Raw genomic sequence first — 112,003 nt, 5'->3', positions numbered from 1 at the left:
CGCGCTTACCATGCCGAAGCCGAACTTGGCGTGCTCCACGCGCTGGCCGGTTTGCAGCTTAGAAGTGTCGGAGGGCGCGAAGTCGGCCGGAGCTACGTATTTGGTGGCCTGCACCTTGCGCGGTGGCGTAGGAATCAGGTTTGAGCGCCGCTCGAATACGTGCTGGAACGGCGAGCCCTCGGCCGGTCCTGGCCCGGAGGAAAATTTGAAATCGATAAAGCGCGGGTCAATTTCATCCAGAAAGCGGCTTTTCTCGCAGCTACGCAGGTTGCCCCACTGGTAGCGCGAGGTGGCGTAGCTGAGCGTCAGCTTTTTCTCGGCCCGCGTGATGGCCACGTAGAATAAGCGGCGCTCTTCCTCCAAATCGGCCCGCGAGGTAATCATCATCTGGCTCGGAAAGAGGTTTTCCTCCATGCCCACGATGTACACGTTGCGGAATTCCAGGCCCTTGGCCGAGTGAATGGTCATCAGCGTCACGGCTTCGCCTTCCTGCGCGGCATCTTTCAGGTCCGAATCCGTCACCAGCGCAATATCCTGCAGGAAAGCGCCGAGGCTTTTGTCTTCGCGCTCGGGGTCGTCTACGTACTCTTTGATGCCGTTCAGCAGCTCTTGAATGTTCTCGTAACGCGAGAGGCCTTCGATGCTTTTGTCGGCGTAAAGCTCCTCCAGCATGCCGGAGTTTTTGGCGATGAATTTGGCCGCTTCAAAAGCATCCTCTTTCTCGGCAACCACGATGTAGCTCTTGATTTTTTCGGCGAAGCCTACTACGGGGTTGCTCACCCGCGCCGCCATAAACTGGTCGGCGTGGGCCACTACTTCCCATAGCGTATGGTTGGCTTCGTCGGCCGTCGTAATCAGTTTGCTGATGGTGGTATCACCAATTCCGCGCTTTGGGTAATTAATTACCCGGCGAATAGCCTGCTCATCGTTCTGGTTAACGGTAAGCCGTAAATAGGCCACCAAATCCTTGATTTCCTTGCGCTGATAAAACGACAGGCCCCCAACAATTTTGTATTTGATATTTAACTTCCGCAACGATTCTTCCATCGCGCGGCTTTGCGCATTGGTGCGGTAAAGAATAGCAAAATTGTCGTACGACAAATGCCCGTTCATCTTATCCTCGAAGATAGAATTGGCCACTAATTTGCCCTCCTCGTTGTCCGAAGCAGCTTTTAGTACCTCAATCAGCGTGCCTTCCTCATTTTCCGAAAATACATCTTTGCGTAATTGCGCCTGGTTGTTTTTAATGACGGAATTGGCGGCCCACACAATGTTTTTTGTGGAGCGGTAATTCTGCTCCAGCTTAAATACCTGCAATTCGGGATAGTCTTTCTCAAAATTGAGAATGTTGGTGATATCCGCCCCCCGGAAAGCGTAAATGCTCTGCGCATCGTCGCCCACCACGCAGATATTCCGTTCTTTTGCCGCGAGCTTGCGGGTAATTAAATACTGCGAATAGTTGGTGTCCTGATACTCGTCCACCATCACGAACTTGAACATATTCTGGTATTTATTCAGAATGTCGGCGTGGTCGCGAAACAGCACGTTGGTATTAAACAGCAGGTCATCAAAATCCATGGCGCCGGCCTTGAAACAGCGCTGCTGGTACTGCTGGTACAGAATCCCGATTTTGGGCCGCATCGTCGCCTCGTCGTCGGCCTTGATGGCGGCATCGTTCAGGTACTGGTTGTGCGAAATCAGCTTGTTTTTGGCGGCCGAAATGCGGCCCAGCACCAGGCTGGATTTATAGAGCTTGTCGTCGAGCTCCAACTCCTTCACAATCTGGCCAATCAGGGTTTTCGAATCCTGCGAGTCGTAGATGGTGAAGCTGCGCGGATAACCGATTTTATCGGCCTCAGAGCGCAGGATTTTGGCAAAAACCGAGTGAAATGTGCCCATCCATAGGCTACGGGCCGCCGGGCCCACTACCTTTTCTACGCGGGCGCGCATTTCCTTGGCGGCCTTGTTGGTAAAAGTGAGGGCGAGGATGTTGAACGGGTCGACGCCTTTTTCGAGCAGATTGGCGATGCGATAGGTGAGCACCCGGGTTTTGCCCGAGCCAGCCCCGGCGATAATCATGCAAGGGCCTTCGGTTTGCATCACCGCAGCGGCTTGCGACGGATTGAGGAGGGAAAGATAATCTAGTGCCATGTGCGAATAAGCCACTTTTTGAGTGGGTCTACAAAGGTACGGAGGTCCGGGCAGGGGATGGGCATCATTTCGGGCGCGCGCCGCCGGGGTTATCTTTGTGAATGATTATTATCCAGGAAACGGTCATTTCCGATGACATCGCCGACAACTTTTTCGTCTGCAACCTCGACGCCTGCAAAGGAGCCTGCTGCGTGGAGGGCGACCTCGGCGCGCCGCTCGAAGAGCCCGAGCTACGGATTCTGGAGCAGGAATACGCCAACATCAAGCCCTTCCTCACCGAGGCCGGGCAGGCTGCTATCGAAGCCCAGGGCCTGTATATCAAGGACTGGGAGGGCGATTTCAGCACCACTACCATTGAGGACAAGGAGTGCGCCTACGCCCTCTGGGACGAGCGCGGCATCCTGAAATGTGGCATCGAGCAGGCCTATCTGGCCGGCGCAACCACTTTCAAAAAGCCCATCAGCTGCCACCTGTACCCCATTCGCATCACGAAGTACGAAGGCTTCGACGCGCTGAACTACGACCGGTGGAATATCTGCAATCCGGCCTGTGACTTCGGCGGCAAGCTGGGCGTGAAAGTGTACCAGTTTCTCAAGGAGCCGCTCATTCGCAAGTACGGCGAGGGCTGGTACGGGCAGCTGGTGCAGGAAATTGAGAACCCGACGCCGGAGGGGAAGAAATAGGGCTGGGCGGAGCATCCGAAAAAAAGAACGTCAGGCTGAGCGTAGTCGAAGCATCTCTGCCGCGCAACTATTCCTCTTGATTGGATTAGTGTTGCAGTAGAGATGCTTCGGCTACGCTCAGCCTGACGTTCTTTCTTGTTCAGGAGGCTGTTTACGCCTCCGTCACCACGATTTTCTCAATCTCATCATTGGGCGAAATCTGGTCGATAACGTCCAGGCCCTCTACCACTTTGCCGAACACGGTGTGCACGCGGTCGAGGTGGGCGGTGTTGTCGCGCGAGTGCACGATGAAGAATTGCGAGCCGCCCGTGTTTTTGCCGGCGTGGGCCATGCTCAGCGCGCCGCGCTCGTGGTATTGGTGGCCACCGCTGGTTTCGCAGTCGATTTTGTAGCCGGGGCCGCCGGTGCCGGGCTGGCCCTTAGCACCTTCGCGGGTGTTGGGGCAACCGCCCTGAATAACGAAATTCGGGAGGACGCGGTGAAATTTTAGGCCGTCGTAGTAGCCTTTCTCGGCGAGGTCGGTGAAGTTTTTAACGGTGTTCGGAGCATCTTGCTCGTAGAACTCAACTTTCATTACACCCTTTTTGGTGTGGATTGCGGCAGTTTTCATGAATCGCGTTTTTTTAGCGGATTAAACAATTTTGCCGAAAGCAGACACTGCTTTCGGCCGGCGAAGGTAATAATTTGATGGGCTTACGAAACATCCGGGGTAGGCTATTGCTTCGTAAGCTAACAGTCGTAGATTCGTTTACGGCAAGAATTATTTTTTGCCTACCTGTTTTTCTTCTTTCACACCAACCTGTTTCATGAAAAAATCTTTTGCTCCCCTGCTGGTTGCCCTGGCTACCTCCCTCATGCTGGCTAGCTGCGGCAATGACAAGTCCGCCACCACCGAAACCAAAACTGTTAGCACCGTGAATCCAGCTGATTCTATCGCATCGATGGCCGGCGATTCGGCCCGCATGGCCAAGCCCGAGGGCGTGATGGTAGACGGCGTGGCCATGACGGCTGATAAAAACATCGTGGAGAATGCTGCCGGTGCCAAGAGCGTAAGCACGCTGGTTGCCGCTGTGAAGCAGGCTGGCCTGGCTGAAACCCTGAGCGGTACGGGTCCCTTCACCGTGTTTGCCCCCACCAACGCTGCCTTCGACAAACTGCCCAAAGGTGCCGTAGCCGGCCTGATGGACCCCGCCAGCAAAGCCAAGCTGGCTGCTGTGCTCACCTACCACGTCATCCCCGGCCGCCTCGTGGCTGCCGACCTGAAAGACGGTCAGGAGCTGACCACCGTGAACGGCGAAAAGCTGTACGTTACGGTGAAAAACGGACAGGTTATGGTTGGCAATGGCAAAGATGCCCCCGCTACCGTACAAATCGCCGACGTAATTTCGAGCAACGGCGTGACCCACGTAATTGACACTGTCGTGCTGCCTGTTGCCAAGTAATACGACGACGCTTGCGCCTCAATAAAAAGGAGGAGTGATGAACGAGGAATTACCAGCTGGTAATTCCTCGTTCATCACTCCTCCTTTTTATTGAGGCGCAAGCGCTAGTGCCGGTTATCCTCGCCGGCCAGCATGCTCAGGTAGCTGTCATAGCGGGGCAGGGCAATGCGGCCCTGGTCCACGGCTTCGCGCACGGCGCAGCCGGGCTCGTGGGTGTGCTGGCAGTTGTGGTAGCGGCACTGGCCCAGCAGGGCGCGGAACTCGGGGAAGTAGCCGGCCAGCTCGGCGGGCGGCAAATCCACGAGGCCCAGCTCCTTTATGCCGGGCGTGTCGATGATAAAGGTGCCGGGGCGCACTTCCAGCATTTCGGCGAAAGTAGTAGTGTGCACGCCTTTATCGGAGAATTCGCTGATTTCGGCGGTTTTCAGGTCGAGGTCGGGCACCAGGGCATTGATGAGCGTGCTTTTGCCCACGCCGGAGTGGCCGGCCAGCAAGCTCACTTTGCCATCGAGCAGGTGGTCGATTTCGGGCACGCCCTCGCCCGTAGTGGCGGCGCAGGTGCGGCTGGGATAGCCCAGGCTGGCATACATGCCCGCAATCTGGGCCTGGTACTCGAAGCCGTCCTCGTCGTACAAATCGGTTTTGTTGAAGAGCAGCGTGACGGGAATGTGGTAGGCCTCGGCCGTCACCAGAAACCGGTCGATAAATCCGAACGAAGTAGCTGGCGACACCAGCGTAACTACCAGTAGCGCCTGGTCGAGGTTGGCCGCTACGATGTGAACGTGGCCGGTTTTGTGCACCGAGCGGCGCACGATATAGTTGCGGCGCGGGGCGATGTGCGAGATAACGCCCGCGCCCTCGGTCTGGGCCTCAATGCTGAAATCGACCAGGTCGCCCACGGCCAGCGGGTTGCTGGCTTTCAGGCCCTTAATCTTGAACTTGCCGCGTAGGCGGCAGCGGTAGAGCTGCCCGGTGCCAAGGCCGCGCACAATGTACCACGAGCCCGTGGACTTCACCACGATGCCGTGCAGCAGGCCGGTGGGGCCATCGGGGAGGTAGGTATCGGTGGTGGTTGTCGTTGTCATGCGGGGGTGAGAGTGCGCAGGGCCGCCATGATGGTGCGCGTGGCCCCGGCCTGGTCGTGCACGTAATCGAGAATGGTATCCTGGAGGCGCAGGCGGGCCTCGTCGGTGTTCCAGAGGTAAGTGAAGGCGGCTTCCAGCTCGGCGCCACTTTGCACGGGGAACGCGCCTTTCATGGCCACCAGCTCCACGGCCTCCTGAAACTTGCCGTATGTAGGCCCAAAAAACAGCGGTAGGCCGAACGCGGCCGCCTCCAGCGTGTTGTGCAGGCCCTTACCGAACGCGCCGCCCACGTAGGCATATTCGCCAAACCGATAGAGCTGGCTGAGCAAGCCCACGTTATCAAACAGCAGCACCCGGGCCTGGGCTACGGTAGCCGCATCGGCCAGCGAGTAGCGCTGCACCGGCCCCGGTAGCGTGGTTTCAACTAGGCGCAGGTTGGTTTCCGTCACTTCGTGCGGGGCGATGAGCACGCGCAGCTCCGGACCGTAGCGTGCCAGCAGCGGGCGCAGTACGGGCAGGTCTTCGGCCCAGCTGCTGCCCACTACCAGCACGGGTGCACCGTCGGCCACAAAGGCATCAACCAGCGGCAGCGAGCGGGCCGGGGCCAGCGCAGTGGCCACTACGGTATCGAAACGGGTATCGCCGGCCACGCTCACCTGTTTAATCCCTGCGCCACGCAGCAGCTGGGCCGATGCTTCGTTCTGCGTGAAAATATGCGTGAAGCGTCCGAGAATTTTTCGAAAAAAGCCGCCCCAGGGCTTGAAAAACACCTGCTCGGACCGGAAAATAGCCGACACCACGATGGCCGGAATGTGGCGCTGAAACGCCTCATCCAGGAAATGATACCAGAACTCGTACTTCACAAACACCACTAGGCGGGGCTGCACCGCATCCAGAAAAGCCCGGGCATTGGCGCGGGTATCCAGGGGGAGGTAGAAAATGTAGTCGGCGCCCGGCCAGCTTTTGCGGATTTCGTAGCCCGAGGGCGAGAAAAACGTGAGCACCACCTTGGTGCCGGGGTGCGCCTGCCGGTAGGCTTCTATCAGCGGGCGGCCCTGCTCAAACTCGCCCAGCGAGGCGCAGTGAAACCACACGCGGGGCGCGGCATCGGCCCCAATGGTTTGGCGAATGTGGGCCAGCAGCCCGCGCCGGCCCGCCACCCAGGCGGCGGCCTTGGGCACAAACGGCGCTAACAGCCGGAGCAACAGGCCATACAGGCCAAGGGCGGTATCGTAGAGGAAAAGCAAGGCCCAAAATTACGCACTACGCGCCCAGTCGATGTTTCGGGCCACGGTTAAATATCCTTATTGGCTTCCCAATCCACGGGGCAGGCCTCGCCGTTGTTCTCGTAGAATTGCAGGGCATCAATCATGCGCAGGGCTTCGCCAAGGCTACGGCCCAGCGGCCGGTCGTTCACCAGCTGGTGTCGCACAATGCCGTCGCGGTCAATCAAAAACAGGCCCCGATAGGCCATTGGCGAGCCCACGAAGGTCATTTCGCCCTGCTCGGTGTAGTCGTAGTGGCCGCCCAGCACGTCGTAGTTGGCCGAAATGGTTTTGGTGGCATCGGCCACCAGCGGGTAGGCCACGCCGGCAATGCCGCCCTGGTCGCGGGGCGTTTCCTGCCAGGCCAGGTGGACGTAGTGCGAGTCGGTAGAGCAGCCCACCACGGCCACGCCCCGGCGCTCAAACTCTGCCAGCCGGTCCTGAAATGCCAGGATTTCGGTGGGGCATACCCGGCTGAAATCGGCCGGGTAGAAGTAGAATAATACGTGCTTCTTGCCCAGGTAGCGGTCGAGCGAAAATTCTTCTTCGGTCTTGCCGCCAATCACGGCTGTGGCCTTGAAGGAAGGGGCGCGCTTGCCCACGAGAACTGCCATGTCAGGATGTGTAAGTAGGAGCGAAGCGGCGCTTCGCTCCCATATTGATGGAAAATTCGCTCAGCCACCGCCATCAGCCGGGCCTGCGCTTTACTGCATCTGCGGTGCGGAGGTTGTGCTCTCAGCCCTGGCACACAAACTGAAACGTATGGCGCGTGCGCTGCTCCAGCAGCAGCCGCTTGCCGGCCGTGAGGCGCGCAATGCTAGCCGTATCGTAGTTCTTTATGGTGAACAGCGTGAGCCCGGTATTGTAGTGCAGTGTAAATTGCTCGCGCAGCAAATCGAGCAGCTGATGCACCCGCCGCTCCGAAAAATCGACGCACACCGAGAAGCTGATGGCCGAGTTCTGCATCACGTTAATCTTGAGCTTGGCCTGCGCCAGCGCCCCGAAAATCACCGCCATATTCTCCTCCGAGATAAACGAAAAATCCTTGCTCGCAAAGGACAGCAGGGCCTGGTCCGTCTTCCGGATAAAGGCCGGGGCCAGCGCAGCATGCTGGCAGTCGTGAATGAGCGTGCCTGCCGCCTCGGGGTCCAGAAACGACTTCACGCGCAGCGGAATGTTGCGGTCGGCCAGCGGTTTCAGCGTTTTGGGGTGGATGACGGACGCGCCGTAATACGCCATCTCAATGGTTTCGCGGTAGCTGATTTCGGGGTAGCGCACCGTGTCGGGGAATATTTTGGGGTCCGCGTTCAGCAGGCCCGCCACGTCTTTCCAGATGGTCACCGACTCGGCCCGCAGACAGTAGGCCAGGATGGCGGCCGTATAGTCGGAGCCCTCGCGGCCGAGGGTGGTGGTGCGGCCATCGGCGGTGCCGCCCAGGAAGCCTTGGGTCACTACTAAGCCCCTTGCCAGGAGTGGGGGCAGAGCCGCGCCGATGTTGCGCTCGGTGGCGGCCCAGTCCACACGGGCCTCGCGCCAGTTGTCGTCTGTGCAGATGAGGGACCGGCAGTCGAGCCACTGCGCCCCTAAGGCTTTTGCCATGATGAGCGACGACAGCAACTCGCCGTAGCCTACAATCTGGTCGTACTGCTGGTCATAGTCACCGGGCATCACGCCGCCCAGCCGCTCCAGCAATTCTTCCAGCAGGGTGCCCAGAGTGACCGCACCGTAGCCCAGGCCCGGCATCCCAAACTTGTCGTCGGGCTCGGAAGCCACGGCATCGGCTACCCCGCAGTGAAACTGGTCCAAGGTCCGTAGCTTCTCAGTGTAAGCCTGTCCAGCAAACGCCAAATCATAAATCTCCTCTAGCGCATTGGTCGTCTTGCCCATCGCCGACACCACAATCACCAGCGGCCCTTTTGGCCCAAAATCCTGCACAATGCGGCAGAGGTTGAGAATAGCCGCCGCGTCCTTCACCGACGCCCCGCCAAATTTGTACACCTGAAGTCCCTGTGCTGTATCCATAGGCCCCAAAAGTAGCGCCGCCGGCCGCAAATGCGGTTTTCCAGGCGCTTCAATACGGTTTTATCGGGTGCTGCCATCCTTGCAGAATACTGTGCCGTCAGCAATTTTTACCGCTCCTCCAGAGGCCGCCGCAAACGCAACCGATTGCACTTCGCCCCCGCTAGAGTAGCTTTGTTGAGCATTCCCGCTACCTCATTTCGACTCCCAACTCGCTTATGGACCACAATAAACTGGCCCTACCCGTCGGCACTACCCTCGACCGTTTCATCATGCGCAAGCAGGAAGATTTCCCCTACGCCACGGGTGAGCTCTCCCAGCTACTGCGCGATATCGCCCTGGCTGCCAAGATTGTAAACCGCGAAATTAACCGCTCCGGCCTCATCGATATTGCCGGCGCCTACGGCAGCCAGAACATCCAGGGCGAAGACCAGCAGAAGCTCGACGTTATTGCCAACATCCGCTTCATCCGCGCCCTGCGCAACGGGGGCGAAGTCTGCACCATCATCTCCGAGGAGGACGATGAGATGATTCAGACCGGCAACAACCAGGGTAAGTACGTGGTGGCCATCGACCCGCTCGACGGGTCGAGCAACATCGATGTAAACGTGAGCATCGGCACCATTTTCAGCATCTACCGCCGCGTATCGCCCACCGGCCGCGAGGGCACCGTGGCCGACTGCCAGCAGCCCGGCACCCACCAGGTGGCCGCTGGCTACGTCATCTACGGCTCCAGCACCATGATGGTCTACACGACCGGCAACGGCGTGAATGGCTTCACCTACGAGCATTCGTTGGGCGAGTTCTTCCTCTCGCACCCCGATATTCAGACGCCCAAAACCGGCACCGTCTACTCCATCAACGAGGGCAGCTCCGAATCGTTCGCCCCCGGCGTAGCGGCCTTCGTGAAGCAGTGCAAAGACCAGCACTTTTCAGCCCGCTACATCGGCTCGCTCGTGGCCGATTTTCACCGCAACCTGCTCAAGGGCGGCATCTACATTTACCCCGCCACCGCCAAAAGCCCCAACGGCAAGCTGCGCCTCATGTATGAGTGCAACCCACTGGCGTTCATCGTGGAGCAGGCCGGCGGCAAGAGTAGCAACGGCCAACGCCGCACCATGGAAATCGAGCCCCAGACGCCGCACGAGCGTTGCCCCGTTTTCATCGGCAGCAAAGACCTCGTGGAGCAGGCCGAAGCCCTGATTGCTCAGTATCAGCAGGCCAAAGAGCAGCCCGCCAAAGAGTCCAAAATCAAAGCCGATGCTAAATAAGCACCTCGTCATGCCCATCTGGCGTCCGCGTAGCCGAAGTATCTCGCATGCTTTAGTAATCAATGCTGAATCAACGAAGCGGTAGAGATGCTTTGGCTACGCGGACGCCAGATGGGCATGACCGTTCCTGTTCGACAACAAAAAAGCCGTTCCTGATATCAGGAACGGCTTTTTGTTGTAAAAAGGTCGAACTACTCGGCCTTCTTGCGGCTTTTCTTGGCCGGGGCGGTAGCCTCCGGGTTGCCTTCGGCGGTCGGCGCTTCGTCGGCTGCGCCAATTACGCCGCCGGTGCTCAGGGGCTCATCGGCGCTGGGCTCGGTGTCGGCTTTGGTGGCTTTGGCCGATTTGGCTTTGGGCTTCGGTGCTTCTTCTGTCGTTGCTGGTGCTTCTTCGATGGCTTCGGCAGCGGCTGCCTCCTGGTAGGGGCGGTGCTTGCTCACGATGCCGTACCAGCTGGCCAGCTTCTTGATATCGGACAGATACACCCGGTCGCGGTCGTAGTCGGGAATCACGCCGGCCAGGAAACTGGTTAGCTCATCCTCGCTCGACTTGGCCGTCACGGGCGATGCCGCGCCATGCTTTTGGTAGATACGCTCGAATACTTCCGTCAGCGGCACCGTCTCTTCGGGGTCCTGGGTATAGATGGAAATCTCCGACAGCAGCGACACTTTGTTGCGGGCCGGGGCCAACGTGCGGGTTGCTTTTTCGTCGAGGCTTTCGACCAATACGCCGTGGCGGGCGGCGCGCACCAGGCGGTACAGGCCGGGCATGCCGCTGATAGCGGCCAATTCTTGCAATTCGTAGGGCATTTTTGGGAATATTGAGAATGAAGAACGAGGAAGAAAGAATGAGGAATGAAGCAAGAAACGCCGTGGGGCCATTTCACCAACTTCATTCCTCATTCCTCCTTCTTCAGCGCAAAACTACGGATTATTGTCCTTCCGTCGCGTTCGAGCCCGTCACGCCGAGCTTGAACACGATGGGCAGGCTGGTCAGAATCGGATATTCCGGGGCCTTGAACTTCAGCAGGCGCACCACGCGCAGGGCTTCCTCGCCCGTGCCGCCGCCCACCTGCTTCACCAGCTTCACCCCCGACATGGTGCCGTCAGGATTCAGGATAAAGCTCACAATGCACTGGCCCTGAATGCGGTTGCGCTTAGCCATTAGTGGGTACTTGAGTTCCTTGCCAATGAAGTCGTACATGGCCGCCTGGCCACCTTCGTAGTATTCAGCCACCGGAATCACCTTGCCGGCCGACCCAATGCCTGTGCCCTTCTCGGCCTGCGACTTGGGCGGCGCAATATTGGGAGTGGTTTGGGCGGCGGCTGGCGCTGCGGCCAGCAGCAGCAGGCTCAGGGCCAGCTGCGGTATAGAAATATTTTTGGTCATGATGTTCATAAAGGGCGGAGGAAAACAGGGGGAAAATGCAGCCCATGCGGGCCAGTGGGTGGTTGGCAATTTCGGGGCCAATCTACGCATTGGCGGCGGCCTCGGCCACCCATTGTTCGTTCACGTCAGTAATAAAATCCAGGACTTCGTCGCGGCCCAGGCCGGTTTCGGCCGAGGTCAGGAAGTAGCGCGGCAGCTCGTCCCAGATTTCGCTCATCTTGCGCAGGTACTCGGTCAGCAGGGCCTTGGTCTGGGCCGTCGACTGCTTGTCGGCCTTTGTGAAAATCATCACGAAGGGAATGCCCTCTTCGCCCAGCTTTTCCATGAATTCCAAATCGGCGGTCTGCGGCGCGTGGCGCGAGTCAATCAGCACGCACACGCACATCAGGTTGGCCCGGTTGCGCAGGTAGTAGTTAATCATCTTGGCCCATTCGGCGCGCGAGGTTTTGCTCACTTTGGCGTAGCCGTAGCCCGGCAAATCGACCAGAAACCAAGTGTCATTAATAACGAAATGATTAATTAATTGCGTCTTGCCCGGCGAAGATGACGTTTTGGCCAGCCCCTTGCGCTCCGTCAGCATATTGATAAGCGACGACTTTCCCACGTTGGAGCGGCCGATGAAAGCGTATTCGGGCAGCGTAGGAGCGGGGCATAAGTCGGCCCGTGAATTACTCATCAGAAAGCGCGCGTCGTGAATAACCATAGATAAGGCGGAGAATAAACGGGGAATTAACAAGCCGTAAAATTACGCCGGAATGCCACCTAACGCCGAATAAATAAAAATGCGTCAGGGGATGGCTATTTAATTAGTGCTTCTATATTTGCGCGGCATGCCAGTCAAGCCAGCCAGCCACTGCCGCCGAACTCGACCACACCTGAATGGCCGAAATTTTGCCGAAAACCGCTTTTCGCATCCAAACAGCCTATCTTTGCCCGTCATTGGCTTTGCCATGGCGTGGTTTCGTGTGGGCTTTTTGGCCCGATAGTCGGTTACCTTCTGCGCAAATGCGCATTAAAGCCTAACCCTATCGCGTTTTTTCAGTATAAGCCCAAAATATAGTTTTCTGCCGCTGCTCCGGCGGCGCACTCTTTCCTTACAATCCCTTCAGAAATTTCTTTTTTTCAAATCTCTCCTCAAATGGACAACTTATCCAGAAGGTTACTGCAAGCGTCGTGCGCCGTTGCCCTCACCGCCGCAATTGCCTCCCCGGCACAGGCGCAAAGCACGCGTAAGGACCTTAAAACCGGCAACAAGTTCTTCGAGCAGGAAAACTACCGCGCTGCCCTTCCTTACTACGAAAAGGTATTGGCCAAAGACCCGAACAACGCCAAAGCGCTGTTTAATGCCGGCATTTCCTACATGTCTTTCGACAAGGAGAAGGCCAGCGACTACATCTACAAAGCGCAGAAGCTGAAGCCGAAAGTTTCGAAGGACGTGGAATACTGGCTCGGCCGGGTTGACCACCTCAACTACAACTTCGACGAGGCCGTGGCCCACTTTCAGGCCTACAACGCTACCCTGAAGAAGAACGACCAGCGCAAAGAGGAGCTGGCACAGCTCATTCAGCACAGCAAGAATGCTAAGGTGCAGTTCAACTCGCCCAAGGACATCTTCGTGAAGAACCTGGGCCCCACCATCAACACGCAGTTCTCGGAGCACAGCCCCGTAATTTCGTCGGATAACAAAATGCTCATTTTTACCTCGCGGGGTGAGAACGTGACCGGTGCCACTGGCAAGGTTTCGGACAAAAAGAACAAGAGCGTAGCTGCCGATGGCGAATACTACGAAGACATCTTTGAGTCTAAGCGCATTGACGATGAGAATTGGGAAAAGCCCCGTTCGTTGAGCGGTGTGCTGAACGGCAAAGGCCACGATGCCTCGACGCAGCTGTTCGATAACGACAGTAAGCTGCTGATGTACCGCAACGACAACAACGGTGACATCTTCGTATCGGACAAAAGCGGTGGCGACTGGGGCGTGCCCAAGCCTTTGGATGGCAATATCAACTCCAAAGCTTACGAAGGCGATGCCTTCATTACGCCGGACGGCCTGACCCTGTACTTCGCTACCGGTAAGTATTCGGAAGACGGTACTCTCGACCTGTACGTATCAACCCGCGTGGCGGGAGGTGATTTTGGCCCGGCTAAGTCGCTCGGTGGCAATATCAATACCAAGTACGACGATGATAGCCCGTACCTGAGCAAAGACGGTAAAACGCTGTATTTCTCGTCGCGCGGCCACAATACCATGGGCGGCTACGACATCTTCAAGTCGGAATACGACGAAGCTGGCCGCAAATGGGGCCCGGCCCAGAACATGGGCTACCCCGTGAACACGCCGGACGATGACTCCTACTACCGCCTGAGCCCCGATGGGTCCTACGCTTACCTGAGCTCGTACCGCATTGGCGGCTACGGTGAGAAGGACATCTACACCATCAACTACATCAAGAACGCCAACATCGTTGGTAAGGTATTCTCGTCGAAAGACAGCACCACGGTAATTCCGGGTGTGGAGCTGGTGTTCAGCGGTTCGCAGGCTGATAAAACGGCACTGAGCTTCCGCGACGTAACCAAGCCCGATGGCGCTTATCAGGTAGCTGTGCTTTCGGGCCGTACCTACCAGGTGGCCGTGAGCAAGGACGGTAAGCCGATTGAGACGCAGGAATTTGCCGTGCCGGTTTCGACGAATGATTCGACGACCATCACGAAGAATTTCTACATCAACTATGTAGATACGACGCAAACGAACATGTTTGCTACCAAGAATATCTACTTCGATACCGACAAGTATAAGCTGCGTCCGGAGTCGATTACGACCCTGAAGGAAATCAGCCAGGTGCTGATGGCTAACCCCGGCATTAACATCTCGGTAGAAGGCCATTGCGACTCGCGTAACACCGACGAGTACAACATGGTACTCGGCCAGAACCGCGCCAACGCCGCCTTCAACTACCTGAAGAAGCAGGGTATTGCTGAGGCTCGCATGACGACCGTGAGCTACGGCGAGCGTCGTCCGGCCGCGCCGAACGATTCGCCCGAGAACATGCAGCTCAACCGCCGCGATGAGTTTAAAGTGGTGCTGAAGGAAGGCGAAGCCATGCCGACCATGACGGCTCCGACCAGCGCTACCGACACTGGCATGAGCGGTTCGACGACCACCACGACCACAACAGCTGCTCCGCTGAGCCCCGGCAAGAGCAAGGTGAAACTGGCCGATGGCACCAAGGTGAAAACCAAGGTGGACGAGGATTCGGATAAAGTGAAGGTTAAAACCAAAGGCAGCGCTGGTGAGAAGTCGAAAACCGTGACTAAAAACGGTGAGCTCGATGCCAAAGCCAAAGACGCCAACGGCAAAAAAACCAAAGTGAAAGCCAAGAACTAATTATCGTTCAGGCAGTTAAATTGGGAAGCGGGCCGGGCAGTTTGTCCGGCCCGCTTTTTATTATCATGCGTTCGGGAGCGCTGCTGTTCTTTTATGGTAGTGCCCGCTAACAAACCAGCCCGATTGGGCGTTGGGGGAGAACAATTTTCCCGCTTCATTAACGTTCTTTGCGCCCGCACATGGCCGTCGTACCCTACAAAGACAATTCCGCCGATAAGAAATCGCAGGTTGCCCAGATGTTTAACTCCATCGCGGGCAAGTACGATTTTCTCAATCATTTTCTCAGCGCAGGCACCGACATTTACTGGCGGCGCAAAGCGGTAGATGAGTTGAAAGCGTTGCGCCCGGCCCGCATTCTGGATATTGCGACCGGCACCGCCGATTTCGCCATTGAAACCCTGCGGGCCGCCGCTCCCGATGCCCGGATAACGGGCGTCGACATCTCGGAAGGAATGCTGGAAGTTGGGCGGCGCAAGCTGGCCGCCAAAGGCCTGGGCCATCGCATTCAGCTGGAACTCGGTGACTCGGAGAACCTGCCGTTTGAGGACGGTGAGTTTGACGCGGTGACGGCCTCTTTTGGGGTGCGCAACTTTGCGCATCTCGAAGCCGGCCTTTCCGAAATGCGGCGGGTGCTGCGGCCGGGGGGTAAGCTTGTTATCCTGGAATTCAGTAAGCCCAGTGCATTTCCCCTTAAGCAAGCGTATAATTTTTATTTTAGTCGGGTACTGCCGGTCTTTGGTAAGATGATTTCCAAAGACCAGTCGGCGTATACTTATCTGCCGGCCTCGGTGCAGGCCTTCCCCGACGGTCCCGATTTCCTAGCTATTCTCGCTAAGGTCGGCTTCAAAGAACCTGCATGGCAACCACTCACCTTCGGAATAAGCTCCATCTACACCGCGCAGAAATAAAGCGCCTGCTGCTGCTTGGTTTGCTGGCGCTGCTGCTGCCCACGGCCGCAATGGCACAGCGCAAAGCTCAGTCGCGGGCCAACCGGGGCAAAAATGGCACTATCAAATCCATCACGGTGCAGAACCTTCCTGGCTACGATGACCGGTGGTTTCACCCGGGCATGTACATCAGCGGCTCGGCTTCGCGGTTTGTGATTGAGCAATCGAGCGCCTACATCTCCAGCCAGTACGTGACGGCCAATTCCATCTACAGCCCGAGTCTGGGGGTAGGTTTTATTGGCGATGCGCGGCTTGGCGGGCCCCGCTCACCGTTTATCTTTCGCTTTGCGCCCGGGATAAATTTCCTGACGCGGAAAGTGGAATTCACGCCGCGCAACTACCCGGTGCCAGACTCGATTGTGACGCAGGAAGTGACCTCGACAGTGGTGCAGTTTCCGCTGCTGATTAAATACCAGTCGGACCGGCGGCGCAATGCGCGGATGTATATGATTGCCGGTATCAGCCCGAGCATCACGGCCAGCAACCGTCGTAGCGACCCGTTGCGCAACCAGCTGCAGGCGCTCAACAGCGACCTGACGCTGGAGTATGGCGTGGGCCTGGACCTGTTTTACCCGCTGTTTAAGCTGGCACCAGAGCTGCGGTTTTCGCACGGCCTGAAAAACCTGCTGGTGGGGCACAACGACGTGTTCAGCAACAGCTTGCAGTACATGAGCACCAATTCAGTGACGCTGTACATCAATATTCAAAACTAATTTTTCAGTAGTCGGTATTGGGAAGCCGGTAGTTGGAATGATATGTCTGACTGCTGGTTTCCTAATACCGATTTCTTATTTCAACAAAATGAAAACTGCTTTCGTAACCGGCGCATCGTCGGGCATTGGCCGGGCTACGGCCGTGGCACTGGCTAAGGCCGGCTACCAGCTGGTGGTGACCGGGCGGCGCCGTGAGCGGCTCGATGAGCTGGTAGCAGAGCTGGCTCCGGTGCCGGTACACGTGCTCACGTTCGACGTGCGCGACCGCGCGGCGGTGGATGCGGCCGTGGCGAGCTTGCCCGAGGCCCTGCGTGCTCCCGATGTGCTGGTGAACAACGCCGGCGGCGCACACGGCCTGAGCCCCATTCATGCCGGCGACCCCGCCGACTGGGACCAGATGCTGGATGCCAACGTGCGCGGCCTGCTGAACGTGACCCACGCCCTGCTGCCGGGCATGACGGCCCGCCAAACGGGCTTCATCCTGAACATTGGCTCCATTGCCGGGCAGGAGGCGTATGCCAACGGCAACGTGTATTGCGCCACCAAGGCCGCCGTGCAGATGCTCACCAAAACCATGCGCCTCGACCTGCTGCCTACTGGCGTGCGGGTAGCCGAGGTGAATCCCGGAGCCGTGGAGACCGAGTTTTCGCAGGTACGCTTCAAGGGCGATGAGGCGCGGGCCGCTAAGGTGTACGAAGGATTTGAGCCGCTGAAGCCGGAGGATATTGCCGAGGTAATTGTGTTTATGGTGACGCGCCCGCCGCACGTAACCATTGCCGAAGTGTTGGTGCTGGCCGGCGCGCAGGGCGCGGCCACTACGATTAATCGGAAGTAGTTGTTTTGAACAAACGAGCCCCGCTGGCTGCGTTAAAGCGTAGCTTGCGGGGCTTTTTTATTGCTCTGAAACAGCCAGCTTTTTCAGGATGGCTCGGTTCAATTCGTGTTTGCCGGGGAATGTGACGAGGTGCGTTAAAGCGGCGAATTGTTCAAGATATTGGAACTGCTGTTCTGCCTGGGTGAGGGTGATGTATTCGTCATCAGAACCGATAACAATAGTTAGCTTAAGGGCGTGCAGGAGGCTTTGTGCCACGGTGGCATCTATATCATCGGGAAAGCTGCCGGCCCATAGGACAAGGTGAGCGGGTCTGAAACGCGCTTGCGTCAGCCAGCGGCTGACCGTGGCGGTGCCTTGGGAAAAGCCCAGCACGGTAACTTGCACATAGGGTGGGCACTCAGCGAGTACCCTTTCGGCCAGCTGGTTGAGGAAGCCGATGTGGTCGTTGATTTCGTGTAGGCGGTCGTCGCGGGTCATCCAGCTGGCGCCCATGCGGCCGCCGTTGCCGCTGAGGTAGAAGCGGGACAGACCCTCGGGCGCGATGATGACGGTGCTGGGGTCGGCTTCGACTAAAAAAGCAAAGTGCCGGATAAAGTACGCGGCCAGCTGCCCGTAGCCGTGGCAGACAAACCACACATGGCGCGTTTGGGTCGATAATTTGCCCAGCTGCTGGTAGCGGGCCGTGCGGGCAACGGTGAGGTGGTGTTCCATAAAGACCGAGGGGGCCGGCTACCCGGCGGGCGGCAGGTCATCGGCCGAGAAGCAGAAGGGCATGAGGGCGCTGAGGGCGCTGAAGCGCAGAATAGTGCCATCGCGACTGGGGAGCAGCAGCGGAATGGGCTGGCCCTGGCGCGTTTCGTATTCCAGCATCACTTGGCGGCAAGCCCCGCAGGGCATGGCGGGGCCAAAATCGCCGTGATTGGGGCGGGCAGCCACGGCCATGCCCACAATGGGCGCGTGGCCGGGCTGCGCGGCGGCGAGGCCAAACAAAGCCGTGCGCTCGGCGCACAGGCCGGAGGGGTAGGCGGCGTTTTCCTGGTTGGTGCCCGTGAAAATGGTGCCATCGGCGAGGAGCAGCGCGGCCCCAACGTGGAAGCCGGAATAAGGCGCGTAGGCGTGCGTGGTGGCATCGCGGGCGGCCTGCCAGGTGGTTTGCTCGGCGGGCGTGAGGTCGGTAGCGGCGTCCAGCTCTTCGAAGGTAATAAGCTGCTGGCGGGAATTGCGGGCCATGTGGATGGGATTAGGGGGCGGCGAAGGTAATACGTTGGGCTTAATGAAGAATTAATAATTGAGAAATGGGAATGAATTTTTTGCAGATTCTGATTTGGCGTGGTTCCGGGCCGCACTTGCCGTTGGCTGCAGTTTAGCGCGCAGCGCGTAACTGCTGGCTGATTGGTGATGCTAGTTTGCGACTCGCCTACCGGGATTGCCGCTTTGAGGCAGCGAGTTGCAAACTCGCGTTACGGGTTAGCCAGCAGTTACGCGCTGCGCGCTAAACTGCGGCCAGCGGCAATGCCTCATCCCTCATTAAGCGCAGCGTTCTACTTTTGCCGCATGACTTCCCGCCTTTTGCTCCTTGGGGCCGGCCGCTCGGCCTCGTCCCTTATCCAGTACTTATTGCGCCACGCGCCTACCGAAAACTGGTATCTGACCGTGGCCGACGTGAACCCGGCGCATCTGGTGCCGGTGCTGGCGGCCCACACCGAGTACGCCCGCGCCGTACCCTTCGACCTGGCCAATGAGGCCCAGCTAGAGGAGCTGGTGAGCCAGGCCGATGCCGTGATTTCGATGCTGCCGGCCGCCCTGCACCCAGTGGTGGCACGGGCCTGCGTGCGCCAGGGCCGCCACTTGGCCACGGCCAGCTACGTGAGCCCTGAGATTCGAGCGCTGCACGACGAGGCTGAGGCCGCCGGCGTGACGCTGCTCATGGAGTGCGGCCTGGACCCCGGCCTCGACCACATGTCGGCGATGCGGGCCATTGCGCACATCCGGGGGCGGGGCGGGGTCATTACCAGCTTCAAAAGCTATTGCGGGGGCCTGCTGGCTCCGGCGGCGGAGGGCGATAATCCCTGGAAATACAAGTTCACCTGGAACCCGCGCAACGTGGTGCTGGCGGGCCAGAGTACGGCTAAATTTCTAGAGAACGGGTTGCCGCGCTTCATCCCGTACCAGCAGCTTTTTAGTCGGATTGAGACGTTGACATTGCCCGAATACGGCGAGTTTGAAGGCTACGCCAACCGGGATTCGCTGAGCTACCGCGCGCCGTATGGGCTGGAGGATATTCCGACCATCCTGCGCGGTACGCTGCGGCGGCCGGGCTACTGCGCCGCCTGGCAAGCCCTCGTGCGCCTCGGCCTGACCGATGACTCGGTGAACCTCGACAACCCCGCCACCATGACCTGGGCCGAGCTGGTGGTGGCCTATCTACCCGCATCACTCATTTTGCACCTCGACCTGGCGGCGCGGGTGGCGGCCTACCTTGGCCTGAACCCCACCGGCGAAGAAATGGGCCGCCTGCACTGGCTGGGCTTGTTTTCGGACCGGCCCGTGGGCCATGCTCACGCCACGCCGGCCCAATTGCTGGAGCGCCTGCTGGCCGAAAAGTGGCAGCTGCAACCTCACGACCAGGACCTGATTGTGATGCAGCACCTCTTCGAGTTTGAGCTGAACGGCACCACGCACCGCCTCACGTCGTCGCTGGCCGTGGAGGGCGACGACGCCACCCATACCGGCATGGCCAAAACCGTGGGCCTGCCCCTGGGCATGGCCGTGCGCCGCCTGCTGCGCGGCGAAGTGCCCCAGCGCGGCGTGCTGATTCCGGTGGGAGCCGACTTACACGAGCCCATTCTGGACGAGCTGGCCGCCGATTACGGCATCCGCTTCCACGAAGAAGAAGCATAGTGGGAGCGGCCGGACAATACGCGGCCGTAATAGGGCGTTGGGGCGCGGCATGAAGGCACTCCGGGCTTATTTGAAAATGCGCCTCACGCTGCTGCTCCGGCTGCTGCGCGAAGTTAGCGGGCTGCGGCTGGCGCTGCTGGCCCCGGTGCTGCTGGCGGCCGTGGGCCGTGGGCTGGTGCTGGCCGGCACGCACCCGGCGGGCCAGTGGGCGGTGCCTTTTTTGACTTTTTAAGCACGCTAGTTAAAGCTATGCCCTTTAGGGCAAGACTTTAGTTGCTACTCACTTCCAGGCGTCGGGTACCTTTGTGAGATGAAGCAGCGAACAGGCAGCCATTCGGTTCACAAGCTGGAAGTGCATCTGGTGTGGAGCACAAAATATCGCTACCAGGTGCTGACGGGGGATGTGCAACTGCGCTGCCGGGACTTGCTGCGTCATACGTGTAACACGCTGGATGTGGGCATCTTGAAAGGGGTAGTGAGCAAAGACCATATCCATTTGCACGTCTCGTATCCGCCCGCCTTGGCTGTGATCGAATTAATGCGTCGCTTGAAGGGACGCAGCGCCAAGTTGCTCTTGCAAGAGTTTCCCGAGTTGAAGCGGCGGTATTGGGGCGGTCATTTCTGGGGCATTGGCTACGGGGCCTGGAGTGTCGGTAACATCACAGACGAGCTACTCGAAGCGTATTTGAATCATCACAAGGACCAGCCCAATGGGGACGAGAATTTCATTCTGGAATAGCCCACTTACAGTGGTTGTCTTTCAGTCGGCTTGAGCCGAAACCCGCGAATTTCATTCGCAATCCAAACCTATGGACTTACAGTCCATAGTCGTTTAGTTTCCTGCTGCTGGCATCGGCCCACCGGCAGCGGGCCGATTGGCGTTTTCTGGCCACCAGCGCGCCGCGCTTCCGGCGCTGGCTGGCCGTGGAATACCTGCTGCTGGTACTGCCCGTAGCAGGGGCCCTGGCCAGCTTTCACGACTGGGGCGCGGCCATGCTCACGCTGGCCCTGTCCTGCCTGGCGGCGTGGCTGCCCGCGCGCCGCGAAAGCCAGCGCGTGCGGCACCGCGCCCGCAGCCTGTTTCGGAGCGAAGCGTTTGAATGGGTGAGCGGGCTGCGGGCCGGGGGGGCGGGCGGGCGTGGCCCTGGTGGGGTGGCTATTTATTTTGCTGGCCTGTCCGGCACTCCCGAGCCGGTGACGATGCTGGTGCTGGCAACGCGCACGCCAAAGCAGTTTCTGCGGCGGCGGCTGGGGCTGGGCGTGGGCTACGCGGCCGCTCTCGGCCGCCCCGTTTTTCTGGTTGCTGGCAGCGGGGCCGGCCGGTAGGGGCGGGGCCGTGGCCGTGGCCGCGTTCTGGCTGGCGCTGGTAGCGCTGCTCATTCTTACCAAGTATGCGTTCTACCCCAATGCCGTGCACATCCGCACCACGCAGGCGCTGGTGGTGGGCGTAGCGCTCACCCTGATGGCGCATCCGGTGTACCCGGTGCTGCTGCTGGTAGCGGTGGGCGGCTTAATCTGGCAGAGCCAGCGGCGGCTGCGGGCAGTGTTGGGGGAGTTGAGAGTTAGGAGATAAAGTTGGAATGAGTCTTTCCCTTTCCCCTCTCAACTCTTAAATCCGGACTCTTAATTGACTCACAGTATGCTTGAAATTCTTAATCTGCGCAAGGCTTACGGCCCGCACGTTGTGCTGCACGATGTGAGCCTGAACCTGCTTCCCGGCACTATTCACGGGCTGGTAGGAGCCAATGGTGCGGGAAAGACTACGCTTATCAATTGCCTTTATGGGCTGGAAAACGACTTTGCCGGTACCATCCGCGATACAGCCGGGGCGGCTGTGCGCGAGCATTGCGGGCTGCTGCCTTACGAGCCGTATTTCTGCCCGTGCCTCACCGGGCGCGAGTATCTGGAATTCTGCCTGCAGGCTCGGGGCCGCGCCATCATGGATTTTGCGGGTTGGAACCAAATCCTGGAGCTGCCCCTCGACCAGTATGCCGACGAACATTCGGCCGGCATGCGCAAGAAGCTGGCCCTGCTGGTGCAGCAGTTCAGCTACCTCATTCTCGATGAGCCCTTCAACGGCCTCGACTTGGAAGCCAACCTGCTGCTGAAGGAAATCCTGAAGCGGCTGCGCGACCGGGGTACGGGCATGCTGCTCACCTCGCACATCCTGGGTGCGCTCACCGAAACCTGCAATGAAATCTCGGTGCTGGTGGATGGGCGTGTACAGCGCCATTATCTGGCGGCGTAATTCGGTATGCTGGAGGCCGACCTGCTCGATAGCCTGCACCGTGAGAAGCTGGGCCTGCTGGCGGGGCTGGTGTAGCCCGTTGTAGCACAGGGGGCTACAGCGCCAGGTAAAACCCGGCCAGCAATGCCTCGAACGCGGCCGAGTATTCTGTCTCATTCTCCGCTGTCCGAATCGTTAGCTCGGTTTCGTGTGTTGCTGATGCCCCTGGCCGGAAACCTGTGATGTGCCGCAGTGGCCGGCTGCCGGGCCGATGCCGTACCACCAGCCGCGTAGCCGGATATAGTCCGACTTGCGCCGCAACGGCCTCAAATGCCCGCATTTCGGGTGGTGGCAGAAGCACCGTGAGTAAACCAGCCACGGCCAGAAAATTCGCCGCGAAAGCCGCTAGTGCTGCAAAGGAAAGCGAACCGGCATCTTCGTGGCGCGCGGTGGTGCGCGCCGCATTGGGCGAGCGCAGCGACTGCCGAAAAAACGGCGGGTTGCAGATAATGTGACTGAACTGAAAGTCGGCGTCAGCCAACGGGGTAGGGGCCGTCGCCGTGTACTCAGCCAGGCTTAGCGCCCGCACCCGAATGCGCCCGGCCCACGGGCAGGCTGCCGCATTGGCCGCTGCCTGAGCGGCGGCGGCGGCATCAATCTCTACCGCTTCGATTGCGACGGTAGCGTGGCGCTGGGCGGCCATGAGGGCCAGTAGACCGGTGCCCGTGCCGATATCGAGCAGGCGCGTGGCCCCGGTGAGGTCGGCGGCCGCGCCGAGCAGGCAGGCATCGGTGCTCACCTTCATGGCGCAGGCGCTTTGCTCGATGCGGAACTGCTGGAACTGGAAGTAGTCGTTGGGCAACTTGGAAGTGTTGATTTTTAAATGTTGAGGGTTGATTGATACTTTTTAACTCAACATTCAACCCCCAGCATTCAAAACTCCTTTCTCATACCCTTCATCCACCAGCAGGCCTTTGCCCAGGGCGCTTTGCACGGCCAGCACGTCGCAGCGCTCATTTTCGGCGTGGCCGGCGTGGCCTTTTATCCAGTGGAAGGTGACTTTGCGCTGCTTGTAGATGCGCAGGAAGCGACGCCACAGGTCCTCGTTGGCTTTTTTACCGAAATCGGCTTTTTTCTCCCAGCCGAAAACCCACTTTTTTTCCACGGAATCGACCACGTATTTGGAGTCGGAGACGACGCGGATGGGCAGGTCGGGGCGGGTCACGGCTTCGAGGCCGACTATCACGGCCAGCAGCTCCATGCGGTTGTTGGTGGTGTGGCGGAAGCCCTGGGTGAGCTCTTTTTCGTGCGGGCCGTAGCGCAAAATGGCGCCGTAGCCGCCCGGGCCGGGGTTGCCGCGTGCCGAGCCGTCGGTGAACAGGTGAATCAAGGGGATGATGTGAGAAATGTGACGAATATGCGAAATGTGAAAATGCAGCGACTACGGAAGGTTTCCATTGGAGTTGTTTAGAAAGTCCCCGAACGGTCATGCAGCGCGCAGCGAAGCATGACCGTTTGAGTACCTTTTGTGACTTTCTAAACAACTTCATTATCACATCTACCACATTTCCATATTTTTTACATCTAATTTAAAAATTAGCTTTAAACAGCTTGATGGCAATGGCCAGCAGAATCACGCCGAACACGCGGCGCAGCACGTCCTCGCCGGCTTTGCCGAGCTTGCGCTCAATCCAGGGGCTGGTTTTGAGCACGGCGTACACGAACACGAGGTTGAGCATAATGCCGACCAGGATGTTGGGCAGCGTGTATGCGGCGCGGAGCGAGAGTAGCGTGGTCATGGTGCCGGCCCCGGTGATGAGCGGAAACGCCAGCGGCACAATGGAGCCGGTGCTGGCCGTGAGGTCGGACTTGAAAAGCTCGACGCCGAGAATCATCTCGAGCCCGATGAGGAAGATGATGACCGCGCCGGCCAGCGCAAAGCTTTCGTTATCGACCCCAAAAAGATGCAGAATGCTCTGGCCCAGAAAGAGAAACGCCACCATCAGACAGCCGGCTACAATGGTAGCCAGCTCGGCTTTAATCTGTCCCTCGCGCTGCCGAATCTGAATAATAATGGGAATGGAGCCGATAATGTCAATCACGGCGAAGAGTGTGAGCGTGACGGAGAATATTTGCTGGAGATTGAGCATACGGAGAAGGACTTAAGGGTAGGGTGCGGGGCTTGCCCCCGCCCGCCGTTGAACCAAATCGTTGGCGCGGCGCGGGCGGCGGGCGGGGGCAAGCCCCGCACCCTACGGCGCATTATCCCGGAAACTCTTTGGCGAAGAACTGCACCAGCGCCTCCATGGCGGCATCGGGCACAGCGGGGAAGTTGGCGATGCGGATGGTGGTGTTTTTGAGCGGGCCGTAGCCGCTGCCCAGCTGCAGGCCGGCTTCCCGGGCTTTGGCTTTGATTGCATCAATTAATCCGGCATCGCCGCGCAGGCCGATGACGGTGGTGGAGCGGGTTTCGTAGTTGTTGATGAGGGGCGTGAGCGGGGTGGCCTGCTCGAAGAAAGCGTAGAGCTTTTCGGCGCGGTCGGCGAGGTGCTGGTGCACGGTTTTGATGGGCTCGCGGTCGGCCAGCACGCGGCTCAGGAGGTAGATGCCCAGCACGTTGGGCGTGTAGTTGGTTTGGTGGTTGAGCATCTGGCTCAGCATGGCGGGTAGGCCGTTGTAGTGGCTGCGGTCGTTCACCAGCTTGGCCTGGGCCACGGCGCGGGGCGACAAAATCATCACGCCCAGCCCGGCGGGCAGTCCGAAGCACTTCTGCACCGAGCCGTACCAGATGTCGGCTTTGATGTACTTCAGGTTCAGGCCGGCCAGCGAGCTGGTGGCATCCACGGCCAGCAGGGCCCCGCCGAGGCGGTTGTACAGGTTCAGGATGAAGCCTTCGCGGAGCTGGGTGGCGGTGCTGGTTTCGTTCTGGGTGATGCACACCAGGTCGGTATCGTCGGGGGCGAAGGGTAGGCTGGCAATGTCGGGCAGCTCATCGAGCCCGAAGCTCAGGCCCGTACTGGCCGGCCGAATGGCCTTGGCGTACTTATACCACTTCTCGCCGAAGTCGCCGTTGTAGATGTGTAACGAGCGGCGCGGGGTGAGGCTCTGGGCCAGAATTTCCCAGCACTCGGTAGCCGAGCCGGTGAACAGGACGGTATAGTCCTGCGGCACGTTGAGCTTGGTTTTGAGGTCGGTCACGGTCTGGCGCACCAGGGCGGTCACCTTTTCGGAGCGGTGCGGGGCCGAGAGCCAGCCCTCGTCAAATGCATCGGTGAGGTACTGCCGAACGGCGGGATATACGGCCGAAGGCCCGGGATTGAAAGTATACATTTATCTGAACCGCGGATTTATCGGATTTATCGGATTTTGGGGACGGCTCCTGGGGGAACGGTCGCGGCAAAGGTCGTATTGCACGGCCGTTTATTCATCGCTGCCGTCATCCTTTCGCCCCATCAATAAATGGCCGGAAGTACTCCACCAGGCAGCGTCACCCACCGAATCCGACTAATCGGCTGAATCCGCTGCATCAGTGGCTCGGCCTACACTCGAAATCCGACCCGTTTGGGCGTCTGGTTTACGAACCACTGCACGGCCAGCCGGTAGCTTTCCAGCCCGAAGCCGCTAATGCTGCCCGCGCAGTGCCGCCCAAATAGGCTTTTCTGGCGGAAGTCTTCGCGGGCGTGCAGGTTGCTCAGGTGCACTTCTACCACGGGCGTGTTGATGGCGGCCACGGCATCGGCCAGGGCTATGCTGGTGTGCGTGTAGCCGCCGGCGTTGAGCACGATGCCGTGGTGCGTGAAGCCGATTTCGTGCAGCTTATCCAGAATTGCGCCTTCGTGGTTCGATTGGAACTGCGTGAGCTTCAGCTGCGGGAAGGCTTCTTCGAGCTCGGGGAAAAAGTCTTCGAATGAGCGGTTGCCGTAGATGCCGGGCTCGCGGCGGCCGAGCAGGTTGAGGTTGGGGCCGTTGAGAATGAGAATGTCCATGTTGGAGAGGCGGTGAGGGAATGAGGTGGGGTACAAAAGAACGTCATGCAGAGCGCAGCGAAGCATCTTGCCCGTAATAACTAACTCATCCGATTGGATTGCTGGTGGCGGGCAAGATGCTTCGCTGCGCTCTGCATGACGTTCTTTGAACTCCGAAATTCTTCCCCCAACCCATGACCTGGCCCCAAGCCCTCAAACAGTTCGACGGCTACCTGCGCCTCGAAAAGTCGCTCTCGCCGAACTCGGTGGAGGCCTACGTGCGCGACATCAGCAAGCTCCAGCAGTTTCTAATCATCCAAAAGCTGCATCTTGGCCCCACCCAGGTGAGCACCGAGGTACTGCGCGAATTCCTCAGCACCCTGCAAGGCCTGGGCCTGAGCGCCACCTCCCAGGCCCGCACGCTCTCGGGCCTGAAGGCGTTTTTCAGCTTCCTCATCATGGAAGACTTGCTGAAAGTTGACCCCACTGACACCCTCGAAGCCCCCAAAACCGGCCGCCACCTGCCCGACACCCTCAGCTACCCCGAGGTGGAGCAGCTCCTCGCCGCCATCGACCTGAGCACCGATGAAGGTCTGCGCACCCGCGCCCTACTCGAAGTGCTGTACTCGTCCGGCCTGCGCGTGAGCGAGCTCTGCGACCTGCGCCTGAGCAACATCTACGCCGACGAGGGATTTATGAAAGTGGTGGGCAAGGGCAATAAGGAGCGGTTGGTGCCCGTGGGGGGCGAGGCCCTCAAGCAGCTCAATTTCTATCTCAGTGGCGTGCGCGGGCATCTCGACATCAAACCCGGTAGTGAGGACTTTGCCTTTCTGAGCCAGCGTGGCCGGCCGCTCTCGCGCATCACCGTGTTCACCACGCTCAAAAAGCTGGCCGAGCAGGCGGGCCTGCGCAAAACTATCAGCCCGCACACCCTGCGCCATTCCTTCGCCACGCACCTGATTGAGGGCGGGGCCGACCTGCGCGCCGTGCAGGAGATGCTGGGCCACGCCAGCATTACTACCACCGAGATTTATACCCACCTGGACCGGGACTTCCTGCGGCAGGTGATTACCGAGTTTCATCCGCGTAGTTGATGGGGTGGGGGAGGCGAGGAATAGGGAATAAGGGAATGGAAGTGTCATCCTGAGCGCAGCGAAGGATGACAGCTGCCCCCAATTCGTCTATTCCCGTTCTCTCACATCCCGCCCGCATTGTGTAAATTTGACCTTTCTGCACCCGTCGAATGGCCGATAATCGTTATAAAACCCCTCCCGCCGGCCCCTCGGCTAACCGCCCGAACGAGCCCAAAGCCAATCGGCGCAACGAGCCGCGCCCCAACGCGCCGGCTCCCGAGGCCGCCCCCGCTGTTCGCCCGCAGCCCCGCCCCGCTGCTGCCAACGTGCCCAAAGCCGCCCGCGCCGCCCAGGCCCCGGCGGCGAAACCCGCCAAGCCACCCCGCGCCCCGCGCGGCCCCCTGCCCGGGGTGGGCAACCTGCTGCCCCTGCTGCGCGACCGCCGCTTTCACCTCTTCGTGGGCTTCGGGCTGTTGCTGGGCAGCCTCTACCTCACCATTGCCTTCACGTCCTTCCTATTCACTGGCCACGCCGACCAGAGCGTGGTGGGCGCCATGAGCACCCTGACGGTGAAGGAAGCCGGAGCCGAGTCGCACAACTGGCTGGGTCTGCTCGGGGCCTGGGCCGCCGAGCTGCTGATTTACAAGCTGTTTGGCGTGGCGGCATTTGCCCTCATTCCCATCGTTTTTTTTCTGGGATATAAGATTGTGTTCCGCACCGCGCCGGTTTCGGTGAGCTACGTGCTGGCGTTGGGCCTGTTCAGCATGGCCTGGCTGAGCATTTTGCTGGGCTACGTGGTGGTGTCGCTGGCTGCGCCAGGGGCCGACCCCGTGCTGGCCCACCGACTCGATTTCCTGTGTGGCGGCGTGGGTTTTGAAGCTGCTTCCTGGCTCGATAGCCTCATTGGCTGGGGCACGGTGCTGCTGCTGGCCTTCGCCCTGATTTCGTTCGTGGTGTTCTTCTTCAACGTTACCAGCCTCAACCTGGGCCGTTTCCGCAGCCTCAGCACCGAGGACGATGCCGACGAAGACGCCGAGCTGGAAGCTGAAATTGCCGCCGAGCAGGCGGCTGCCGTCCAGCCGGTAGCCCCGGTAGCGCCCGCCGCCCCCGCCATGACCCTGAAAACCCGCCCGGCCGCGCCAGAGGCTACGGTTACATCCTCCGCCATGGTTGCCGCTGGCGGGGCCCAGGCCACCGGTCTGGCGCTGGAGTTCGATGCTGATGATGAGATAGAGGAGGCTCCGGCACCCGTAAAAGAATACGAGCCGGCCCCCCGGCCCGGCGCGGGCCTGCCGCTGGCCGTAGCCGGTGCGATGGTTGCCCCGGCCGTTGTGGCCGCTACTAGCGCGGCTACTTCGGCTGCCTCAACAGCTGCCGCCGCACTGCCATTGGTTGTTTCCGGCCCGTCGTTTTCTATCGAAATGCCCACGGCGGAGGAGGAATTGTCTGTGGTGCCGAGCTTACCCGCGTCCACCATTCCCACGCCGCTTTCGCTGGCCGACTTGGCCGATGGCGACGTCCCGCTGCCCGCATCCAAGTCCCCCGGTCCCCAGGTCCCGAAGTCCCTTGAAATTACCGTGCCCGGCCGCGACGACCTCGACCCCAACGCCGGGGCCGACATTGCGGCCGTGGCCGATGAGGACGAGGACCCCGACGCCATGCCCGCCGGCAACTACGACCCCACGCTGGAGCTCTCGCGCTTCCAGTTCCCCACGCTGGAGCTGCTCAACGACTACGGCATCGCCAAAGCGCAGGTAACCAAGGAGGAGCTCGAAGCCAATAAGGACCGCATCGTGGAGACGCTGGGCCACTACGGCATCAGCATCGCCAGCATCAAGGCCACCATTGGGCCCACGGTCACGCTCTATGAGATTGTGCCCGAGGCCGGCGTTCGTATCTCCAAAATCAAGGCCCTGGAAGACGATATTGCGCTGAGCCTGGCTGCGTTGGGTATTCGTATCATCGCGCCAATTCCCGGCAAGGGTACCATTGGCATCGAGGTGCCAAACACCAAGAAGGAGATGGTGAGCATTCGCTCGGTGCTGGGTTCGGAGAAGTTCGCCAAGACCGAAATGGACCTGCCCATTGCCTTCGGCCGCACCATTACCAACGAGGTTTTTGTGGCTGATTTGGCCAAGATGCCCCACTTGCTGATGGCCGGCGCCACGGGCCAGGGCAAGTCGGTGGGGTTGAACGTGATTCTGGCCTCGCTGCTCTACAAGCGCCACCCCGCCACGCTGAAGTTTGTGCTCGTTGACCCCAAAAAGGTGGAACTGAGCATCTTCAACAAGATTGAGCGCCACTACCTGGCCAAGCTGCCCGATACCGACGAGGCCATTATCACCGACACCAAAAAGGTGGTGAACACGCTGAATTCGCTGTGCATGGAGATGGACCGGCGCTACGACCTGCTTAAGGAAGCCGGCTGCCGCAACCTGAAGGAATACAACGCCAAGTTCATCGAGCGCCGCCTCAACCCCAAGAAAGGCCACCGCTTCCTGCCCTTCATCGTGCTGGTAATTGACGAGCTGGCCGACCTGATGATGACGGCCGGCAAGGAGGTGGAAACCCCCATTGCCCGCCTCGCCCAGCTGGCCCGCGCCATCGGTATTCACCTCATCGTGGCCACGCAGCGCCCCTCGGTGAACGTGATTACCGGCATCATTAAGGCCAACTTCCCCTGCCGGATTTCCTTTAAGGTGACCAGCAAAATTGACTCGCGCACCATTCTCGACACCGGCGGGGCCGACCAGCTCATCGGCCAGGGCGACATGCTCTTCTCAGCCGGCTCGGACCTGATTCGCGTGCAGTGCGCCTTCATCGACACGCCCGAGGTGGACCGCGTCTGCGACTTTATCGGCGAGCAGCAGGGCTATTCCGATGCCTACCTGCTGCCCGAAGTGGCCGGGGCCGACGGCGACGCCGGCAGCGGCAACGAAGAAATGGACCCCTCCGAGCGCGACTCCATGTTTGAGGATGCCGCCCGCTGCATCGTGTTGCACCAGCAGGGCAGCACCAGCCTGCTCCAGCGCAAGCTGAAGCTCGGCTATAACCGGGCCGGCCGCCTGATTGACCAGCTCCAGCACGCCGGCATCGTGGGCCCGTTCGAGGGCAGCAAGGCCCGCGATGTGCTCATTCCCGATGAGTACCAGCTGGAGCAATTGCTGAACAGCATGAAGTAGCATACGCTTTAGCTTGTGCACGAGCAGAGCGAGTATCGGTGGCCGCGCCGTTCAACGATTTTACTCGCTCTGCTCGTGCACAAGCTGAAGCTTATGCTACTTTTTTCTCTTCATCGGCACTTCATTGGGATTTTGGCCGGACGTTTGTTAAACGAAACACGTATCAGGCTTTCCAAGCCCCGCACAAGCGCTTCTTGACCTCCCTATTTATAATGAAAAAATCAATCCCCTTCCTGCTCCTCGCGGTTTCGCTGGCCCTGCCCGCCGCTGCCCAGCAGGACCCCAAAGCCGGTAAAATTCTCGACCAGATGAGTGCCAAATATCAGGCGCTTAAAGCCTTCCAGGCTACCTTTACCCAGACGCTGGAAAACCCCAGCGCCAAAGTGAAGCAGAACATCAACGGCGACATCGTGGTGAGCGGTCAGAAATTCCGCCTCAAAATCAGCGGCCAGGAAGTCATCAACGATGGCAAAACTACCTGGACCTATCTGAAGAACGAAAACGAGGTGAACATCTCCGATTCGGACCCGGATTCGCAGGATATGTCGCCCTCGCAGATTTATACGATGTATAAAAAGGGCTACAAGTACACCTACGTGCAGCAGGTGACCGAAGGCGGTGAGCCGCTCGATGTGATTGAGCTGGCCCCCGAAAACCGCCAGAATGACGTGTTTAAAGTGCGTTTAAAGGTGCGCAAGAAGGATGCTTCGGTGAAAAGCTGGCAGATGTTTAAGAAAAACGGCAACCAGTACACGTTCCTCATCAGAAACTTCAAGCCCAATCCGCCCACTGATGCCGGTACGTTTGCCTTCGACAAGGCCAAGTACAAAGGCGTGAAGGTGGTAGACCTGCGCTAGTTTTTAGGAATAGCATAATTTATGAAACGGCCCGCTTCGAAAGAGGCGGGCCGTTTATCGTGTGTTAGAAAGTTTCGCCTGTTAATGACGCTAGTTTGAGCAATGCTCCCTCATGGCCTAGTTCAGCAGCCTTCCGGTACCAGAAAACAGCATCAGGCAATAACTGTGGTTGGCCATGCCCATTTTCAGCCATTATGCCGAGGTTGTAAATAGCGTTTGGGTGGCCTAGCTCGCTGGCCTGCTCAAAGTAAGCGCGTGCAAGAACAAAATTGGGTGGTGAAACAAGTTTGAAATAGCAATAGCCAAGCCCGGTTAAAGCCTTGGTTTCACCCTGTTCAACAGCCCTTTCAAACCACTGCACGGCCAACCGGGTATTTTGTTTGGTCCCTTTTCCTTGTTGGTAACAGGATGCGATGTCATACATCGCGGTAGCGAACCCGCGTTTCGCAGACTTTAAATACCAATATTTCGCTTTGCACAGGTTGCGCTCAATGCCTTCCCCGGTGCTCAGCATGTCCCCAACCGAGTGCATGGCCTCTGCCTCACCAAGCTTCGCAGCTGCCATGAAGTAGGAAAATGCTTTCATTCGGTTAGCTGCAACCGAAAATCCGTTGTCGTAGGCAACGCCCAAGTTGAATAAGGCTTTGCGATTGCTTGCTTCCGCCGCAACATGGAGCAACTGGAGCGCCCGTTCGCGGTTCTGAGGAGTGCCCCAACCATCCCAGTTGAGCATTCCCAGCCAATACATTGCGGTGCTATCACCTTCCCTTGCGGGTATTTCAAGCAGCGCTGCTACTTCGTTGATAAACCGAGCGGATGCATAACGCCCAAAATTCGCCCGATTGATAAGCTGTATCAGGCGTTTGGTGAGAGGATGGTTCTGGGTTGTGGGCAATAGTGTGCTGGCTGTTGAGTCTGACAGGTAAACAGAGTAAGTTTACAGGCCCAAGCGCAAGTTATGAAAGAAGATTTCCTCCATTACGTCTGGCAGAACCAGTATTTTGATAAGGCCGACCTGCGCACGGCCGAAGGCGAAGAAATTCAGGTGCTGAAACCCGGCCACCGCAATGCCGACGCCGGCCCTGATTTCCTGAACGCCCGCCTGCGCCTCGGCGAAGTGGAGTGGAACGGGGCCGTGGAAATTCACCTCCGCGCCTCCGACTGGGCCCGCCACCAGCACCAGACCGACCCCAAATACGACCAGGTGATTCTGCACGTAGTGGGCCAGCACGATGCCGACGTGGCCCGTACCAACGGCAGCCTGATTCCCGCGCTGGCCCTGCAAAGCCGCCTCGCCCCCGAGCTGCTGGCCCGCTACCAGGCCCTGGTGGATGCGCCCGCCGCCGCGCCCTTGCCCTGCGCCCCGTTGCTGAATCTGGTGCCCGAAATAACCCGCACGATGATGGCCGAGCGCGCCCTGCTTGAACGCGTGGAGCGCAAGGCCGACGACGTGATGGCGCTGCACCAGCACCTCGGGCAGGACTGGGAAGCCACCGCCTACCACGCGCTGATGGCCGCCTTCGGCTTTCAAAAAAACAGCGAGCCGCTGGCCCGCCTCGCCAAAGCCCTGCCGCTAAGCGTGCTGCGCCGCCACCGCCACGACCAGCGCCAGCTCGAAGCCCTGTTATTCGGACAGGCTGGATTTCTGGTTGAAAATGAGGAGACTACTACCGATGAATACATCCGGGACCTGAGGCAGGAATACGAGTTTCTGCGGCATAAATACAGCCTGGCCGACGCCGCGCTGGCCGTGCACGAATGGAACTACTTGCGCCTGCGACCGGCCAACTTTCCGCCCGTGCGGCTGGGCCAGCTGGCGGGCTTGCTCCACGCCCGCCCGGCCTTGTTCGATGCCTTGCTCACGGCCCATAGCGTGGCCGCGCTGGCGGAGTTTTTTCAGGCTCCCGCGCCGGCATACTGGCGAGCGCACTTCCGGCCCGGCCGGCCGGGCAAGGTGCCGGGCCTGGGCAAAAGTAGCATCGACTTGCTCATTACCAATGTAGTAGTTCCGCTGCGCGTGGCCTATGCCCGGTATGTAGGCCAGCCCGCGCTGGTCGAAAGCAGCGTGGCCCTGCTGTCGGAGCTGCCGGCCGAGCACAACCAGTACACCGATGTGTACGAGGCCCTGGGCTTCGCGCACCGCACGGCCGCCGACTCGCAGGGACTGCTGGCGCTGCACAAGAATTATTGCGCGCCGCGCCGCTGCCTGCACTGCTCCATTGGTAGCCGGCTGGTGCAACAACCCCGCGTAGCACGGTGAAAGTAGCGCTGGCCATTTTGCTTAATGCGGCCCTGCTGGCCGGGCTATTGCCGTGGCTGCTGCGGCAGTGGCGCGAGGCCCCGGCGGGCTGGTGGCGGGCCGCCCTGGTGGTGGGTCTGGGCGTGCGCGTGGCCGTGGGCCTGGCGCGGAACTGGCATTTGCAGCTCGATGCTGAGTTCATGAGCGACCTGAGCAAGCCCATCACGGCGCAGCTATGGGAGCATCCGGGCCAGGCGTGGCAAACGCTCACGCAGGCCGTTACGCTCATTCATATTGCGACTCCTATTCGTATTAATGATTACACAGCCGTCTATCAAGGGCTTTCCAATACCTGGTTTTTTATTAAAATACTGGCGTTTTTGAACCTGGCGTCGGGCGGAATTGGCTGGCTGAATGGCTTGTATCTGAGCTTGTTTGCCTTCGTAAGCAGCTGGCAGCTGGTGCGGGTGCTGGCCCGGGTATTCCCGAATACTCCGGCCGGGGCGGGTGCGGTGGCCTTTTTGTTGTGGCCGTCGGTGTGGTTCTGGGCTACGGGCCTGAGCAAGGAATCCTTGCTGGTAGGCAGCGGGGCGTGGCTAACGGCCCTTGTGCTGGAGCGGTTGTACGGAAATCCCGAAGCCCGAACGTCCTCCACCTGGTGGGGCCGGGCCGGCTGGTGGCTGGCAGTTGGAGTACTGGCATTTGTCCACTTCAAAATGCGCTACTTTTTTGCCGCGCCGCTGCTGGCCGTGCTGGTGGGCATTGCGCTGGTGCGAGGGCTGCAGCTGCACGGGCTGGCGCGGCCCCGCTGGGCACAGGCTGTGGCGCTGCTGGCGGTGCTGAGCTCCGGCCTGTGGCTGGCTCAGCAGATGAGCGTGGCCTTTAGCGTGAATAAATTCACCAACCAAGTGGTGCGCGTGTACACCTCCTTCCTGCCCAACCTGGTGGGACGGCCCCATTTCGAGTACTCAGACTTGCGCCCCACGCTGGAAAGCGTGCTGAGCTATGCCCCGCAGGCGGTAGCCAATACCCTGACGCGCCCTTACCTGGGTGAAACCCGCGAACCACGGCTGGCCGCCGCTGGCGCCGAAAACCTACTCCTGCTGGTTCTGTTGGTAGCTGCGGCCGTGAGCGCGGTGCGGGGTCGGGCGGGCCGTTTGCCGTTTGTATTGGGGCTGGGGCTGGTGATTTTCTGCCTGGTGCTGGCCGCTCTGATGGGGCTGACTACGCCCAACCTGGGCTCGCTGCATCGCTACCGCAGCGACCTGATGCCGTATCTGGTGCTGCTGCTGCTGCAAAACGACTACGCGGCAGCGGCCCTGCGCCGGCTGGGTTTTCGGGATATATAACCGTTGGTTCAGCCTTGGCATCCTGCCGGAATTACCCCTGCGGCGCGTGCCGTACCTTTGCACGGCCGGGCCTGGCAGCGGCGCAATTTGCGGCCGGCGGGCCGGGCCACTTTCATCCGAATTCCCTCCATGGAAAATCCCGTTATCATTCTTGGTGCCCAAACCGTGGGCACCGCCGCCCTCGACGCCTTTCTCTCCAACGACGTGGTCGTGTATTGCATGCTCGACGACGATAAGAAGCTGCAAGGCACAGAGCTGCTCGACGTGCCCGTAATGGGCAACACCGACGACGGCGAGCTGCTGAAGCTGCTGGGTAAAAAGTGCGAAGTTTTTGTGGCCACCGAAGACACCGCAAGCCGCCGCAGCCTCACCCAAATGCTGCGCACCGAGTACGAAGCCGTGCCCGTAAATGCCATTCACGAGCGGGCCAGTGTTTCGAACCACGCCACGCTGGGCCACGGCAACTACATTGGCCCCAACGCCGTGGTAGCCGCCACTGCCACCCTCGGCGATGGCTGCCTGGTGGGGGCCAACGCCGTAGTAGAGGCCCGCGCCACCGTGGGCGACTACGCCCAGCTGGGCAGCGGTGCCCTGCTCGGGGCCGATGTGAAAGTGGGCGAACAAGCCTTCATCGGGGCCGGTGCGGTAGTGGTAGCTGGCGTAAAAATCGGCGACAAGGCCCGTGTTGGCGCTGGCTCCGTTGTAGTGGCCGACGTGGCCAACGGCCAAACGGTATTCGGCAACCCGGCGGTGAAAGTCTAAAGGAGTTATGAGTTCAGAGTTAGGATTTTTCGCTCGTTCCCTGGCGTTTCTCCTGGCCACAACTCTGAACTCATAACTTTTAACTCATAACTCAAAATGTATCAGGCTCTTCTTTATTACTGCTACACCCCGCTCGACAACCCCGAGCAGTTCCGCGACGAGCACCACCGCTTGTGCTTGGCGCTGGATTTGCGCGGGCGCATCATCGTGGCAGCCGAGGGGCTGAACGGCACGGTATCGGGCACGTACGAAAGCTGCGCGGCCTACATGACGGCCGTGAAAGCCGACCCGCGCTTTACCGCGCTGGAGTTTAAGATTGACGAGGTGGAAGCCCACACCTTCCAGAAGCTGCACGTGCGGGTGAAGTCCGAAATCGTGCACAGCAGCCTGCACCACGTGCGGCCCCACGAGAAAACCGGCCAGCACCTTTCGCCCGCAGAATTCAAGGCCCTCAAGGACCGCGACGACGTGGTAGTGGTCGACGTACGCTCAGACTACGAGTACAACCTCGGCCGCTTCAAAAATGCCGTGACGCTGGATATTGAGAATTTCCGCGATTTCCCCGACCGCGTCGAGCGCCTCAAGGAATTCAAGGACAAGAAAATTCTGACGTATTGCACCGGCGGCGTGAAGTGCGAAAAAGCCAGCGCCTACCTCTTGGAGCAGGGTTTTGAGAACGTGTACCAGCTGCATGGCGGCATCATCAAATACGGCATCGAGGCCGGGGGCGAGGATTTCGACGGCCAGTGCTACGTGTTCGACAACCGCGTGGCCGTGGATGTGAACCGCGTGAACCCTACCGTGATTTCGCGCTGCCACCACTGCCAGCAGCCCAGCGCCCGCCTCATCAACTGCGCCAATCCGCACTGCAACGCCCACCTGCCGCTCTGCGAAGCCTGCGGCAATAACCTGCAAGGGGCCTGCTCCGAAGCCTGCGCCCAGCACCCCGACAAGCGCGTATACGATGGTACCGGTACCTACCCCAAGCTCAGTAACCACTATAACCCCGCCCAGGGCCTGGCCTCCTACGCTAAGTGAGGAATTAAAAATTAAGAATTAAAAATGCCCGGCCACAGCCTTGTGCCCCGACAGCTTTGATTGAAGCTGTTTAGAAAGTCCCCGAACGGTCATGCAGCGCGCAGCGAAGCATCTTGCTTGCATCGTCAGGTCCGTTCAACGATGCGAGCAAGATGCTTCGCTGCGCGCTGCATGACCGTTTGAGTACCTTTTGTGACTTTCTTAACAACTCCATTGTTAATTTTTAATTCTTCATTTTTAATTCCTTCCTATGATTCCCTCCTCCGAACTCATCCTCAACCCCGACGGGAGCATTTACCACCTCAACCTGCTGCCCGACCACATTTCCGATACCATCCTCACCGTGGGCGACCCGGCGCGGGTGGCCCAGGTGAGCCGGCATTTCGATTCGATAGAGTTTGAAACCACGCACCGCGAGTTCGTGACCCACGTAGGCTACTACCGCGGCAAGCGCCTCACGGTACTCAGCACCGGCATGGGCACCGATAACATCGACATCGTGATGAACGAGCTTGATGCGTTGGTTAACATCGACTTCATGGCCCGCGAGGTGCGCCCCGTGGAGGAGCGGCTGAGCCTGCGCATCATCCGGCTGGGTACCAGCGGCAGCTTGCAGGCCGATGTGCCCATCGGCACGATGCTGGCCACCGAGCACGCCGTGGGCCTCGACAGCCTCATGCAGTTTTACCCGCTGATGGAAACCGGCCTTGAAACCGAAATAGCCACCGAGCTGCAGCGCTCACTGGGCCTGCCGTTTGCGCCCTATGTAGTGCGCGGCTCCGACTTGCTCCGCGAGCAGCTGGGGGCCGGCATGACGATGGGCAACACGCTCACCTGCCCCGGCTTCTACGGTCCGCAGGGCCGCAGCCTGCGCCTGCCCCTGCGCCAGCCCGACTACATCTCCCGCCTGCAGAACTTCCGCCACCAGAGCAGCGAAGGCGAATTCCGCCTCAGCAACTTCGAGATGGAAACGGCCGGCTATTATTCCCTGGGCCGCCTGCTGGGCCACGAAGTATTGTCGTTGAACGCCATTGTGGCCAACCGCGCCACCGGCGAATTCGCCGAAAACGCCGGTGCCGTGGTTGATGCCATGATTGAGCGCACGCTCCAGCACTTGGTAGCACAGTAAGCGCGAAACCAGCCAGAATAAACAAGCACGGTCATGCTTCGGCTACGCTCAGCATGACCGTTTTTCTAGCTCTCTTATAGGCTAATAAAAATCAAACCCAAGTACGGCGCGCAACGGCAGCGAAGCGCCCGATTTCAGCGTGAGATGCTCCGCATCGGCGGCCTAGATGGTGGTGCCCACGCGCTTGGTAGCCCCGTCAGTGGTCTGGAAATAGATGTCGAGCTTGCCGTGGTAGGTATTGCCCAGTGTCACGGGGCGGTCGGCATCGGCGCGGCGGCGCTGACGGTCGGCTTCGGTGGGCAGTACGTCGGCCGGGCCGAAGTTCATATCGGCTATTTCTTCCTTCTCAACAATTTCAACAGTATCAGCGGAATAGGTGAAAGACATGACGGTAAATGAAAAGCGAATGGGTTGAGGAGAGGTACGCAAAATGCCGCCCTTGCTCTATGCAAATGATAAACTACCCGCCGGTGTCTGATGGTTAGATGAAATCTCTAAGTTAGCTGCGCCAGAAATTCCATGGTGTCCACGCGGTCGGCATACTCCTCTACGCCCGGAGCCTGGGCCTTGCCAAACGGCACGCTGCCTGCAAACCGCCCGCTGGCCGATACCACGCACTGCGTCTGGGTTGCCACGTCGGTGAGCTGGTCCACCAGGTCGATTTCGCTGGCATACTCGGTGTAATGCACCACCGAAATGGGCGATACCAGCGCCGCGCTGCGCGTGAGCAGCAGGAAACCCGTGTCGTAGTGCGGCACGGCATTCACCAGCAGAATGCTCTTGTTGTAGTCGTAGTTGTTGTTGTATTTATGATGATGCAGAATGGTCTCAAAGCCATGCAGCGCATCGAGCAGGGGCACAAAGTCGTAGCTTTCGGGCACGAACAGCTTGCTCACATTGCGGCAGCCCAGGCCGTAGTACTGGAAAATATCGGGTCCCAGCAGGGCCAGCTCCGCGCTGGTTTCCTGGCCCGTGAGCACGGCCACGCTAGTCCGGTTGCGGCGAATGAGGTGCGGCCGCTGGCCAAAATAAAATTCAAAGTAGCGGGCCGTATTATCCGAGCCGGTGGCGATGAAGGCATCGGCTGCGTTCAGGCGCGGCAGCACTTTCATAAAGTCCGCAAAGCGGGGCTCGATGTTCACCAGCTCTTCCATCAGCCAGGTCATCAGAGTCGTGTCGTCGGCGCTGAGCTTGGCCAGCAGCACATGGCCGCTGAGCAGCACGCACAGCAGGTCGTGGAAGCCCACCATGGGAATATTACCGGCCATCACCACGCCCACCTGGCGCACGGTGGTGGGCTCGGTGGGGTAGCGGGCGGCCCAGTGGCGCAGCGGCGCTTCGGCCAGCAGGTGCGCAATGCCGGCTACGGCAGCCGTCACGTTGGACCGGTCGAACCAGGCGTTCTGGTTGCGGGCGCGGGCCGCCAGTGCGGTCAGTTCGTCAGAATTGAGGGAGGTGAGGCGCTGGCCGAGGGCCACAAAAGCCGCTAAGCGTTCGGAATGATTCATAAGAAAAGAGGAGGGCGCAGGCCACAAATGGACGCGCGCGGAAGATTACCCGGCAAAATTGGCTGAAACTGTGCAAACCCCGTCGTTGTTGGTTAATTTTGCAGGCTCAAAGAACGGCGCGGGGCGGGCGTTTTACGTAAAGCCCCCTCGTTCTGCTTTGGTTTCCTCACTTCACCTCCCGAACCCCGACGCCCCATGGCCATCATGATAACCGACGAGTGCATCAATTGTGGTGCCTGCGAGCCGGAATGCCCCAACAACGCTATTTACGAAGGCGGCGCGCAGTGGCGCTGGGCCGATGGCACCTCGCTGAAGGAAGTGGCCGCCCCCGATGGCACCGTAGTAGGGGGCACCGCCCCGCAAATCCCGGTTTCAGACGAGTACTACTATATCGTATCGGATAAATGCACCGAGTGCGTGGGCTTCCACGAGGAGCCGCAGTGCGCCGCCGTGTGCCCCGTCGATTGCTGCGTGGACGACCCCGACTACCGCGAAACCCGCGAGCGCCTGCTCGAAAAGAAAGAGTGGCTGCACATCGCTGCCTAGCCAAAAGGCGGGTAGCTATTGCTCAAAAAGGAAGGCCGGCTCCTACTCATGAACCGGCCTTCCTTTTTGAGCTCCTGGCTCAGGTGCCGCAGTTAAAGTATTTATCGTAAGCCGATTCGGGAATCAGGTTCAACCGGCTCATGAGCTTAATGGGGCCGCGCAGCAGCTTCAGCAACGCGTAATTATTGGGGTAGTCGTGAAAGGTTTTCACCGGAGCGGCCACAATGGCCTCGAACTCGGCCCGCGTTAGGCCCAAGCGCTTGATGCAGAGCGAAATAATCGATTCGTCTTCGATGGAATTGACGCTGGAAATGCGGTGTAGTGCCACCTCGCGGCTCATCTGACCCGAACGCACCAGTGCCGAATAATTGAACAGCCGCCGGTCGATATTGAACTTGATGCGGTTGAGGTAGTAAATCAGGCTTTGGTAAAGGTCGTCGGAATAATGCGCGCCGGGGCTTTTCCAGGCCAGCTCGCGCACCAGTATTTCGTCAACTTCAGTGCGCACATAGTCAAGGTGATACAATAGCGTTATGGTCTTGATGCGCCGCACGAAGGCATAGTAAAACATCTCTTTGACGCCCAGATTAAAGCCCGGGTCGGCGGGCTGCCAGCGCCGCAGCGGCACCGTGCCAAACTGCTTGTGCACGGCCCGCAGGTAGCGGCCATCCAGAAAATTCCAGCTGAGCGGGGCAATGCCCTCGGTCCGGAATGACTGACCGATAATCAGGTGCTGAATGCCTTCTTTGGCCGCCACCCCATACAGGGCCGTGGCAATACCCAGGTCGGTACCTTCCTCCATATCGGGCACCGAAGCCTTCAAAAAGGCGATTTTCAGGTCTTTCGACTCGCGCCAGTCCGATGTGATGGTGCGCAGCTCCACGCCCAGGCGCTGGCAGGTGCGTGCCATATTTTCGCCGGCCACGGGGTTGCCAAAGCCGTCGTTGAAATGCACTGCCAGCGGGCGCAGCTTGAGTTGGGTGACGCAGTACCAGAGGGTATAGGTGCTGTCGCGGCCGCCGCTCAGGCCCACCACGCAGTCGTAGCGGCGGTTACGGCCGGCCCGGCGCATTTCATTGGCCTGCTGCCGCACCGTTTCGCGGCCGATTTTGCCGAGCGGAAAGGCCGTTTCCATCCGGTCGTGGACGTCACAGAAGGAGCAGGTGCCCTCCGAGTCAAACGTGATTCCCGGCGCGGTAGTGTCCATTACGCACCGGATACACTGCTGATAATCAGCCGGTGAATTTGTTGCAGTCTGGGAAGTTGGAGAGCGTAATTGAGTTAGCAATGGCGGTGGAGATAAAGGGGCTGCATAAAGAAATTGGGGTGGGCAGCAAGGGCAGATTGTGGGGCACTAGAGGTGGTTGGTAGTTAAATGGAAGGGAAGGATTACGAAAGGAAATAATACGTTTACGGCAGCTGGTCGAAGCGGTAGCCTTTGCGCTGAAGCATCAGGCCGATATCGGTGCCGCGCTCCGGGCGATGCGGCCGGGCGAGGTCGGCCACAACCAGCTGGCCGGCAAACTCATTGAAGGCCCCCTGCGCCCGCACGCCGTGGGCATCAACGGCCAGCGAGCAGCCCACACTTTTCTTGCCCTCATAGGGCCCGCCCACGATGTAGCCGACGGAGGTAACGCTCACTACCACTACGTTGTAGAGCTGAGCAAGGATTGAAAAAGGCTTTACCCATTTTTCCTGGTAGGGGTCGTTCTCCTCGGTGATGGAGTAGTCCACCGTCCACGATGCCGGTGCAATAATGAATTCGGCTCCCATGCGCGCCAGGGTGTGGCCAATGGGCAACCCGTCGAGGTAGTTATCGGCGCAGATATTTACCCCGATTTTACCCAGTGGTGTATCCACTACATTCAGCGTCTGGCCCACGGCGTAGTAGGGCTGCTCGATGTCCAAGAGGTTTATCTTGTGGTATTTGACGATGATATTGCCCTGCGGGTCGATGAGGATTGCCGCGTTGAAGTTGCGGCCATCGGCCGCGCGCTCGGTGAGGCCGGCGCACACGTAAATCTGGTGGCGGGCCGCCGCCTCGCACAGCATGTCGCTGTACAGGCCGGGAATGGGCTGGGCCTCGTAGAGGGCGCTGGGGTGCGTCCAGGCAAAATCCAGGGTTTCCGGCAACAACACCAGCTCGCACTGCTGGGCGGCTGCCTGGGCAATCTGCTCCACGGCCCGGGCGAGGTTGCGTGCAGGCTCGCCGCCTTCTACCAGCAATTGCCCCAGGCCAATGCGCAGCGTGCCAATCGGGGCCTGCACTTCGGGCAATACAGGAGCCGGAGGTGCAGGTTTGCGAAAAGAAAAGAGCGAAGCCATGAATTATTACGGAGAAGCAGACCGAATCATTCGGAAGGTACAAACAGCGGATTAAACTTTAAGCCCCGAATACTGTCTACGGCGTTCCAAAAAGCAGATATTCAATAGGTTTGAATACTGGTATTTTTTAACAATAATAATATTATAAATAATGTATATTATTGAAATACAGAATGAATAAGATAACGCGTAATAGCCTTTGGCAAGGCTTCATGGAGGATAGCAGTAGCGATATCAGTCGGTTGCCAGCCCTGAAATTTATGTAGATTAGGTGAAGTCGTTCGGACCTCCGACCACATCGTGCGGTGATTGGGGCCGAACGACCTGTTTTGCCGCAGTTCTAATGCCTATTTTTGTTGCTTCTGCTACTCGCACAAATCCCCATGTCGCTCGCCACCACCTACTCGCCCACCGACGTTGAAGCCAAATGGTACCAACGCTGGCAGGAGCAGGGCTTTTTCAAAGCCAAACCCAACCCTAAAAAGCAGCCCTACACCGTTGTTATCCCGCCGCCAAACGTGACGGGCGTGCTCCACATGGGTCACATGCTCAACAATACGATTCAGGACGTGCTGGTGCGCCGCGCCCGCATGCAGGGCAAGGAAGCTTGCTGGGTGCCCGGCACCGACCACGCCAGCATCGCTACCGAGGCTAAGGTAGTGGCCTTGCTCAAGGAGCAGGGCATCAGCAAAACCGACCTTACCCGCGAGGAATTCCTGGCCCACGCATTCCAATGGAAGGACAAGTACGGCGGCATTATTCTGGAGCAGCTCAAGCAGCTTGGCGCCTCCTGCGACTGGGACCGTACGCGCTTCACCATGGAGCCGGATTTGACGGACGCCGTGCTCCGTGTATTCGTCGACCTTTATAATAAAGGCCTGATTTACCGCGGCGTGCGCATGGTGAACTGGGACCCCGAAGGACGCACCGCCATCTCCGACGAAGAGGTGATTGCCAAGGACGTGCAGGCCAAAATGTATTACCTGAAATATTATTTAGCTGATAGCTTTCAGCCGTTAGCTGTTAGCTCCTCTTCGGACGAAGCTAACAGCCAACAGCTAGCAGCTAACAGCTATATTCTGGTGGCCACCTCGCGCCCCGAAACGATTATGGCCGACGTGGCCGTGGCCGTGAATCCGAACGACCCGCGCTTCAGCCACCTGGCCGGTGCTAAGCTGCGCATTCCGCTGCTGGGCCGCGAAATCCCGGTAATTTTCGATGAGTACGTTTCCATCGACTTCGGTACCGGTGCGCTAAAAGTGACGCCTGCTCACGACCTGAACGACTACGAGCTGGGCGTGAAGCATAACCTGCCGGTCATCGATATTCTGGCCGATAACGGCACGCTGAACGAGAAGGCCATTCTCTACGTGGGGCAGGACCGGTTCGCCGTGCGTAGGCAGATTGCCAAGGATTTGCAGGAAGCTGGCCTGCTCGAGAAAATCGAAGAATACGCCAGCATCGTGCAAACCTCGGAGCGCACCAAGGCTGTGATTGAGCCCAAGCTCAGCCTGCAGTGGTTCATGAAAATGGAGCACATGGCCAAGCCCGCGCTCGACGCCGTGGAAAACGATACCGTGCGCCTGCATCCGCCCAAGTTCAAGAACATGTACCGGGCCTGGATGGAGAACGTGCGCGACTGGTGCATCTCGCGCCAGCTCTGGTGGGGCCAGCAGATTCCGGCCTACTACCTACCCGATGGCACCTTCGTAGTCGCCCTCACCGCCGAGGATGCCTTGCAGCAGGCCATTGCCCAGACCGGCAGGGCCGACCTGCAGCTGAGCGACCTGCGCCAGGACGAGGACGTGCTCGATACCTGGTTCTCGTCGTGGCTATGGCCCATTTCAGTGTTTGACGGCTTCAAAGACCCCGACAACGCCGATATCAACTATTTCTACCCGACCAATGACCTGGTTACGGGGCCGGACATCCTGTTTTTCTGGGTGGCCCGCATGATTATGGCCGGCATCGAATACCGCCAGGAAGTGCCGTTTAAAAACGTGTACCTCACCGGCATCGTGCGCGACGCGCAGGGCCGCAAGATGAGCAAGCAGCTCGGCAACTCGCCCGACCCGCTCGACCTCATCGCCCAGTACGGGGCCGACGGCGTACGCACCGGCATGCTGTTCTCGGCCCCGGCCGGCAACGACCTGCTCTACGACGTGAAGCTGGTGGAACAGGGCCGTAACTTCAGCAACAAGCTCTGGAACGCCTTCCGCCTCGTGAAAGGATGGGAAGCCGATGCCTCGCTGCCCTTCGTGAATGAGAAGGCCGTGACCTGGTTCAACGCCCGGCTGCAGGCCGCCATTGTCGAGATGGACGACCATTTCGAGAAGTTCCGGATGTCGGATGCGCTCATGACCATTTATAAGCTGGTGTGGGACGATTTCTGCGCCCTGTACCTGGAAATGGTGAAGCCCGCCTACCAGCATCCCATCGACGCCGAAAGCCTGCGCCACACCACGGCCTACCTCGAAACGCTGCTCAAACTGCTGCACCCCTTCATGCCCTTCATCACCGAAGAGCTGTGGCACGAGTTGGCCGAGCGCGGCCCCCGCGACTACGTAACCGTGGCCCCCTGGCCCCGCGCCACTGCCCCCGCTAACGGCGCCGAAACCCTGACCAGCATGGATAAGGCCCTGGCCATCGTGGCCGGCATCCGGGCCGTGCGCAACCAGAAGAATCTCGGCCCCAACAAGCCCCTCACGCTGGTCGCCAAAACCGACGACCCGCAACTGGTGACCGATTACGACGGCATCATTCGCAAGCTGGGCAGCATCATGGAAGTGAGCTTCGCCGATGCCGGCCCCGCCGCCTCGGTGAGCTTTGTGCTCGGTACCGGCGAGTTCTTCATCCCGCTCGAAGGCCATATTGACCTAGCCGCCGAGCGCACCCGCCTCGAAAAAGAGCTGGAATACGCCCAGGGCTTCCGCGACTCGGTGCAGAAAAAGCTCGGCAACGAGAAGTTCGCCCAGAATGCCAAGCCCGAAGTGCTGGAAAAGGAGCGCCAGAAACTGGCCGATGCCGAAGCCAAAATCGCCGCGCTGGAGCAGGCATTGAAAGGACTATAATGTCAAATTCGATTTGATGCAAAAAAGCCCGCTTTCTGATTTAGGAGGCGGGCTTTTTTTACTTAGCTAAGGGCACCTTACTGCGGGATGCCGCCCGTCTGCTTTTTCTGCAGCGGAGCGAGTTGGTTCTGGAGCTGAAACGTGACTTTTTCGCAGTCGGCAAAGCGCTTTTCAGCTAGTTGCAGGGCTTTTTCGCTGGCTGAAAGCTGCTGGTATAAATAACCGATGAGGCCCAGCGCCAGTACCAGCGCCCCGAGGAAAACAAGGTTTTTCATCAAAATAAAGGGGTAAAACAGAACGTCATGCTGAGCGCAGCCGAAGCATCTCGCATGTAGTAGTAAATCCTGTCGATTGAATTACTATTGCACGCGAGATGCTTCGGCTGCGCTCAGCATGACGTTCTATATAATTCAGAAATGCGCTAAATCGCCGTGTTCGGGTCGAACTGCTCCAGGTAATCGGCCACCTTGCGCACAAACATGCCGCCGAGTGAACCGTCCACCACGCGGTGGTCGTAGCTGTGGCTCAGGAACATGAAGTGGCGGATACCGATGAGGTCGCCCTGCGGCGTCTCAATCACGGCCGGCTTCTTCTTGATGGCGCCCACTGCCATAATGGCCACCTGCGGCTGCATGATGATGGGCGTGCCCATCACGTTGCCAAACGAGCCCACGTTGCTGAGCGTGTAAGTGCCGCCTTCGAGGTCGGCGGGCGTCAGCTTGTTGATGCGGGCACGAGCGGCCAGGTCGTTCAGCTTTTTGCTCAGGCCATTAAGGTTGAGCTGGTCGGCGTTGTGAATAACCGGTACAATCAGGTTGCCACTGGGCAGGGCCACGGCTACGCCAATGTTGATGTCGCGCTTCTTGATGATGTAGTCGCCATCAATCGACACGTTAATCAGCGGGAAATCCTGGATGGCGCGGGCCACAGCTTGGATAAAGATAGGCGTGAACGTCAGGTTTTCGCCCTCGCGCTTCTTGTAGGCGTCCTTGTGCTTGTTGCGCCAGTTCACAACATTGGTCACGTCGGCCTCCACGAAGCTGGTGACGTGGGGCGAAATGCGCACCGAATCCACCATGCGCTGCGCAATCATCTTGCGCATACGGTCCATTTCAATCAGCTCCTGGCCACCGCTCACGCTGGGCACCGGCTTAACGCTGGCCGAGGGTGCCGAAGCAACCGGGGCCGGCGCTGGGGTTGCCGGGGCTACTTGCGGCTGCGGAGCTACGGCCGGAGCCTGCACCGAAGTATTAGCAGCGGCCGTTCCGGTCAGCGAAGGCTTGCCGGCGGCCACGTAATCGAGAATATCCTTCTTAGTCACGCGGTTCTCTTTGCCGGTGCCGGGCAGATACTCCAGGTCCGTCATGCTCACGCCTTCTTCGCGGGCAATGCTCAGGACCAACGGCGAAAGGAAGCGGCCGGGCTGGTGTTCGGCGCTGGCGGCAGTCTGGGCAGCCTGCGGGTCGTGCGGCTCGGGCAGATATGGCACGGCGCTGCCGTTGCTTGAAGGAGCAGGAGCAGCCTGCGGAGCGGCCGGGGCACTGACTGGGGCAGCGGCACCAGCAGCGGCGGCATCGGTTTCCATCACGGCGATGGGCGCGCCTACGGCCACAACCTGGCCTTCCTGCACCAGAATCTCCGTCAGCACACCGGCGTAGATGGCGGGTACTTCGGTATCAACCTTGTCGGTGGCTACTTCCAGCACTGATTCGTCCTGCTCAATGGAGTCGCCAACTTGTTTGAGCCACTTCAGGACGGTGCCTTCCATGATGCTTTCGCCCATCTTGGGCATCGTCATTTCCACTCGTGCCATAGGTAAGGAGGGATATTTTGGGGTAAGTGAGGGTGGGGTGGGATTTTCGTGCCGCAAAGGTAGCCAGAAAGCCGAACGCCCCCGCTGCACGGGCGCGTTAAGGGTGTCGGATAATGGCTTTTAACGCTGCTAACACCTTCGGAACAAACCCGAAACGACCATCAACTGTATCACCTGACCATGAATTTAAAGGTGTAATACCCAACTGCCCCGCCCGGTTTTGTCCCAATATGCTCGAACCGGCACCGCAGCAACACCTGCCGGCAAAGCGCTTCCTGCCTGGCCGAAACCGTGCTGCTGACCGGGAGCACCGATTCAATTACGCCCTCGCTATCAATCACAATCTTAAAGCGCACCTCCCCCGAATTATCATCCACTGCGTCCGCAACCGGCCGGGTTATAAACCGCCAGCCCGTCGTGTCGAGCGCTATACCAGTCCTTGCCGGCCTTAGATGAAACGATTGTGCCGAGCCAAGTTCCGGCTTCGGGGATGCTTGCGCGAGTGCGCTTCCGAAAGGAAAAACGGCCAGAAAGTTTAATAGAAAAATGACACGCATTAAAGTGGCGCAAGTGAGAGGGAAGTCTTCTGGACTGTTCCGAACCAAAGCAGGGTAAGTAGCAGCAGCCAGCAGCCCGCCGGTAAAACGCATCAGGGTAGAAAGCAAAAGTGGCCACAATTCTCATTCAGGACTCGTGGCCACCGTAGCGGGTTGCATGGGCGGGGCTTATTCCACCGTGATTTCCGGCAGCCCTTCTTCCGTCAAATCCCCGCCCGTTTCCGCCGCGTTTTTCTCAAACTTCGAGAAGCAGATGCTGCGGTTCGACGCAAAGCGGCTGGTAGGGTCGTTGATGATGACAACGTGTTCGAACGTGCCGAATTCCTTGCCCTCGTACATCAGGGTTTTTTTGATGCCCAAACCCGGTTTGTTCACCACATCCACGTAGATATTGCGGCCCATGCCTTTCGGCCCCGGCTTGGCAAAAAGCACCGTGGTTTCGATGCTGCCGTTGCAGGAATCGGCACAGGAGGTGAGGGCGAGAGAAAGTGCCAGACAGGCTAGTATTTGCCGATAGGAATAAACCATGCGTTAAATCAGGATTGAAAAGGGTCGTAAACGGTCAGCTTTGAAATTGAAATAAAATCGGACACGTTGCGCGTGGCCAGTGTCAAATCAAATTCTATAGCTGTTGCCGCAATCAACGAATCACCCAGCGATATGCGCCGTTGCTGTCGCAAGAGAATCGCCGTTTCGATGATATTGGGTGTGACGGGCAAAAGAGTAACAAGCGCAAACAGCGAATTGAAATAGACTTCATCAGCCGCTTCCAGCTTGTGAAAGCCCAGTGTTTCAACTTTGGAAATAGCCGAAACAAAATTCTGCGTATTCAGCGCCAGCGGGCGTAGAAACTTGTGGGCTTCCATCGCCGAATAAACCAGCAGGTTGCTGTCGAGCAAGTAGGCCATTAGTCGCGGCCCGGCAGTGGGCGGTCGGCCCTGACTTCGCGCTGCCACGTTACCGGGTCGGTGATGCTGACGCCGCTGCCCCCTTTCGCGACGATGCGCAAGTGGTGTTGCCGCTCCTCATCCGACATCGGAGTAACCGGTATTGTCGCACCCATGCCCAGCGCCTGGGCCAGTTGCAGCAAGCGCAGGTATTGCTGCTCATCGTCAAGCTGAATGGTGTATTTCATAGTGGTAAGATAACATACCAGGTCAGGTTGCCGTTCGGGCGGGGCGCAAAAAAAGGCCAGTGAAGAAGCTGGCCCTTTTTTGTTAGTTAAACTGAAAGCTTAAATCGTCGAGAAATCGAACGAATCCAGGAAGGCCGTCGTGAAATTACCGGCTTTAAAGTTCTCGTTATCCATCAGCGCCAGGTGAAAGGGGATGGTCGTTTTCACGCCTTCCACCACAAACTCGCTCAGGGCGCGCTTCATTTTTACGATGCACTCCTCCCGGGTCTGCGCTACGGTAATGAGCTTGGCAATCATCGAATCGTAGTTGGGCGGGATGGTGTAGCCCGCATACACGTGCGTATCGACGCGCACGCCGTGGCCGCCGGGAATGTGCAGGGTCGTGATTTTGCCGGGAGCCGGGCGGAAATTGTTGCGCGGGTCCTCGGCGTTGATGCGGCACTCCATGGCGTGCATCTTGGGATAGTAGTTCTTACCCGAAATCGGGATGCCCGCCGCTACTTTGATTTGCTCCTTGATGAGGTCGTAGTTGATGATTTCCTCCGTCACCGGGTGTTCCACCTGAATGCGGGTGTTCATCTCCATGAAGTAGAAATCCCGGTTGGCATCCACCAGAAACTCAATCGTGCCCACGCCCTCGTAGCCAATGGCCGCCGCGCCGGTAATGGCTGCCTTGCCCATTTTCTCACGCAGCGCATCCGTCATAAACGGCGAAGGAGCTTCCTCCACCAGTTTCTGGTGGCGGCGCTGGATGCTGCAGTCTCGCTCCGAAAGGTGCGCTACGTGCCCGAACTGGTCGCCCACAATCTGCACCTCAATGTGGCGGGGCTGTACCACGTACTTCTCGAGATACATGCCATCGTTGCCGAATGCCGCCTTCGATTCCGTACGCGCATCGTCCCAGGCTTTCTGGAATTCGTCGTCGCCATGAATGATGCGCATGCCGCGCCCACCGCCGCCGGCCGTGGCCTTGATGATAACGGGGTACTTGATTTTGTTCGCCAGCTTCTTGCCCTGCTCCACCGATTCGAGCAGGCCCACCGAGCCCGGTACCACCGGCACGCCGGCCTTAATCATGGTCGCTTTGGCCGTGGCCTTGTCGCCCATCTGGTTAATCATCTCGGGCGAGGCCCCGATGAACTTGATGCCATTCTCGGCGCAGATGCGCGAGAATTCCGCATTCTCCGACAGAAAGCCATAGCCGGGGTGAATGGCGTCGGCGTTGGTGATTTCGGCTGCCGCAATCAGGTTGGGCATGCTCAGGTAGGAGAGGGCCGAGGCGGGCGGGCCGATACACACGGCTTCATCGGCAAACTTTACGTGCAGGCTTTCCTTATCGGCAGTCGAGTACACGGCCACCGTTTTGATGCCCATTTCCTTGCAGGTACGGATAATGCGCAGGGCAATTTCGCCCCGGTTAGCGATGAGTATTTTCTTGAACATGGGGGTGGGATGAGGTAAAAGTTCAGTAGGGGCGGGGCCTGTCCCCGCCCGCCGTTTGCGCCGCCACAACGGCATGGTGCAACAGCGGGCGGGGGCAAGCCCCGCCCCTACGAAAGTGCCAGTTAACTACTCAATCAGGAACAGCGGCTGGTCGTATTCTACGGGCGTGGCATTGTCCACCAGCGCCTTCACGATGCGGCCGCTTTCCTCGGCTTCAATCTCATTAAACAGCTTCATCGCCTCAATGATGCAGATAACCTGGCCCTTCTCCACCATATCGCCCACTTGCACGAATGCCGGCGAATCGGGGCCGTTGCTGCGGTAGAACGTGCCAATCATGGGAGCCTTCAACGGCTTGTAGTTGCCGGCGGGCGCTTCGGTAGCAGCTGCCGAGGCGGGAGCGGCGGCCGGAGCGGCTGCCGGGGCCGGGGCATGGGCCATCGGGGCGGCAATGGTCGTCATGTGCTTGGTATTGGGGTCGCGCTGCACCGAGATTTTAAATTCTTCGGTTTCGATGTTGACCTTGTTCAAACCCGATTTAGCGATAAAATCGAGCAGTTCCTGTAGTTCTTTGGCTTTCATGGCAGCGTCCTTTTCCTTTTTGGGCGAATTTGACATATGGATAGCTATTGGCCGTGCGTTGCTGGCCAACAGCCAGCAACGCACGGCTTGAGGTTACTTCACGCGCTCAACGTAGCTGTAGTCGCTGGTCTTGATGCGGATTTTGGTGTCCACATCAACAAACAGCGGCACCTGGATGCGGGCACCGGTTTCTACCGTGGCGGGCTTCAGGGTGTTGGTGGCGGTGTCGCCACGCAGGCCGGGCTCGGTGTACGTCACCACCAGGTCAACGGTAGTGGGCAGCTCGGCCGTGAGGGGCTGCTCGGTTTCGGCGTGCATGAGGATGGTTACCTCCTGGCCTTCCTTCATGATGTCGGCGAAAGGCACCAGCGCCTCTTGCAATACTATCTGCTCGAAGGTGCTGTTATCCATGAAGTTGTAACCGTAGTCGTCCTTGTACAGAAACTGGTGCGGGCGCTGCTCCACGCGGGCGGTTTCCACTTTCACCCCAGCGTTGAAGGTGTTGTCGATGGTGCGACCGGTTTTGATGTTGCGCATCTTGGTGCGCACAAAGGCGGGGCCTTTGCCGGGCTTCACGTGCTGAAACTCGGTGATGACGTGCAGCTCGTTGTTGTAATTGAGCACGAGCCCGTTGCGGAAGTCGGCGGTTGATGCCATGGTTTTTAAGCTTTTAGCTGATAGTCGTTAGCTATTAGCCTTTTTGTGGGTGTTTTTGAGAGCGGTTGGGTAAAAGCCATTGGCTATTGAACAACCGGAAATCCAAATGAGGGACAAAGCTAACAGCTAATATCCATTAGCTAACAGCTATACACTGGCTACCTTATCGCCATCATACGCCCATTTAATGTAAATGGAGCCCCAGGTGAAGCCGCCGCCGAAGGCTGCAAGAATCAGGTTGTCGCCGCGGCGCAGTTGGCTTTCGTAGTCTGACAGGCACAGCGGAATGGTGGCGTTGGTGGTGTTGCCGTAGCGGTCAATGTTGAGCATTACCTTCTCCGGCCCCACGCCCATGCGGTTGGCCGTGGCGTCGATGATGCGCTTATTGGCCTGGTGGGGTACCAGAAAAGCCACGTCGTCCTTGCTGAGGTGGTTGCGCTCCATTACCTGGGCGGCCACATCGGCCATGCTCTTCACGGCAAATTTGAATACCGTGGCACCCTCCTGGTAGATGTAGTGCTCCTTGGCATCTATCGTAGCGTGCGTTGGGGGGCGGCGGCTGCCGCCGGATTTCTGGTGCAGGTAGGCTTCGCCTGAGCCATCGGTGCGCAGCACCTGGTCGAGAATGCCGAAGCCGTCGGTGCTGGGTTCGAGCAGTACCGCAGCGGCCGCATCGCCAAACAGGATGCAGTTGGCGCGGTCGGTGTAGTCCACGATGGCCGACATCTTATCGGCTCCCACCACAATCACCTTCTTGTGCGTGCCCGCCTGAATGTATTGCGCGCCCGTGGCCAGCGCAAACAGAAAGGTCGAGCAGGCCGCATTCATATCGAAGCTGAAGGCCTTGGTGATACCCACACCGTTGGAGATAATGTTGGCAGTGGCCGGAAACAGCAGGTCGGGCGTGGTGGTAGCGCAAATCAGCAGCTCCACATCGTCGGGGTTGGTGCCGGTTTTCTCCAACAATCGCTGTACTGCCTTGACGCCCATCACGGAAGTACCCTGGTTTTCTCCCTTCAGAATGCGACGCTCGCGGATGCCGGTGCGCGACATAATCCACTCGTCGTTGGTATCCACCAGCTTTTCAAGCTCGGCATTGGTTAGCACATAGTCGGGCACATAAGAACCCACACCAGTGATGGCGGCAGTAATCTTCATACGGGCAAAAGTAGGCGGGGCAAGCGTAAAATAGGAATGCGGGCGGCGGCGCGGCCGGGTACGGCCACCCAACGCTCCGGCAATGAGCGCCCAAGCATCTAAAAAAAATCCGGCCGAAGCCGGAGGTTTTTCACCGCCGGGAGCCGGGGCTAGGACTTAAAAGTAGCCTTTATTTGGTCAACAATCCCGGAGTCGGCCATATTGAAGCCCTGCACCAGCATATTGCCGATGGCCAAAGGTGTGCTCCGCCCATGCCCGATGATGGCATTGTCATTAATACCCAAAATAGGCGAGCCGCCCACGGCCTCGTAGTTGAATTTGTCGAAGAACGGGTCGTGAATGTGCTTTTCCTCCATCATCTCATAGATGGATTCGGCCATTTTCAGCAGGATATTGCCCGTGAAGCCGTCGCATACCACCACGTCGGCCTTCTCGTTGAACATGTCGCGGCCTTCGATATTGCCCACAAAATGAATGTGCGGGTTGGCTTTCAGCAGCTGGTGCGCGGCCTGGGTGATGGGTGTGCCTTTGCCCTCTTCCTCACCCAGATTCACGAGGCCCACCTTGGGCTGCGCAATGCCCAGCACGTACTGCGCATAGAGCGAGCCGAGCTCGCCGAACTGCTCCAGCATTTCGGGCTTGCATTCGGCGTTGGCCCCTACATCGAGCAGAATGCCGAATTGGCCCGTTAGTTTGGGAACGAAGTTGGCGATGGCGGGGCGAATTACGCCGGGCACGGCTTTCACCGTGAGCATGGCCCCAACCAGCATTGCGCCCGTGTTGCCCGCCGAGCAGAAGGCGTCGACTGTGCCCGCGAGAAGCATCTTGTAGCCTACGGCAATACTCGAATCTTGCTTCTGCTGAAAGGCTTTGGCGGGGTGTTCACCCATGTCGATAACCTGCGAAGCAGGAACGAACTCGAGCGCGGTGCCAGCGGGGCCGGCAGCCTGAAGCAGGGGACGCACAGCGTCTTCCTGGCCGATAAGGACAATGGTGGCCCGGCCGGCGAGTTGCTCGGCAGCCAGAAGGGCACCTGCCACGGCGGCTTGGGGGGCGAAATCGCCGCCCATTGCGTCGAGGGCTATTTTCATGAAAGAGGTGTTTGGAGGGAGGTCAGCGGAAAGCAAAAGTACCAAAAATCCGGCCCCGCTGGCTTAAAAAAGGAGCGAAGCCGGACCATGTGGTGCCGCGAAGTAACAACCAAACGCGCTATTCGTCGTCTTCGGCAACGTCGGCTGCGGGGGCAGCGTTGGTTTTCGTGTAGTTTTTGATGGCCAGCTGGCCGTTGTGATACAGGTCGCCGTCTACCACATACGCCTTGTGACGCAGGTGCAGTTCGCCCGTGTTGGGGCAAAGGGTCACAGCCTTAGGGGTCAGCTTGTAGTGGGTACGACGCTTGTCGCGAACGGCGGTGGAGGTGCGGCGCTTAGGATGTGCCATGGTTTAGTTGAAATTAGGGGATTGAAGTTGCGGTTAACGAGTGGGAAGCGACTCGGGGCACTGACGGATTAATTCAGGTTGCGCAGCGCGGCCCAGCGCGGGTCGGCCGGCTCGTCGTCGTCGGGCGCATCATCGGCAGGACGGGTGCTGAAGATGAGCTTGGTCGGCGCGTCGGGGTTTTCGTCGGCCTCGTCCTGGAAGCGCGGGTGCAGCTTCTTCATGGGCAGGGCCAGACCAATGTAGTCGTAGAGATGCTGAGCGAGGGGCAGGGTTTGGGTTTCGGGCGTGATTTGCAGCACGTTGTCGTCCAGCTCTTTGGCCTCGTCGCCGAAGCGCACCAGTAGTTGTTCCTCAATGTCCAGCGGCTGGTCGAATTCATCGAGGCTCCGGTCGCAGGCGAGCTGCACGGTGCCGGTGATGTGGAAGTTCAGCGTCATCAGCCGTTCGGTCTTGATGAGCTCCACGTCGGCGTGCAGATTGCCTTGCTCCACCAGGGGCTGGTCGAATAAGGCGAAGAATTCGGGACCCAGCTCAAATTCAAAGTGGTGCGTTTTCAGCGCCAGTCTGGCTAAGTTGAGGTCGTATTTGCTTTCTTTTTTCACGGTCGGCTGGATAGCAGGGGGCAAAAGTAGTGAAAATCCGGCTTTTTGCCAAAAGTTCGGGCTATTTTCCCCGTCGTTCAGGCAGTTTTGAGGATGAATTCGGGGCTGATGTGCAGGCGTTCGTAGAGTTTTTTGGCCAGGTCCATGGTCACGCGGCGCTTGCCGCTCAGGATTTGGGAGAGGCGGCCGGGCGGCACTTCAAGCAGGGCGGCCAGCTCCTTTTGCTTGAGGTGCTGCTGCTGGCGCTTTAGCTCAATCATGGCCGGCAGGGTGGTGGGCTTGGGGGGAAGGGGGAAACATTCCATCCGAATCTCATATTCCTCAATAGCTTCCGCCAGCGCCCGGGCCTCAGGCTGAATTTCGGGATGGGCATCGATGCCCTGGGCCTCCAAGGCATCATATCGGCGAAAAGCCTCGCGTAATTCCTCGGCGGTATTAATAATCATGGCTTTATGAATTCAACGGTGGCTGCATCAATAGCGTCGTATTGGCGATGCGTGCCGACGAACTTGATGTAAATGGTTCGGGTAGTGAAAGAAATGGAGGCTATCAGGCGGTAGCGGTTGCCTTTGATATTGAAAACGAAACGCTCGTTGCCCACATGGTCGGCAGTGCGAAACGATTGACGCACGGCGGCACCGTTAGCCCATTCAATGGTTCGTACATGATGATACCATCTTCTATAGCCGCTTCGGCATCGGGATGCGCAAGTACAAAAGCACGCAGCACGGCGCGGCTAATAATTACCGTGAACGAATTGAAACCAGAAACGCGGCTGTTGCCAGCCGCGTTTCAAAATTAGAAAGAAAATTTCGTTTCCGATAAGAAACTACCTTGCCGAACGGGGCTCCGCATTTTCCCGCCGCTGTTTCCAGATATCGCAGGCCAGGTACACAGCGGCGCGGAAGGACGATTCGTCGGCCTTGTACTGGCCGGCCAGGCCGTAGGCGGTGCCGTGGTCGGGCGAGGTGCGTACCACGTTTAATCCGGCGGTGAAATTCACGCCGCGCTCGAAGGCCATGAGTTTGAAAGGAATCAGGCCCTGGTCGTGATAGAGGGCCAGGGTGGCGTCGAACTGGCGGAACTGCTGGGTGCCGAAGAAGCCATCGGCCGGGAAGGGGCCGAATACGAGGTGGCCATCGTGGGCGAACTGCTGGATGACGGGGGAAACGGTTTCGCCTTCCTCCTTGCCCAGCAGGCCGTTTTCGCCGGCGTGGGGGTTTAGGCCGAGCACGGCAATGCGCGGCTTGAGGATGCCAAAATCATTTTTGAGTGAATTGAGCAGCAGCGTGATTTTGGTGCGTAGCAGCTCGGCGGTGAGCTTAGCGGGCACGTCCTTGAGCGGAATGTGACCGGTGACGGTGGCAATGCGCAGGGCGACATCCTCGTCTACCAGAAACATGAGGCTTTCCGGAGCTTCGAAAAAGCTGGTGAGAAACTCGGTGTGGCCGGGGTAGCGGAAGTTGTCGGCCTGGGTGTTGTCCTTGCTGATGGGGGCCGTCACGATGCCGTCGAGCTTGCCGGCCTTAAGGTCGCGGGCGGCGGCGAGGAGGCTTTCTCGGGCGGCCGCACCGGTGGCGGGGGAGGGCTGGCCGGGCGCGAGGGCGAAATCTTCGTCCCAGCAGGTTACGGCATTAAGACGGCCAGGGGCGATGTCGGCCACGTCGCGCAGCTGGCGAAACTGAAGATGCTCGGAATCGGCGGGGGTGGGGAAGTCGTCGAACAGCGCCGTAGCCGTGCCGTAGATGACGGGCGTGCAGATTTTGAGCAGGCGCTCATCGAGCAGGGTTTTGTAGATGACTTCGGGGCCGATGCCGGCGAGGTCGCCCACGGAAAAGCCGAGGCGGGGAAGGTTGTGGGGCATTGCTATGAGAGGAACGTCATGCAGAGCGCAGCGAAGCATCTCGCGTGCAATTGTGACTCAATCAATTGAATTAGTGGTGGCACGCGAGATGCTTCGCTGCGCTCTGCATGACGTTCTGTTAAGCGAGCTGCTTGGTCAGGAACTCATACAGCAGGCGTACGCCGGTGCCGGTGCCGCCTTTGCCACGGTAGCTTTCGGCAGCCGTCAGGTACGCGGGGCCGGCGATGTCGAGGTGAATCCAGGGGTAGCCGACGGCGAAGCGCTCCAGGAACTTGGCGGCCGAAATGTGGCCGGCTTCGCCCTTGCCCAGGTTGCTGAGGTCGGCGATGTCGGATTTAATGTGGTCGGCGTACTCGTCCCAGAGGGGGAATTCTACCAGGCGCTCATGCACGGCGTAGCCGGCTTCGCTGAGCTTTTGCAGGGTGGCGGGTTCGGCGGTGCCCATTGAAGCGCTGGCTTCGGTGGCGAGGGCGCGCACGGCGGCCCCGGTGAGGGTGGCGAGGTCGATAACCAGCTCGGGCTCGTAGCGCTTGGCGAAGCTGAGGGCGTCGGCGAGGAGCAGGCGGCCTTCGGCATCGGTGTTTTTTACTTCGACGGTGAGGCCGGAGTGCATCGTGATAACATCGCCGGGGGCGTAGGCGAGGCCGCCGGGGCGGTTATCGGTGGCGGGCACCAAGCCGATGACGTACAATGGCACCTGGTTTTTGGCGAGGGCGAAGAGCGTGCCGGCCACGGCCGCGCCGCCCGCCATGTCGCACTTCATCATGTCCATGCTGTTGGGCGTGGGCTTGAGGCTGAGGCCACCGGTATCGAACACCACGCCTTTGCCGACGAGGACATAAGGCTTCTCATTCTGGGCGTTTTTGGGCTTGTATTCGAGGATGCTGAACGTGGGCGGCTCGGGCGAACCGAGGTTGACGGCCAGCAGGCCGCCCATACGCAGGGCTTCAATTTTGGCCAGGTCGAGGATGTCGGTGGTGTAGCCGGCTTCGTCGCCGGCCTGGGCCATGCGCTCGGCAAACTGCACGGCGTTCAGCTTATTGAGCGGGGCGTTGACGAGGTCGCGGGCCAGGAGCACGCCTTGCAGCAGGCCATCGAGCTCGTGAATCTGGGCCGCAGTGGCGGATTTATCGACCAGGTAAACTTCTTTCAATTCGGGAGCTTTGCGCGACTTCTCGTCGGTTTTGTAGCCCTCGAACTGATAGGCGGTCAGGGCCAGGCCTTCGGCTAGTAGTAGCGCGGCGTTGGCGGTGGTGCTGAGATTTTCGATGAAAACCTCAGCGACTTTTTCGGCTTTCAGTTGGCCGTGCAGGGTGTGGCCGGCGCGGCGCAGCTGCTCGGCTACCTGGGGGGCGGTGGGCTTATCGGCGAGCACCACGAAGTAGTGGTGATGGCTGAAATGATTGAGGTGAACGAGTTTCTGGTCGTTGGCCAGGGCGGCCTCCACGTACTGCAGGGCGGCGGTGGGCAAGTCGCCGGCAGCGGCTTTGGGCAGGGTGGTGGTGCCAGTGGGCAGGATGAAAACCTGCGTGGACTGGGCCGGCGCGGCGGCCGCGTGAGCGAGGGCTAAGAACATAAGCGGGGATGAAGGCCGTAGATTTGAGGCCGCAAGGTACTGTTTAGGTAGCGAGGTTTTTTTGGCGTTGTTAATTGGAACGTCATGCTGAGCGCAGCCGAAGCATCTCTACCGCGCAAGTAACTATTACTGATGCAACGAAGTGGTAGAGATGCTGCGGCTGCGCTCAGCATGACGTTCTGTTATTTCCTTACGCCCAAACCTCGTGAATACCGTTCGCCCCAAAAAGCACCTGGGCCAGCACTTTCTGGCCGACCCAAATATTGCCCGCAACATCGTGGGCGCACTGCAACTGCCCGATGAGGTGAAAGAAGTCCTCGAAATCGGGCCTGGCATGGGCGTGCTCACGCAGTACCTGCTCCAGAACCCGGCCTACCAAACCAGCGTGGTGGAGATTGATACCGAGTCGGTGGCCTACCTGAAAGTGCATTACCCGGCGCTGGCCGACCGCATTTACGCTACGGACTTTCTGAAGCAGAGCCTGGCCACGATGTTCCCGGACCAGCCGCTGGCTATCATCGGTAACTTTCCCTACAACATCAGCAGCCAGATTTTCTTTGCCGTGCTCAATAACCGCCAGCAGGTGCGCGAAGTGGTGGGCATGATTCAGAAGGAAGTAGCCCAGCGCCTGGCCGAGCCGCCCGGCTCGAAAACCTACGGTATCCTGAGCGTGCTTTTGCAGGCATTCTACACCATTGAATACCTGTTTACGGTGCCGCCGCACGTCTTCAACCCGCCGCCCAAGGTAGAGTCGGCCGTGGTACGCCTCACGCGCAACGGCACGCTGCAGCTGGACTGCGACGAGAAGCTGTTTTTCCGGGTCGTGAAGCAGGCATTCCAGACGCGCCGCAAGACGCTGCGTAACGCGCTGAAACCCTTTGGCATGCCGGCGGAGGCGACCACCGACCCAATTTTTGACAAGCGCGCCGAGCAGTTGGGCGTGGCCGAATTTGTGGGGCTGACGCAGCGGGTTTCGCAGCATCAGGCTGCGGGCACGGCCCTGCCGGATTTGGATATTAATGACGTAACCGAGTAACCCAAGCCAGAGACTTAACGATGAACGTTTCGGGAATCACGAAGCTACTGCCGCTGCTGTTGTTGCTCCTGGCCGGCTGTTTCTGGGGTGATGAATATAGGACCAGGCATCTGGTTGGGCATTATTATCTGGACGAAGTCGAGCCTAATTCTGGTGCCTGGTACCTGCATTTTGAAGATGAGAAATCCGGTTTGGCTGATGCGCTAATTAACTGTCAGGTTGTGGAAGCTGGCTACAATGAACGGTGCATTATTATGCGCGCAGTTTGCACCAATCCACAGTTCTACCTCTTGCCAATAACCGCGACGCAAGACCGGGAAGTAGCGCGGCATGGCATCCGCGGGCCATTCACGAAGCAGCAGTTTGACACGGAGCTGAAAAGAATTTGCGGGGACGATTCGCTGCGATTCGACGATAATCTGACCAAAAAAAGTCTATGAGCACCTGTTTAGTAATTGACGAAATGCACCCCTCGCTGCCCGCCATGCTGGAAAGCATCGGCGTGGCGATGGACTACCGCCCGATGCTCACCGCCGCCGAGGTGCCCGCTGCCCTTGCCGCCCGGCCCTATGAGGGCCTGGTGGTTCGTAGCAAGCTGCGCGTGACAGCCGAGCTACTGGCCCACGGCCCGGAGCTGCGCTACGTGGCCCGCGCCGGGGCCGGCACCGATAATATTGACACGGCTGCGATGGCGACGGCCGGCGTAATCCTGCTGAATGCGCCCGAAGGCAACCGCGACGCGGTGGGCGAGTTTGCCGTGGGGCTGCTGCTGGCGCTGCTGCGCAATATCGCCCGCGCCGACTATGAGGTGCGTCAGGGCGTATGGCAGCGCGAGGCCAACCGGGGCACCGAAATCGGCGGCAAAACCATTGGACTGCTGGGCTATGGGCACATGGGCCGGGCATTTGCGCAGCGGCTGTGGGCGTTTGGCTGCACCGTGCTGGCGCATGATAGTGACCCGGCCGTGACCACTGATGGCCACGCCACGCTGGTGCCGCTGGCCGAGCTGCAGGCCCGCGCCGACGTGCTTAGCCTGCACATCCCGTACTCGGCGGCTAACCACCATTTTGTAAACGAGGCGCTGCTGGCGGGTTTCGAAAAACCAATCTGGGTGATGAATACCGCCCGGGGCGAAGTAGTAGACCAAGGGGCGCTAGTGCACGCGCTGCAGGCGGGCACGGTGCGCGGTGCAGCGCTGGATGTACTCGACAATGAGAAGCTCCAGACCCTCAGCCCGGCGCAGCAGGCCACGTTCGATTTCCTGAAAACGGCCCCTAATGTGGTGTTCACGCCGCACGTGGGCGGCTGGAGCTTCGAGAGCTACGCCCGCATCAACGAGGTGCTGGTGGAGAAAATTCGGGCTTTTCGGGCCGGGGCGTTGGGGGCAAACGCGGGGAGCTAATTCGTTTTGCGTATCTTTGCCAGGAACCTAAGAAGGGAGAACGGTTGGCAGTGCCAGCCGTTCTCCTTGCTTTTTAGCCAAACCGTCAAGTATCTACTCCCATGGCCACCACCATCAATTATTACACCCCCGAGGGCCTGCAAAAACTGAAGGATGACCTCCAGGACTTCAAAGTTCGGGGCCGGGCCAAGGCTGCCGAAGACCTGCGCGAAGCCCGCGACAAAGGTGACCTGAGCGAGAATGCCGAATACGATGCTGCCAAGGATGCCCAAGGCCTGCTGGAGCTCAAAATTTCCAAGCTCGAAGAAGTGCTGGGCAATGCCCGCGTCATCGACGAAACCAACATGGATTTCAGCAAAGTGCTTATTATGAGTAAGGTAAAGCTGAAAAATCTGAAAAATAACATGGTGCTCGACTACACCCTGGTGGCCGAGGAGGAAGCCAACCTGGCCGCCGGCAAAATCTCGGTGAAGTCGCCGATTGGCAAGGGCCTGCTGGGCAAATCGGCCGGCGATACGGCCGAAATCACCGTGCCCGCCGGCAAGCTGCAATTCGAGATTCTGGAGATTTCGCGGTAGCTGTTTTAAGCTGTTAGCGTTTAGCTGATAGCTATTAGCTTTTTTTCAATGAAAGGCCTCTGCTGGAATGCAGGGGCCTTTTATCGTTATTCGCGTTATCTTTCCCTCATTCAAGATGTTTTTGAGCCGTGGGCAATGAAAAGCTAACAGCTATAAGCCATCAGCTAACAGCTAAAATACATGCCTTCGATTTTCTCCCGCATCGTTTCCGGCGAATTGCCGGCCTATAAAGTGGCCGAGGACGGCCGCCACCTGGCGTTTCTTGACATCACCCCGCTGGTGGAAGGCCACACGCTGGTGATTCCCAAGAAAGAAGTCGACTATATTTTTGACATGCCGGCCGATGAGCTGGCGGCGCTGCACGTGTTTGCCCAGCGCGTGGCCAAGGCGGTACAGGCGGCCGTGCCGTGCAAGCGCATTGGCGTGGCCGTGATTGGGCTGGAAGTGCCGCACGCTCACATTCACCTCATTCCGATGAATAAGGTGTCGGACATGAACTTCGCCAACCCTAAAATCAAGGTGCCCGAGGAGCGGATGAAGGAGCTGGCCGCCGCCATCGCCGTCAAAGTGGAAGGCGGCAGCGGCCTGGCCGAAGCTAAACCTGCTGGGGCCGATGCCAGCGCCGCCGTTCCCGCCGAGCTGCAGAAACAGGTGGCCGGCCTGCATTTCCTGAGCGAATCGGACGCGCCGCTCGAAGCCGTGGCCTACGCCGCGCCGGGCGGCGAACTCCCCAACGCCGCGTTGCTAAAGCTGCTGGGCGAGCCCGCCGATGCCAACGTAGAAACCTTGGAGCTGACCCAGTTCCTGCGCAACCACACCGCCGACGACGGCGTGCTGAACGACGTAGCGCTTTCAAATCGCTACAAGAGCCTGCAAATGTTTATGAAGCAGGACATGGACGGTGTGCAGGTATACCGCGTGGGCAAGGGCCCGCAAATCCACGCCTATGCCCTGGGTCGAATGATGGACGGCACCCTGGCCGGCTTCAAAACGGTGCTGACGGAAACGTGATAGGTGCAGGTTGAGCTCGCATCTATTGCGCCGGCTGCAACGATAGGAGCGGAGGGCTGTCTGTAGCGACAACCCTTCGCTCCTTTTCTATTTCCTGACCATGTACCGCCTTCTACTGGTAAGTTTTTTCCTGTTGCTGACGTCCGCCGTCTGGGCCCTCAAGCCTAGCCCCGAATGGATAGCCACCCCCGATTCGCGGGGCCTGACCTATCAGACCACCGCCCTCACCACGCCCGACCATGCCCAGCTGACCGGCTGAATAGTGGAACCTGCCGCCAACGTGCCCGACCGGCACACCACCATGGTCATGGCCTACGGCGACTCGAACAACATGTCGTATTTCCTCTGGCAGGCGCGGGCCCTGAGCCAGGTCGGCTACCGCGTGTATCTGTTCGACTACCGGGGCTTCGGGCATAGCAGCGACTTTGCCATCGACCGGCAGCAGTTGTACTACCTCGAATTCACCACCGACCTGCGCACCGTGCTGGCAGATGCCCGCCAGCGCTATCCGCATAGCCGCACGGGCATCATCGGCTTTTCGATGGGCACCATTATGGGCTCGGAGGTAGCGGCTACCAGCAAGTGCGACTTTCTCATTGCCGAGGGCTACGTGGCTAATCTGCAACAGTTGGTGGCCGCTATTTTTCAGCGAAGCCAGAAGGTGGTGACCCTGCCCGATGCCGCCGCCGACTACCCGCAAGTAGCGCGCCGCGTGTACTGCCCCTGGCTGCTGATAGGAGGCACTGCGGACAAAAATACGCCCCTGGCCGATTCGGTAATGGTGGCGCGGCAGGCCCGGTGGCGGCAGCGGCGACAGGTGCTCTGCTTCGAGGGCGGACACCTGGAGGGGTTTTACAAGTTGAGTGAGGGGGAATACGGCGACAAGTACGTGCGGGAGGTGACGCGCTTTCTGGCTGGGAAGCGGCGCGGGGTTTAGTTCGCAAGGGGATATACCATCCGCAGACTCGTAGAGTCCGCGCTACAGCTATTCGGCCCGGCCGGTGTCCACCAGCTTTTGCAGGCGGGCCTGGGCGTCGCGGGGCAGGGCACTCAATAAATCGAGGCCGGTGGCGGCTTCGATTTTATCCACCGACGTGAGGTATTGCTTCCAATCGGGGCTTACGGTGTTGTTGTCGTTGGGCGTGTCGATGGCTAGGATGCGGACCGTGGGGTCGGTGGCGATGCGCTGGAGGTCGTTGGTGCCGTCAGGTAGAATCACCATGACTTTCCAGATGCGGGACGGTACCGTCACGCGGCCCTGGTCCAGGGTTTGCACGAAGCCGTTGCTGCCAGTGCCGCCGCGCCCGTAGTTGCCCATGATGACGTAGATTTCCTGGCCGCGCTGGATTTGCGAGCGTCCGTATTCCTCAAGGTGGGCCCAGGTTTGCTGGTTGTTTTTGGGGGCCTGAGGCACCATGTTGGTCATCAGGAAGGTGTTGGAGTTGGCGTCGAGGTCGGCGGTGCGGTCGCCGCTGGGGCAGTTGTGGCCTTTGTCGAAGCCGGAGCGGGCATAGCTGGCGGGCGTCACCGGGTAGAACTGTCGGGGCAGGGCGGCATCGGGGCGGAAGTTATTTTGGCGCGGGGCTTGGCCGAGGTCGGCCTTATCGATATGCCAGCTTACCCAGGTGGGGATGCCGCGCGGGGCGTTGTAGCCAATGGTGAATTCGGGGTGCACGAGCAGGTAGTTGCTGGCGTTGGCGGGGTCGGATGTTGCCCCGCTGGGGTTGCCGAGGGCTAGGTTTCCATCGTTGGGGTCTTGGGCCGTGCCCGTACCAGCGCCGGCCGGGTACTGCGTGGTGGTGGTGGCCTTTTGCGAGGCGGAGTTTTGACGGTTGTTCCGGTTTTCGAAGTAGCCGCCTGTGGCTCCAGTACCCACGGCCACAGCGGGGCCAGCGGCGGTTTCGAGCACGATGTCGTCGATATCGAGCCGGTTCTTCGGGCCGCTGGTCTTGCGAATTTCCAGACGCAGCGGCTCATTGGCCAGCCCCGCAAATACGTGCGGCTCAAGGCCCGGGCCGCTCGTGACTACGGGCGCACCGGTGCGGGCGTAAGTGCGGCCACCGTCGCGGCTCACCCAAAGCTCCCAGGTGCTGGGGCCGTCCTGGCCGTAGGCGGCGGCCGAAATAGTGATGCGACGAACGCCAGCAGCAGCATCGAAACGCATGGACAGGCGGCCGAGGTTGCGCAGGCGGGCCGCCCGCTCACCGGATTTATGGTCCTGCGGGCTGCTGCCGATGAGGGCGTCTTGAAAATGCCAGGCCCCGGTAGCCAGTGGCTCATCCGCTTCCTCATACGCGCCCTTGCTGCCGGCCTCGAAGGTTTCGGGGAACGGAGCGGGGGCGGGCTGCTGGGCGGTGGAGGCTTGCGGGGCGCGGGTGGCAGTGGCCGTTTCGGGGGGCTGCTGGGAGCAGGCCAGGAGGCCAAATGTGGCGAGGGTGAGGTAAGCGGAAGCGTGCATGAGGCGAAGATATGCGCCGGCCCGGCCCCGGCGCGCTTCGTGGAAAATCAGTGCGTAGCTTCGCCTCGCTTATTCAGCTTTCCACCTTTTTGCCTCATCCTTTTTATGGAAGACAATCAATTCACGCCACAGCCCCGACAAATTCAAATCTCGGCCGAAGAAGCCGCCGAAATCCAATCCCGCTTTTTTGCGCAGGTGTATGGCTGGATGGCCGCCGGCCTGGGCCTCACGGGCGGCATCGCCATGTTTGCCTCCACGTCGCCGGAACTGATAAACTTCGTTTTCGGCACCCGTTTCGTGTTTATGGGGCTGATTATTCTGGAGCTGGTCATCGTGGGCTTTCTTTCGGCCCGAATTTTCGACTGGAGCCTGGGCAAGGTGCAGGCCGCTTTCGTGGGCTACGCCGTGCTGAATGGCGTGACGCTGAGCTGCGTATTTTTGGCCTACACTTCCGCGTCCATCGCCTCCACGTTCTTCGTTACGGCGGGCACGTTTGGGGTGATGAGCCTCTTTGGCTATTTCACCAAAGCCGATTTGTCGGGCTGGGGCAAGCTCCTGAGCATGGCCGTTATCGGGCTGGTCATTGCCATGGTGGTTAATATTTTCCTCAACAACTCGGTGCTGGAAATCGTAACTTCCTTCATCGGGGTGCTGATTTTCACCGCCCTCACCGCCTACGATACCCAAAAGCTGAAGCAGTTCGCGCTGCTGGGCGTGACGGAAGGCGAGGAAACGAGCAACAAGGCGTCCATCCTGGGTGCGCTCACGCTATACCTCGATTTCGTGAACCTGTTCCTGTTTTTGCTGCGCATTTTTGGCCGGCGGCGGTAGGCGCAAATACAACTTTCGGAAGTTCGCGAGTACCCTTGCGCAACGGCTCCTTCTGCAAATCCACTTACCGAAGTGGGCTCGCGGAAGGAGCTGTACTGTTGTAAAAGCGTTAGATAACAACGGTATACCAAGGCGCCGACTTACAGTCCCCAGGCTACTTCGGGTTTGGCTTGCGGCCGCGCTTGGCAGGCTCTTTGGCTACCACCGCCTTATCCACCAACAGCTTCTGCTGGCGCAGTGCGTCTTTGAGCATGTTCAGCGTGGGGAATTCCTCGCGCAGCTCCTGGGCCAGGCGCAGGGCCGGCTCCATAAGGCGCGGGCCGTCGGCGTGGGCCAGGGCCAGCCAGCGGCCAATGGCCCCGTAGAGCGGGCCGCCGCGCTTGGCTCCGGCGTGGCCGTTGAGGTAGGCGCGGCTGCGGGTTTCAAGCGCCACCATGAGGGCGGTGGGGTCGGCGGCAGCCAGCAGGGCAAGGGCAGTCTCCATCTCCTGAGCGGGGCTGATGAACAGCCATTCGAGGCCCATCACGAACTCGCGCAGGGCGGCAGTGTCGGTTTCGGTGGCCAGCAGTTCGGCGGCGAAGGCTACGCTGCCGCGCCGCTTTTGGGCGGCGGCCACGGCCTCCCGCACGAAAGCCTGAATGGCGGCCGGTGTGAGCAACGGTCGCAGGCGGGCAAAATCTTCCCGGCTGGAGTTGGCCAGGGCGCGGTGGCGCAGGGCGGCCCGGAACAGGTCGGGGGCCTGGGCGGCCGTGAAGGTGCCCAGCACGAAGCCGCCGAAACGGTCGGGCCAGGTGGTGAAGGCCGTGGTGGCGGCGCGCAGCAGCCGGGGCCGGTCGGCCTGGGTAAGGTAAAAGTGGAGCAGCTGCTGGGCCACGGCGGGGTCGGTGGGTAGCAGGGTTTCGGCGGCCTGGGCCCAGGCAGCGTCGTTGGGCAGGGTGCGGGCCAGCTGGAGGTGCAGGTGGGCGCGGGTGTCGGGGCTCAGCAGGGCTTTGGCTAGCGCCTCATTAAGCAGGGGCGCGGCGGCGGGGTCGGCGGCCAGGGTCAGCAGCAGGGGCCGCCAGCTGTCCTCGAAACCGTCCCAGGTATCGGCGGGGTTGGCTAGGTGCTGACCCAGCCACTTCAGGGCGGCTTTGAGCTCGGCGGGGGGCAGCACGGCTGCCAGCAGCACGGTGGGCCAGCCGGCAGTGGCCAGGTCGTCGTACCAGCGCCGCAGCACGTCGGTGCCGTAGTGGCCGAAGGTGCCGTAGTCGTCGCTGGCCGGCTCATCAAGCTGGTAGATGGCGACATTGGCCGTGGTCCAGTAGCGCAGGGCGGTGGTGAGCTGGCCGGCGCGGGCCACCCGCAGCAGCTCGGTCACGAAGGGAGCCAGCGTTTCGCGCAGCAGTTCATCGGCGGCTTCCTGCAGGCCTTCGCCTTCATCGTCCTCGTAGTAGCTCTCGCTGTTTTCCCACAGCTCCTCGTCGAATTCCAGCGTTTCCAACGTCTCGGTGAGGCGGGCGGGCAGGTCGGCGAGCAGGTCCTCGTCGGACGCGGCTACGGGCTGGCGGCCGTAGCCCAGAAACTGCCGGGCCAGGTCGTCGCTCTTGGCCAGGGCCTGCTTGAGGAAGCGTAGCTTGTCGCCCTTCTTGCGTTCGGCCCAGGCGGCTTTCACCTCGGTGGCCAGCTCGCTCGCCGCAGCCGGCGCTAGCGCGGGCGGGGCGGGCTGCAGGTCCGTGGCCTGGTAGCCGTCGAGCACGGCCAGGCCCAGGGCCACGCTGTGCTTGCAGATGCCGTCCCAATCGTAAGGGCAGGTGCAGGTACATTCCGGTCCGGCCGGGGCCAGGCGCAGCGTCACGCGGTAGCTGCGGCTGCCCTGCACCACGGCGTGGAAGGTATCGCCCTCGCGGCGCAGCTTGGTTACGGAGCCGTTGTTGTAATAGCTCTGGCCGCGGGTGTAGCTGGTGGCGTTGGCCAGCTGGCGTAGGGATTGACGGGTAAACATGGCAGGGGCGTGGCTGGGTCGTGAGGGTCGCAAAATTAGCTTGGCGGGGTGGCACTGCTATTACGCAGTTGCCAGTGTAGCAAGCGTCATGGTTGCTGGTTGTGGCTATTTGCAAAACAGCGTAGCGACGCATCCTTGCGTCTCGTCGCTGAATGAAACCCGCCGTTATTGTTCAACGACGAAACGCAAGGATGCGTCGCTACATCGGCAGACTGACTCTCTAAATAGCTTCAACCAGCAGCTACTCAACGGCTGCTCCATTGGCTTTCAGTACCTGCTGCAAAAATAGCACCTGGTAGGGCAGCGCGGTCTGCCAGTATTCCCAGGTGTGGGCCCCGGGGCGCTCGGTGTAGTCGTGCGGGGTATGGTTGTACACGAGGCGGCGGTGCAGCTCGCGGTTGATGTCGATGAGGCCATCATCTACTCCGCAATCGATGATGAGGGGCAGGCCGTTGCGGTGCATTTGTTCGACCAGGGTCAGCACTGAATTGTCGGTGAACCGCTCGGGATTATCGGCTTCGGAGCCGAGGATGGGGGCCCAGAGCCTGGCGCGGTCGGCGGCCTCGGCGGGTGCCAGCTTGCGGTTCCAGGTGCGCAGGTCGAGGGTGCCGCTCATGCTGCCGGCGGCGCAATACAGGTCGGGGTGGCGGGCCGAGAGGAAGAGTGCGCCGTGCCCGCCCATGCTCAGGCCGGCGATGACGCGGCCCTTGCGGTTGGCCACGGTGCGGTAGGTCTGGTCGATTTTCGAGATGACTTCCTGGGTCAGGTAGGTTTCGAACTGGCTATCGGGGCTCACGGGACTGTTGAGGTAGAAGCTGAAGGTTTCGCCCTCGGGGTTCACGATAATCAGGTTGTACTGGTCGGCCAGGCGGTGCAGCAGCTGCTTGTCGGGTGTCTTGTTCAGCCAGTCGCCAAAATGGCCCCATGCCCCGTGCAGCAGGTAGAGTACCGGGTAATTCGCCTTTTTATTCTTCGCGTAGGAAGCCGGGAGCACCACGGCGGCCCGGTAGGTTTTGTGCATGGCCGCACTCGGAATATCCAGGGTATCGACGCGAGCGGCGCGGGCCGCAGTGGCGGTGGCCAGCAGGAGCAGGGCCATTAGGAGGGAACGCATGGGTGGAGTGGATGAAGGGAAAAAAGGAACGTCATGCCGCGCGCAGGCGAGGCATCTCGCTTGCAATAGTAATTCAATCGTTGGCTAAAATGATTACTACCGCATGCGCAATGCCTCAGCTGCGCTCGGCATAACGGGCACTCATCAGCGGGCGTAACTTTACCCCTCGATTTTTAGCAAATAGCATAATGAAATTCCGCTTACTACTTATTGCCCTGCTGGTCGGTATGGGTAGCGCCCAGGCGAATCAGCTCACCTTTCGGGTTGACATGGGCACCACGGCTGTGCCCGCTGGTGGCGTGCACGTAGCCGGTAATTTCCAGGCCGCTGCCGGCTTTCCGGCCGACTGGAACCCCGCTACCACCGCCCTGACCGACCCCGACGGCGACCACGTCTGGGAAGCCACCGTTAATGTGCCACCCGGTATCTACCTCTACAAATTCGTGAACGGCAACGCCTGGGGCGTTTCCGAATTGGTGCCCGCCACCTGCGGCATCACCGACGGCGGCGGCAACGTGAACCGGCAGGTAGTGGTGGGCGGCTCGGCCGTGCGCCTGCCCATCGTGGCCTTCGCCGACTGCGCCCCGCAGCTGCGCTTTGTCGTGGACATGACCGGCCAGACTGTGGCCCGCACCGGCGTGCACGTTGTGGGCAACTTCCAGGCCCTGGCCGGCTACGGCGCGAATAACGACGCCACCGCGCTGCCGCTGACCGATGATAACAACGACGGCATTTATGAGGTGACGATTTCGCTGCCGGCCCCTGGCATGTTCCAGTACCGCTTCGTGAACGGCAACACCCTGGCCGGGGCCGAAACCGTGCCCGCCGCCTGCGGCACCGCCGATGCCACCGGCACCCTCACCCGCGTGGTGAGCGCCACGGCCGCCGTGAACACCACGCCCAGCTACTGCTTCGGCACCTGCGCGGCCTGCAATGGGGCCACGCTCACCAATTATCCCACGTATTGGTGGAACGATGCCGTGTTCTACGAAGTCTTCGTGCGCAGCTTTTATGACAGCAACGGCGACGGCAAGGGCGACTTCGCCGGCCTTACCCAGAAACTCGACTACCTCAACGATGGCAACCCCGCCACCACCACCGACCTGGGCGTGACCGGCCTCTGGCTGATGCCCATCATGGATTCGCCCAGCTACCACGGCTACGACATTAGCGACTACAAGGCCGTGGAGCCCGATTACGGTACCATGGTCGACTTCGATGCCTTCCTGGCCGCCGCCCACCGGCGCGGCATCAAGGTGATATTAGACATGGTGCTTAACCACTCGTCCAGCCAGCATCCGTGGTTCACGCAGGCGGCGGCCAGCACCACCAGCCCCTACCGCAACTGGTATTTGTGGTCGCCCACCGACTTGGGCTACGGGCCATTTGGCGGCAGCGGCTGGCACCCGCGCAACGGCAATTATTTCTACGGCGCATTTTGGGAAGGCATGCCCGATTTGAACTGGCGCAACCCGCAGCTGAAGGCTGCCATGTGGGACGCCGACCGGTTCTGGCTGCGCAAGGGCGTGGACGGCTTCCGGCTCGATGCCGTGCGCTACCTGGTGGAAACCGGCAGTAACACGGCCGATACGCCCGAAACCCTTGGTATTCTGGGAGAGTTTCACGACTCGCTGAAGGCCGTGAACCCCGCCGCGCTATCGGTGGGCGAGGCCTGGACCAACACCAGCGCCGTGATACCCTACGTCAGCAATCGCCGGCTCGACCTTTGTTTTGAATTCGACTTGGCCAGCAGCATTATCGGGGCCGTGAGCCAGGGCAACCCCAACGCGCTGCGCACCCAGCTCAACGTCGTCACCAGCCTCTACCCGCGCCTGCAGTACGCCACCTTCCTCACCAATCATGACCAGAACCGCGTGTTCGACGGCTTGGGCAGCAACGTGGCCCGCATGAAGCAGGCGGCCGCGCTCTACCTCACCATGCCCGGCGTGCCCTTCCTCTATTACGGTGAGGAAGTGGGCATGGCCGGCACCGGTCCCGACGAGGACAAGCGCCGCCCCATGCAGTGGTCGGCCGGCATCCAGTCGGGCTTCACCGCCGGCACGCCCTGGCGTACCATCAACTCCAACTACAGCACCTACAACGTAGCCACAGAGCAGGCTGATGCCAACTCGCTACTCAGTCACTACAAGAAGCTCATTGGCCTGCGCACGGCCAACGAAACCCTGCGCAAGGGCTACTACCTGCCCGCCATCTCGTCGGCCGCGTCAGTACTGGCCTACGCCCGCGTTTTCAATCAGGAAGCCACGCTGATTGCCGCCAACCTGGGCAGCACGGCGGTAACCAGCTCCACGCTTTCGCTCACTATGTCCACGCTTGCCCCCGGCACCTACCAGGTAACCGAACTGTACAGCGGCCTGGCCGCCGGCACCGTCACGGTGAACGCCCAGGGCGGTTTCAGCAGCTTTACCACGACGCTGCCGGCCCTGGCCGCTAATCAGACCTGGGTACTGCGCCTGCGCTCCACCACGGCCACCGGCACGGCCAGCGCCCAGCCCGCCTTCGCCGTAACGCTCTACCCGAACCCCACGGCCGGCGCGGTGCGCCTGGCCTTGGCAGTCGCCCCGGCCGTCCAAAGCCAGCTGCAGGTATTCGACCTCACCGGCCGGCTACTGCAAAAGCGCAGCTTCAGCGGCAGTAGCTACGCGCTGGAAACCAGTGGCTGGGCTGCGGGTACTTATTTCGTGCGAGTGCAATCGGGCACTGCCGTTGCTATGCAGCGGCTGGTGGTGGAGCGGTAAGCGCGGCGGAGAACCCAAAAGAACGTCATGCCTATCTGGCGTCCGCGCAGTCGAAGCATCTCGCGTGTGGTAGTAAATCAATCGTTTGACGAAAGAATTACCATTGCACGCGAGATGCTTCGACTGCGCGGACGCCAGATAGGCATGACGTTCTTATTTATTGATGTTCAACGACGAGACGCAATTATGCGTCTCTACTTCATAAACACCGGTCGAATCAGATTCTCAAACGTGAAAATCTCGTCCCATTTCTCCTGGGTCAATAATCCGCGTTCGGTCACGGCGATGTCGTGCACCGACTTGCCGGTTTTCAAGGCTTCTTTGGCAATCTCGGCTGAAGCCTCGTAGCCGATGACCGGGTTGAGCTGCGTCACGATGCCGATGCTGTTGCGCACTAGGTTCTCCGCGTGGGCCTTGTTGGCCGTGATGCCGATGACGCATTTGTCGCGCAGGGTGCGGCAGGCGTTAGTCATGTAAGAAATCGAGGTGAACAGCGCGAAGCTGATAACCGGCTCCATAACATTGAGTTGGAGCTGACCGGCCTCGGCGGCCATAGTCACCGTGAGGTCGGCCCCGATGACGTAGAACGCGGTTTGGTTCACCACTTCGGGCACCACCGGGTTCACCTTGCCGGGCATGATGCTGGAGCCTGGCTGCAAGGCGGGGAGGTTGATTTCGTTGAAGCCCGTGCGTGGGCCGGACGAGAGCAGGCGCAAGTCGTTGCAGATTTTGGAGAGCTTCACGGCCGTGCGCTTCAGCACGCCGGAGAGCTGCACATATGCGCCCGTGTCGTAAGTTGCCTCAAACAAGTCGCCGGCCAGGCTCAGGTTTAGGCCGGTGATGGTGCGCAGGTGCTCGGTCACTAGTTCGGGGTAGCCGGTGGGGGCGTTGATGCGTGAGCCGATGGCGGTGGCCCCCATGTTGATTTCGTCAATCAGCCGGCGGGAGTCGTCGATGCGCAGCAGCTCTTCGCGCAGGTTGGTGGCGAAGGCGCGGAACTCGTCGCCCATGCTCATCGGCACGGCGTCCTGGAGCTGGGTTCGGCCCATTTTGAGGATGTCGCGAAATTCCTCGCCCTTCTGGGCGAAGGCATCGGCCAGTATTTTCAGGGTTTCGCGGTAGCCCACCAGCTTGTTGTTGAGGGCGATGCGGAAGGCGGTGGGGTAGGCGTCGTTGGTGCTTTGCGAGCAGTTGACGTGGTTGTTGGGGTGGCAGAACTGGTACTCGCCCTTGGCGTGGCCCATGATTTCCAACGCGACATTCGCAATGACTTCGTTGGCGTTCATGTTCACCGAGGTGCCCGCGCCGCCCTGAATCATGTCGGTCAGGAACTGGTTGTCGAACTCGCCGGTGGCCACGCGGTCACAGGCGGCGGCAATGGCATCGGCAATGTTGGCGGGCAGTACGCCGAGCTCTTTGTTGGCCAAGGCCGCGCCTTTTTTCACGTATGCCAGGGCCTGCACGAATAGCGGCTCGTTCTTGATGGGAATGCCAGTGATGTCGAAGTTTTCGAGCGCACGCAGGGTTTGGATGCCGTAGTAGGCGGTGTCGGGCAGGCTGCGTTCGCCGAGGAAGTCGTGTTCGATGCGGGAATTGGACATGTGGGAATTTTGGGGTGGGACGATGGACCTGGTATGGAATGGCCGGATGGCGGGACAAACCTACGGCGGCGCATTGCAACGTGGCGGTTTTTTGCGTGTGTGTGGGTTTGTCGCACGTCATGCAGAGCGCAGCGAAGCATCTTTACCGCTTCGTTACATTCGTGCTAATTACTATTGAGGTAAAGATGCTTCGCTGCGCTCTGCATGACGGTCTTTTTTCATCGTTCAAACCCCACCCATGAAATTCCGCTACCTGCCCATCCTGGCCCTGGCCCTCGCCAGTTGTTCCCAGGCCGATAAATCGGCCACCGCCACCGGCCCCGATGCCCGTTTCGATGCTTTCAAAGGCCAGTTTATCGAAGCCCTGTGGAAGCAGAATCCGGATTATGCCTCCGGCATGGGCTACCATAAATATGACTCGCTGCTGCTCATCCCCAACGCCGCCCAGCGGCAGGCCGATGCTGCGTTCGCCCAGAATAACCTGGCGGCGCTGGGCAAATTCACCCTCGATAGCCTCTCGCCCAACAATCAGATTGACCTGCGCCTGCTCCGCAACGAGCTGCGCGCCGAGCGCTGGTACGCCGACACCCTCAAAAACTGGCAGTGGAACCCGGCCACCTACAACCTAGGGGCCTCGGTGGGTGACCTGCTCAATGGCCGTTATTTCCCGCTCAACCGCCGCCTGCGCAACATTTCAGATAAAATCAGCCACGCGGCCGAGTTCTATGCCGCCGCCCGCGCCAACATCAGCAACCCGACGAAGGAGCATACGCAATTGGGCATCAAGCAAAACGCGGGCGGCCTGGCCGTTTTCGGTTCCGCGCTGGCCGATTCGGTGCGGAAATCAAGCCTGACCGAAACCGAAAAAAAGACACTGACCGACCGCGTGGCCGCCGCCAGCAAGGCCATGCAGGGCTACATGGATTTCCTCAAAAACGACGTGCTGACCAAGGGCTCGTTCCGCCCGTTCCGCATCGGCAAGGAGCTGTTCGACCAGAAATTTGCCTACGACATCCAGTCGCGCTTCACCGCCGCCGAAGTATATGAGCAGGCCCTGAAGCACAAGGCCGAGCTGCTGCACGACATGGGCCACCGCGCCGCCCGGCTCTACCCCAAGTATTTCCCCGGCCAGAAAGCCCCGGCCGATACCCTGGCCCTCATCACGGCCGTCATCAACCAGCTCACCCTGAAGCACGCCCCGCGCGACGGTTTCGTGGATGCCGTGAAGCGCCAGATTCCGACCCTCGTGGCCTTCGTGAACGAGCATAAATTATTGACCCAGGACCCCAGCAAGCCCCTTGTGGTGCGCGAAACTCCGCTCTACATGCGCGGCAGCGGCGCGGGCGCCAGCGTATCGGCCCCCGGCCCCTACGACAAGGGCGCGAATACCTACTACAACGTGGAGCCCCTGCCCGCCGAGTGGACGCCCGCCCAGGCCGAGAGCTACCTGCGCGAATACAACGACTACACCCTCCAGATTCTCAATATTCACGAAGCTATTCCAGGCCACTACACGCAGCTCGTGTACGCCAACCGCTCGCCCTCGCTGGTGAAAAGCATTTTTGGCAACGGGGCGATGGTGGAGGGCTGGGCCGTGTATTCGGAGCGCATGATGCTGGAAAGCGGCTACGGCAACAACTCCGACGAAATGTGGCTGATGTGGGACAAATGGAACATGCGCTCGACCCTGAACGCCGTTATCGACCACGCCATTCAGGCCGAAAACATGAGCGAAGCTGCCGTGGTGGCCATGCTCCGCCGCGAGGGCTTCCAGGAAGAAGCCGAGGCCCGGGGCAAGTGGCTGCGCGCCACCCTCAGCCAGGTGCAGCTCAGCAGCTATTTCACCGGCTACTCCGAAATCTGCGCCCTGCGCCAAGAGCTGAAGCAGAAAGAAGGCAAAGCCTTTGACCTGAAGGCATTCAACGAAAAATTCCTCAGCTACGGCAGCGCCCCGGTGAAATACATCCGGGAGCTGATGCTGCGCAAATAGCGTTGCAGTAGCGCGGACTTATAGTACGCGAATTAGTTGGCTCGCAGCCTCGCAAGCGAAAAGTTCGCGCTACAACCAGCCCGCCGGCCGGCCCGCTACCTTTGAACATGTTTTTTCTGCTCTCGAAGGTTCTCGACTTTGCGCTGCTGCCCACCGTGTGGCTGGTGGCGCTGCTAATTGCGGCATTGGTAGCGCGGCCGCCGCGCCAGCGGCGCTGGCTGGTGGCCGCGCTGGTGCTCATGCTGCTCAGCACCAATCCATTCCTGGCCAATGAGCTGCTGCTGGCCTGGGAGCAACCGCCCGTAGCCCTGGCCGCCCTGCCCCGCCACGCCGATGCCGCCGTGCTGCTCACCGGTATCACCAGCGTCAACAAGTCGCCCCACGACCGGGTGTATCTCGGCCCCGGGGCCGACCGCCTCACCAACGCGCTGTGGCTGTACCGGGCCGGCCGGGTGCGCCGCATCATCATTTCCGGCGGCTCGGGTACCGTAAAAACGGCCGCCCACACCGAGGCCAGCGACCTGGCCACGCTGCTGCGCCTGGCGGGTGTGCCCAACTCTGCCATTCTGCTCGAAAACCAGAGCCGCAACACCCGCGAAAACGCACTGTTCACGCAAAAGCTGGTGGTGGCCCGGCCCGAGCTGGATACGCTCATTCTCGTCACCTCTGCCTTTCACCAGCGGCGGGCCATGGGCTGCTTTGCCAAAGTCGGGCTGCACCCCATCAGCTTCCCGGCCGGCTACCGCAGCGCCGACCGCCGCTTATCGCCCGATGCCTGGCTGGTGCCCAGCCCCGAGGCAATGGTTAATATCAGCCTGCTGGTGCACGAAATCACGGGCTGGCTGACGTATAAAGTGTTGGGGTATTTGTAGCGAAAGTAGGAGGTTGGCAAGGGAATACACAGAACGTCATGCTTCGGCTGCGCGGACGCCAGATGAAGCATGACGTTCTGTGTATCCGAATTATACTACTCCGTTTTCGCTACCGGCACCACCTCCTTGCCAATCCAAATCGACTTCTGGTTAACGAATTCGCGGATGCCCAAATACGAAAGTTCGCGGCCGTAGCCCGACTTCTTCACACCGCCAAACGGCATTTCGGACATCGACTTCACCAGGCCGTTCACAAATACGGCCCCGCTTTCAATCTGGCGGGCCATGGCCTCGCCCTTTTTCGGGTCCCCGGTCCACACGGCGGCCCCCAGGCCGAAGCGGGAGTCGTTGGCGAGGCGCACGGCATCGTCGGCGTTTTTGGCTTCCAGCACCAGCGCCACGGGGCCGAATAATTCCTCAGCGTAAGCACGCTGGCCGGGCTTGATGTTCGACAGAATCATGGGGCGGAATAGGGCCGTGCCGGGCTTGGCCTGCCCGCCGTACAGCTCCACTTTGGCACCCTGGGCCACCGAGTCATTCACCTGCTCGCTGAGCTCGTCGGCCAGGTCGGGGCGGGCCATGGGACCGTATTGGGTAGCCTCGTCGAGCGGGTCGCCGGGGCGCAGGGCCAGCAGGTGGGTTTTGAGGTGGCTGATGAATTCCTTAATCACCTTTTTTTCCACGATGAACCGCTTAGCGGCAATGCAGCTCTGGCCGCTGTTTATCATGCGGCTTTGGGAGGCGGCTTTGGCGGCCAGGGCCACGTCGGCATCGGCCAGCACGATAAACGGGTCGGACCCGCCCAGCTCCAGCACGGTTTTCTTGATGTGCTGCCCGGCCGTGGCCGCCACGGCCGCGCCCGCGCCCTCGCTGCCCGTGAGCGTCACGGCCATCACCCGGTCATCGGCAATGAGCTTCTCCACCAAATCGGACCCGATGAGCAGCGTGCGAAAGCAGGCCGGCGGCAGGCCCGCGTCGTGAAATATTTTTTCCAGTGCCAGGGCGCACTGCGGCACGTTGGAGGCGTGCTTGAGCAGGCCTACATTGCCGGCCATGAGGGCCGGCGCGGCAAAGCGCACCACCTGCCAGAAGGGAAAATTCCAGGGCATCACGGCCAGCACCACGCCAATGGGCTGGTAGCTGATGAAGCTGCGGCCGGCGTCGGTTTTGATGAGCTCGTCGCTGAGAAATTCCTCGGCGTGCTCGGCGTAGTAGTCGCAGCAGGTGGCGCATTTCAGGGCCTCGGCGCGACCGTCGGCAATGGGTTTACCCATTTCCAGGGCCATGAGGCGGGCCAGTTCGTCCTGGCGCTCGCGCAGCAGGGCGGCGGCGCGGCGCAGCACCCCGGCGCGGTGGGCAAACGTGGTGGCGGGCCAGGTAGTCGCCGCCCGGTGGGCCTGCCCGAGAATGCGCTCGGTTTTGGTCCAGCTGAAGGCCGTGAAGCGGCGCAGGACGCGGTTGGTGTAGGGGTTGTAGGACTCGATGGGCATTGTGAATAAAGAAAACCAGGAAAATAAGGAGTGTGCACTGGCTATTGCTGCCGCAAAAAGCGGCGGCCACAAACCGTAGATAAGTAGCTCTTCAACATCATAGCCCTGGCGTGGGTTGTGGTGGCGGCGGCAACCAAAATAGCGGTTGCCGGCTTTAGTTGCGGCCCGTGTAAGGTCGTATACGGGCAATTACGCGGCATACCGTATTTTCGTGTGCTCCGCAAGGCCCCGCCTTTCCGCTTTATTACTCACTTTCAGTCACTCCCGTGTCCGATAATTCGTTAATTTCCCTCCCACCTGCCGCCGAGGAGGACCTGGTCCGGCGCCTGCAGGCCCGCGACCAATCGGCTATGACGCTGTTCTACGACCGGTATTCGGCCACGCTCTACGGCGTCATCTTCCGCATTGTGAAGGCCGAGGACGAGGCTGAGGACGTGTTGCAGGAAGCCCTGGTGAAAATCTGGAATGCCTTTGCCAGCTACGACCCCACCAAGGGCCGGCTTTTCACCTGGGTACTGAACATTTGCCGGAATCTGAGCATCGATAAAATCCGCTCACGACAGCACCGCGTAGGTAGTAAAACAACGGGGCTGGACGATAGTTTGACGGCGCAGCGCCAAGCCGCGCCCACAACCTTCCGCCCCGAGCACATTGGCCTGCAGGAGATTACTCAAAAGCTTATTCCTGAGCAGCGCCAGATTATCGACATGCTCTATTTCGAGGGCTTCACCCAAAGTGAGGTGGCCGAGGAGCTCAACATCCCTTTGGGGACGGTGAAAACCCGCGCCCGCACCGCTATCAAAGTCCTAAGCAAACTTATTCGCTGAACCAACCGTGGAAAACTTCCAAGACTATATAGAATCGGGCATCCTGGAGCAATACGCGCTGGGCGAGCTCTCGGCCGCCGAGCAGGCGGCAGTGGAAGCCCAGGCCGCCAGCCAGCCCGCCATTCGGGCCGAGCTGGAGCAGGTTCAGGCAGCGTTGGGTTTCTACGCCGAAGCCCACGCCATTGCGCCCCCCGCCGCCATGCGCGAGCGGGTACTGAGCAACGTACTGGCCCAGATTGCGGGCCCCGCTGCCAATGCCAGCCTCCGCGCCGATGTGGATGCCGTAGCCCAGACCACCAGCCGCCCCGGCCCCGTAGCCAGTGCTCCGCAGCCGGTGGCCGCCGCGCCCGAAGCCGTGGTGCGGCCCATGTCCTCCGCGCCCGTGCAGGCGTCGGCCAGCCGCTCGGGTTGGGCCATTGCCGCCTCGGTAGCCCTGCTGCTGAGCCTGGGCGGCAATATGCTGCTGTATTCGAACTGGAAAAACGCCAGCTCGGAGCTGGTAGCCCTGCAAAATGACCAGTCCCGCTTTGCCGCTACCACGCAGGTCGTGAACGAGAAGCTGGGCGCGCTGCAACAGGAAAACCAGGTGCTACGCAACGACGAGTTCCGCGCTGTGGCTCTGGCCGGCACCAAAACCGCGCCCTCGGCTCACGCCCGGGTGCTGTTCAATGTCGCCACCCACAAGGTGTACGTAGACGTGCGCAGCCTGCCGCCGCTGCCCGCCGACAAGCAGTACCAGCTCTGGGCCCTCGACAATGGCAAGCCGATTGATGCCGGGGTGCTCACCGTGGCCACGGCCTCGGGCGAAGGCCTCCAGCACATGAAGGATATTGCCAGCGCCCAAACCTTTGCCATGACCATTGAGCCCGCTGGCGGTAGCGCCGGCCCCACCCTGAGCACGATGACGGTGGTAGGTAATATTTAGCCCGCCCCAAATTTAGTTTCATTGCTGTTGCATAGTGACTTGTGCAGCATCTGGTTTTGTTGCTGGTTTCTCGTTGCTGGTTTAATGCTTTTGAGCCGTTTTTCAGGATGAGAAATCAGCAACGATGTACCAGTTGAAATTTGCGGTACAAGCGTTACCAGCGTAACATCAGCTATTCAGTCAGTGAAAAAAGACAGCATCTGGGTTCGTCGAAAATGAACAATGCTGCCTGCTGTCCGTTTGGGCTGGCAGGCGGCATTGTTTGCCACTTAAAAAAAGCAGCTTCAATGTCTATGCACGGCACCATTCTGACCATGCTAAAGCGCTATATGTAAACTCAGTACGACCACAGTACCTGGGTGAAGCTGGTAGAGCTTGCGGGCCTCGATAAAGTAGCGTTCAACCACAAAACCGTTTATCCCGACGAGCATATTTATGCCCTCGTGGGCCACGCGGCCGAGACGACCGACCTCTCGGCCGGGGAATTGCACGAAAAATTTGGCGAATACCTCGTGCCCGACCTCATGTATATGTATCAGCGCCTGCTCAAGCCCGAGTGGAAAATGCTGGATATGCTGGAGCATACCGACCTAACCATGCACAAGCAAGTGCGCCAGGAGCACACCGAAAATTCGCCGCCCATGCTCGCAGTCAGCCGCCTCGGGCCCAACGAGCTGATGATTGATTACGTGTCGCCGCGTCGCATGAGCGGGCTGGCGGTGGGCATCGTGCGTGGCCTGGCCGCGTATTACGACGAAGCCGACCGCATCGACGTGATGCCTACTACCATCAAAGACGGCGAGCGGGTCCGGATTCACGTACGTCGGCACTAGCTTATCTTTCTCTGATTCAATTTCCTTCATTTATTTTTCAATCCATGAGCGACGCTTCGTACTACAACCCGGCCGACCTGGCTAAATTTGGAAAAATCTCCGAATGGCAGCCCGAAATGGGCCGTAAGTTTTTCGATTATTACGGCGAGGTATTTAAAGAAGGCGCGCTGAGCGAGCGCGAGAAAGCGCTGATTGCCCTGGCAGTAGCCCATGTGGTGCAATGCCCGTACTGCATCGACGCCTACACGGCCGACTCGCTCCAGAAAGGGGCCGACGAAGCCCAGATGATGGAAGCCGTGCATGTTGGGGCGGCCATTAAAGGCGGTGCCACGCTGGTGCACGCCACCATGATGATGAACAAAGCCAAAGAACTGTCGATGTAAGGATTGGGGCGGTGCGCTGTCTAAGTAGTTCGAAAGGCCTGCCTCAGTTTTGCGATAACCTATTTGTGCTTAGCATCATCGTGCCTTATATCCTCCTGTAAATTAAATTCATGAAATCTCTCCACGCCCAGCATCACGCGCTGGCTGATTCCACTTACCAGCTCGACGTCCTCAACCCGGCGCAGACGGTGGGTGCCCGCTTTCCTGCCTTCGCCGCCAAGCTGCGCGAAACCGGCCTGCTGCCCTTGCGGCCCACCGAAATGAAGGTGATGCAAATAAACGTGGGCAAAATGTGCAACCAGGTGTGCAAGCACTGCCACGTAGATGCCGGCCCCGACCGCACCGAAATCATGACCCGCGAAACCATGCAGCAGTGCCTGGATGCGCTGGCTCAAACTGATATTCAGGTGGTAGACCTCACCGGCGGCGCACCCGAGATGAACCCGGACTTTCGTTGGTTCGTGGAGGGCATTTCGGCCCTGGGCCGCCAGGTTATCGTGCGCTGCAACCTGACCATCATCGTAGCCAACAAGAAGTATAACGACCTGCCCGAGTTTTTCGTCAAGCACGGCGTACAGGTGGTGTCGTCGCTGCCGCACTTCGCGGCCGGCCGCACCGACGCCCAGCGCGGCGAAGGCGTGTTCGACCGCTCGATGCGGGCCCTGCACATGCTCAACGCCGTGGGCTACGGCGTGGAAGGCTCCGGCCTGACGCTGGATTTGGTGTATAACCCGTCGGGGGCATTCCTGCCCGGCAACCAGGTTAGTCTGGAGCGCGAGTTCAAGCAACGCCTGACCCGCGACCACGGCGTGAGCTTCAATAACCTGCTGGCTATCACCAACCTGCCCGTTAGTCGCTTTCTTGATTATTTAATTGAAAGCGGCAACTACGACGGCTACATGGACAAGCTGGTGCAGGCCTACAATCCCGTAGCCGCCGCCAATGTAATGTGCCGCAGCACCATCTCGGTGGGCTGGGACGGCCTGCTCTACGACTGCGACTTCAACCAGATGCTGGACCTGCCGGTTGCCACCGCTTCGGCCCGGCACATCCGCGATTTTGACCTCGATGCGCTGCAAAACCGGAACATCGTGGTGAACCAGCACTGTTATGGCTGCACCGCCGGCGCGGGCTCCAGCTGCGGCGGGGCTACAGCTTAGTGGCAAATCGAATTTTAAATCTTCTTCCCATGAGCTGGCCCCGTCTCGTTCGCATTAGCCTGAGTGCCGGATTACTTGCGCTGGGGGCCTGCGGGAGCGGAGCCGGTGACGAAACGGCCGGTCCCGGCATGCTCTACAAGCAGCTACTACGCACGCTGTATCATAACACCGTGCCCACGGTGCCCGCCGCTGCCCTGGCAACGGAGCTGGCCAAGCCCACTCCGCCGCTGCTGCTTGACGTGCGCACACCCATTGAATACCAGGTGAGCCACCTGCGCGGGGCCCGCTTCGTGCCCTTCGACTCCGTTGCCACCGTGCAGCTTGCCGGCATCGACCGCAGCCAGCCCGTGGTGGTGTACTGCTCGGTGGGCGTGCGGAGCGAGCGGCTGGGCGAGCGCCTGCACGCCCTGGGGTTTCGCAACGTGCGCAACCTCTACGGCGGGCTGTTTGAGTGGGTGAACGAAGGCCACCCCGTGGTAGACTCCGCCGGCCCCACCAACAATGTGCATCCTTATTCCACATTCTGGAGCCCCTGGCTGAAGCGGGGCCGAAAAGTTTATGAGTGAAGACCTTGCGGCCCACGCTGCGCAATCAGATAGCGACTCCCATTTGCTGGTATTCGCCCGTGTTCCGGCCCTGGGCCGGGTAAAAAGCCGGCTTGCGGCCGGGGTGGGAGCGCCCGCCGCGCTGGCCGTCTACCACGAGCTGCTGGCCATAACCAACACCGCCGTGGTGACCGCCGGCGTGCCGGCCACTGTGTGGCTGGCCGATACTGCCGGGCCGGAGCCCACCACTGCCGAAACCCGCGAGTGGGCAGCCCACCACGCCAAATGCCAGCCCGAGGGCGACCTTGGCGCGCGCATGACCACCGCGTTTGCAGCGGCCTTTGCCGCTGGGGCAGCTCGCGTGGCCATCATCGGAACCGATTGCCCGGGCCTGCGCGCCACGCACCTGAACGAGGCTTTTGCGCTGCTCGAAACCAACGACCTGGTGTTGGGACCTGCCACCGATGGCGGCTACTACCTGCTCGGCCTGCGCCAGCCCCAGCCCGAGCTGTTTCTGAACAAAACCTGGAGCACCGATTCGGTTTTGACCGATACGCTGGCCGATGCCACCCGGCTGGGCTTGCGGGCAGCCTTTTTGCCTGCCTTGCGCGACGTGGACAACGCCGACGACCTGGCCGTCTGGCGCGCTGCGAGCGGAAGCTAGGCCTGTTTTGACCGGCTTGCTTTGCCAGTGTCGCAGGCCCGTTAGTATCTTACGGCTCCTTTCTTCACCTCTCCAAAGCCTGCCCGATATGATGAGCTGCCCGCTGCTACGCCGCTTGATGCCCTTGCTGCTTGCCGGCCTGCTCCTGAGCGGCTGCACGCCGGCCGAAGACAAGCCGGCGAAAGCGCGAACGCCGGTTTCGGCTCAGGCCTTGCAGGCCGTGATGCCTGCTTTCGACCAGCAATGGGCCATGCGCAAGCTGTGGGAGGACGGCTTGGCCGAAGTAGCAACCTACGATGCCGAACGGGTGATTTATAAGAAGAAGCGGCTGTTTGAGTACACCCAGATTACGGTGAAGGAGGCGTTCAACCAGCAGTTCAACGTGAAAACGGACGACTACAAGCGGGATGACCTGTTTCCGGTGATGAAAATCAACCAGTTTTGTAGCATTCAGACCGACCAATACCCGTACCACTACCTCACGTCGCTGTTCTTCCGGCGCGACCAGCCGGTGTCGCTGTTCAAAATGTCGTCGTCGTCGCAGGAATGGTGCGGCAATACCTTCAAGTCCATCATCGACGATGGGGTGAATTTCGAGATGTGGTTTCACTCTTACTGGGATGGCCAGGGCGATAACAACCGCGACCTGCGCCGCGATATCATTCTCGAAGATGCCCTGCCGTACACGCTCCGCGCCCTGAGATTTGACCAAAAGCCCAGCTTCAACCTGACGGTGCTGGATTTGCAGCAAACCAACAAGGCTACGCCGCCGGTCTACTATCAGGCCCGCCTCACCACCGCCGAAGCCCCCGCCGCCGATGCGGCCGAGCCCGCCTGGCGCGTGGCCCTGGTGCTGGCTCCCGGCAAGGAAAGCGTGTACTGGTTCGCCAAAAAATACCCCAATATACTACTCCGCCAAGCTACCTGGGATGGCCGCACCCTGCGCCTGAAATCAGTGCGCCGCTATGCCTATTGGCCTAAGTAACCCTCAGTTGTGGAGTGATAGCCGCATAGCGGCGGCAGGTTTATAGAAACTTAGATGCGCCGTTTACAAGCTTCAAAGGGGCAGTAACTTGGTGATAAAGCACTGTAAAAAAGGGTGCTGCGTTTGGTCTGCCTCGCTTTTCTGTTATCATTCTGCTATCCGATTGCGTAAGCCCAGCGTCAGCTCCCACACCAGCACCCCGAGCGTAACTACGTATTCCAGCGCTACCAGCCACAGGTTTTCGGTGTAGGCGCTGCTGCGGTAGGCGGCGTAGGAAAGCACCGCCAGCCCGCCCCACACCAACGGAAAGCGGAAGCGCGACAGCGCCCCCAGCCCGATGAGCAGCGCGAGATACCACGGATGCACGGTAGTGGCCAGGGCATAATACGCAGTGAGCATCAGCAGCAGCGTTTGGGCCAGCGAGGCCACGGTGAGGCGGCGCTCGCGCCACGCCAGCGCCAGCCCAAGCAGGCCGCCGGTGAGCGCCAGCGCCGGGCCGATTTGGGCAATTTTGTTGTACGTAGTGAGTTGGTAGCCAATGGCCCGTACCACGTAGTAGATGCTGGCATTGAATTCGAAGCTGCGGAAATATAGGTTCAGGCTGCGGCTGATGTTGACGACCAGCGCCACCGACAGGAACGGGCTGAACAACACCAGCAGCGTGCCCGCCACCATACCCGCGTATGCCAGAAACCGCCGCCAGCCCAGTCGCCTGATGAGCAAGGGCAGCACCAGCAGCGGTATTAGCTTGGCGGCCACGCCCAGGGCCAGCGCTCCGGCCGACTTGGCCCATTGCTGCCGGCTCAGCAGCCAGATGGCCAGGAGTAGAAAGCACAGAGCCAGCGCCTCAAAGTGCAGATTGCCAGTGAGCTCCATGATGGGCAGCGGGTGCAGCAGGTAGCGCAGCGCCCGAACCCGGGGCCAGCCCATGGCGGCCAGCAACGCCAGCAGGAGCCAGGCCGTGCCGGCTTCGGCGGCTAGCATTACCAGGCGCAGGCAGGTGACAAACCCGCGCTCGGAAGCCGGAAACAGGCGGGCCGCACCCCCGAATATCGCCTGGCACACCGGCGGATATACCGAGTAGTAGTGCGGCGAGTTGAGCTGCCGGTACAGCTGCTGAAGCTCGGGCAATACCGTGTTGCGCACGCTGGCATCGGGCAGGGCGGTGCGGGCACCGTCGGCAATTATTTCATCGGGCCGAAACCGGAACGGGTTCACGCCGTGCGCTACCAGCAGGCCATCCCAGCGAAAGCGGAAAATATCGTCGGAAAAAGCCGGCGTGGCCGGCAGCCACAGCAGCCGGAACACCAGCGCCGCGCCCAGCCCCCAGCGCAGCGGTAACCGGCTGTGCAGCAGCCACGCATACGCCCCCAGTGCCACCGCAAACAAGCCCGCCAGCTGGCCAAAATCAGCCCGTGGCGTGGCAAAGGCCAGGCCCGTGTACGCCGCGCCGGCCAGCAGCAGCGCCGCAACCTGAGAACCGGAAGGCAGCTTGAGAGACAAGGGTTTCAGCGTTCTGTTAAGTAGGTAGTCAGTAGTTAGTAATCAGTAATCAGGTTTCATCTATCTAAAAAATCACTCAATTGATTTCTGTCTGACTACCGATTACTTATGACTGACTACTTATTTGTCGTCGCGGATGGAATAGTAGCAAATCGCCGCGAAGCCAATGGTGAGCAGCGAGTGAAACGGCAGCAGGCCGAAGTCGTTGAGGTAAAGGCCGGCCGCGAGGCCAAACGCGAAGTACACCGCCAATACGCCTTCCAGAATTACGAGGCCGCCCACGCCGCCGGTGCGGTAGCGCCGCTTGCGGGCGAGGCTGCCGGTGCCGGCCTTGGGCGTACGCACAAATGGGGTGCGCTTGCCCCACCAGCCCAGTACCACGGCCCGGGCATTGTGCAGCGACAGGCCCATCGAAACCGATAAAAACAGCAGGAAAAACACTGGGTAGCGCCACAGTGGCTTGGTGGGGTGGGCCAGCCGCCAGGCAGTGTAGTAGTAATAAATGAGCGGCGTAAACCCAATCAGAAATACCGAAGCCAATCGAAATACGCCCTTAAACTCCTGGTGTTGCGCCCGCACAAACACCAATGGCACGCTCAGCAGCGCCATGAGCATGATGACGATGTAGACGCTGCTGTTCAGTAAGTGGAAAGTGGCCTGGAGCTTCACCGGCAGCGGCTGCTGGGAGCGCCACATGTTGCCGAGGTGCTTGTGGGCGGTTTCGGCCGCGCCCTTGGTCCAGCGGAACTGCTGCGATTTGAGGGCGTCCATCACGGCGGGCAGCTCGGCGGGGGCCACTATTTCGGGGCGGTAGATGAAGCGCCAGCCGCGCAGCTGGGCGCGGTAGCTCAGGTCGAGGTCTTCGGTGAGGGTGTCGGTGTGCCAGCCGCCGGCATCGTCAATGCAGGCGCGCCGCCACACGCCGCCCGTGCCGTTGAAATTGATGAAAAAGCCCGCCGCCGTGCGTCCCACCTGCTCGATGAGAAAATGCGCGTTCAGCCCAAAGGCCTGCAGGCGCGTCAGCAGCGACTCGTCCTCGTTCAGATGACCCCAACGGGTTTGCACCACGCCCACTTTTTTATCCTGCAAAAAGTAGGGGATGGTGCGCCGCAGAAAATCCGGGTCGGGTACGAAATCAGCATCAAAAATGGCTACGAATTCATCCTCATTTTCTTCGAGGCCATAGCGCAGCGCGCCGGCTTTGTAGCCTTCCCGGTTGGGCCGGCACACGTGGCTGATGCGCAGGCCCTGAGCGGCGTAGTGGGCCACGCGGGCGGCGGCCAGGGCCACGGTGGCATCGATGGAGTCGTCGAGCACTTGGATGTGCAGGCGGTCGGCGGGGTAGTCGAGGGCGGCGGCGGCGTCGATGACGCGCTCCACCACATTCTGCTCGTTGTAGAGCGGCAGCTGCACTAGCACGCGGGGCCAGTGGGACGGGGCGGGCGGGGCCGGAGCTAGTCCCTTGGCGTAAGCCCGCAGGGCCAGCCGCGTGAGCTGCCACTGTCCCGCGCTAAACCCCAGGATGAACAGCAGGCACAGGGTGTACAGCACCACCAGCAAAAGGGGCAGTACCGCCATCAGAAACAAAGAATAAAGATTTGCAACACAACCAAAAAAACAGCTCCACCGACCGGGTAGACGCGGGCCGGGCCGGAAACTTACCGACCGGGAAAAATTACCAGTACTTAAAAATCGTCCACAGAATCTTGTAGCCCGCCCCAAGGGTGCCGCGCACCGTGCCCGATACCTTGCTCGTGCCGATGCGCTTGCGGTAGCGCACGGGCACTTCCACGGTGCGCAGGCCCAGGCGGGCGGCCTTCACCTGCATTTCTACGGTCCAGCCGTAAGTTTTGTCTTCCATGCTAATGCGCAGCAGGGCCGGGGCCGTCACTGCCCGGAACGGCCCCAAATCGGTGACAGTGCCGCCGTAGCGAATATTCAGCAGACGGGCGGCCAGCCAGTTGCCAAACCGCTGCTGGGGCAGGAGGGAGCCCTTTTCGCGCACGCCCAGGGCCCGCGAGCCGATGACCAGGTCGGCCTCCCCGCGCAGGAGCGGGGCCAGTAGTTCGGGCATTTGTTCGGGGAAGTCGGAATGGTCGCCATCGAGAAATACGACGATGTCGGGCTGTTCGGATTGGGGCCGGCCAAAGGCGTGGGCCATGCCGGCCAGGCAGGCGTAGCCGTAGCCGGGGCGCGGCTCGCGCAACACGGTGGCCCCGCCGGCCCGGGCCATTTCGCCGGTGTTGTCGGTCGAGTTGTTATCGACCACAATCACCTCCTGCGCCAAACCAGCCGGGATTTCGGCCAGCACCAGGCCAATGGCCCCGGCCTCGTTGTGGGCGGGAATGATAACGCTGACGCGGGGCTGGGGCATGAAGCAAATGGTATAACGGGCCACAAAGATGCCGCCGCCGCCGTAAAGCCGCACCGTGCCGCTACCTTGCGGCTGTTTTTCAACCCCCAGTAATATGCTCCAGGTAGGCCAGCCCGCTCCCGATTTCACGCTCACCACCACCTCCGGCGAAACTTTTCGCCTGGCCGACCAACGTGGCCGGCATCTGGTGCTGTACTTCTATCCGAAGGACGACACCCCCGGCTGCACGGCCGAGGCCTGCTCGTTCCGCGACCAGTACGAGGATTTCAAAGACCTCGGGGCCGAGGTTATCGGCATCAGCTCCGACAGCGAGAAGTCGCACCAGAAATTTACCCAGAAGCACCGCCTGCCCTTCGAGCTGCTGGCCGATACCGACGGGAAAGTGCGCAAGCTCTACGAAGTGCCCCGCGCCCTGCTGGGCCTGCTGCCCGGCCGCGTTACGTTTGTGATTGATAAGAATGGCATTATCCAGTACATTTTCAACTCATTGAGTGGCGCGACAGACCATGTGAGCAATGCCAAGAAAGTGCTGAAAGGGCTGCCTGCGTAACCTCAGCAAAGAGTATTTCGCACAGAGTTGCACAGAGCCAGCCTCTGTGCAACTCTGTGCGAGAAACACCAGCGGAATAATGGGTTTTGCGTAAAGAGCAACATGCCCAGTTTCCTACTGTTTCTCTGGCTGTCCCTGCTGCTGGCCGCCACCATTGCTCCGGCCCAGACTGCACCGCTCAACGCCACGCTCGACGGCTACGAATACCCCTTCTCGGTGCGCTACCTGCCCCTAAAGCTGGAAGGCCAGGCCCTGCGCATGGCCTACATGGACGAGCCGTCCACTGCCCGGCCCAATGGCCGCACGGTGGTGCTGCTCCACGGCAAAAACTTTTTCGGAGCCTACTGGCACGAGACGATAAAAACGCTGTCCGCCGTTGGTTTCCGCGTAGTAGTACCCGACCAAATTGGCTTCGGCAAGTCGGATAAGGCCGATATTCACTACTCGTTTCATCAGCTGGCCCGCAATATCAGGCAGTTGCTCGACACGCTGGGCGTGAAAAAAGCTGTTATTGTGGGGCACAGCATGGGCGGGATGCTGGCCACCCGTTTCGCCCTCCTCTACCCCGAAACCACCGAAAAGCTGGTCCTCGAAAACCCCATCGGCTTGGAGGATTACCGCGTGGGCGTGCCCTTCCAGACCGTGGACCAGGCCGAAGCCACCGAACTGAAAAGCACCGAAGCCAGCATCCGCAAATACCACGCGACCTATTATCTCAACGGCTACCCGGCGGCCCACGACCAGTGGCTGCTGCCCCTCGCCGCCCAAACCCACAGCCCCGACTTCCCCAAAGTAGCCCGTGCCAACGCCCTTACCTTCGAGATGATATATCAACAGCCGGTGAGCTACGAATTCAGCCGAATAACGGTGCCTACGCTACTCATCATCGGCCAGGATGACCGTACTGTGGTAGGCAAAGGCCTGATAAAAGACCCCAAAATCCTGGCTCAAATGGGCCAGTACCCCGCGCTGGGCCGCCGCACCGCCGCCCAAATCAAGGGCGCGAAACTGGTGGAGATTCCGAACGTGGGGCACATTTCGCATCTGGAAGCTCCGGCGCAGTTTTACAAGTCGCTGCTTGGATTTTTGGGATAGGGTTAAGTGTTGAGAACTGTTTTTATGGTATGTAAATAAACTTTCGATTATACTCGAACTACCGTTTTTGTGGATGCAGATGGCGGTCCGTAGTCATTGACTATTCCACTTTGAGCGCTTACACGGGCAATTGCGGCGGAGCCGCTAGTGCTGAACAAGCCGTTGTTCTCGCCACCTATACGAGCCAGGCAAGAACTCATGGCCCACCCACGCGTGCGCTAGTGCCTCCACTTTTGTGGGCAGTAGTACCGTGTCAACCGGCGGGGATGTGTGCGGAAAGCCACTGTCGCGAGATTCCAGACCCGCGAGTTCGTAGACCACCTTTCCCTCTTTGAACGCGGAGTCAATGCGCCCGAAGGAATCAAAATGGCCTTTGCCGCGCAGGAAGTACCCGTCACACACAAAAGAGGTTGCCGTCTTTCCCGGAAAGACCAAGCGGTGGTCTGGACTCTTCACGCCCAAGTAAAAAGTGTCGGAGCCGGCTACCAAATAGAAGTTGTCGGCTTGGCCTTGCGGGGTGGGAGAAGCAAAGACCAGCACCACGGGATGGCGGGTATAATTGGTGAGCGTGAGCCGAACAGGAAAGGACGCCAATTCCGGCAGTTGGACGCTGTCCACCGCCAGCGTCACTGCGCCGCTGTCAGGGGGAAGCAACAGGCGCGCTTGCGGGGGAGAGCACGCACCGGCCCCACACAGCAGTAGCAGCAGCCAATACCGGATTCGGCGGGTTTCCATGTTAGGGGCGGGGGCAGACAATCGCTTGCCCGGGCGTGAAAGCTTGGGTTGGACCCACGCCAAGGGGCCACTGCTTGTGGAAGGAAGCGTGTCCAAAGAGTGAAGATTTACCAGTTAACTGAAAAAAAGCTTGCAGCAAGCCTCTACAACGCACGGTGAGTTTAAGAAACTCGTTCACCTTTCAAAGTTCAGGAAATCTCGCTAAGCCATGAGTTTCGTAAACGCCGCACCCCAAACCCATACAACGCTGTTCTATTCTGAATCAGCTAGCTCAAAATCCGCAATGAATCTGCGTGAATCAATTGCGACGACTGATACCGGCCTTCGCGCGGGCCGTTTTCCAGGTTGAGCACGCCGCGGGGGCAGGCGGTGCTGCACATGCCGCAGCCCACGCACGAGGCCCGGATGATGGGCTCGCCGCGCTGGGCGTATTGCTGCACGTCGATGCCCATTTCGCACACGTTGGAGCAGTTGCCGCACGAGATGCATTGCGCGCCGTTGGTGCTGATGCGGAAGCGGGAGAAATGCTTTTGCAGCAGGCCCAGGTAGGCGGCCATGGGGCAGCCGAAGCGGCACCACACCCGCGAGCCCATCAAGGGGTAGAAGCCCACCCCGATGACCCCCGAAAACACGGCCCCGATGGCAAAGCCGTACCATTTGGCCCCAACGTTGCCGGCCTCGCCCAGTAGCGTACCGCCGGTGGCGAAGTGCACCCACAGCAGCGCCGTAATGGCAATTATCAGCCCCAGCACGGTGTAGATAATACGGACCTCCCAGCGCCAGGCGGTGCGGCTGGTATCGGCGAGGTGGCGGTAGGGGTCGCCGGCAGTTTCGGCCAGGCCGCCGCAGCCGCACACCCACGAGCAGTACCAGCGCTTGCCGTAGAAATAGGTGAGCACCGGCGTGGCCACGAACGACATCACCGCGCCCCAGAACACCATGAACACGCCCAGCGCCTGCCCATTCTGGATGAGGCTGTGCACATCACTGGGCCACAGGTACTGGTAGTGCAGCGGCCAGAAGTAGGTGAAATAAAACTCCGGCTGCTGAAAAAACTGGAGCAGCCCCGGAATCAGAAACGCAAAGCCCAACTGGAAAAACATCACCGAAGCGGTGCGGATAACCTGGTAGCGCGAGTGGCGGTATTTCCACAGCGCCCGGCCGCCCATCAGCAGTATCGCCAGCGTGTAGAACGTGCCATAGAGAAACCATTGGTCGGCTGGCTTGCCCCGCAGCGCCTGGCTGAAGCTGTCGAGCGGATGCACCAGGTTGTTGAGCAGGCCAAAATTACCCTTGCCATCATCGCCGCTGTACCAGTATAGCACCACGTAGAAGCCGGTGAGCACCAGCCCGGTAATCCAGGCAATGGCGCCGCGCCCGGTGCTGGCTCGTAGCCAAAGGTTGTCCTGCTGTACGCCCGCCGGGTGCTGGCCGTATTTCAGCCAGCTCCAGGCCAGGGTGCCGGCGCTCACCAGGCCCAGGGCCAGCCAGAACCAGGTAGTGCGGCGCGCGGGGTCGGCATCGGCCCAGGCCAGGAGCAGGGCCAGCAGGCCGCCGGCCACTACGGCCAGCGTGAGCTTTTCGGCGGGCGAAGTCGCGGGCAGGGGCGGGGAGAGAGTAGGCGTCATTATGGAAAAAGTAGAACGTAATGATATCAGGTCGTCATGCTGAGCGCAGTCGAAGCATCTCTACCGCAATACTAAACTGAGTTACTATCGCGGTAGAGATGCTTCGACTGCGCTCAGCATGACGGCCAACTTTTAATGATGGTGGTGCGGCTCGTCGGGCTTACCGAAGATGTTGATGAGCGTACCTACGAGGTAAAAGCCAGCCCAGCATACGTAGAGCCAGTTGAAGCCGGCCGGCAGGTAGCCCACGAAGAAGTGCAGAATCAAGTGCGCGCCGGCGCTCATCAGCAGGCCCGTGAGGGCGATGAACTGGAAGCTGTTGAGGGCCGAGGGACGGTATAGCTTGGAGAAATCCACGGAGGGAGAAATTGAAAATTAAAAATGAAGAATTAAAAATGGATGCATCGAAGTTGTTTAGGAAGTACCCGAAAACAGAAAGAACGTCATTCCGAGCGCAGCCGAGGAATCTCGCGTGAATCGTTGAACGACACCCAAATAACCCCGAGCGAGATTCCTCGGCTGCGCTCGGAATTACGTTCTGTTATTGTTGGAATTCCTACAGCAGCTTCATCAGCGCTACGGCGACGAACCGCCGGAAACAGAATTTTTAACTCTTCATTTTTAATTTTTAATTGAAAAAAGTCCTTTGCGCTGCTTTAGGGCCACGGGCTGCCCGGGAAACTGCCGGTTGAAGTCGGCCACAATGGCCTTTTCGTGCTGCGGAAAAAACTCGGGGTCGAAGTTGGCCGCCCCAAACTGGCTCATGACCGTGGCCACGGGCGTGCGCCCGGCAATCCACTGCTCGCATACGGCGTGGCGCAGGCGCAGGCCCAGCGCGTTGAAGCCCACCACGGCGTGCGGGGCCTCGCTCCTGAAGTATACGCGCACTGCTGCCCGGCTGCCGGGGTGCTCCCAGTAAAAGCTGGCGAGGCCGGGCGTGGGGCCGGCCGGGGCCTGGCCGTAGGTCTGGTATTCGAGGTTGAAGAACTTGGCCGAGTTGAACCAGATGCCACGCCGGTAGGGCGTGGCCTGCCCGGCAATGGTGTGGGCCACGGTTTCGCCCTGCATCCGACCGGTGTACCAAAGCTGCTCGATGGGCACCTCGCCTGCGCCGGGCTGGCGGTGCTGGGCGCAGTCGCCGGCCGCGAATACGTTGGGCACGTTGGTGCGCAGGAATTCATCGACCAGAATGCCCCGGTCGGTTTCCACGTTCGAGGTGCTGGCCAGCGCGAGGTTGGGTGTGACGCCGGTGGCCAGGCCCACCCACTGGCAGGGGATTTCCTCGCCGGCCGTGGTGACTACGGCGCGCACGCGGCCCTGGGCATCGCCCAGAATCTCGCGTAGCTCGGTCTGGTAGCGCACCGAGATGTGGTTTTCCTGGAACTGGCGGTCCACTAGGTGGGCCTCTTCGGGCGGCAGCACCGCGCCCCAGTAGCGGGCGTCGCGCACCAGCACCACGGGCTCGATGCCCCGGGTGTGCAGCATTTCGGCCAGCTCTACGCCAATGAGGCCGCCGCCCACCACCACGCCCCGGCTGATGCCGTGGGTGTCGCGGGTCATGGCTTCCAAATCGGGGAGGTTATAGAGGCCCTGCACGCCGGCCAGCTCCTGCCCGGGCCAGTCAAACAGCTTACTTTCGGAGCCGGTGGCCAGCAGCAGCTGGTCGTAGGCGAGGGTGGTGCCGTCGTCGAGGAGGAGCTGCTTTTCGGCCGTATGGAGGGCGGTGGCGGTGGCGTGCACCAGGGCGAGCCGGTTTTCCTCCCAAAACCAGTCCTCGTAGGGCTTGATGTCCTGCGCGCGCAGGTGGCCCATGTACACGTACATGAGCGCGGTGCGGGAGTAGTGGTGGGCGCTTTCGCTCGATACCAGCGTGATGCGGGCCTCGGGCTGGAGCCGGCGCACGGTGAGGGCGCACGTCACGCCGGTAATGCCGTTGCCGAGAATGACGAGGTGCATGGGCGGGGAGGTAAAAAAGTCAGGTGTCAAATGTAGCGACAAGGTAGGCCGGGCGGCGGCCCGGTGTCTTCGGCCCGGGCAGAAGCAGCGTGGAAGCAACCTGCCTCACTTACGTGAAGGAGGCCGATGCGGAGAAAATCGTGCAGCTGCCCGAAATATTCCAGCGGTATGATAGTGGCTTCAGCACCAACGGTAAAACGGGGGTGATGTATGTGAATCAGTTCCGTTAAAAATGGTCGTATTCCCACCTTGTATACCGCCGAATACTACCCCTACAACTGGATGCTGAACGACCAGAAGCGCACCGACGCCGAGACCGTGGCCAGCAAATAAGCCCCGCCCGGCGTAACGCATTGCCGGGGACTGCGTAAGCCAGAGACACTTCATCCTCTGTCTTCCCAGCTTATGATTCCCGATAATATCTCCGGCGACGGCACCGACCCCAACGAAGGCGAACACGCCGATATTGCTGAAAACAAGAAGTTTCCGAAAAACGAAGAGCTGGAAAAACAAAAAGAATACCAGCAGGAAGAGAGCAACGGCAAAGCCAGTAATGACCCAACTGCCGCCCGCAACGTGGGCCCCAACGGCTACACCCAGCGCAACAACCAGAAGGACCAGCTGGAAAACCTCCACATTGGCGGCTCCGAAACCACCCCGCAGGGCGGCAATAACCACACCACCGCCGGCGAGCAGGCCCAGGGCCCCGGCTTTGAGGCCGAAGGCAGTTACGCACTCGATAAGTTGCGCACAAAGGAGCAGAAGTTTGGCGAAAAAGCCCCCAGCGGCCCCACTAAGTCCGTCAGCGACGGCGAAGCTTCCGGCGAGTAAGGCGTTATCAGACGCGTACATGCAAAAAATGAACAGCCGGGCCGTAGCCCGCTACGACTACGGTCGGGCGGCTCCGGCCCGGCTTGCTTATGCCTTAGCCACCAATGCACTAGGCGGGCATGGGCCATTGACAGTCGCATCCAGGCCACGGCGTTAATTTACTGCCCCAAAAAAAGGGAAGCCGGGGTAGTTAACGCCGCACAAAGCTTAACTTGCGCAGCCTAATTTGGAAGGGAAGCTGTTTAGAAAGGTACTCAAACGGTCATGCAGAGCGCAGCGAAGCATGACCGTTTGAGTACCTTTTGTGACTTCCTAAACAACTCCAGGGTGTCTTTGACCAATAAAAAAATCTGCGCAAGTTTTAATCCACAGTTTACTTTTTTACGATGAATTCAGAAAATCTACCCAAGGTTGATGATGAGCCCTATAATCCAAATTTTGATGCTCAGGATGAGGACGTTATGTCGGGGGGTAATAACAAGCTCACCTATATTCTGGTAGGCATAATTCTGGCGCTGGTGCTGGGCTATGTGGTCCTGCCCAAAGGCGGCGGCAGCGGCATGGCTTCGGTCACGCCCACCTTTATGCTCGATGATGCGGCCGTGACCGCCACGGCCCCCACTGCGGCCGACAGCATTGCCGCCGGTCTCAAAGCCACCCCGGTAGTTGCCGAAGAAGAAAATACCGCTAAAACGACCACCAAAACGACCACCAAAACGACCACTGCCGCCCCGGCTGCCATGGCCGCTGCTGCGCCCGTAGTAACCGCTGCGGCCGCGCCCGTGGAAGATGCCCCGGCCCCCGCGCCCGTGGCTGCTCCTGAGCCGGCCGCGCCCACTACCGTCACCATCTCGGGCAAGATTGAGGATGAGAACGGCCGGCCGCTGGTGGGTGCCACCGTGCTGCTGAAAGGCAGCAGCAAAGGCAGCAGCACCGACGCCAACGGCAACTATACCATGGAAGTGCCCAGCGGCGACAACACGCTCATCTATGGCTACGGCGGCTACGACGACGAAGTGCTGCGCAACAGCGGCAGTAAGCCCGTGAACGTGACCCTCACGCCCCGGGCCAAAACCGGCCGCAAGCGCCGCTAAGCTTCCGGGCAAGTTATCAGTATGAAAAAAGGCCTCCCAGTGCGGGAGGCCTTTTTTTGTGCCAACGAAATAGCGGTTTGTCATTCCGACGAAGGAGGAATCGGGGTGAAAAAATAACGTGTCTTCCTCAGATTCCTCCCGCGTCGGAATGACAGAACCGGTGCTAAGCCCCGGCCTTGCCTCCGAAGCGGCGGCCAAACAGGAAGTATACCGGCAGGCCCAGCGCCACCAGGCCCAGGCCCCGGCGTGAGAATTCGGCGGTGTCGGGGGCGATGAGCAGAATGATGCAGAAGGTCGAGGCCAGCAGCACATAGAGACCCGGCACCAGCGGGTAGCCCCAGGCGCGGTAGGGGCGCGGGGCCTCGGGCCGGGTGCGGCGCAGCACGAAAATGCCGATGATGGTGACGACGTAGAACAGAATTACGGCGAACATCACGTAGTTGAGCAGCTGGCCGTAGGAGCCGCTGAGGCAGAGCAGGCAGGCCCACAGGCACTGCGCCCACAGGGCGCGGCCGGGCACGCCGGCCGCGTTCAATTGGGCCAGGCCGGGGAAGAACAGGCCGTCCTTGGCCATGGCAAAGTAGGCGCGGGAGCCGCTGAGAATGATGCCGTTATTGGCCCCGAACGTGCTGAGCATGATGAGCACGGCCATGACATAGGCGCCGGCTTTGCCCAGTACCGATTCGGCCACGGCGGTGGCCACGCGGTCGTCGGTGGCGTACTGAATGCCGCGGCCGGCCAGGGTGGCGGCCTCGGGCGCGCCGTGCAGGGGCAGCACCAGCAGGTACACGATGTTGATGAGGATGTAGAGGGCCGTGACGATGGCCGTGCCGATGGCCATGCTGCGCACCAGCGTGCGCTCTGGGTTCTGGATTTCCTCGCCCGCGAAGCCGATGTTGTTCCACGAATCGGAAGAAAACAGCGAGCCCGTCATGGCCATGCCGATGGCAATAACCAGCGAATAGCCGCTGATGGGCAGCGGCGCGGCGCTCACGCCGGGGGCCGGGTAGCGGGTGGCCGTCCAGAGGTCGGCGAAGTTGGCGGCGATGGCCTCGTGGTTCAGGCCCAGCGCCACCCCAAAGATGATGAGCAAGGCCAGCGCCACCAGCTTGGTGCTACCCAGCACGTTCTGGATAATCTTGCCGGTGCGCACGCCCTGCGCATTGAGGGCCGTGATGCCGATGATAAGGATGATAGCCAGCAGCTGCACGCTGCTAAACTCGAAGCTGCCGGCTTTAAAAAGCAGGTTCTTCACGCTGAACCAGGGCCGGAGCACGCCCGTGAACTTGGCAAAGGCCACGGCCACGGCGGCAATCACACCGGTCTGAATGACCAAGAACAGCGTCCAGCCATACAGGAAGGCGGTGAGGCGGCCGAAGGCTTCGCGCAGGTACACGTACTGCCCGCCCACCTTGGGGAACATGCTGGCCAGCTCGCCGTAGCTGATGGCCCCGGCCATGGTGATGAAACCGGTGAGCAGCCACACCACCAGCAGCCAGCCAGCGCTGCCCACCTGCCGCGCAATGTCGGCCGAAACAATGAAGATACCGGAGCCTATCATGCTGCCGGTGACCAGCATAATGGCGTCGAAAAGATTAATGGCCCGCTTGAAATGCGGTTGGTCAGGTTGAGGTTCGGTCATAAAAAAGCAGGGATTTTTGTCAAAGAAAACGAAAAGGCCCGCCGTGGAAGGCGGGCCTAGCAATTAAAAGCCGGAAAAGCGTTAAAATTCGCTGCGGTCGTACCAGCTGCGCATGCGCCACGGGTCGTTCCGATTCTTGCGCGTCAGCACCAGCCGGGCCGTGCCCGAGCCCGAAAACCGCTCGTTATCGCGCTGCTCAATGGTGAGCAGGAAGGAGCGTTCCACGCTGGCCAGCGTGTCGGAGGCCAGCGTGTCGGAGCTGGGCAGGTACTGCGTCCACTGCAGGTTGATAGAGCGGGCGGCCCGGAAGAGGCGGTAGGTGGTGTTGGCGTCCACGTCGCGGGTCCAGGAGCGGTCGAGGTTGGCGGCGAAGTCGCGGTAGGTGAACTTGAACTTCGGCGAAAGCAGCTGGCCGTAGAGGGTGGAATCGCGTAATTGGTAGGCCGACCGGAACCGGTCGAAGAAACCGCGCACGTACACGGGGTTGCCCAGCAGCTCGTTCTGGTCGGCGGGCACCTCGTCGAGGGCCGGGGCGAAAGGGTTGCACGCGGGCACCGTCAGCATGAGCACAATGCCCGAGAGCAGCACAGTGGGGCGGGACGGTAATTTCATGAGGCGAAATATACGCTTCGTTGAACGAAGATGGAAACGGTCATTCCCCTCAATGCGAGCTGAAGTATTTTTTCAAATCCGTCCAGCACAGGCCGGGGGTGGTGCGCTGGTCGCGCCAGGATACGATGCGCCACTCGTTGTTGCGGCGGCGCAGGATGAGGCGGATGTTGCCCTGCAAAAGGCCGGCACGGAAGGCCGTATCCTGCTGCGTGATTTTGAGTTGGTACAGGGCCGAAACCTCAGCTGAATCGGTGGTGTAGAGCTGGTCGCGGCGGCCGATGAGAGTGAGCGTGTTGGCGGTGCCGGTAGCCGTGCGACGGCGCAGGCTACTGAAGTAAGTGGTTTCTTCGGGCACGCTCCAGTTGGCAAACAGGGCGGGCGAGGACCCGGCGCTGGTGGGGTCGGGCACGAAGCGGTAGTCGGGCCCGCTGAAGATGCGCTCGTAGTTACCCACGTTCACGCTTTGCACGGCCGTGGTGAAGTTGGCCAGCAGAATATCAATCTGGGTGGGCTGAATCCACTCGCTGGCCGTTGCTGCGGGCTCGGGCTCGCGCAGCTGGAAGCAGGCCGGCAGCGCCAGCAGGCCCAACCTGCCCAGGAGGCGGGCCGCGTTGCCGGTTAATGCCTTGGGCCAATTATGCATAATGAAGCAGGGGAGAGGTATTCAGCAGAAAGATACGCGGTGCAGGGCGTTCTAAAAACAAGCCGGCGCGGGGCCGCCCATCGGCCAAACCGCATCCCGCCGTACTTTCGTCGCCCGTCATCCGCTGTCCCCTGCATGTCCCGAAAGCTTCTGGCGTTACTTACCACGCTGCTGTTGCTGCTCACGCTGGCCACGTACGTCTACTACCGGCGCACGCTGGCGGCCGTGCCCGTCGACCCCTACGCCCTGGTGCCCGACGATGCCGTGCTGGTCTTCAGCACCCACGACCACCCCACGCTGGTGCGCCACCTGCAGGAAACCGAGCTGTGGGACAACCTCACGGCCGTGCGCTACTTCCAGCAGGCGGCCGGCCACCTGGCCCTGGCCGACAGCCTGGCCGGCGGCAACTCCCGCCGCCGCAATGGCCTGCTCAACCTGCTGGGCCGCAAGCTGGTCATCACCTCGGTGCACGTAACGGGGCCGGGGGAGTTCGACGTGCTCTACCAGGTGCCGCTGAGCCGCGTGAGCGAGTACCGGCAGGTGCGCGGCCTGCTCGAAACCCTGGGCCGCGACGCCCGCTACCGCCTCGCCACCCGCGACTACGAAGGCCAGGAGCTGACCGTACTCACCGAGCGGCGCAGCGAGCTGAGCCTCACCGTTTTCAACTACCGCAACCACCTGCTCATCAGCACCAACGCCGGTCTGGTAGAAGCGGTGGTGCGCCGCCTGGCCCACCCCGATGCGCCCACCGTGCTGGCCAGCTTTGGCACCACCGATTTGCTGAAGCAGCGCGGCGTGGATGGCTCGCTGCTGATTAACTACCGCCGCCTGCCGCAGTTTCTCGACGTGCTATTTCGGCGCGATGCCCACGGGCAGGTCGACCAGCTCGCCGGGCTGGTGTCGCAGGGCCTGCTGGGCCTGAAGCTGGATGGTAGCCGGGCGCAGCTTCAGGGGTTTTCGAACCCCGAAACGGCCCGGGGGGCGCTCCAGCAGCGCCTGAGCGGCCAGCCGGCTCAGCCGTTGCGGCTCAGCGAGTTCATTAGCACGCGCACGGCACTGCTGCTGTACCTGGCCGCCCAGCCAGCCCGCACCTGGCCCCGGGCCGGCACGCCGCTGGTCGACTCGTTGGGGCGCAATGCGGCGCTGGACAGTCTGCGGGCCACTTTTGGGGGTGAGATGGCCATTGGCTACCTGGCCGCCGTGGCGGCGGGCAGCCGGCCGGGGCGGCTGGCGCTGGTGCGCTGCCCGGCGCCGGCGCGCACGGCCCAGTGGCTGGCCCGCCTGCGCCGCATCGAGAGCAGCTCGCCCGCCTTCACCAAAGTGGGGCCTTACGAAATTCACCCCGTCGGCTTCACCGAAGCGGAGGTGCTGGGGCCGCTGCTGGCCCCGTCCCGCCCCGGCGCGGTAGAAGTGGCGGCCAGCGCCGGCGTGCTGGTGGGCAGCTACCTCGTGCTCTCCGATGAGCTGACCCTGAACGGCTACCTGGCCGACGTGATGGCCGGCCGCACCTGGGCCCAGACCCCGGCCCAGGTATCTTTCCTGCAGGAAACATTGCCCCGTGCCCGCCTGAGCATTTTCGTGGACACGCGCAATAGTTGGAACGCCCTGCTGGGCATCCTCACCGAAGACCGCCGGGCCGGCCTGCTGCGTAACGAAGCCCTGTTCAAGCGCTTCCCGCAGTTCGCCTTCCAGCTGATGCCGGCCGAGAACGAGGCCGCGCCCGATGCGCAGTACTTTACCCAGCTGCTGCTGCGCCACCCCGACCTGGGCCCGGCCAGGGCGCAGGCCGGCGGCGCGGCGGCCAATGGCCGGGTGCTGGCCTTTCAGCATGAATTGGTGGGAATGCCCACGGTGCTGCCCGCCCTGGGTACCCGCATTCCGGCCGTGGTAGTGCAGGATTCGGCTAATACACTGCACTTTGTAAGTGCTGATAATACGGTGCTGTGGTCCGATACCCTGGCCGGGCCGGCCGTGGGACTGGCGCTGCTACCCAGCGGCGGTGGCGTGCCGGGCGGGCTGCTGCTGGGGGCTGGCCACCGCCTGCACCTGCTGGCCAACGATGGCCGCGAAGTATTACCCTTTCCCCTCAACCTGCCCGATACCGTGCACATCGCCGCGCTGCTGGCCGCCCCCGCCGGCCCCGATGCGCCCGCCCGCCTGCTGGCCCGCACCGCCGGCCACGAGCTGCGGCTGCTCGATGCCCGGGGCCACCTCTTCCCCGGCTGGCAGCCCAAGCGCCTCGATTTCCCGCTGGCCGGCGAGCCCGCGCTGCTCAGCGTGAGCGGGCGCGATGTGGTGGTGGCCCCGCTCCAGAACGGCTACGTGTACGCCTTCGATGGCCAGGGCAACCTGTTCCCGGGCTTTCCGCTGAGCCTGGGGGCGCGGCTGGCCGGCAACCTGCTGGTGCAGGCCGGCACCACCCTGGGCCGCACCCACCTCACCGCCGTAAACCAGCACGGCGAGTTGGTTACGTTCACGCTCAGCGGCGACATCCTGACCCGCCGCCGGGTGGCTACCTGGAGCCGCACGGCGCGCTTTCACTTGGTGCCCGATGCCCGGGGCCGCAGCTTCGTGGTTACCCGCGAAGATGGCAACCAGCTCGATGTGTATCTGCCCAATCAGGCGGCCCCGCTGCTCACCCAGCGCTTCGTAACCTCGGGCGAGATGCCGGTGCAGCTCTTTGATTTTGGCAATGGCCGGCTGCTGGTGGCCGTTACGGAGCCCGGTCCGGGCCAGGTGTACCTCTACAATGGTAAGGGCCGGCTGCTGGGCGATGCGCCGCTACCCAGCACCGGCACCGGCATAGGCCTCAGCTACGACGCCACCACGGATGCGTACCAGCTGGTCCGCATTGTGGGCCGTGAGCTGCGCCGCACCGAGCTGAAACTGGCGCAGTAGGGTGCGGGGGCAAATGAAGCAGAACGTCATGCTGAGCTTGCCGAAGCATCTCTACCTCAATACTAAAATTGATTTACTGCTACGGTAGAGATGCTTCGACAAGCTCAGCATGACGTTTTGGTAAATAAAAAAGTATGACTTCTTCCGCCCGCACCGGCCTTGTGGTCGGCAAGTTCTGGCCGCCCCACCGGGGCCACCAGCTACTGCTTGAAATCGCTGCCGCCCAGGTCGCCGAGTTGTTGGTGCTGGTATATGCCCGCCCAGATCCTGAAACGATGCCCGCGCCCGTGCGCGCCCAGTGGCTGCGCGAGCTGTATCGGGGCGATAAGCTGGTTGATGGGCCGCGTATTGGCAGTACGCCATTGCGCATCTTCGCTCTCACCGCCGAGGCCGACGGTGTGCCGCCCGATGCCGCCGACGATACTACCCAGCGCGAGTTTGTGCGCCAGTGGCTGGCCCGGCAGGGCCTGGCAGTGGATGTGGTTTTCAGCGGCGAGAACTACGGGCCGGGCTTCGCCGCGTATTTGGGCGTGGCCCACGTCGCCGTGGATAATGCCCGCCAGCTGGTGCCCGTATCGGGCACGCTGGTACGCAACAATCCGGTAGCATATGCCCGTCACCTGCACCCATTAGTAGCCGCGCAGCTGGGCGTGGTGCCGCCCACTGAGGTGCCGCGCGTGGTATTTCTGGGAGCCGAAAGCAGCGGCAAATCGACATTGTGCGCGGCGCTGGCCGAGGCCTGCGGTACCGTGTGGGTGCCCGAATACGGTCGCACCCTGCACGAGGAGAAAACCGGCAATCTTGATTACGAGGACCTGCTCTACATTGCCCGCCGCCACGCCGAGCTGGAGGACGAAGCTGCCGTCCAGGCCCACGGCGTGCTATTCTGCGATACCAACGCGGCCACCACGGCACTGTATTCCTACTACTATTTCCATCGTTGCGACCCGGCCCTGCAAGCCATGACGGCCGTGTGCGGGCAGCGCTATGCCCACACCTTCGTGTGCACCCCCACCGTGCCCTTCGAGCAGGACGGCTGGCGCGGCCCCGAGGCACTCCGCAGCTTCCAGCACGGCATGATACTGATGCAGCTGGACTACTTGGGCATCGCTTACACGCTGGTGGAAGGGACGGTAGCGGAAAGGGTGGCGCAGGTGCGGAGTCATTTATCAATTAACATTTAACAGCCGTTCAACGGAGCATTTCTGGCTCGTTGAACGGCTGTTAAATGTTAATTGATAAATGTTAAATGAAAACCTACCGATTCGTCAGCCAGCCCTTGCGGTAGAAGTAGTAGAGCTGCATGGCCACTACGCTAAACATCACCAGCAGCACCATGGGGTAGCCCCAGGGGCTGTAGAGCTCGGGCATGTTGCGGGGCAGTATATGGCCGTGCTCGTCTACGTGCTGGAAGTTCATGCCATAAAGGCCTACCACGAAGCTGAGGGGAATGAAAATGGTGCTGATGATGGTGAGCACCTTCATTACCTCGTTCATGCGGTTGCCTTGGTCCGACATATACAGGTCGGTGAGCGAAGAGATGTTGTCGCGGTAGCTTTCGGCCAGGTCCAGGGCCTGAATGGCGTGGTCGTAGGCATCGCGGTAAAATATTTTGAGGGTTTCGGGCATGATTTCCTCGGGCAGGCGCAGGATTTCCGCGATTTTATCGCGCTCCGGGTACACCAGCCGGCGGAAGCGCACCACATCCTTCTTAATGCGCAGGATGCGGTTGAGTAGGCGGCGCGGGCGCTGGTCGGCAAAAATGGCTTCCTCCAGGTCCTCGATGTAGTCGCCGATGGCGGCCATGGTAGGGTAGTAGTGGTCGAGCACCACGTCGGTGAGGGCGTAGGCCAGGTAGAGCACCGGCTGGCGACGCAGGTTGCTGAAATTGGCCCGGATGCGGGTGCGCAGCGAGTCGAGGCAATCGTCGTAGTCGTCCTGAAACGTGAGCACGTAGTTCGGGCCGGTGAAGATGGAAAGCTGGTCGTCGTCGATTTCCAGGCTGCGGGTGAAGTCGGTCATGCGCGACACCATGAACAGGCGGTTATCGTCGAAAACGTCGATTTTGGCCCTTTGGTAATCGTTCAGTACATCTTCCATCTGCAGCGGGTGCAGGCCGAAATCCTGCATCATGCGCTCAATGAGGGCTAAATTGCCGTAGCCGCGCACGTCAATCCAGTGCTTGAGCTCGGAGTGTTGGCGCAGCTGGTCGAGCAGCTCGTCGTAGCGGTCGGTGTATTCGGCTTCGGTGAAGTTGCCGTCGCTGTACGACATCAGAAATAGGCGTGGCTTGAGGGCCCCGGGACGAATGTTGAGCGTGCCGGGGCGCTGGCCCACCTGCTGCTCGCGGGCCAGCCGGGTGGCCTCCCGGTCGGCGATACTGTACGGGGCTGCCCCGGCGGGCTCGGTGAGCGCCGGCGAGCGGTTGGGCGCGGCCTGGGGAGAAGAGCTGAGAGGATTCATGCAGCGGGGAAGAAGCGAAAGCAAGGCGCAATTTCGGCCCTTACGCGTGGCGATGCGATGAAGATGTCTTCATTGGGCCGGCAGCAGGCGCGTAGGCGAAGCGTGGGGCAGTGCCGGGCACTCATTCTGTGCCGTACTTTGCCGGGAAAGCCACACGTTTAAGCGTTGAAAAGTACGGATTCTCTGGTTGCAATGGAAGCGGGTGCGATGGGCCGCGCGGCGGCGCTGGTTGTAGCCGTGGCCGAAAGCGGCCCCTTCGGCCCGGCCGAGCCCCGGCTGCCGCTGGCCTTCGAGTCGTTTCTGTACCTGCGGCCCGCGCACCAGGCCCTGCAGGCGGCGGCCGGCCCAGTGCTCAGCTTTTACCTTGAAGACCCCGCCGCCGGCCGCACCGTGGCGCAGTTGCACGTAGCCTTCGACGCAGCCGCGGGCGCGGCCCACAGCCCCGCGCAGGCCCCTTTTGGCGCCATGCAGCTGGCTCCCGGCCTGCCGCTGGCCGCCCTGCACCTGTTGCTGAATGCCGCCGAAACCGCGCTGCGCCAACGGAGCGTGCGCCGGCTGGCCCTGCGCGGCTACCCCTTTGCCTACGACCCCGCCGGGGCCGCTACGCTGGCCGAGGCCCTGCGCCAGCGCCACTACCGCGTGGCCCTGGCCGAGCAGAACTACTACCTCGACCCCACCCGCGACTACGAAGCCCACCTGCACCCTTCCGAGCGCCGACGGTTGCACAAGTGCCGCCGTGCCGGCCTGCACTTCGAGCAGGAGCCGCCGTTTCTGCTGCCGGCGGCCTACGCGTTTATCCAGGCCTGCCGGCAGGAGCGGGGACAGGAGCTGTCGCTGCCCCTGGCGCGGGTGCAGGAGCTGTTTCGGCGCTTCCCAAAGGAGCATTTCCTATTCTCGGTGCGTCAGGCCGATGGGGAGTGGGCGGCCCTCACCGTTGCTATTCAGGTTGATAAGCAGGTGCTGTATAATTTCTACCCGGCCAGCCCGCTGCGCTGCAATTCCTTCAGCCCCGTCGTGCTGCTGAATGAGGGCCTGCACGCCTTCGCCCGGGCCAGCGACATGGCGGTGCTCGACCTCGGTACTTCTACGCTGGATACCGGGCCGAATGTCTCGCTGCTGCGGTTCAAGCGGCATTTGGGCGGCGTGGCGGGGTTGCGGCTGAGCTGGGCGCGGGAGCTGTAGGGAGTAAGGAGGGGAGTAGTTTCCGTTCTTTGCGCTTCTATGCCCACTACTGCTCCCATTAAATCTCCCATCCGGCACTTTGTGCGGGGCTCGCTGGGCACGGGCGTGGCGGTGGCGGCGCGGGCGGCGGGCTCACTCATCGTCAACAAGCTGTTTGCCACGTATGCGCCGGCCGGCGGGCTCACCCTACTGGCCCAGTTTCAGAACCTGATGGCCCTGCTCACCACCCTGCCTTACGATGGCGTGCAGGTGGGCCTGGTGAAGTACCTCGCGCCGCTGCGGCCGGGCAGTCCGCGCTACCGTGCCTGGCTGGGCGCGGCCACCGTGCTGAACGCGGCGGCGCTGCTGGCCGGGGGCGGGGTGCTGGCTGCGCGGGGTCTGCTGGGCTGGGGGTGGTGCAGCCTGGTGGTGTTCATGCTGGGTATTTCGTTGATTACCGGCCAGGCGCTGCTGGGCTCGGCGCTGCTGGCGGCGGGGCGGTTGCGGGCTTATATCGGCCTTTCGGTGACGCTGGCCGTGCTGGGCACTGCCGCTACAGCTGCCACGCTGCTGGGCGGCTGGCCGCTGCGGGTGGTGCTGCTGGCTTACCTGGTGGCGCAGGGCCTCACGCTGCTGCCGGCGCTGGGACTGGCGGCGCGGGCCGGGCTGCTGCGGCACTTGCGGCCGGCAGCGCCCGTCAGCCGGCTGGCGCTGCGGCGGCTCAGCCAGTTCCTGCTGATGGCCGTGAGCACGCTACTCTTCGGCAAGGCCGTGGACTACATGCTGCGCGACTACCTGCTGGCCACCTTCGGCCCGGCCCGCACCGATTTGTGGCAGGCCGTGGCCAAGCTGTCGGACAACTACACCATGGTATTTGGGGCGGTGATGAGCAGTGTATTCTATCCCCGGCTGGCGGCTATGGCGGGCCAGCCGCTGGCGGCGCGGCGCTACCTGCGCGGCGTGCTGGCGCTGCTGGCTCCCGTACTGGCCGTGGGCCTGGGGCTGATATACTTGTGCCGCGACTGGCTGCTGCCGCTGCTGTTTGCGCCCCGGCTGCTGGAGGCGCGGGTGTTTCTGGCCCCGCAGCTGCTCGGCGACTGGGCCAAGCTGCTGAGCTGGCTGTTCATTTTCCAGCTCACGGCCCGGGCGCGTACGGGGCCGTACGTGGCGGTGCAGGCGGGCTCGGCGGCGGTGTTTGCGGTGCTGCTGGTGCTGCTGCTGCCGCGCCTGGGCCTGGCCGGCGTGGTGTGGGCGCACGCAGTGCGGTATGGGTTGCTGCTGCTGGCGTGCGGCATGCTGCACCTGATGAAGGGAAATAAGTAGTCAGTCATCAGTAATCGGTAGTAAGACAGAAATAAATTGACTGATTTTTAGATAGATGAAATCCCATTGCTGATTACTTATTACTGACTACCTACTCAAGTCTTATACGTCGATGTGCCGGCCAGCCATTGACTTTGTAAGTCGTTGGTGAATTAATCTTGTGCTTCCGTTTGCCGCCTGTCTTTTCATGCCCAATTCCTCATTCTTCATTCCTCATTCTCCATTAAGCGAAGCGCCCGGCGTCAGCATTATCGCGCTGAGCCACAACCACGCGCCGTTTCTGCGCGAGGCGCTTGATTCCGTTCTGGCCCAAACCTATCCGCACCTGGATGTATGGCTCGTGGACGATGCCAGCACCGATGGCAGTCCCGACATCCTGCGCGAATACGCCGCCCGCCACCCCACCTGGCACCTGCTGCTACTATCCGAAAACGTGGGCAACTGCCGCGCCTTCAACACCGCCTTTTTTCAAAGTGAAGGCGAGCTCGTGATTGACTTTGCCACCGATGACGTGCTGCTGCCGGCGCGGGTGGCACTGCAGGTAGCGCAGTTTCAGGCCGCCGCCGCAGTAGTAGGCATGGTGTATTCCAATTGCGAGCTGATTGACGAAGCCGGCCGCTCGCTGGGCCTGCACCACCGGCCCAACGGCCCCAACCAGCTGCGCCCCGCGCCCGCCAGCGGCTGGGTCTTTGCCGAGGTGCTGCGGCGCTACTTCATCAGCACGCCCACCATGATGATGCGCCGCGCCTGCCTCCAAAGCCTGGGTGGCTACGACGACACCCTGGCCTACGAGGACTTCGATTTCTGGGTGCGGGCCAGCCGCGACTGGCAGTTTCTGTACCTCGACGAAGTGACCACCCGCAAGCGCAGGCACCCGCGGAGCATGAGCGCCAAGGCCTACCAGCGCCACGACCCCTACCTGGCCTCCACCATCCGCGTCTGCACCAAAGCCCTGGCCCTGGCCCGCACCCCCGCCGAGCGTGCCGCCCTGGCCGTGCGCCTGCGCTGGGAGCTGCGCCAGGCCGTGCGCCGCCACCGCTACGCCGAAGCGCGTACCCTGAGCCAACTGCTGGGCCAAACCATCCGCCTCACGCTCCTCGACCGCGCACTGGCCGCGTGGAGTAGGCTGTTGGCGTAGATTCCCTGTTAATTTTGACGATTCCAATCCAAACTTCTACCGCGAGCCCTACCCCGCCATGAATCCGACCGACCCGGCCGCCGATGCCATGCCCTTCGACCATCTGCACCTCGATGGGCAGCCTCTGGCCTACCGGGTAGAGGGGGCGCCCGTGGCCGTGGCCAGCGAGCAGGTGCTGCTGGCCCACGACACCGACCTGAGTGCCCGCGCACCGTGGGCGGCGGCAGGCTTTGCCGTGGTGCCGGGCCTGTCCGGTGCCGCCCAACGGCAGCTGCAAGCGGGCCTGGCCGAGCTGTTGCGCGAAGCCCTGCGGGCCGCCGGCTGCCCCGTTGCCCCCGATTTCGACATCACGCAATACCACCACGCCGTGGGCGACGACGCTGCCCGCCACCTGGCCGTCATCGCCCAAACCAAAGCCTACGACCTGGCCCGCCTGCCCGTGGCCCCGGCCCTGCTGGAGCAGCTGGTGAGCGCGGCCTGCGGCCAACAAGTGCAGGCGCACAACCCGAACGTGAACGAGGCCGTGTTCCACCTGCGCATAGTGCGGCCCCACCGCTCCGACCAAAATCCTCTGCACCGCGACGCCTGGCTGCCGCGCTACCGCAACGCCCTGAACATTTACCTGCCCGTGGCGGGCAGCACCGCGCAGTCGTCGCTGGTGCTGGTGCCCGGCAGCCACCACTGGCCCGAAAGCGCCGTGGAGCGCACAGCCGGCGGGGCCATTTACCACGGCGTGGCCTACACGGTGCCCGGCGTGCTACGCCCGGTGCGCCCGCTGCACCCCCTGCGCCCCAACCCCGGCCCCGACGAGGTACTGGTGTTTTCGCCCTACCTCCTGCACGGGGCCGCCGCCAACCTCAACGCCGATGCCACCCGGGTGTCGCTCGAAATGCGCTTCTGGCCCGCCTGATGCCGCCGAACCAGCTTTCTTAGCGACTTCATTCACTTTGCCGCCGTGCCGCATTCCGCCCGATTCACCGTTTTTATTCGCGTAGCGCTGCTCCCTTTGGCGCTGGTGGCCGCAACGGTGGCCGGCCTGGGCAGCTACTTCGAAGCCAGCGATGACTTGCTGCTGGCATGGCTGTTTTCGGGCGTCATTGCACTGCGGCCGGTGCCTTCGGTGCCGCTATATTTCCACGGGTTTGGGCATGCGCTGGCGGCCGCCTACACGGCCGTCCCCACCGTGCCGTGGTTTGGCCTGTTGCTGGGGGGAGGCATGCTTTTGGCCACGGTGCTGACTTTCGCGGTGCTCGATAAGCTGCTGCGGCCGCGGTGGCGGGCCGAGGTCGTAACCCTGGCGCTGGTTGTGTTTTTTGGGCTGGCCTGGGTCGAGCACTGGCTGTGGTTTAGCTACGTGCGGGTGGCGCTGCTACTGGCCGGCGCGGCGGTGCTGTTCGCGGCGCAGCGGCCGGGAAGCCGGAAGGCCCTGGCAGTGGGTCTTGTGGGGCTGCTGGCCGCGTGGTGCATGCGGCCCAGCCTAGCCGTAATGGGGCTGGCGGTTGCCCTGCCGGCGGTGGTATGGCTGGCCGGCAGCTGGCGGCAGGCGCTGGCAACGTTGGCTGGCAGCGTTGCTGTGCTGGTGCTGGCCACCCTGCTGGCCGCCGCAGCTCAAACGCCCAACGAGGCCCACACCCAGGCCCGGGACCGTTATTTTGCCCGTATTCTCGATTTCGACCAGCTCCGGCCCCAGCCGCGCACGCCGGCCGATAGCCTCGGCACGGCTGCCCTGAGCCTGTGGCTGATGGGCGACGCGACCGTGGTGAACGAGGAAATGTGCCAGCGGGCTTACCAGTTCGACGTGCGCGATTTTCTCACCCGGGAAGTGCCGGCCAAGCTGTACCTGCGCGCCGGCCTGCTGCTGCGCGACTATTTCCCGCTGTTGCTGGCCCTGGCGGCCACGGCTTTTGCCGCCGGGCGTCGGCCCGGGTTCGCGGTGGGCTTCTGGCTGGTGCAGGCGGCCTTTGCCGGGATGCTGGTTTTTTTGGCGGGCTGGCTCAAGCTGCCCCCGCGACTGGAGCTGCCCATTCTCGATTTCTGGTTGCTGGCCAATGGAGCGTTTCTGCTGAAGCCAACCGAGACTTCGGCGCGCCGGGCGATGCCGGCGTTCGTGTGGCCGGCCTTCGCCTTGGCCGGTGTGGTGGCGGGGCTGCTCTACGGGGCCAAAACCTGGCACCGCCACCAGGTCCTGAGCCAGGAGAGGCGCCAGCACGAAAGCGGCCTGCGTTACATTCAGACCCGGAGTGGCGGCTCGGTTCGCATATTGGCCGGCACCAACGATTTACTGAAAAGTCTCTCGCCCTTTCGCGGTTATTCCCTCGGCCCCGGCCCGGTGCTGCTGCTCACCGGCTGGTCTTCGCACGATGCGTCCCAGGCCCGCCTGCGCCAGGCCCTTACCGGCACCACCGACCAGACCGAATGCCTCCGTCGGCTGGCCCGGCGGCCTACTTTTGGTGTGTCGCTCCAGGCGCTGTGGGTGCTCAGCCCCGAAACGGCGCACTGGCTCAGCCGCCGCTTCGGCCTGGACGGGCCGCGCCTGCTGCTCCACCCCGAAGCGGCCGCAATACCCTGCGGCCCCGACTCGTGGGTACGGGTGTACCACTTTCAGGGGCCGGATAATCCGTGATATTGAGGCTGAAAAGGCACTTTTTAGGTGCCGAATCGGTCAAAATGCCATAATCTTATACCCGCCCCCCTACGGTTGGGTAAGACCTTTGTTGCGCGAAAAGCGTTTCTTTAATTAACCCCTCACGCTTTTTTGCCCCATTTCCATGCAAACCTCCATATCGACTACCCGCAGCGAAGTCCTGCAACAGATGGAAGGCTTCGTGAAATCGAACATGAGCACCTTCCTCAAAAGTGTGGAAGAAAGCTGGCAGCCCGCCGATTTCCTGCCTGATTCGCGCCGTGACACGTTTTTTGACGAAGTAAAGGAGCTGCGCGAAAAAGCCGGTAGCCTCAGCTACGACCTGCTGGCCGTGCTTATCGGCGACACCATCACCGAGGAAGCCCTGCCCAACTACGAAGCCTGGTTCTACGAGCTTGATAACATTAACCGCGACCGCAACAACGGCTGGGCCGAGTGGATTCGGGGCTGGACGGCCGAGGAAAACCGCCACGGCGACCTCCTCAACCGCTACCTCTACCTCAGCGGCCGCGTGAACATGCGCGAGTTTGAGGTGAGCACCCAGTTTCTCATCAACGACGCCTTCGACCTCGGCACGGCCAACGACCCGTACCGTGCCTTCGTGTACACCAGCTACCAGGAGCAGGCCACTAATATTTCGCACCGCCGCGTGGGCCAGCTGGCCCGCACCGCCGGCGACGACCAGCTCTCCAAAATCTGCGGCATGATTGCCGGCGACGAAAACCGCCACGCCCGCGTGTACAAGTCCTTTGTGACCGAGATTTTCAAGTACGACCCCTCGGAAATGATGCTGGCCTTCGAGGACATGATGCGCAAGAAAATTGTGATGCCCGCCCACTACATGCGCGAAATGGGCGTGGAGATGGGTAAAACCTTCGGCCACTTCACCGATGCCGCCCAGCGCCTGGGCGTGTACACCAGCGCCGACTACACCGATATCCTCGATTCGCTTATCGCCGACTGGGATATTGAACACCTCAGCGACCTCACTGGCGAAGCTGAAAAGGCCCGCGACTACGTGATGGCCCTGCCCAACCGCCTGCGCCGCGTGAGCGACCGCATGGCCGTGCCCAAGCTTGAGTACAAGTTCAAGTGGATTTCGTAGCCTCGAGCTACTGCCTGAAAATCAAAAAAAGCCGCTTTCCCTGTTGGGAAGCGGCTTTTGTCATTTGGCGATAGCTGCCCCAAAACCTAAATCAAAGCCAGTATTGGCCCGACGTTCTGGTGTTCAGAGTAGTGTTGGCGGCGATTATTTCTCCACTTTCACGCCTTTCCAGAAGGCGACGCGGCCGGCAATTTCCTTGGCGGCGTCCTTCGGCTCGGGGTAATACCAGGCGGCGTCTTTGTTCTTCTCACCGTTCACGCTCAGCGAGTAGTAGCTGGCGCGGCCTTTCCAGGGGCAGCTGGTTTGGGCCACGCTGTCCTCAAAAAACTCCTTTTTGATGGAATCGGCGGGGAAATAGTGGTTGTTTTCGACCACTACGGTGTTGTCGCTCTCGGCCACAACGGTGTTGTTCCAGATTGCTTTCATTTCATTTAACAATTAAGATTTATCATTTAGCACCTGACTGGTATCGGCTGGTGGCAAACGCTGAGCTGATAGATGGCCCAGCGGTGCTACTAATGAACATCCACGCTCGCTCAGGTGTTTGCAAACTACTACTCGAATGGTCCACGCCATACGATTGCTAAATGATAAATGTTAATTGTTAAATGACATGGTTGGCTTCCGCTTCCGCGATTTTGTTCCCGAAGACCAGCCCGAAAAGGGCTTTGAGTCGTTATTTAAGCTGTTCATGCAGCTCGTTACCATCACCTCCGGCGACGTAGGCGAGGCCCTGCAATGGCTCAATGAGCTCGACAAGCAGTACGGCCTCACCGACGACAACTACGGCATGGGTAATTTCATCGATGACCTGAAGAAAAAAGGCTACATTGATGAAAATGAACAAGCTAAGGGCGAATTCAAGATTACGCCCAAAACCGAGCAGGGTATCCGTAAGAGCGCGCTGGAGGAGATTTTCGGCAAGCTCAAAAAGAGCAGTACCGGCAACCACCGCACGCCCCACACCGGGCAGGGCGAC

Annotated in this window: 110 protein-coding genes and 1 pseudogene (2 of these 111 cut by a window edge); 56 read left to right on the top strand and 55 right to left on the bottom strand. The window is 60.6% G+C overall.

The window, feature by feature from the left end; genetic code table 11:
* On the bottom strand, nt 1-2,151 hold the 5' portion of the coding sequence (locus tag KQ659_RS12040) for an ATP-dependent helicase (protein ID WP_216688573.1). 99 nt of this gene lie to the left of the window's left edge; only the first 2,151 of its 2,250 coding nucleotides appear in the window; its start codon is at nt 2,149-2,151; its stop codon lies off the left edge, out of view.
* A gap of 101 nt (nt 2,152-2,252) precedes the next feature.
* Between KQ659_RS12040 and KQ659_RS12035 the strand changes: the two genes are divergently transcribed.
* A complete protein-coding gene (locus KQ659_RS12035; RefSeq protein ID WP_216688574.1) occupies nt 2,253-2,834 on the top strand; it encodes a DUF3109 family protein in 582 nt (193 codons plus the stop codon).
* Nucleotides 2,835-2,985: 151 nt separating this feature from the next.
* Here KQ659_RS12035 and KQ659_RS12030 read toward each other — a convergent pair whose 3' ends face one another.
* Nucleotides 2,986-3,444 carry a peptidylprolyl isomerase gene (locus KQ659_RS12030; protein ID WP_216688575.1) on the bottom strand — a complete coding sequence of 153 codons (459 nt, stop codon included), beginning with the start codon at nt 3,442-3,444 and terminating at the stop codon, nt 2,986-2,988.
* Nucleotides 3,445-3,640: 196 nt separating this feature from the next.
* Between KQ659_RS12030 and KQ659_RS12025 the strand changes: the two genes are divergently transcribed.
* Nucleotides 3,641-4,276 (top strand): fasciclin domain-containing protein, encoded by a 636-nt coding sequence (locus KQ659_RS12025; RefSeq protein ID WP_216688576.1) that lies wholly within the window; start codon nt 3,641-3,643, stop codon nt 4,274-4,276.
* Between the two features lie 104 nt (nt 4,277-4,380).
* On the opposite strand, the gene rsgA is transcribed toward KQ659_RS12025, so the two are convergent.
* The 4 genes from rsgA to KQ659_RS12005 form a co-directional block, all read right to left on the bottom strand.
* Nucleotides 4,381-5,361, bottom strand: coding sequence for a ribosome small subunit-dependent GTPase A (rsgA, locus tag KQ659_RS12020; RefSeq protein WP_216688577.1), 981 nt, complete (start codon nt 5,359-5,361; stop codon nt 4,381-4,383).
* Nucleotides 5,358-6,608, bottom strand: coding sequence for a 3-deoxy-D-manno-octulosonic acid transferase (locus KQ659_RS12015; RefSeq protein WP_216688578.1), 1,251 nt, complete (start codon nt 6,606-6,608; stop codon nt 5,358-5,360). The genes rsgA and KQ659_RS12015 overlap by 4 nt, the downstream gene beginning before the upstream one ends.
* 47 nt (nt 6,609-6,655) lie before the next feature.
* Entirely contained in the window at nt 6,656-7,240 is a 585-nt protein-coding gene (locus KQ659_RS12010) for a peroxiredoxin (RefSeq protein WP_216688579.1), read from the bottom strand.
* Between the two features lie 121 nt (nt 7,241-7,361).
* Nucleotides 7,362-8,648, bottom strand: a complete 1,287-nt coding sequence (locus KQ659_RS12005) for an aspartate kinase (RefSeq protein ID WP_216688580.1) — start codon at nt 8,646-8,648, stop codon at nt 7,362-7,364.
* A gap of 215 nt (nt 8,649-8,863) precedes the next feature.
* Here KQ659_RS12005 and fbp point away from each other — a divergent pair, with 215 nt between their 5' ends.
* Nucleotides 8,864-9,916 carry a class 1 fructose-bisphosphatase gene (gene fbp, locus KQ659_RS12000; protein WP_216688581.1) on the top strand — a complete coding sequence of 351 codons (1,053 nt, stop codon included), beginning with the start codon at nt 8,864-8,866 and terminating at the stop codon, nt 9,914-9,916.
* Nucleotides 9,917-10,107: 191 nt separating this feature from the next.
* On the opposite strand, the gene KQ659_RS11995 is transcribed toward fbp, so the two are convergent.
* The 3 genes from KQ659_RS11995 to yihA form a co-directional block, all read right to left on the bottom strand.
* Nucleotides 10,108-10,725 carry a DUF5606 family protein gene (locus KQ659_RS11995; protein WP_216688582.1) on the bottom strand — a complete coding sequence of 206 codons (618 nt, stop codon included), beginning with the start codon at nt 10,723-10,725 and terminating at the stop codon, nt 10,108-10,110.
* Between the two features lie 121 nt (nt 10,726-10,846).
* A complete protein-coding gene (locus KQ659_RS11990; RefSeq protein WP_216688583.1) occupies nt 10,847-11,305 on the bottom strand; it encodes an energy transducer TonB in 459 nt (152 codons plus the stop codon).
* Nucleotides 11,306-11,387: 82 nt separating this feature from the next.
* A complete protein-coding gene (gene yihA, locus KQ659_RS11985; protein ID WP_216688584.1) occupies nt 11,388-12,008 on the bottom strand; it encodes a ribosome biogenesis GTP-binding protein YihA/YsxC in 621 nt (206 codons plus the stop codon).
* 435 nt (nt 12,009-12,443) lie between these two features.
* Here yihA and KQ659_RS11980 point away from each other — a divergent pair, with 435 nt between their 5' ends.
* From KQ659_RS11980 to KQ659_RS11965, 4 genes are all read left to right on the top strand, one after another.
* Nucleotides 12,444-14,690 carry an OmpA family protein gene (locus tag KQ659_RS11980; RefSeq protein WP_216688585.1) on the top strand — a complete coding sequence of 749 codons (2,247 nt, stop codon included), beginning with the start codon at nt 12,444-12,446 and terminating at the stop codon, nt 14,688-14,690.
* A 179-nt stretch (nt 14,691-14,869) separates the two neighbouring features.
* A complete protein-coding gene (ubiE, locus tag KQ659_RS11975) occupies nt 14,870-15,598 on the top strand; it encodes a bifunctional demethylmenaquinone methyltransferase/2-methoxy-6-polyprenyl-1,4-benzoquinol methylase UbiE (protein ID WP_216688586.1) in 729 nt (242 codons plus the stop codon).
* Complete coding sequence (gene porT / locus KQ659_RS11970; RefSeq protein ID WP_216688587.1) at nt 15,547-16,350, top strand: type IX secretion/gliding motility protein PorT/SprT; 804 nt, start codon at nt 15,547-15,549, stop codon at nt 16,348-16,350. Before ubiE ends, porT begins: the two co-directional genes overlap by 52 nt.
* An 88-nt stretch (nt 16,351-16,438) precedes the next feature.
* Nucleotides 16,439-17,185 carry an SDR family NAD(P)-dependent oxidoreductase gene (locus KQ659_RS11965; protein ID WP_216688588.1) on the top strand — a complete coding sequence of 249 codons (747 nt, stop codon included), beginning with the start codon at nt 16,439-16,441 and terminating at the stop codon, nt 17,183-17,185.
* Nucleotides 17,186-17,242: 57 nt separating this feature from the next.
* Here the strand turns inward: KQ659_RS11965 and KQ659_RS11960 are convergent, their stop codons facing one another.
* Both KQ659_RS11960 and cdd read right to left on the bottom strand, forming a co-directional pair.
* Entirely contained in the window at nt 17,243-17,896 is a 654-nt protein-coding gene (locus KQ659_RS11960; protein WP_216688589.1) for an alpha/beta hydrolase, read from the bottom strand.
* An 18-nt stretch (nt 17,897-17,914) separates the two neighbouring features.
* Complete coding sequence (cdd, locus tag KQ659_RS11955) at nt 17,915-18,415, bottom strand: cytidine deaminase (RefSeq protein WP_216688590.1); 501 nt, start codon at nt 18,413-18,415, stop codon at nt 17,915-17,917.
* Nucleotides 18,416-18,739: 324 nt separating this feature from the next.
* Between cdd and KQ659_RS11950 the strand changes: the two genes are divergently transcribed.
* The 6 genes from KQ659_RS11950 (at nt 18,740) to KQ659_RS11925 (ending at nt 22,334) form a co-directional block, all read left to right on the top strand.
* A complete protein-coding gene (locus KQ659_RS11950; protein WP_216688591.1) occupies nt 18,740-20,086 on the top strand; it encodes a saccharopine dehydrogenase family protein in 1,347 nt (448 codons plus the stop codon).
* Nucleotides 20,087-20,162: 76 nt separating this feature from the next.
* A complete protein-coding gene (locus KQ659_RS11945; protein WP_216688592.1) occupies nt 20,163-20,318 on the top strand; it encodes a hypothetical protein in 156 nt (51 codons plus the stop codon).
* A 78-nt stretch (nt 20,319-20,396) separates the two neighbouring features.
* Complete coding sequence (gene tnpA, locus KQ659_RS11940) at nt 20,397-20,825, top strand: IS200/IS605 family transposase (protein ID WP_216688593.1); 429 nt, start codon at nt 20,397-20,399, stop codon at nt 20,823-20,825.
* A 185-nt stretch (nt 20,826-21,010) separates the two neighbouring features.
* A complete protein-coding gene (locus KQ659_RS11935; protein WP_216688594.1) occupies nt 21,011-21,412 on the top strand; it encodes a hypothetical protein in 402 nt (133 codons plus the stop codon).
* The gene (locus KQ659_RS11930) at nt 21,387-21,659 is read left to right on the top strand and encodes a hypothetical protein (RefSeq protein WP_216688595.1); all 273 of its coding nucleotides are present in this window, start codon (nt 21,387-21,389) and stop codon (nt 21,657-21,659) included. Before KQ659_RS11935 ends, KQ659_RS11930 begins: the two co-directional genes overlap by 26 nt.
* Nucleotides 21,660-21,725: 66 nt before the next feature.
* Nucleotides 21,726-22,334: an ATP-binding cassette domain-containing protein gene (locus tag KQ659_RS11925; RefSeq protein ID WP_216688596.1), complete on the top strand. Its 609-nt coding sequence runs from the start codon at nt 21,726-21,728 to the stop codon at nt 22,332-22,334.
* A gap of 94 nt (nt 22,335-22,428) precedes the next feature.
* Here KQ659_RS11925 and KQ659_RS11920 read toward each other — a convergent pair whose 3' ends face one another.
* The 5 genes from KQ659_RS11920 to aroQ all read right to left on the bottom strand — a co-directional run bounded on the left by KQ659_RS11920 (nt 22,429) and on the right by aroQ (nt 26,299).
* The gene (locus KQ659_RS11920) at nt 22,429-23,175 is read right to left on the bottom strand and encodes a tRNA1(Val) (adenine(37)-N6)-methyltransferase (RefSeq protein ID WP_216688597.1); all 747 of its coding nucleotides are present in this window, start codon (nt 23,173-23,175) and stop codon (nt 22,429-22,431) included.
* A 57-nt stretch (nt 23,176-23,232) separates the two neighbouring features.
* On the bottom strand, nt 23,233-23,703 hold the full coding sequence (gene rnhA / locus KQ659_RS11915) for a ribonuclease HI (protein ID WP_216688598.1): 471 nt from the start codon (nt 23,701-23,703) through the stop codon (nt 23,233-23,235).
* Between the two features lie 199 nt (nt 23,704-23,902).
* Entirely contained in the window at nt 23,903-24,463 is a 561-nt protein-coding gene (locus KQ659_RS11910; protein ID WP_168674278.1) for a MarC family protein, read from the bottom strand.
* A 112-nt stretch (nt 24,464-24,575) separates the two neighbouring features.
* Nucleotides 24,576-25,643 (bottom strand): aminotransferase class V-fold PLP-dependent enzyme, encoded by a 1,068-nt coding sequence (locus KQ659_RS11905; RefSeq protein WP_216688599.1) that lies wholly within the window; start codon nt 25,641-25,643, stop codon nt 24,576-24,578.
* 209 nt (nt 25,644-25,852) lie between these two features.
* A complete protein-coding gene (gene aroQ, locus KQ659_RS11900) occupies nt 25,853-26,299 on the bottom strand; it encodes a type II 3-dehydroquinate dehydratase (RefSeq protein ID WP_216688600.1) in 447 nt (148 codons plus the stop codon).
* Between the two features lie 173 nt (nt 26,300-26,472).
* Here aroQ and xerD point away from each other — a divergent pair, with 173 nt between their 5' ends.
* The 3 genes from xerD to KQ659_RS11885 all read left to right on the top strand — a co-directional run bounded on the left by xerD (nt 26,473) and on the right by KQ659_RS11885 (nt 31,390).
* Complete coding sequence (gene xerD, locus KQ659_RS11895) at nt 26,473-27,372, top strand: site-specific tyrosine recombinase XerD (RefSeq protein ID WP_216688601.1); 900 nt, start codon at nt 26,473-26,475, stop codon at nt 27,370-27,372.
* A gap of 149 nt (nt 27,373-27,521) precedes the next feature.
* Entirely contained in the window at nt 27,522-30,533 is a 3,012-nt protein-coding gene (locus KQ659_RS11890; RefSeq protein WP_216688602.1) for an FtsK/SpoIIIE family DNA translocase, read from the top strand.
* 212 nt (nt 30,534-30,745) lie between these two features.
* Nucleotides 30,746-31,390, top strand: coding sequence for a LolA family protein (locus tag KQ659_RS11885; protein WP_168674284.1), 645 nt, complete (start codon nt 30,746-30,748; stop codon nt 31,388-31,390).
* Nucleotides 31,391-31,454: 64 nt separating this feature from the next.
* Here KQ659_RS11885 and KQ659_RS11880 read toward each other — a convergent pair whose 3' ends face one another.
* Nucleotides 31,455-32,285 (bottom strand): tetratricopeptide repeat protein, encoded by an 831-nt coding sequence (locus tag KQ659_RS11880; RefSeq protein WP_216688603.1) that lies wholly within the window; start codon nt 32,283-32,285, stop codon nt 31,455-31,457.
* Between the two features lie 63 nt (nt 32,286-32,348).
* On the opposite strand from KQ659_RS11880, the gene KQ659_RS11875 reads away from it, so the two are divergent.
* The 5 genes from KQ659_RS11875 to KQ659_RS11855 all read left to right on the top strand — a co-directional run bounded on the left by KQ659_RS11875 (nt 32,349) and on the right by KQ659_RS11855 (nt 37,907).
* Nucleotides 32,349-33,650, top strand: a complete 1,302-nt coding sequence (locus KQ659_RS11875) for a DUF2851 family protein (RefSeq protein ID WP_216688604.1) — start codon at nt 32,349-32,351, stop codon at nt 33,648-33,650.
* Entirely contained in the window at nt 33,647-34,978 is a 1,332-nt protein-coding gene (locus tag KQ659_RS11870; protein WP_216688605.1) for a hypothetical protein, read from the top strand. Before KQ659_RS11875 ends, KQ659_RS11870 begins: the two co-directional genes overlap by 4 nt.
* A 129-nt stretch (nt 34,979-35,107) precedes the next feature.
* On the top strand, nt 35,108-35,740 hold the full coding sequence (locus KQ659_RS11865) for a NeuD/PglB/VioB family sugar acetyltransferase (RefSeq protein WP_216688606.1): 633 nt from the start codon (nt 35,108-35,110) through the stop codon (nt 35,738-35,740).
* A gap of 96 nt (nt 35,741-35,836) precedes the next feature.
* Nucleotides 35,837-36,778, top strand: coding sequence for an oxygen-dependent tRNA uridine(34) hydroxylase TrhO (trhO, locus tag KQ659_RS11860; RefSeq protein ID WP_216688607.1), 942 nt, complete (start codon nt 35,837-35,839; stop codon nt 36,776-36,778).
* Nucleotides 36,779-37,028: 250 nt separating this feature from the next.
* Nucleotides 37,029-37,907, top strand: coding sequence for a nucleoside phosphorylase (locus KQ659_RS11855; RefSeq protein WP_216688608.1), 879 nt, complete (start codon nt 37,029-37,031; stop codon nt 37,905-37,907).
* A gap of 162 nt (nt 37,908-38,069) precedes the next feature.
* On the opposite strand, the gene KQ659_RS11850 is transcribed toward KQ659_RS11855, so the two are convergent.
* A complete protein-coding gene (locus KQ659_RS11850) occupies nt 38,070-38,294 on the bottom strand; it encodes a hypothetical protein (RefSeq protein WP_216688609.1) in 225 nt (74 codons plus the stop codon).
* A 107-nt stretch (nt 38,295-38,401) separates the two neighbouring features.
* Nucleotides 38,402-39,415: an acyl-CoA reductase gene (locus KQ659_RS11845; protein WP_216688610.1), complete on the bottom strand. Its 1,014-nt coding sequence runs from the start codon at nt 39,413-39,415 to the stop codon at nt 38,402-38,404.
* 195 nt (nt 39,416-39,610) lie between these two features.
* Here KQ659_RS11845 and KQ659_RS11840 point away from each other — a divergent pair, with 195 nt between their 5' ends.
* Nucleotides 39,611-39,961 carry a 4Fe-4S dicluster domain-containing protein gene (locus KQ659_RS11840; RefSeq protein ID WP_216688611.1) on the top strand — a complete coding sequence of 117 codons (351 nt, stop codon included), beginning with the start codon at nt 39,611-39,613 and terminating at the stop codon, nt 39,959-39,961.
* 79 nt (nt 39,962-40,040) lie between these two features.
* Here the strand turns inward: KQ659_RS11840 and KQ659_RS11835 are convergent, their stop codons facing one another.
* Both KQ659_RS11835 and KQ659_RS11830 read right to left on the bottom strand, forming a co-directional pair.
* Nucleotides 40,041-41,168, bottom strand: a complete 1,128-nt coding sequence (locus tag KQ659_RS11835; RefSeq protein WP_216688612.1) for an adenine nucleotide alpha hydrolase family protein — start codon at nt 41,166-41,168, stop codon at nt 40,041-40,043.
* Nucleotides 41,169-41,371: 203 nt separating this feature from the next.
* Entirely contained in the window at nt 41,372-42,286 is a 915-nt protein-coding gene (locus KQ659_RS11830; protein ID WP_216688613.1) for a carbon-nitrogen hydrolase family protein, read from the bottom strand.
* A gap of 383 nt (nt 42,287-42,669) precedes the next feature.
* Between KQ659_RS11830 and KQ659_RS11825 the strand changes: the two genes are divergently transcribed.
* Nucleotides 42,670-45,357, top strand: a complete 2,688-nt coding sequence (locus KQ659_RS11825) for a valine--tRNA ligase (protein ID WP_216688614.1) — start codon at nt 42,670-42,672, stop codon at nt 45,355-45,357.
* Nucleotides 45,358-45,434: 77 nt separating this feature from the next.
* Here the strand turns inward: KQ659_RS11825 and KQ659_RS11820 are convergent, their stop codons facing one another.
* The 17 genes from KQ659_RS11820 to KQ659_RS11740 all read right to left on the bottom strand — a co-directional run bounded on the left by KQ659_RS11820 (nt 45,435) and on the right by KQ659_RS11740 (nt 58,184).
* Nucleotides 45,435-45,632, bottom strand: a complete 198-nt coding sequence (locus tag KQ659_RS11820) for a hypothetical protein (protein WP_168674296.1) — start codon at nt 45,630-45,632, stop codon at nt 45,435-45,437.
* 146 nt (nt 45,633-45,778) lie between these two features.
* The gene (locus KQ659_RS11815; RefSeq protein ID WP_216688615.1) at nt 45,779-47,170 is read right to left on the bottom strand and encodes a dihydrolipoamide acetyltransferase family protein; all 1,392 of its coding nucleotides are present in this window, start codon (nt 47,168-47,170) and stop codon (nt 45,779-45,781) included.
* 170 nt (nt 47,171-47,340) lie between these two features.
* On the bottom strand, nt 47,341-47,820 hold the full coding sequence (locus KQ659_RS11810; RefSeq protein ID WP_216688616.1) for a hypothetical protein: 480 nt from the start codon (nt 47,818-47,820) through the stop codon (nt 47,341-47,343).
* Between the two features lie 75 nt (nt 47,821-47,895).
* Nucleotides 47,896-48,255, bottom strand: coding sequence for a hypothetical protein (locus tag KQ659_RS11805; RefSeq protein WP_216688617.1), 360 nt, complete (start codon nt 48,253-48,255; stop codon nt 47,896-47,898).
* 8 nt (nt 48,256-48,263) lie between these two features.
* Nucleotides 48,264-48,635, bottom strand: a complete 372-nt coding sequence (locus tag KQ659_RS11800; RefSeq protein WP_216688618.1) for a type II toxin-antitoxin system VapC family toxin — start codon at nt 48,633-48,635, stop codon at nt 48,264-48,266.
* Complete coding sequence (locus KQ659_RS11795; RefSeq protein ID WP_216688619.1) at nt 48,635-48,862, bottom strand: hypothetical protein; 228 nt, start codon at nt 48,860-48,862, stop codon at nt 48,635-48,637. The genes KQ659_RS11800 and KQ659_RS11795 overlap by 1 nt, the downstream gene beginning before the upstream one ends.
* A 99-nt stretch (nt 48,863-48,961) precedes the next feature.
* Nucleotides 48,962-50,305, bottom strand: coding sequence for an acetyl-CoA carboxylase biotin carboxylase subunit (accC, locus tag KQ659_RS11790; protein WP_216688620.1), 1,344 nt, complete (start codon nt 50,303-50,305; stop codon nt 48,962-48,964).
* 126 nt (nt 50,306-50,431) lie between these two features.
* Nucleotides 50,432-50,887 (bottom strand): acetyl-CoA carboxylase biotin carboxyl carrier protein, encoded by a 456-nt coding sequence (gene accB / locus KQ659_RS11785; RefSeq protein WP_216690677.1) that lies wholly within the window; start codon nt 50,885-50,887, stop codon nt 50,432-50,434.
* Nucleotides 50,888-50,980: 93 nt separating this feature from the next.
* A complete protein-coding gene (gene efp, locus KQ659_RS11780; protein WP_216688621.1) occupies nt 50,981-51,544 on the bottom strand; it encodes an elongation factor P in 564 nt (187 codons plus the stop codon).
* Between the two features lie 147 nt (nt 51,545-51,691).
* Entirely contained in the window at nt 51,692-52,702 is a 1,011-nt protein-coding gene (locus KQ659_RS11775; RefSeq protein WP_216688622.1) for a beta-ketoacyl-ACP synthase III, read from the bottom strand.
* A 149-nt stretch (nt 52,703-52,851) separates the two neighbouring features.
* Nucleotides 52,852-53,793 carry a phosphate acyltransferase PlsX gene (gene plsX, locus KQ659_RS11770; RefSeq protein WP_216688623.1) on the bottom strand — a complete coding sequence of 314 codons (942 nt, stop codon included), beginning with the start codon at nt 53,791-53,793 and terminating at the stop codon, nt 52,852-52,854.
* 118 nt (nt 53,794-53,911) lie between these two features.
* Nucleotides 53,912-54,142: a 50S ribosomal protein L32 gene (gene rpmF / locus KQ659_RS11765; protein ID WP_168674306.1), complete on the bottom strand. Its 231-nt coding sequence runs from the start codon at nt 54,140-54,142 to the stop codon at nt 53,912-53,914.
* A gap of 68 nt (nt 54,143-54,210) precedes the next feature.
* Nucleotides 54,211-54,744: a YceD family protein gene (locus KQ659_RS11760; protein ID WP_216688624.1), complete on the bottom strand. Its 534-nt coding sequence runs from the start codon at nt 54,742-54,744 to the stop codon at nt 54,211-54,213.
* Between the two features lie 77 nt (nt 54,745-54,821).
* Nucleotides 54,822-55,190 (bottom strand): helix-turn-helix domain-containing protein, encoded by a 369-nt coding sequence (locus tag KQ659_RS11755; protein WP_216688625.1) that lies wholly within the window; start codon nt 55,188-55,190, stop codon nt 54,822-54,824.
* Nucleotides 55,187-55,375, bottom strand: a complete 189-nt coding sequence (locus KQ659_RS11750; protein ID WP_317197780.1) for a type II toxin-antitoxin system HigB family toxin — start codon at nt 55,373-55,375, stop codon at nt 55,187-55,189. Before KQ659_RS11750 ends, KQ659_RS11755 begins: the two co-directional genes overlap by 4 nt.
* A gap of 198 nt (nt 55,376-55,573) precedes the next feature.
* The gene (pdxA, locus tag KQ659_RS11745) at nt 55,574-56,608 is read right to left on the bottom strand and encodes a 4-hydroxythreonine-4-phosphate dehydrogenase PdxA (RefSeq protein WP_216688626.1); all 1,035 of its coding nucleotides are present in this window, start codon (nt 56,606-56,608) and stop codon (nt 55,574-55,576) included.
* A 118-nt stretch (nt 56,609-56,726) separates the two neighbouring features.
* Entirely contained in the window at nt 56,727-58,184 is a 1,458-nt protein-coding gene (locus KQ659_RS11740) for a leucyl aminopeptidase family protein (RefSeq protein WP_216688627.1), read from the bottom strand.
* A 205-nt stretch (nt 58,185-58,389) separates the two neighbouring features.
* On the opposite strand from KQ659_RS11740, the gene rsmA reads away from it, so the two are divergent.
* The 7 genes from rsmA to KQ659_RS11700 all read left to right on the top strand — a co-directional run bounded on the left by rsmA (nt 58,390) and on the right by KQ659_RS11700 (nt 63,148).
* Complete coding sequence (gene rsmA / locus KQ659_RS11735) at nt 58,390-59,220, top strand: 16S rRNA (adenine(1518)-N(6)/adenine(1519)-N(6))-dimethyltransferase RsmA (protein ID WP_216688628.1); 831 nt, start codon at nt 58,390-58,392, stop codon at nt 59,218-59,220.
* A gap of 20 nt (nt 59,221-59,240) precedes the next feature.
* Nucleotides 59,241-59,660, top strand: coding sequence for a hypothetical protein (locus tag KQ659_RS11730; RefSeq protein WP_216688629.1), 420 nt, complete (start codon nt 59,241-59,243; stop codon nt 59,658-59,660).
* Nucleotides 59,657-60,622, top strand: coding sequence for an NAD(P)-dependent oxidoreductase (locus KQ659_RS11725; protein WP_216688630.1), 966 nt, complete (start codon nt 59,657-59,659; stop codon nt 60,620-60,622). Before KQ659_RS11730 ends, KQ659_RS11725 begins: the two co-directional genes overlap by 4 nt.
* A gap of 101 nt (nt 60,623-60,723) precedes the next feature.
* Complete coding sequence (gene greA / locus KQ659_RS11720; RefSeq protein WP_216688631.1) at nt 60,724-61,200, top strand: transcription elongation factor GreA; 477 nt, start codon at nt 60,724-60,726, stop codon at nt 61,198-61,200.
* Between the two features lie 180 nt (nt 61,201-61,380).
* Nucleotides 61,381-62,211: a nuclease A inhibitor family protein gene (locus KQ659_RS21835; protein WP_216688632.1), complete on the top strand. Its 831-nt coding sequence runs from the start codon at nt 61,381-61,383 to the stop codon at nt 62,209-62,211.
* Nucleotides 62,212-62,311: 100 nt separating this feature from the next.
* Nucleotides 62,312-62,470 carry a hypothetical protein gene (locus KQ659_RS11705; protein WP_216688633.1) on the top strand — a complete coding sequence of 53 codons (159 nt, stop codon included), beginning with the start codon at nt 62,312-62,314 and terminating at the stop codon, nt 62,468-62,470.
* Nucleotides 62,471-62,473: 3 nt separating this feature from the next.
* Nucleotides 62,474-63,148, top strand: coding sequence for an alpha/beta hydrolase family protein (locus tag KQ659_RS11700; protein WP_216688634.1), 675 nt, complete (start codon nt 62,474-62,476; stop codon nt 63,146-63,148).
* Between the two features lie 48 nt (nt 63,149-63,196).
* Here KQ659_RS11700 and KQ659_RS11695 read toward each other — a convergent pair whose 3' ends face one another.
* Nucleotides 63,197-64,669, bottom strand: coding sequence for a DNA/RNA non-specific endonuclease (locus KQ659_RS11695; RefSeq protein ID WP_226929951.1), 1,473 nt, complete (start codon nt 64,667-64,669; stop codon nt 63,197-63,199).
* A gap of 105 nt (nt 64,670-64,774) precedes the next feature.
* Between KQ659_RS11695 and KQ659_RS11690 the strand changes: the two genes are divergently transcribed.
* Entirely contained in the window at nt 64,775-65,500 is a 726-nt protein-coding gene (locus KQ659_RS11690; protein ID WP_216688635.1) for a Bax inhibitor-1/YccA family protein, read from the top strand.
* A 154-nt stretch (nt 65,501-65,654) separates the two neighbouring features.
* On the opposite strand, the gene KQ659_RS11685 is transcribed toward KQ659_RS11690, so the two are convergent.
* A complete protein-coding gene (locus tag KQ659_RS11685) occupies nt 65,655-67,481 on the bottom strand; it encodes an SWIM zinc finger family protein (RefSeq protein WP_216688636.1) in 1,827 nt (608 codons plus the stop codon).
* Between the two features lie 241 nt (nt 67,482-67,722).
* Nucleotides 67,723-68,595, bottom strand: a complete 873-nt coding sequence (locus KQ659_RS11680) for an alpha/beta hydrolase (RefSeq protein WP_216688637.1) — start codon at nt 68,593-68,595, stop codon at nt 67,723-67,725.
* 188 nt (nt 68,596-68,783) lie between these two features.
* Here KQ659_RS11680 and KQ659_RS11675 point away from each other — a divergent pair, with 188 nt between their 5' ends.
* Nucleotides 68,784-71,354: an alpha-amylase family glycosyl hydrolase gene (locus tag KQ659_RS11675; RefSeq protein WP_216688638.1), complete on the top strand. Its 2,571-nt coding sequence runs from the start codon at nt 68,784-68,786 to the stop codon at nt 71,352-71,354.
* A 194-nt stretch (nt 71,355-71,548) separates the two neighbouring features.
* On the opposite strand, the gene aspA is transcribed toward KQ659_RS11675, so the two are convergent.
* Nucleotides 71,549-72,955, bottom strand: a complete 1,407-nt coding sequence (gene aspA / locus KQ659_RS11670; protein WP_216688639.1) for an aspartate ammonia-lyase — start codon at nt 72,953-72,955, stop codon at nt 71,549-71,551.
* A 238-nt stretch (nt 72,956-73,193) separates the two neighbouring features.
* Between aspA and KQ659_RS11665 the strand changes: the two genes are divergently transcribed.
* Both KQ659_RS11665 and KQ659_RS11660 read left to right on the top strand, forming a co-directional pair.
* Nucleotides 73,194-74,945, top strand: a complete 1,752-nt coding sequence (locus KQ659_RS11665) for a DUF885 domain-containing protein (RefSeq protein WP_216688640.1) — start codon at nt 73,194-73,196, stop codon at nt 74,943-74,945.
* Nucleotides 74,946-75,052: 107 nt separating this feature from the next.
* Nucleotides 75,053-75,817, top strand: coding sequence for a YdcF family protein (locus KQ659_RS11660; protein ID WP_216688641.1), 765 nt, complete (start codon nt 75,053-75,055; stop codon nt 75,815-75,817).
* Nucleotides 75,818-75,912: 95 nt separating this feature from the next.
* On the opposite strand, the gene KQ659_RS11655 is transcribed toward KQ659_RS11660, so the two are convergent.
* The gene (locus tag KQ659_RS11655) at nt 75,913-77,307 is read right to left on the bottom strand and encodes an NAD-dependent succinate-semialdehyde dehydrogenase (protein WP_216688642.1); all 1,395 of its coding nucleotides are present in this window, start codon (nt 77,305-77,307) and stop codon (nt 75,913-75,915) included.
* A 266-nt stretch (nt 77,308-77,573) separates the two neighbouring features.
* On the opposite strand from KQ659_RS11655, the gene KQ659_RS11650 reads away from it, so the two are divergent.
* From KQ659_RS11650 to KQ659_RS11615, 8 genes and pseudogenes are all read left to right on the top strand, one after another.
* Nucleotides 77,574-78,134 carry an RNA polymerase sigma factor gene (locus KQ659_RS11650; RefSeq protein ID WP_226915545.1) on the top strand — a complete coding sequence of 187 codons (561 nt, stop codon included), beginning with the start codon at nt 77,574-77,576 and terminating at the stop codon, nt 78,132-78,134.
* A gap of 7 nt (nt 78,135-78,141) precedes the next feature.
* Nucleotides 78,142-79,059 carry an anti-sigma factor domain-containing protein gene (locus KQ659_RS11645; protein ID WP_216688643.1) on the top strand — a complete coding sequence of 306 codons (918 nt, stop codon included), beginning with the start codon at nt 78,142-78,144 and terminating at the stop codon, nt 79,057-79,059.
* 350 nt (nt 79,060-79,409) lie between these two features.
* Nucleotides 79,410-79,892 (top strand): annotated as a pseudogene (locus KQ659_RS11640) (heme NO-binding domain-containing protein); the annotation flags it as partial.
* Between the two features lie 44 nt (nt 79,893-79,936).
* Nucleotides 79,937-80,275 (top strand): arsenosugar biosynthesis-associated peroxidase-like protein, encoded by a 339-nt coding sequence (locus tag KQ659_RS11635; RefSeq protein ID WP_168672718.1) that lies wholly within the window; start codon nt 79,937-79,939, stop codon nt 80,273-80,275.
* Between the two features lie 110 nt (nt 80,276-80,385).
* Entirely contained in the window at nt 80,386-81,435 is a 1,050-nt protein-coding gene (arsS, locus tag KQ659_RS11630) for an arsenosugar biosynthesis radical SAM (seleno)protein ArsS (RefSeq protein WP_216688645.1), read from the top strand.
* A 29-nt stretch (nt 81,436-81,464) separates the two neighbouring features.
* Nucleotides 81,465-82,001, top strand: a complete 537-nt coding sequence (locus KQ659_RS11625) for a rhodanese-like domain-containing protein (RefSeq protein ID WP_226915546.1) — start codon at nt 81,465-81,467, stop codon at nt 81,999-82,001.
* The gene (locus KQ659_RS11620; RefSeq protein WP_216688646.1) at nt 81,994-82,644 is read left to right on the top strand and encodes a TIGR04282 family arsenosugar biosynthesis glycosyltransferase; all 651 of its coding nucleotides are present in this window, start codon (nt 81,994-81,996) and stop codon (nt 82,642-82,644) included. Before KQ659_RS11625 ends, KQ659_RS11620 begins: the two co-directional genes overlap by 8 nt.
* Nucleotides 82,645-82,762: 118 nt before the next feature.
* Entirely contained in the window at nt 82,763-83,629 is an 867-nt protein-coding gene (locus tag KQ659_RS11615; protein WP_216688647.1) for a hypothetical protein, read from the top strand.
* 147 nt (nt 83,630-83,776) lie between these two features.
* On the opposite strand, the gene KQ659_RS11610 is transcribed toward KQ659_RS11615, so the two are convergent.
* The 3 genes from KQ659_RS11610 to KQ659_RS11600 all read right to left on the bottom strand — a co-directional run bounded on the left by KQ659_RS11610 (nt 83,777) and on the right by KQ659_RS11600 (nt 87,506).
* Nucleotides 83,777-85,132, bottom strand: coding sequence for a hypothetical protein (locus KQ659_RS11610; RefSeq protein WP_216688648.1), 1,356 nt, complete (start codon nt 85,130-85,132; stop codon nt 83,777-83,779).
* Nucleotides 85,133-85,252: 120 nt separating this feature from the next.
* Complete coding sequence (locus tag KQ659_RS11605) at nt 85,253-86,710, bottom strand: cellulose synthase family protein (protein WP_216688649.1); 1,458 nt, start codon at nt 86,708-86,710, stop codon at nt 85,253-85,255.
* Between the two features lie 97 nt (nt 86,711-86,807).
* Nucleotides 86,808-87,506, bottom strand: a complete 699-nt coding sequence (locus KQ659_RS11600; protein WP_216688650.1) for a glycosyltransferase family 2 protein — start codon at nt 87,504-87,506, stop codon at nt 86,808-86,810.
* Nucleotides 87,507-87,600: 94 nt separating this feature from the next.
* Between KQ659_RS11600 and KQ659_RS11595 the strand changes: the two genes are divergently transcribed.
* Both KQ659_RS11595 and KQ659_RS11590 read left to right on the top strand, forming a co-directional pair.
* Nucleotides 87,601-88,056 (top strand): peroxiredoxin, encoded by a 456-nt coding sequence (locus tag KQ659_RS11595; protein ID WP_216688651.1) that lies wholly within the window; start codon nt 87,601-87,603, stop codon nt 88,054-88,056.
* 102 nt (nt 88,057-88,158) lie between these two features.
* The gene (locus tag KQ659_RS11590; protein WP_216688652.1) at nt 88,159-89,151 is read left to right on the top strand and encodes an alpha/beta fold hydrolase; all 993 of its coding nucleotides are present in this window, start codon (nt 88,159-88,161) and stop codon (nt 89,149-89,151) included.
* Nucleotides 89,152-89,295: 144 nt separating this feature from the next.
* On the opposite strand, the gene KQ659_RS11585 is transcribed toward KQ659_RS11590, so the two are convergent.
* From KQ659_RS11585 to KQ659_RS11570, 4 genes are all read right to left on the bottom strand, one after another.
* Nucleotides 89,296-89,886, bottom strand: a complete 591-nt coding sequence (locus tag KQ659_RS11585) for a hypothetical protein (protein WP_216688653.1) — start codon at nt 89,884-89,886, stop codon at nt 89,296-89,298.
* A 266-nt stretch (nt 89,887-90,152) separates the two neighbouring features.
* A complete protein-coding gene (locus tag KQ659_RS11580; RefSeq protein ID WP_216688654.1) occupies nt 90,153-91,514 on the bottom strand; it encodes a 4Fe-4S binding protein in 1,362 nt (453 codons plus the stop codon).
* 132 nt (nt 91,515-91,646) lie between these two features.
* Nucleotides 91,647-91,871 carry a hypothetical protein gene (locus KQ659_RS11575; RefSeq protein WP_216688655.1) on the bottom strand — a complete coding sequence of 75 codons (225 nt, stop codon included), beginning with the start codon at nt 91,869-91,871 and terminating at the stop codon, nt 91,647-91,649.
* 264 nt (nt 91,872-92,135) lie between these two features.
* Nucleotides 92,136-93,470 (bottom strand): NAD(P)/FAD-dependent oxidoreductase, encoded by a 1,335-nt coding sequence (locus tag KQ659_RS11570; RefSeq protein WP_216688656.1) that lies wholly within the window; start codon nt 93,468-93,470, stop codon nt 92,136-92,138.
* Nucleotides 93,471-93,559: 89 nt separating this feature from the next.
* Between KQ659_RS11570 and KQ659_RS11565 the strand changes: the two genes are divergently transcribed.
* The 3 genes from KQ659_RS11565 (at nt 93,560) to KQ659_RS11555 (ending at nt 95,395) form a co-directional block, all read left to right on the top strand.
* Entirely contained in the window at nt 93,560-93,700 is a 141-nt protein-coding gene (locus KQ659_RS11565) for a hypothetical protein (RefSeq protein ID WP_216688657.1), read from the top strand.
* Between the two features lie 175 nt (nt 93,701-93,875).
* Complete coding sequence (locus tag KQ659_RS11560) at nt 93,876-94,301, top strand: hypothetical protein (protein ID WP_226915547.1); 426 nt, start codon at nt 93,876-93,878, stop codon at nt 94,299-94,301.
* A gap of 386 nt (nt 94,302-94,687) precedes the next feature.
* The gene (locus KQ659_RS11555) at nt 94,688-95,395 is read left to right on the top strand and encodes a carboxypeptidase-like regulatory domain-containing protein (protein ID WP_216688658.1); all 708 of its coding nucleotides are present in this window, start codon (nt 94,688-94,690) and stop codon (nt 95,393-95,395) included.
* Nucleotides 95,396-95,558: 163 nt separating this feature from the next.
* Here the strand turns inward: KQ659_RS11555 and KQ659_RS11550 are convergent, their stop codons facing one another.
* From KQ659_RS11550 to KQ659_RS11540, 3 genes are all read right to left on the bottom strand, one after another.
* Entirely contained in the window at nt 95,559-97,037 is a 1,479-nt protein-coding gene (locus KQ659_RS11550) for an APC family permease (protein WP_216688659.1), read from the bottom strand.
* Nucleotides 97,038-97,118: 81 nt separating this feature from the next.
* Nucleotides 97,119-97,649: a hypothetical protein gene (locus KQ659_RS11545; RefSeq protein ID WP_216688660.1), complete on the bottom strand. Its 531-nt coding sequence runs from the start codon at nt 97,647-97,649 to the stop codon at nt 97,119-97,121.
* Between the two features lie 49 nt (nt 97,650-97,698).
* Complete coding sequence (locus KQ659_RS11540) at nt 97,699-98,292, bottom strand: hypothetical protein (RefSeq protein ID WP_216688661.1); 594 nt, start codon at nt 98,290-98,292, stop codon at nt 97,699-97,701.
* A 135-nt stretch (nt 98,293-98,427) separates the two neighbouring features.
* Between KQ659_RS11540 and KQ659_RS11535 the strand changes: the two genes are divergently transcribed.
* Complete coding sequence (locus tag KQ659_RS11535; RefSeq protein ID WP_216688662.1) at nt 98,428-101,190, top strand: hypothetical protein; 2,763 nt, start codon at nt 98,428-98,430, stop codon at nt 101,188-101,190.
* 134 nt (nt 101,191-101,324) lie between these two features.
* Nucleotides 101,325-102,374, top strand: a complete 1,050-nt coding sequence (locus tag KQ659_RS11530) for an AAA family ATPase (RefSeq protein WP_216688663.1) — start codon at nt 101,325-101,327, stop codon at nt 102,372-102,374.
* 73 nt (nt 102,375-102,447) lie between these two features.
* Here the strand turns inward: KQ659_RS11530 and corA are convergent, their stop codons facing one another.
* Nucleotides 102,448-103,653 (bottom strand): magnesium/cobalt transporter CorA, encoded by a 1,206-nt coding sequence (gene corA, locus KQ659_RS11525; protein ID WP_216688664.1) that lies wholly within the window; start codon nt 103,651-103,653, stop codon nt 102,448-102,450.
* A gap of 192 nt (nt 103,654-103,845) precedes the next feature.
* On the opposite strand from corA, the gene KQ659_RS11520 reads away from it, so the two are divergent.
* The 6 genes from KQ659_RS11520 (at nt 103,846) to KQ659_RS11495 (ending at nt 111,024) form a co-directional block, all read left to right on the top strand.
* Nucleotides 103,846-104,835 (top strand): hypothetical protein, encoded by a 990-nt coding sequence (locus KQ659_RS11520; protein WP_216688665.1) that lies wholly within the window; start codon nt 103,846-103,848, stop codon nt 104,833-104,835.
* Nucleotides 104,836-104,874: 39 nt separating this feature from the next.
* Nucleotides 104,875-106,137, top strand: coding sequence for an MATE family efflux transporter (locus KQ659_RS11515; RefSeq protein WP_216688666.1), 1,263 nt, complete (start codon nt 104,875-104,877; stop codon nt 106,135-106,137).
* Nucleotides 106,138-106,324: 187 nt separating this feature from the next.
* Entirely contained in the window at nt 106,325-107,275 is a 951-nt protein-coding gene (locus KQ659_RS11510) for a glycosyltransferase (protein ID WP_216688667.1), read from the top strand.
* Nucleotides 107,276-107,333: 58 nt separating this feature from the next.
* Nucleotides 107,334-108,185: a phytanoyl-CoA dioxygenase family protein gene (locus tag KQ659_RS11505; RefSeq protein WP_216688668.1), complete on the top strand. Its 852-nt coding sequence runs from the start codon at nt 107,334-107,336 to the stop codon at nt 108,183-108,185.
* A gap of 45 nt (nt 108,186-108,230) precedes the next feature.
* Nucleotides 108,231-109,898 carry a hypothetical protein gene (locus KQ659_RS11500; protein ID WP_216688669.1) on the top strand — a complete coding sequence of 556 codons (1,668 nt, stop codon included), beginning with the start codon at nt 108,231-108,233 and terminating at the stop codon, nt 109,896-109,898.
* 145 nt (nt 109,899-110,043) lie between these two features.
* Nucleotides 110,044-111,024 (top strand): acyl-ACP desaturase, encoded by a 981-nt coding sequence (locus KQ659_RS11495; RefSeq protein WP_216688670.1) that lies wholly within the window; start codon nt 110,044-110,046, stop codon nt 111,022-111,024.
* A gap of 144 nt (nt 111,025-111,168) precedes the next feature.
* Here KQ659_RS11495 and KQ659_RS11490 read toward each other — a convergent pair whose 3' ends face one another.
* The gene (locus KQ659_RS11490) at nt 111,169-111,450 is read right to left on the bottom strand and encodes a DUF427 domain-containing protein (RefSeq protein WP_216688671.1); all 282 of its coding nucleotides are present in this window, start codon (nt 111,448-111,450) and stop codon (nt 111,169-111,171) included.
* 187 nt (nt 111,451-111,637) lie between these two features.
* On the opposite strand from KQ659_RS11490, the gene KQ659_RS11485 reads away from it, so the two are divergent.
* Nucleotides 111,638-112,003, top strand: the 5' end (the start) of a protein-coding gene (locus tag KQ659_RS11485) for a vWA domain-containing protein (RefSeq protein ID WP_216688672.1). Its footprint extends 738 nt past the window's final position; only the first 366 of its 1,104 coding nucleotides appear in the window; the start codon lies at nt 111,638-111,640; its stop codon lies beyond the right edge, outside the window.

The sequence above is a fragment of the Hymenobacter siberiensis genome (assembly GCF_018967865.2).
In the GTDB taxonomy this organism is placed as follows: Bacteria; Bacteroidota; Bacteroidia; order Cytophagales; family Hymenobacteraceae; genus Hymenobacter; species Hymenobacter siberiensis.
The sequence above is the reverse complement of the archived record's forward strand: the minus strand, read 5'-3'. Positions and strand labels throughout refer to the sequence as shown.

What these genes read in the sequence shown, in the direction of transcription:
- xerD (WP_216688601.1), top strand. Translation starts at nt 26,473, where the DNA reads ATGACCTGGCCCCAAGCCCTCAAACAGTTCGACGGCTACCTGCGCCTC.
- KQ659_RS11675 (WP_216688638.1), top strand. Translation starts at nt 68,784, where the DNA reads ATGAAATTCCGCTTACTACTTATTGCCCTGCTGGTCGGTATGGGTAGC.
- KQ659_RS11845 (WP_216688610.1), bottom strand. Translation starts at nt 39,415, where the DNA reads ATGAATCATTCCGAACGCTTAGCGGCTTTTGTGGCCCTCGGCCAGCGC.
- KQ659_RS11740 (WP_216688627.1), bottom strand. Translation starts at nt 58,184, where the DNA reads ATGTTCTTAGCCCTCGCTCACGCGGCCGCCGCGCCGGCCCAGTCCACG.
- KQ659_RS11755 (WP_216688625.1), bottom strand. Translation starts at nt 55,190, where the DNA reads ATGATTATTAATACCGCCGAGGAATTACGCGAGGCTTTTCGCCGATAT.
- KQ659_RS11855 (WP_216688608.1), top strand. Translation starts at nt 37,029, where the DNA reads ATGATTCCCTCCTCCGAACTCATCCTCAACCCCGACGGGAGCATTTAC.
- tnpA (WP_216688593.1), top strand. Translation starts at nt 20,397, where the DNA reads ATGAAGCAGCGAACAGGCAGCCATTCGGTTCACAAGCTGGAAGTGCAT.
- KQ659_RS11585 (WP_216688653.1), bottom strand. Translation starts at nt 89,886, where the DNA reads ATGGAAACCCGCCGAATCCGGTATTGGCTGCTGCTACTGCTGTGTGGG.
- KQ659_RS11820 (WP_168674296.1), bottom strand. Translation starts at nt 45,632, where the DNA reads ATGAAAAACCTTGTTTTCCTCGGGGCGCTGGTACTGGCGCTGGGCCTC.
- KQ659_RS11560 (WP_226915547.1), top strand. Translation starts at nt 93,876, where the DNA reads ATGATTCCCGATAATATCTCCGGCGACGGCACCGACCCCAACGAAGGC.
- arsS (WP_216688645.1), top strand. Translation starts at nt 80,386, where the DNA reads ATGAAATCTCTCCACGCCCAGCATCACGCGCTGGCTGATTCCACTTAC.
- KQ659_RS11925 (WP_216688596.1), top strand. Translation starts at nt 21,726, where the DNA reads ATGCTTGAAATTCTTAATCTGCGCAAGGCTTACGGCCCGCACGTTGTG.
- KQ659_RS11885 (WP_168674284.1), top strand. Translation starts at nt 30,746, where the DNA reads ATGAAAAAATCAATCCCCTTCCTGCTCCTCGCGGTTTCGCTGGCCCTG.
- ubiE (WP_216688586.1), top strand. Translation starts at nt 14,870, where the DNA reads ATGGCCGTCGTACCCTACAAAGACAATTCCGCCGATAAGAAATCGCAG.
- KQ659_RS11570 (WP_216688656.1), bottom strand. Translation starts at nt 93,470, where the DNA reads ATGCACCTCGTCATTCTCGGCAACGGCATTACCGGCGTGACGTGCGCC.
- KQ659_RS11990 (WP_216688583.1), bottom strand. Translation starts at nt 11,305, where the DNA reads ATGACCAAAAATATTTCTATACCGCAGCTGGCCCTGAGCCTGCTGCTG.
- KQ659_RS11505 (WP_216688668.1), top strand. Translation starts at nt 107,334, where the DNA reads ATGAATCCGACCGACCCGGCCGCCGATGCCATGCCCTTCGACCATCTG.
- KQ659_RS11660 (WP_216688641.1), top strand. Translation starts at nt 75,053, where the DNA reads ATGTTTTTTCTGCTCTCGAAGGTTCTCGACTTTGCGCTGCTGCCCACC.
- KQ659_RS11625 (WP_226915546.1), top strand. Translation starts at nt 81,465, where the DNA reads ATGAGCTGGCCCCGTCTCGTTCGCATTAGCCTGAGTGCCGGATTACTT.
- KQ659_RS11945 (WP_216688592.1), top strand. Translation starts at nt 20,163, where the DNA reads ATGCGCCTCACGCTGCTGCTCCGGCTGCTGCGCGAAGTTAGCGGGCTG.
- KQ659_RS11690 (WP_216688635.1), top strand. Translation starts at nt 64,775, where the DNA reads ATGGAAGACAATCAATTCACGCCACAGCCCCGACAAATTCAAATCTCG.
- KQ659_RS11530 (WP_216688663.1), top strand. Translation starts at nt 101,325, where the DNA reads ATGACTTCTTCCGCCCGCACCGGCCTTGTGGTCGGCAAGTTCTGGCCG.
- efp (WP_216688621.1), bottom strand. Translation starts at nt 51,544, where the DNA reads ATGGCATCAACCGCCGACTTCCGCAACGGGCTCGTGCTCAATTACAAC.
- KQ659_RS11495 (WP_216688670.1), top strand. Translation starts at nt 110,044, where the DNA reads ATGCAAACCTCCATATCGACTACCCGCAGCGAAGTCCTGCAACAGATG.
- KQ659_RS11655 (WP_216688642.1), bottom strand. Translation starts at nt 77,307, where the DNA reads ATGCCCATCGAGTCCTACAACCCCTACACCAACCGCGTCCTGCGCCGC.
- KQ659_RS11795 (WP_216688619.1), bottom strand. Translation starts at nt 48,862, where the DNA reads ATGAAATACACCATTCAGCTTGACGATGAGCAGCAATACCTGCGCTTG.
- rpmF (WP_168674306.1), bottom strand. Translation starts at nt 54,142, where the DNA reads ATGGCACATCCTAAGCGCCGCACCTCCACCGCCGTTCGCGACAAGCGT.
- KQ659_RS11490 (WP_216688671.1), bottom strand. Translation starts at nt 111,450, where the DNA reads ATGAAAGCAATCTGGAACAACACCGTTGTGGCCGAGAGCGACAACACC.
- aspA (WP_216688639.1), bottom strand. Translation starts at nt 72,955, where the DNA reads ATGTCCAATTCCCGCATCGAACACGACTTCCTCGGCGAACGCAGCCTG.
- corA (WP_216688664.1), bottom strand. Translation starts at nt 103,653, where the DNA reads ATGAATCCTCTCAGCTCTTCTCCCCAGGCCGCGCCCAACCGCTCGCCG.
- KQ659_RS11905 (WP_216688599.1), bottom strand. Translation starts at nt 25,643, where the DNA reads ATGTATACTTTCAATCCCGGGCCTTCGGCCGTATATCCCGCCGTTCGG.
- KQ659_RS11815 (WP_216688615.1), bottom strand. Translation starts at nt 47,170, where the DNA reads ATGGCACGAGTGGAAATGACGATGCCCAAGATGGGCGAAAGCATCATG.
- KQ659_RS11825 (WP_216688614.1), top strand. Translation starts at nt 42,670, where the DNA reads ATGTCGCTCGCCACCACCTACTCGCCCACCGACGTTGAAGCCAAATGG.
- KQ659_RS11840 (WP_216688611.1), top strand. Translation starts at nt 39,611, where the DNA reads ATGGCCATCATGATAACCGACGAGTGCATCAATTGTGGTGCCTGCGAG.
- KQ659_RS11695 (WP_226929951.1), bottom strand. Translation starts at nt 64,669, where the DNA reads ATGCACGCTTCCGCTTACCTCACCCTCGCCACATTTGGCCTCCTGGCC.
- KQ659_RS11685 (WP_216688636.1), bottom strand. Translation starts at nt 67,481, where the DNA reads ATGTTTACCCGTCAATCCCTACGCCAGCTGGCCAACGCCACCAGCTAC.
- KQ659_RS11590 (WP_216688652.1), top strand. Translation starts at nt 88,159, where the DNA reads ATGCCCAGTTTCCTACTGTTTCTCTGGCTGTCCCTGCTGCTGGCCGCC.
- KQ659_RS11595 (WP_216688651.1), top strand. Translation starts at nt 87,601, where the DNA reads ATGCTCCAGGTAGGCCAGCCCGCTCCCGATTTCACGCTCACCACCACC.
- KQ659_RS11960 (WP_216688589.1), bottom strand. Translation starts at nt 17,896, where the DNA reads ATGGAACACCACCTCACCGTTGCCCGCACGGCCCGCTACCAGCAGCTG.
- KQ659_RS11605 (WP_216688649.1), bottom strand. Translation starts at nt 86,710, where the DNA reads ATGGCGGTACTGCCCCTTTTGCTGGTGGTGCTGTACACCCTGTGCCTG.
- accC (WP_216688620.1), bottom strand. Translation starts at nt 50,305, where the DNA reads ATGTTCAAGAAAATACTCATCGCTAACCGGGGCGAAATTGCCCTGCGC.
- plsX (WP_216688623.1), bottom strand. Translation starts at nt 53,793, where the DNA reads ATGAAAATAGCCCTCGACGCAATGGGCGGCGATTTCGCCCCCCAAGCC.
- pdxA (WP_216688626.1), bottom strand. Translation starts at nt 56,608, where the DNA reads ATGCCCCACAACCTTCCCCGCCTCGGCTTTTCCGTGGGCGACCTCGCC.
- KQ659_RS11600 (WP_216688650.1), bottom strand. Translation starts at nt 87,506, where the DNA reads ATGCCCCAGCCCCGCGTCAGCGTTATCATTCCCGCCCACAACGAGGCC.
- KQ659_RS11535 (WP_216688662.1), top strand. Translation starts at nt 98,428, where the DNA reads ATGTCCCGAAAGCTTCTGGCGTTACTTACCACGCTGCTGTTGCTGCTC.
- greA (WP_216688631.1), top strand. Translation starts at nt 60,724, where the DNA reads ATGGCCACCACCATCAATTATTACACCCCCGAGGGCCTGCAAAAACTG.
- KQ659_RS11980 (WP_216688585.1), top strand. Translation starts at nt 12,444, where the DNA reads ATGGACAACTTATCCAGAAGGTTACTGCAAGCGTCGTGCGCCGTTGCC.
- KQ659_RS11665 (WP_216688640.1), top strand. Translation starts at nt 73,194, where the DNA reads ATGAAATTCCGCTACCTGCCCATCCTGGCCCTGGCCCTCGCCAGTTGT.
- KQ659_RS11615 (WP_216688647.1), top strand. Translation starts at nt 82,763, where the DNA reads ATGCCCTTGCTGCTTGCCGGCCTGCTCCTGAGCGGCTGCACGCCGGCC.
- porT (WP_216688587.1), top strand. Translation starts at nt 15,547, where the DNA reads ATGGCAACCACTCACCTTCGGAATAAGCTCCATCTACACCGCGCAGAA.
- KQ659_RS12025 (WP_216688576.1), top strand. Translation starts at nt 3,641, where the DNA reads ATGAAAAAATCTTTTGCTCCCCTGCTGGTTGCCCTGGCTACCTCCCTC.
- KQ659_RS11830 (WP_216688613.1), bottom strand. Translation starts at nt 42,286, where the DNA reads ATGGCTTCGCTCTTTTCTTTTCGCAAACCTGCACCTCCGGCTCCTGTA.
- accB (WP_216690677.1), bottom strand. Translation starts at nt 50,887, where the DNA reads ATGAAAGCCAAAGAACTACAGGAACTGCTCGATTTTATCGCTAAATCG.
- KQ659_RS21835 (WP_216688632.1), top strand. Translation starts at nt 61,381, where the DNA reads ATGCCTTCGATTTTCTCCCGCATCGTTTCCGGCGAATTGCCGGCCTAT.
- KQ659_RS11540 (WP_216688661.1), bottom strand. Translation starts at nt 98,292, where the DNA reads ATGCATAATTGGCCCAAGGCATTAACCGGCAACGCGGCCCGCCTCCTG.
- KQ659_RS11510 (WP_216688667.1), top strand. Translation starts at nt 106,325, where the DNA reads ATGCCCAATTCCTCATTCTTCATTCCTCATTCTCCATTAAGCGAAGCG.
- KQ659_RS11800 (WP_216688618.1), bottom strand. Translation starts at nt 48,635, where the DNA reads ATGGCCTACTTGCTCGACAGCAACCTGCTGGTTTATTCGGCGATGGAA.
- KQ659_RS11810 (WP_216688616.1), bottom strand. Translation starts at nt 47,820, where the DNA reads ATGCGTTTTACCGGCGGGCTGCTGGCTGCTGCTACTTACCCTGCTTTG.
- KQ659_RS11550 (WP_216688659.1), bottom strand. Translation starts at nt 97,037, where the DNA reads ATGACCGAACCTCAACCTGACCAACCGCATTTCAAGCGGGCCATTAAT.
- KQ659_RS12005 (WP_216688580.1), bottom strand. Translation starts at nt 8,648, where the DNA reads ATGGATACAGCACAGGGACTTCAGGTGTACAAATTTGGCGGGGCGTCG.
- KQ659_RS11850 (WP_216688609.1), bottom strand. Translation starts at nt 38,294, where the DNA reads ATGTCTTTCACCTATTCCGCTGATACTGTTGAAATTGTTGAGAAGGAA.
- KQ659_RS11520 (WP_216688665.1), top strand. Translation starts at nt 103,846, where the DNA reads ATGGAAGCGGGTGCGATGGGCCGCGCGGCGGCGCTGGTTGTAGCCGTG.
- KQ659_RS11865 (WP_216688606.1), top strand. Translation starts at nt 35,108, where the DNA reads ATGGAAAATCCCGTTATCATTCTTGGTGCCCAAACCGTGGGCACCGCC.
- KQ659_RS11620 (WP_216688646.1), top strand. Translation starts at nt 81,994, where the DNA reads ATGAGTGAAGACCTTGCGGCCCACGCTGCGCAATCAGATAGCGACTCC.
- rsgA (WP_216688577.1), bottom strand. Translation starts at nt 5,361, where the DNA reads ATGACAACGACAACCACCACCGATACCTACCTCCCCGATGGCCCCACC.
- KQ659_RS11910 (WP_168674278.1), bottom strand. Translation starts at nt 24,463, where the DNA reads ATGCTCAATCTCCAGCAAATATTCTCCGTCACGCTCACACTCTTCGCC.
- trhO (WP_216688607.1), top strand. Translation starts at nt 35,837, where the DNA reads ATGTATCAGGCTCTTCTTTATTACTGCTACACCCCGCTCGACAACCCC.
- KQ659_RS11875 (WP_216688604.1), top strand. Translation starts at nt 32,349, where the DNA reads ATGAAAGAAGATTTCCTCCATTACGTCTGGCAGAACCAGTATTTTGAT.
- KQ659_RS11890 (WP_216688602.1), top strand. Translation starts at nt 27,522, where the DNA reads ATGGCCGATAATCGTTATAAAACCCCTCCCGCCGGCCCCTCGGCTAAC.
- KQ659_RS11515 (WP_216688666.1), top strand. Translation starts at nt 104,875, where the DNA reads ATGCCCACTACTGCTCCCATTAAATCTCCCATCCGGCACTTTGTGCGG.
- KQ659_RS11725 (WP_216688630.1), top strand. Translation starts at nt 59,657, where the DNA reads ATGAGCACCTGTTTAGTAATTGACGAAATGCACCCCTCGCTGCCCGCC.
- KQ659_RS12030 (WP_216688575.1), bottom strand. Translation starts at nt 3,444, where the DNA reads ATGAAAACTGCCGCAATCCACACCAAAAAGGGTGTAATGAAAGTTGAG.
- KQ659_RS11545 (WP_216688660.1), bottom strand. Translation starts at nt 97,649, where the DNA reads ATGAAATTACCGTCCCGCCCCACTGTGCTGCTCTCGGGCATTGTGCTC.
- KQ659_RS11730 (WP_216688629.1), top strand. Translation starts at nt 59,241, where the DNA reads ATGAACGTTTCGGGAATCACGAAGCTACTGCCGCTGCTGTTGTTGCTC.
- aroQ (WP_216688600.1), bottom strand. Translation starts at nt 26,299, where the DNA reads ATGGACATTCTCATTCTCAACGGCCCCAACCTCAACCTGCTCGGCCGC.
- KQ659_RS11580 (WP_216688654.1), bottom strand. Translation starts at nt 91,514, where the DNA reads ATGACGCCTACTCTCTCCCCGCCCCTGCCCGCGACTTCGCCCGCCGAA.
- cdd (WP_216688590.1), bottom strand. Translation starts at nt 18,415, where the DNA reads ATGGCCCGCAATTCCCGCCAGCAGCTTATTACCTTCGAAGAGCTGGAC.
- KQ659_RS11705 (WP_216688633.1), top strand. Translation starts at nt 62,312, where the DNA reads ATGTACCGCCTTCTACTGGTAAGTTTTTTCCTGTTGCTGACGTCCGCC.
- KQ659_RS12035 (WP_216688574.1), top strand. Translation starts at nt 2,253, where the DNA reads ATGATTATTATCCAGGAAACGGTCATTTCCGATGACATCGCCGACAAC.
- KQ659_RS11995 (WP_216688582.1), bottom strand. Translation starts at nt 10,725, where the DNA reads ATGCCCTACGAATTGCAAGAATTGGCCGCTATCAGCGGCATGCCCGGC.
- KQ659_RS11950 (WP_216688591.1), top strand. Translation starts at nt 18,740, where the DNA reads ATGACTTCCCGCCTTTTGCTCCTTGGGGCCGGCCGCTCGGCCTCGTCC.
- KQ659_RS11965 (WP_216688588.1), top strand. Translation starts at nt 16,439, where the DNA reads ATGAAAACTGCTTTCGTAACCGGCGCATCGTCGGGCATTGGCCGGGCT.
- KQ659_RS11775 (WP_216688622.1), bottom strand. Translation starts at nt 52,702, where the DNA reads ATGAAGATTACTGCCGCCATCACTGGTGTGGGTTCTTATGTGCCCGAC.
- KQ659_RS11835 (WP_216688612.1), bottom strand. Translation starts at nt 41,168, where the DNA reads ATGGACACTACCGCGCCGGGAATCACGTTTGACTCGGAGGGCACCTGC.
- KQ659_RS12010 (WP_216688579.1), bottom strand. Translation starts at nt 7,240, where the DNA reads ATGGCAGTTCTCGTGGGCAAGCGCGCCCCTTCCTTCAAGGCCACAGCC.
- fbp (WP_216688581.1), top strand. Translation starts at nt 8,864, where the DNA reads ATGGACCACAATAAACTGGCCCTACCCGTCGGCACTACCCTCGACCGT.
- KQ659_RS11555 (WP_216688658.1), top strand. Translation starts at nt 94,688, where the DNA reads ATGAATTCAGAAAATCTACCCAAGGTTGATGATGAGCCCTATAATCCA.
- KQ659_RS11680 (WP_216688637.1), bottom strand. Translation starts at nt 68,595, where the DNA reads ATGCGTTCCCTCCTAATGGCCCTGCTCCTGCTGGCCACCGCCACTGCG.
- KQ659_RS11805 (WP_216688617.1), bottom strand. Translation starts at nt 48,255, where the DNA reads ATGGTTTATTCCTATCGGCAAATACTAGCCTGTCTGGCACTTTCTCTC.
- KQ659_RS11635 (WP_168672718.1), top strand. Translation starts at nt 79,937, where the DNA reads ATGAGCGACGCTTCGTACTACAACCCGGCCGACCTGGCTAAATTTGGA.
- yihA (WP_216688584.1), bottom strand. Translation starts at nt 12,008, where the DNA reads ATGGTTATTCACGACGCGCGCTTTCTGATGAGTAATTCACGGGCCGAC.